The organism is Yokenella regensburgei ATCC 49455 (assembly GCF_000735455.1).
In the GTDB taxonomy this organism is placed as follows: domain Bacteria; phylum Pseudomonadota; class Gammaproteobacteria; order Enterobacterales; family Enterobacteriaceae; genus Yokenella; species Yokenella regensburgei.
On the sequence record NZ_JMPS01000044.1, the window covers coordinates 1 to 113,907 of the forward strand.

The window sequence follows — 113,907 nt, forward strand, 5'->3', positions numbered from 1 at the left end:
CAATCCCCTCTCCCTCAGGGAGAGGGTCAGGGTGAGGGTGGTGTTAACCGTTACACTTCCGGCAACAGTCCTACAAAGCTGCGTTTTTTGCGCGGCTCCGACATCAGTTCCTCGAGCTTATCCACGCAGGCCAGATAGTGCGGCGTTTGCTTGTGCGCCAGCACCGCGTCATCGTTCTGGTAGGCTTCGTAGATAAAGAAGCGGGTCTTCACCCGTGGGTCCTGCAGCACGTCAAAGCGCAGGTTGCCCGGCTCTTTAACAGAGCCTTCATGGTTAGCGCGAAACACCTCGAGAAACTCGTCTACTCGCTCCGGTTTAATATTGATTTCTACCAGCGTTACGTTCATTTTGCTTCTCCCTGTTTTTCCTCCTGCCAGAACTGGTATGCCTCGCGCGGATGCATATTCTCATGCACCACTTTCTTCACCGTCTTCAGCATCGCGCGCGGTGCGCTGGACTGGAAGATATTGCGCCCCATATCCACCCCTGAAGCCCCCTGGTCAATGGCGCGCCAGCACATCTCCAGCGCCTCGTGCTCGGGCAATTTTTTGCCACCGGCGATAACAATCGGCACCGGGCAACTGGCGGTAACTTTCTCAAAGCCCTCTTCCACAAAGTAGGTTTTCACAAACTGCGCGCCCATTTCGGCGGCAATTCGGCTGGCCAGTGAGAAGTAGCGGGCATCGCGCGCCATCTGCGTCCCAACCCCGGTCACTGCCAGCACCGGCATGCCGTAGCGGTTCCCGGCATCCACCAGCTTAATGATGTTGTTGATCGACTGATGCTCATGGGGGCTGCCGATGTACACCTGAGCGGCCACCGCGCAAACGTTGAGGCGCAGCGCATCTTCCATCGCCACCGCCACGCACTCGTTCGACAGCTCTGTCAGAATTGAATTACCGCCCGAAGCGCGCAGCACCACCGGCTTGTTGGTGGCCGCGGGCACCTGGCTTCTCAGGATCCCGCGGGTACACATCAGCACGTCGGTTTCGGCAAACAGCGGGGCGATAGAGAGATCGATACGCTCAAGCCCGGTGGTCGGTCCCTGGAAGTAACCATGGTCGAAGGCCAGCATCACTGTCCGGTTGCTTTGCGGATTAAAAATCCGCGCCAGCCGCGACTGCATCCCCCAGTCCAGTGAGCCACACCCTTTCAGCGTAAAGGGTACGTTTTGCTGTGGCACACCGATGCCAAAGTCTTTTCCGTCTTTGATGTCATCTAAATCAGCCATCTTTCCCCCAATCAGAAATCGTAGTTGTTGATGTTCTCTTTAGTGAACACCACGCGTTGCGGCAGCAACACAATGCCGTTGCCTTTTGCTTCGTACTGGTAACCCTGCACGCTGTTCGGTTCGACCTTCAGCGCACCGATGTCCTTCACGTCCACGCTGTCACCCGGGTTAAGATCGCCTTTTTTCAACAAATGATCGGCGACATTGACCGCAATTTTGCCCTGTTGCACCACATCCCACAGACCGAAGGCTTTTACCGTGCCGCGTTCAACATAAGGGCGCATTACGTTTGGCGTGCTGAAGCCGACAATCGCCACCCCTTCTCGCTTCAGGTTTTCCGCCGCCTGAGCCGCCGCCGGGAGGGCGTTGGCGTCCGGGGCGATAATCGCATCGAGATCCGGGTAGGCTTTCAGAATGCCTTCTGCGGTTTGCAGCGACTTGGTGGCATCGTTATAGCCAAACTGGGTGGTGACTATCTGCCACTGCGGGTGTTCTTTTTCGATTTTAGCCTTCGCCTCTTTTACCCACTGGTTCTGGTCGGTGACCGTCGGGCTTGAGTAGAAGAACGCAACTTTGGCATTCGGCTTAGTGACCTGTTTTTCGGCCATCTCCACCAGCAGGCCGCCGAGCTGCTGCGGAGTGCCCTGGTTGATGTAAATGCTGCGGCATTCAGGTTTGGTGTCGGAATCCCAGGTCAGCACTTTCACACCGCGCTGCATGGCACGCTTGAGCGCCGGGCATAGGCCGTCCGGCGATACCGCCGAGACGATAATCGCGTTGTAACCCTGGTTAACGAAGTTATTGATGAGCTGCACCTGCCCTGAAACGCTTGGCTCCGTCGGGCCATCGTAGGTAACGTCTGTCCCCAGCGCTTTACCCGCTTCCTTCGCCCCGTTGCCGCCGCTGGTGAAAAAGCCCACGCCGACCAGCTTTGGAATAAACGCGATGCGATCTGCCGCCTGGGCCACCGCCACGCTCATAGCCAACGCCAGCGCGCTCAGCTGCACTATCTGTTTTGCTTTCATCTCATGCTCCACTTGTTTTTCGCGAGTGAACCCGACGCCAGGCCGTGCGCACCCATTCACGGTGCAGGCTCAGCGAACGTCCCATGACCACCACAACTAACAGCGCCCCAGACAGCGCGCTTGACACCTGATTGGGGATACCAACCATCTGTAAACCTTGCTGCAAATAGCCCACCAGCAGCGCCGCCAGCGCGGTACCGATAACCGAGCCAGAACCCCCATATATATTGGCGCCGCCCAGCACCGCCGCCGTCAGCGCCGGCATCAGTAGATCGCGCCCGAGATCAGAACGCGCGGAGCCGAAATAAGAGACCATCACCAGCGCCGCAATGGCCGACGCCACGCCCACCAGGCCATACAGCGCGTAAGGCAGGCCGTTTACCGACAGCGCGGCATAGCGCGCGGCACGCGGATTTTGCCCGAGTAGAAACAGATGACGACCAAAGCGCCCGCGGTGGGCAATCAGCCAGAACGCCAGCGTGATGACGGCAAACAGCACCAGCGGCACCGGCAGTCCGAGCAGCGTCTGGTTGGCGAAAGCGGTGAAGCTGTCCGGGAAGCCGCCAATCCCTTCGTACCCCGTCGCCCCGGCCATGCCAGAGAGCAGCAGCGCCGCACCGCCGTAGAGGTACAGCGTGCCAAGCGTTATCACCAGCGGGCTGATGCCGGTGTAATGGATGAGCGCGGCGTTAAACAGGCCGCACAGCAGGCCGACCAGCAGCGTCAGCGGAACGGCCGCAACCATCGGCACGCCGGACTGCATCATCACCCCCAGGGCGATGGCGCACAGGCCAACCGTTGAGCCGAGCGAAATATCGATTCCGCCGCTGACGATAACCAGCGTCAGCGGTAGCGCGACAATACCGATACAGATGAAGTCGCTGGTGCTGAACAGCAGCAGGTTGACGTCAAGCATGCGCGGATTGATGGCGCCGAACAGCAGGATCTCGAGCACCAGCAACAGCAGCAGTACGCTTTCCCAGGTCAGCTTCATTTACGCCACCTCTTTGTCTTTGCGCTTAGTAAATGGGGTCACGTTTTTGCCGCCTTTATTACCCGGCTGAAAGCGGCCGTATTTCAGCGCCCGCTGGTGGCGCATCAGCGCCTGACGCAGACGCCCGTCGAGCACCAGAACGCCAAGCAGCACCAGCCCGGCGATGAAGTCGTTCCACCACGCCGGGAGTTTGAACAGCACCAGTACGGTGTCGATTTGAGTGAGGAAAAAGGCGCCGAGGAAGGCACCAATCAGCGTACCGGTGCCGCCCAGCAGCGAAATCCCACCGAGCACGCAGGCGGCGATAGCCTTCATCTCCAGCCCGCTACCGGTCTGATTTGGTACGAAACCGATTTGCGCAGCGAACACCACCCCGGCGCAGGCGGCCAGCACACCGTTGAGCGTAAAGGCAATCATCCGCGTACGGTTCACCGCCACGCCGAGCTGGCGCGCGGCGGCAAGGTTATCACCCACGGCATAGAAATCGCGGCCAAAGGCGGTGCGCGACAGCATCCACGCCCCTGCCAGCAACAGCAGCAACACCAGTACGCCCAGCGGCGAAACGCCTACCGCCAGCGGTTCAGAGAGCGACTTCAGGCTGGCTGGCAACCCTTCAATCCACTTCCCGCCGGTCCACAGCAGCATTGCCCCGCGATACAGCCCCAGGGTGCCAAGGGTGGCGACAATCGCCGGGATCCGCAGCCCCACCACCAGCAGTCCATTAAACGCCCCCGCCAGCGCCCCAATGCTTAGCGCGAAGGCCATTGCCAGCGGCAGGCTGTAGCCATTATTCAGCGCAACGCCAACCGCAATGGCGCACAGCCCTACCGTTGAGCCTACCGAAACGTCGATGTTGCGCGTCAGCATCACAAGCGTTGCCCCCAGCGCCAGCAGCGCGAGGATCTGACTGCTGGCAAAGATCATCGCCACGGTCTGCAGGCTGAAGTAGGCCGGATTCAGCGCCACCAGCAGGGCAAACAGCGCAAGAATGGCAAGAAACGCGCTGAGCTCGCGATTTTTAAGTAACCTCTTCATGCTTGTCCTCCGAAGGCCAGCGCCATCATCCGATCGACGCTCACCGCCTGCTGCGCCAGTTCACCGTTGAGCACGCCCTGATGCATCACCAGCACCCGATCCGCAAGCCCGGGAAACTCGTCGAGATCGCTTGAAATCATCAGCACCGCCACGTTCTGCGCCGCCACGCTGCGCAGCAGCTGGTAAATATCCGCCCGGGCAGAAACGTCTACGCCGCGGGTCGGCTCATCGACGATAAGCAGCAGCGGGTTGGCTTCCAGGCAGCGCGCCAGCAGCACCTTCTGCTGATTGCCGCCGGAGAGCGTGCGCACCGGCTGTTCGGCATCGTTCAGTTTTATCCCCAGCGCCCGGTGGTAGCGCTCCACCACCGCCGCCTCGCGTTTCTGCTGCTGCCAGAGCGACGGCTCGTTCAGCGCCACCGTGTTCCAGCGTACCGGCGCATCCAGAAACAGCCCGGAAACCTGTCGGTCTTCAGGCAGATACACCAGTCCTCGCGCCAGCCGCGCCGCCGTCGACAGGCTGCCAATCTCCTGATTCTCCAGCCATATCCGCCCACCGCGCGCAGGCCGCAGGCCATACAGCGTTTCGGCGAATTCGGTCCGCCCGGAGCCCACCAGCCCCGCAAGGCCGACTATCTCACCGGCGTAGATCTCAAGGCTGAGATCGATAAACCCTTCCCCGGTGAGCGTTTCAACGCGCAGCACCGGAAAATCCTGCGCCTGGGTGCGGCGATTGCCGGGCAGCGACAGCCACAGTTTTTGCGTGTCGCTCAGCGTTTGCTCCCGGCAGACGGGGGTCATAGCGGTGATTAGCGCAGCATCGTCGTAGCGGTGAGTTTCACCGCTCAGCACCACCGCGCCATCACGCATCACCGACACATGGCTTGCGAGCTTGCGGATCTCCGGCAGCTTGTGGGAAATAAAGACGATCCCCACGCCTGACCCCTGCAACGCGCGGATCTGGCGAAACAGCCTGTCCGTTTCTCCCGGCGTCAGCGAGGCGGTCGGTTCGTCGAGGATCAGGATCTGCGCCCGGCGCATCAGACCGCGCAGGATCTCCACCATTTGCTGATCCGCCACTTCAAGCGTGCTGGCCGCCGCCGTCAGGTTGATCTGGCAGCTAAGCTGCTGCATCTTCGCGGCGAGCTGCTCGTCGAGATCCTCCGTGCGCGGCAGACGGAACAAAATGTTTTCGCGAACGCTAAGGTTCGGAAACAGCATCGGCTCCTGCGGCACCAGGTAGATCCCCTGCTGGTGCGCCTGAGCGGGCGTGAGGCGGGTAAACGTGGTGCCGTTGATGCACAGTTCGCCGTCGTCCGGCGTTTCCACCCCGGCGATAATTTTCATCAGCGTCGATTTGCCCGCGCCATTGCCCCCCATCAGCGCGTGTACCTGCCCGGCAAACAGGGTGAAATCAATCGCTTTCAGCACCGGCACGCCGGAGAACGCTTTGCGGATAGCCTTCGCTTCGATCAGTGGGGTCATCATCACTCCGCATTTGAACAAATGATTTTTAGATTTAATAATGTTCAAAAGCGTAGACCCTGAACTATATTTACAACCGTGCGGCGATCACATTTTTATCTCTTTAGATCGTTTGAATTGTGAACAACGAGCTGAATGATCGCTTTTGCCGGATAGCTCACACTTTCCTGGCGTACAGAACCGAACAAATGATCTAAATTTTTATAAGAGTTCAATCATGAGCGAAAAGAGAGCAATGGATGACAACCGCTTCGCCGGGCTTGCGCTGGCGGAGGAGGAACTGGTGGCCCGCGTGGCCTGGTGCTACTACCACGACGGGCTGACGCAAAACGACATCGGCGAACGCCTTGGCCTGCCGCGGCTGAAGATCTCGCGGCTGTTAGAAAAAGGCCGCCAGTCCGGCGTTATTCGTGTGCAGATAAACTCCCGCTATGAAGGCTGTCTGGCGCTGGAAACCGCCCTGCAGCAGCACTTTGGCCTGAAGATGGTCCGCGTGCTGCCCGCGCTGAATACCCCTTCGATGAACACCCGCCTGGGGATTGGCGCCGCGCAGTCGCTGATGGGCGTATTGCAGCCCGAACAGCTGCTGGCGGTTGGGTTTGGCGAGGCGACGATGAGCTGTCTGCAGCATCTGAGCGGGTTTATCGGCTCGCAGCAGATCCGCCTGGTGACCCTCTCCGGCGGCGTTGGGCCGTACATGACCGGCATCGGCCAGCTGGATGCCGCCTGCAACGTCAGCATGATCCCGGCGCCGCTTCGCGTCTCTTCGGCAGACGTCGCCGGGATCCTCAAACGCGAGTCCAGCGTGCAGGATGTGATCCTCGCCGCCACGGCAGCGGATGTGGCGGTCGTGGGGATTGGCTCGGTGAACCAGCGTCGCGACGCCACCATTTTGCGATCGGGCTATATCAGCGAAGGTGAGCAGCTGATGTTCGCGCGCAAGGGCGCGGTGGGCGATATTCTCGGCTACTTCATTAATGCCGATGGCGAAAAGGTGGAAGGTCTTGAGATCCACCAGGAATTACTGGGCGTCACGCTCGATGAGCTGGCGCAGCTGCCCACCATCGTTGGTGTGGCCGGGGGAGATGAAAAAGCAGAAGCCATCTATGCCGCACTGAAGGGTCGCCGTATCAATGGCCTGGTGACGGAAGAGACGACAGCTCGCGCGGTACTGGCTCTGGCGCAATAGGTGCGCCGCCGCGCAAACATAGCGAGGCGTTAGTCATGAGTTACCTTTTAGCGTTAGATGCAGGGACCGGCAGCGTTCGGGCGGTGATTTTTGACCTCAACGGTCGGCAGATTGCCGTCGGCCAGGCGGAGTGGAAGCACCTCAGCGTGGAGAACGTGCCCGGCTCCATGGAGTTTGACCTCAACACCAACTGGCAGCTTGCCTGCCAGTGCATTCGCCAGGCGCTGGAACGCGCAAAGCTCACCGCCGCCGACATCCAGTCTGTTGCCTGCTGCTCAATGCGTGAAGGGATCGTGCTCTACGACCGCAACGGCGATGCCATCTGGGCCTGTGCTAACGTCGACGCTCGCGCCAGCCGAGAAGTCGCCGAGCTAAAAGAGATCCACAACGACCGCTTTGAATCCGAAGTGTATGACGTTTCCGGGCAGACTCTGGCGCTGAGCGCCATGCCGCGCCTGCTGTGGCTGGCGCACCACCGCCCGGATATCTATCGCAATGCGGCCACCATCACCATGATAAGCGACTGGCTGGCGGCGAAGCTCTCCGGCGAGCTGGCGGTCGATCCTTCCAACGCCGGAACCACCGGCATGCTCAGTCTCTTCAGCCGCGACTGGCGACCAGCGCTGCTGGATATGGCTGGCCTGCGGGCCGATATCCTCTCTCCGGTGAAAGAGACCGGTACGCTGCTGGGCACCGTCAGCAAAACGGCGGCACAGCAGAGCGGGCTGCGGGAAGGCACGCCGGTGGTGATGGGCGGCGGCGACGTGCAGCTTGGCTGTCTCGGGCTTGGCGTCGTGCGCGCCGGGCAAACCGCCGTACTGGGCGGAACGTTCTGGCAGCAGGTGGTGAACCTGCCGCAGGTACGTACCGACCCGGAGATGAACATTCGCGTGAATCCGCACGTGATCCCCGGCATGGTGCAGGCCGAGTCGATAAGCTTCTTCACCGGGCTCACCATGCGCTGGTTCCGCGATGCCTTCTGCGCGGAAGAAAAACTGATAGCCGAACGGCTGGGCGTGGATGCTTATTCACTGCTCGAAGAGATGGCTAACCGGGTGCCGGCGGGCTCCCACGGCGTGATGCCTATTTTTTCTGACGCGATGCATTTTAAGCAGTGGTACCACGCCGCGCCGTCGTTCATTAACCTGTCGATAGATCCGGAAAAGTGCAACAAAGCCACGCTGTTTCGCGCGCTTGAAGAGAATGCGGCGATCGTGTCTGCCTGTAATCTGGCGCAGATCTCCCGCTTCTCCGGCGTCCAGTTTGATAGCCTGGTGTTTGCCGGCGGTGGCGCAAAAGGCGCGCTATGGAGCCAGATTTTAAGCGACGTCACCGGGCTGCCGGTACGTGTGCCGGAAGTGAAAGAAGCCACCGCGCTCGGCTGCGCGATTGCCGCCGGTACGGGAGCCGGGCTCTACAACGACATGGCCTCCGCCGGGGAGCGGCTGGTGAGCTGGAGCCGCGAGTTTACGCCAAACCCCGTCCACCGCGAGTTGTACGACGGCATGATGCAGAAATGGCAGGCGGTGTACGCCGACCAGCTCGGCCTGGTCGACAGCGGGCTCACCACCTCAATGTGGCAGGCGCCGGGGTTAAATAAATAGGCTGCGGTGTGACGCGCGTTGCCGGGTAAGGTGGTGCCTTGCCTGGCCCTGCAATAACTGCATTTTGCGAGGACGATTCCAGTAACGATAAAGTCTTTCTCTAAACCTGAATTACCGTTTGTTGTTTACCCTCCTGGGTCGTATTTTGACTGCGCATCTGCAAAATCAGGTGCCGGGATTGACCTCTTGCTAACTTCATCATCGGCGTATACTTTTATGCCGTTTACTTTGCTACACCCCAATGGTGGGCTGAGTGGGGGCACTGCAAAGTGCGCCGGTATCCGATGAGGCCGGTAAGGTCAACTTCACTCAGTCTGCCACCATGGGGTTGACCTCTCAGGTGGTAAAATCAAACACTCATCGAGGCTGCCCTTATGGCTACGACCCCAACCCAGACTTTTTCTGTTTTTACCCTGCCGTTTAACCACGCGACCGATTTCACCGAGCTGGCAGATAACTGCGAATACTTTGCCAACGTGCTGGTTGAAAGTACCGACGCCACCGAAAAAATGGCGCTTTGCGGCCGTCTTTCTGCGTGCCTGGCGCTACTGCACCCAACGCTACATGATCCTGTCCCGGAATATCTGCACGCCAGCCTGACGGTCGATAACCTTCCGGCACACCTGCCCGCGTTTAAGCCGGAAATCGATCAACTGAGCGTCTGGTGTCAGTCGCTAACCCAGCTATTGATGAGTGGCTCGCTCTCAGCCAGACAAGCGAGTGCGTTAGAAGATTTATTGCATGAACTGGTGCGCTATTTCGCCGAAACACTGAAAGCCCCGCGTTGGCTGAATACCACAACGGGCAAAGTGTATCTGGACGATCTGCACTAAAAACGACCTGTACACCCTCAAAATTGTTTCTGTTCTGATAGCGATTTTGAGGGTGTACTTAAATAACTCAAAGCTGTTCACATATTGTAAACACCAATATGTCATGCTAGAGTGTTCACATAATGTAAACGGACGAAACGAACGCAAGATGCACGTCATTTCAAAAGAACCTTTTGAGGAAGCTGCAAAGCGATATCCCAACGATTCGTTAGCCATACGGGCGCTGTATCGCCTGGTGCGTGAGACTGACTTCTCTTCTCCGACGGAAATGAGAACGTTGATACCGAGCCTGGATAATTTTAAGTACCGTAATAGATGGTGGATACTGGATGTGGGGGGTAACAACTTAAGAGTCATTACCTATATTAATTTTGTGAATAAACGCTTCTATGTGAAGCACATTGCTACCCACGCTGAATACGAGAAGTTGACCCGCTATTACAGGGAGAACAAAGAATGATCACCGACACGGCAAAAGCCCTTGAAGCAACCAAACAACTTGTAGCCGCGGTCCCCTTCCTGGGGAAGAGTGCTTCTGAGAGCGACTACCGTGAAGCGCTTGCGCTGGTGGACTACCTGATCGAGAACGACGACGAAAATCCGTTGATTGACTTCCTGGTAAGTAAAATTGCTGACTATGAAGATAACAGCGACCGCTTCGCGGAGTTCAATAAATCCATCGCCGAAATGCCGGTCGGCGTTGCGCTACTGCGCACTCTGATTGACCAGTACAACCTGTCCTACTCAGACCTGAAAGAAGAGATCGGCTCTAAATCGCTGGTAAGCCAGATCCTGGCGGGGCAGCGTGCTTTGACCATCCCACATATTAAGGCACTATCCGCGCGATTTGGTGTAAAACCTGAATGGTTTCTGTAGCACTGACTGACCCATCAATCATATTAAAATTGGGCTACGCCTGCCCCCTCAGCCACTCAACCACCGCCAGCACTCGCTTCTCATCCCGCTTTCGCGGGTTGATAAGCAGCCAGAAACCTTTCCCGCTGTGCCAGGGGGCGTTGAAAATCTCTGTCAGCGCTCCCTGTTTCAGGGCCTTGTTCACCAGCTGCGGATGGCAGATAAGCACCCCCTGCCCGCGCCGGGCGGCATCAATGGCCAACAGCGTCTGGTCAACGTGGATACCGGGGATCGCCACCCGCTGTGCTTCGGTAAGGCTGGTATAACGCATCAGCCACTGGTTCCAGTCCGGATACATGGTGGTGTGCAAAAGCGTGGCCCGAACGACATCTTCCGGGCTGCGGAGCCCCTGCGCCTGCAGATACTGCGGATTAGCATAAACCCGGCACTCATCGTCCCACAGCGGCTGGCACAATGGCCCCTGCTGGCTGCGGCCATCGAAGTAGCGGATAGCAATGTCAATATTATCCCGCTCCAGCGTCATCACTGCGCTGGTCGCGTTGAGATGCAGATCGGTCCCTGGAAAAGCCGCCATCAGCGCCGGCATCCGCGCAGAGAACCACTGGGCGGCTACGCCCGGAGGCATTGAAAACGTCAGCCGGTGCTGGTTCAGCGCCTGCATGGCTTCACCTGCAGCTGCCAGCTGGGCCAGCGCGGGCACGATGAGGCGATAATACTCAAGCCCGGCTTCGGTCACCGTCAGGCGACGAACGTCACGGATAAAAAGCTGAGCGTTGAGCTGATTCTCAAGCTTCTTCACCAGCTGGCTGATAGCCCCCGGCGTCACGTGTAGCGCGCTGGCGGCATTCAGAAAGCTGCCCAGGCGAACGCTCGCCTCAAACGCCTGCAGCGCCTTTAGCGGTGGCAGTGAATTCATAAGATAGTTTTTCTATTTTATTGGTGATATTTAATCGTTTGTAGCACGCCCTGATAGCGCCAACAATAGCGACTTTCAGGGGGAACTATGAATCAGAAAACATTTATCGCGTTTGCGTTTCTCGGCATCATCTGGGGCACCAATTTCCTGTTTATGCATCAGGCAAGCCGCTGGATCTCGCCGCTACAGATTGTCTTTCTGCGCGTACTGTTTGGCTTTTTGCCCATCCTGGCACTGGCCTGCTGGCACCGCGTTTTTCGCCGCCAACATCTGCGTCACGCCCACCATTTCGTGGTAATGGCACTGCTGGCGACGGTTATCTATTACTGGGCATTTGCTTCCGGTACGTCGCTGCTGCTGTCGGGGATTTCCGGCGTGCTGAGCGGGGCGATACCGCTGTTTTCTTTCATTATGGCAGCGCTGTTTCTGCGTCAGGAACCGATGCAGAAGCTGCAGGGGGCGGGTATTGTGCTGGGATTTGCCGGGGTGCTGATGATTGCCCGTCCGTGGGCAGTATCGGCAGATAGCATCAGTCTTGCAGGTGTGGGTTATATGGTTCTGGGCTCACTCAGCGTCGGAGCGTCTTTTGTCTACGCCCGTCGTTTTCTGGCCCCGCTACAGCTCCCGGCGCTGGCGCTCACCAGCTACCAGATTGGCGCCGCGCTGCTCATTCTGGCGCTGGTTACCCCGTTTAGCGGGCTGAGCGCCATTCTGCATAGCCCTTCAGCAAGCCTTGGGCTGGTCCTCGGCCTGGGCCTGCTCGGTACCGGCGTCGCGTACCTGATTTACTATTTCCTGATCCAGCGACTGGGGGCGGTGACGGCCTCGTCGGTTACCTATATTCCACCGGTGGTGGCGCTGGTGATCGGCGTGGTATTTGCCGGGGAAGCGGTAACCGCGGCAGAACTGCTGTCGCTGGTGCTGATCTCCGCCGGGGTATTTCTGCTACAGCGGCGGGATCTTTGAATCTCATCACATTCACAGCGCTCTGCCTTTTCCTTTTGCGTACGACTGGCTAGATTAGAAACTCATCCGACCACATAACAATAATTTTACATACTGGAAACCGTTATGAGCCGCTATCCGTCGTTATTTGCCCCGCTCGACCTGGGTTTTACCACGCTCAAAAACCGTGTGTTGATGGGCTCTATGCATACCGGGCTGGAAGAGCGCCCGGATGGCGCAGTGCGGCTGGCGGCATTTTATGCCGAGCGTGCGCGGCACGGCGTAGCGCTGATTGTCACCGGCGGCGTGGCGCCGGTACATTCTGGCGTGACGATGGAAGGTAGTGCGGTGCTTAACGATGTGAGCCAGCTGCCGCATCATCGGGTGGTGACCGATGCCGTCCATCAGGAAGGCGGCAAAATCGCGCTGCAGATCCTGCACACCGGTCGCTACAGCTATCAGCCGCATCTGGTTGCTCCTTCTGCCATTCAGGCGCCGATTAACCGCTTTAAGCCTCATGAGCTGACTCATGAGGAGATCCTGACGTTGATTAACGACTTTGCCCATTGCGCACAGCTCGCCCGCGAAGCGGGATACGACGGCGTGGAGGTGATGGGTTCTGAAGGCTATCTGATCAACGAATTCCTCGCCGCCCGCACCAACCAGCGTAACGACGAATGGGGCGGTGACTTCCCGCGGCGAATGCGTTTTGCCGTGGAGGTGGTACGTGCGGTACGCCAACGCGTGGGATCCGATTTCATCATTATCTACCGCCTGTCGATGCTGGATCTGGTGGAAGGCGGCGGCACCTTTGAGGAAACCGTCGAACTGGCCCGCGCGATCGAGGCCGCAGGCGCGACGATCATCAATACCGGGATCGGCTGGCACGAGGCGCGGATCCCGACGATCGCCACGCCGGTTCCCCGCGCGGCGTTCAGTTGGGTGACGCGCAAAATGAAAGGCAAGGTGTCGATTCCGCTTATCACAACCAACCGGATTAACGATCCGCAGGTGGCGGAAGATCTTCTGGACCGTGGCGATGCCGATATGGTATCGATGGCGCGCCCGTTCCTCGCCGACGCCGAGCTGCTGTCGAAGGCGCAACGCGGCCGCGCGGATGAGATTAACACCTGCATTGGCTGTAACCAGGCCTGCCTTGACCAGATTTTTGTCGGTAAGGTGACCTCGTGCCTGGTCAACCCGCGCGCCTGTCATGAAACCAAAATGCCGGTCGAGCCCGCCGTATTACGCAAAAATCTGGCGGTAGTCGGTGCCGGGCCGGCGGGCCTTGCCTTCGCGGTGAACGCCGCCGCACGTGGTCATCAGGTAACGCTGTTCGACGCCGCGGCAGAGCCGGGCGGGCAGTTCAATATCGCCAAACAGATCCCGGGCAAGGAGGAGTTCTACGAAACGCTGCGCTATTACCGCCGTATGATGCAGATAACCGGCGTTCAGGTGCAGCTTAATCAGTACGTTAACGCTGAACAGCTGAGCGGCTTTGATGAAGTGGTGCTGGCAACCGGCATTGAGCCACGCCTGCCCGCTATTGAGGGTATCGACCATCCGAAAGTACTGAGCTACCTCGACGTACTGCGCGACAAAATGCCCGTTGGCGAGCGAGTGGCGATTATCGGCTGCGGCGGTATCGGCTTTGATACCGCTATGTACCTGAGCCAGCCTGGCGCCCCCACCAGCCAGAACATCGCGGAGTTCTGCGTTGAATGGGGAATAGATACCAGCCTGAACACTGCGGGCGGTCTGCGCCCGGAAGGGCCGCAGTTGCCAAAAAGCCCGCGCCAGATTGTGATGCTGCAGCGTAAAGCCAGCAAACCGGGCGATGGATTAGGTAAAACCACCGGCTGGATCCACCGCGCCACCCTGCTCTCTCGCGGTGTGAAAATGATCCCGTCCGTCAGTTACCAGAAAATTGATGATCAGGGGCTGCACGTGTTGATAGCCGGTGAACCGCAGCTGCTGGCGGTGGATAACGTGATTATTTGCGCCGGACAGGAGCCGCGTCGCACCCTTGCCGAGCCGTTGGCAGCAATGGGTAAAACGGTGCATTTGATTGGCGGATGTGATGTGGCGATGGAGCTGGATGCCCGGCGAGCGATTGCGCAGGGCACCCGTTTAGCACTGGAAATTTAGCGGCGGCGACCGAGCTTCACTGCTTTCAGCACCACGAACTTGTTGTTAGTGGCGATAGTCTCGCAGTTGCCGAAGATCTTCTTCAGCTTATGGAAGTAGTCGAGGTGGCGGTTGGCCACGATATACAGCTCGCCGTTGATCTTCAGGCAGCGGCGGGCGTGGTGGAACATTTCCCAAGCCACGTTATCCGTCAGAGCATGTTTCTGATGGAACGGCGGATTACACAGCACCGCGTTAAAGCGGAACGGCTCAACGCCCGACAGCGCGTTGTTGATGGTGAATTCGCAGCGGTCCAGCGCTTCCGGCATGTTGGTTTCGACGTTCAGGCGGCTCGATGCCACCGCCATCGGAGATTCGTCGGTAAAGACGACGCTCGCCTGCGGGTTTTTCGCCAGCAGGGTCAGGCCAATCACGCCGTTGCCGCAGCCGAGATCGACAATCTCACCTTCCAGGTCCGCCGGCAGATTCTCGATAAAGAAACGTGCGCCAATATCCAGCCCGGTGCGCGAGAAGACGTTCGCGTGGTTGTGGATGGTCCAGTCGGTGCCTTCCAGCTTCCAGCTCAGGGTCTCAGGTGCTTCGGCAAGCGCAGGCTCGCTGAAGGTACAGTTGATGAGACGCGCCTTTTTCCACGCCAGCGTCGTGGTGGTTGGGCCTAATACTTTCTCAAACAGTTCAAGCGTGGAGGTGTGAATATCACGCGCCTTCGCGCCCGCGATGATACGGGTTTGTGGCGTCACCACTTTACGCAGCGCGCGCAGCTGCTGTTCCAGCAGGGCCATGGTTTTTGGCACTTTAATCAGCACCACGCCCGGCGCCTGCGGATACTCAGCGGTGCTGTCGAGGAATTTGACGCTGCCTTCCGGGATGTCGTTGTGACGGAGGTTTTCGCGCGTCGCAAGCTCGCTTAAGTAAGAATCACCGATGCTGTACGGCGTATGCTCCGCCAGCGCGCAGCCAAGCGCACCGAAACTGTCATTCAGGATAAGAACCGGGCCGCTGATTTCGGTGTCATCCAACTGTTGCAGCAGATATTCATCCGCGGCTTCCCACGCCTGAAGCGGGTTAACGTCATCCGTTTCTGGGAAACGTTTTAAGTCGAGTGAACGGAAACCGTTGTCTAAGTGGCTCATCGGCCCTCCTGAGTGGTAAAATTTGGCGTATCCCTGAAAAGGGTGCGTGAGTATACCCGTTTTCGCATTAATTTGGGCTTTTGATGAACCAACTAACTTATCTCCAGGGCTACCCGGAGCATTTACTTTCTCAGGTTCGCACCCTGATAGCCGAGGATAAACTGGGTGCGGTACTGGCAAAACGCTATCCGGATACGCATGATTTCACGACCGATAAAGCCCTCTGGCAGTATACGCAGGATCTAAAAAACCGGTATCTGAAGAGCGCACCGCCGGTCAATAAAGTGATGTATGACAATAAGATCCACGTGCTGAACAACGCGCTCGGTCTGCATACAGCCATTTCACGCGTGCAGGGCGGGAAGCTAAAAGCAAAGGCAGAAATTCGCGTGGCGACGGTTTTTCGCGACGCGCCGGATGCGTTTTTGCGCATGATCGTGGTGCATGAGCTGGCGCATCTGAAAGAGAAAGATCACAACAAAGCCTTTTACCAGCTGTGCTGTTATATGGAGCCGCAGTATCACCAGCTGGAGTTTGATACCCGGCTGTGGTTAACGCATCTTTCGTTAAAGCGTAATGCGTCGTAGCGCACTCGATTTGTCATCATGGCATGCTACAGTGACGACAGATCCTTAAGCTACGGAGTACGTTACGCCTTATGATACGTTTCGCTGTCATAGGGACGAACTGGATTACGCGCCAGTTCGTCGATGCCGCTCATGAAACCGGCAAATATAAGCTCACCGCCGTCTATTCCCGCAGCCTTGAACAGGCGCAGGTTTTCGCCAACGATTATCTCGTCGAACATCTCTTCACCTCACTCGACGAGATGGCACAAAGCGATGCCATTGACGCGGTTTATATTGCCAGCCCGAACTCGCTGCATTTCCCGCAAACCTGCCTGTTCCTTCGCCACCAAAAACACGTTATTTGTGAAAAGCCGTTGGCCTCTAACCTGCGTGAAGCCGAAGCCGCCATCGCGCTTGCCAAAGAGAACCAGGTGGTGCTGTTCGAAGCGTTCAAAACCGCGAGCCTGCCGAATTTCCTGACGCTGCAGCAGTCGCTAAGTAAAGTGGGGCCGCTTCGTAAAGCCTTTATCAACTACTGCCAGTACTCCTCCCGTTATCAGCGCTACCTCGACGGTGAGAACCCGAACACCTTCAATCCGGCGTTTTCTAACGGCTCGATTATGGATATCGGTTTCTACTGTCTGGCCTCGGCGGTGGCGCTGTGGGGCGAGCCGAAAGCTATTCAGGCCAGCGCCTGTCTGCTGGAGAGCGGCGTAGATGCGCACGGCACGGTGGTGCTGAACTACGGTGATTTTGACGTCACCCTGCATCACTCTAAGGTCAGCGATTCGCTGCAGGCAAGCGAGATTCAGGGTGAAGCCGGTTCACTGGTTATCGAGAAAATTTCCGAGTGCCAGAAAGTGTGCTTTATTCCGCGCGGCGGTAAGTCGCAGGATCTCAGCCAGCCTCAGCATATCAATACCATGCTGTATGAAGCGGAGACCTTCGCAAGCCTTGTGGAAAACGGAGAAATTGACCATCCGGGTCTCGAGGTCAGCCGTATTACCGCGAAGGTGCAAACTGAAATCCGTCGTCAAACGGGCGTGCGTTTCCCGGCGGATAACGCCAGCGCCGCCGCGACTGCGTAAAGGATTGTAAAATCCCCCAGGCGGGACATTGACGAAAGTCGTGTCCCGTCATATTTTGTCTCCCGCAAAGGGGAGTAACTTCCTGGTCGGTTGATCGTCATTACGATGTGTGCAAAACCACATCCGGTCGCCGGGCAACAAGAAAGCCATATGATGAAATTGGGCTTTCTTGTTGTAAGTGAGACCTTGCCGAAAGGCGAGGTCCGTGCAAAAAAAGCTGCAGCGGCTATCGTCTTTCGACGTTAGCCGTTTTTTTTTGCGTAAGGAAAATCTATGAATAGTGTCGGCACACCGTTGCTGTGGGGCGGATTCGCGGTCGTTGTGGTTATTATGCTGGCTATCGACCTGCTGCTGCAGGGGCGACGCGGGGCGCAAACCATGTCGATGAAGCAGGCGGCAGGTTGGTCCATCCTGTGGGTGACGCTCTCGTTGCTGTTTAACCTCGCTTTCTGGTGGTATCTGGCAACGACGCAGGGGCGCGAAGTCGCCGACCCGCAGGCGCTGGCATTCCTCACCGGCTACCTCATCGAGAAATCGCTGGCGGTGGATAACGTCTTCGTCTGGCTGATGCTGTTCAGCTACTTCTCTGTGCCGCCTGCGCTGCAGCGTCGGGTGCTGGTCTACGGGGTACTTGGCGCTATCGTGCTGCGTACGGTGATGATCTTCACCGGAAGCTGGCTGATTTCGCAATTTGAATGGCTGCTGTACGTCTTCGGCGCGTTCCTGTTGTTCACCGGCGTGAAGATGGCGCTGGCGAAAGAAGACAACGAAGGTATCGGCGACAAACCGCTGGTGCGCTGGCTGCGCGGACATCTGCGCATGACCGACAAGCTCGATAGCGAGCACTTTTTCGTGCGCCACAACGGCCTGCTGTACGCCACTCCGCTGCTGCTGGTGTTGATTCTGGTTGAGCTTAGCGACGTTATCTTTGCGGTCGACAGTATTCCGGCAATCTTTGCGGTGACGACAGATCCGTTTATCGTTCTGACCTCGAACCTGTTTGCGATCCTCGGTCTGCGTGCGATGTACTTCCTGCTGGCGGGCGTGGCGGAGCGCTTCTCGATGCTGAAGTACGGCCTGTCGGTGATCCTGGTGTTTATCGGTATCAAGATGCTGATCGTCGATTTCTACCACATCCCTATCGCCATTTCGCTGGGCGTGGTGTTTGGTATCCTGGCGGCGACCCTTATTCTCAACGCCTGGGTTAACCACCAGAACGACAAGAAAAAGTTAGCCAAATAAGCCACTCAAACCAACCGCACAAATGTTAATGTTCGGTTGGTTTTTGGTTAAAAAATTAGACGCAGGCGAGGAATTCAGCATTTCTCGCTTTGCTCCCTCCCCAAATTCCTTATACTCAGCCAGGCAAACACTCGTTGCATCCTGCTAAGCGTGGCCAAAGAGCCATCGGGATGAAACCACATCACACTCAAAGGAAGAGCCTATGACCGTTCAACGTCATTCGGGGCTGCTGCATCGTTTTGCGCAAGGCAGCCTGGTTAAACAAATTCTTATCGGCCTGATTCTGGGCATTTTACTCGCGTGGATCTCTAAACCTGCCGCAGAAGCCGTTGGTCTGTTGGGGACGCTGTTCGTCGGTGCCCTGAAAGCCGTCGCACCTGTGCTGGTATTAATGCTGGTGATGGCTTCTATCGCCAACCACCAGCAGGGGCAGAAAACCAGTATCCGCCCGATACTGTTCCTGTATCTGCTGGGTACCTTCTCCGCGGCGCTGACCGCCGTGCTGTTCAGCTTCCTGTTCCCTTCGACACTGCACCTCACCACCGGCGCGGGCGACATCACGCCGCCATCGGGCATTGTTGAAGTGCTGCGCGGGCTGCTGCTGAGCATGGTCACGAATCCGGTAGATGCGCTGCTGAACGCCAACTACATCGGCATTCTGGTGTGGGCAGTCGGTCTTGGCTTCGCCCTGCGTCACGGCAGCGAGAGTACAAAAAACCTGATTAACGACGTCTCTTCCGCAGTGACCTTTATGGTTCGCGTGGTGATTCGCTTTGCGCCGATCGGTATTTTTGGTCTGGTTTCTTCAACGCTTGCCACCACCGGTTTTGAAACCCTGTTTAGTTACGCGCAGCTGCTGGTCGTGCTGGTTGGTTGTATGCTGCTGGTCGCGCTGGTCATTAACCCGCTGCTGGTGTTCTGGCGCATTCGCCGTAACCCATATCCGCTGGTGCTGACCTGCCTGCGTGAAAGCGGTGTGTATGCTTTCTTCACCCGTAGCTCTGCCGCTAACATTCCGGTGAACATGGCGCTGGCCGAGAAGCTGAACCTGGATCGCGATACCTATTCGGTCTCTATTCCGCTGGGGGCGACTATCAATATGGCCGGGGCGGCAATCACCATCACCGTTCTGACCCTTGCTGCCGTACATACGCTGAATATCCCGATGGACTTGCCTACCGCGTTGCTGCTGAGCGTGGTGGCCTCGCTGTGCGCCTGCGGGGCATCCGGCGTGGCAGGCGGTTCTCTGCTGCTGATCCCGCTTGCCTGTAACATGTTCGGTATTCCAAACGATATCGCCATGCAGGTAGTGGCGGTTGGCTTTATCATCGGCGTGCTGCAGGATTCGTGCGAAACTGCGCTGAACTCCTCAACCGACGTGCTATTCACCGCTGCCGCCTGTATGGCAGAGGATGACCGTCTGGCGAAGGATGCCCTGAGAGGGTGATCCGGATACAAAAACGGCACCCGAGGGTGCCGTTTTGCTTTTCCTTTACAGTGTGACGCCGCTTTTGAACAGCGCCAGCTCGCGGAAGTCGTTACGCTCGTTGCAGGTCTGTTTGCCGCTCGCCACATCCACCATCAGGTCAATAAAATCAGTCAGTAACTGATCCATCGCTTTACCGTGAATCAGCTGTCCGGCGTCGAAATCTATCCAGTGTTTCTTCTTTGCCGCAAGCTCGCTGTTGGTCGCGATTTTCACCGTCGGCACAAAGCCGCCGTACGGCGTGCCGCGGCCGGTACTGAACAGCACCATATGACAGCCAGCCCCCGCCAGCGCACTGGTCGCCACCGCGTCGTTCCCCGGTGCGCTCAGGAGGTTCAGGCCCGGTTTGTGCAACCGTTCGCCATAGCGCAGTACGTCCACCACCTGGCTTGAGCCCGCTTTCTGCGTGCAGCCCAGCGACTTCTCTTCAAGCGTGGTGATCCCACCCGCTTTGTTGCCCGGCGACGGGTTTTCATAAATCGGCTGATTGTGAGCGATAAAGTACTGTTTGAAATCGTTCACCATGGTCACGGTTTTCTCAAACGTCGATTCATCGCGACAGTGGCTCATCAGGATCTGCTCTGCGCCGAACATCTCCGGCACTTCGGTCAGTACCGTCGTGCCACCGTTGGCTATCACGTAATCGGAGAAGCGACCCAGCATCGGGTTGGCGGTGATGCCGGACAGGCCATCAGAGCCGCCGCATTCGAGGCCGAATTTCAGCTCGCTGAGCTTACCCGGCTCGCGCTTATCGTGGCGCATCACGTCATACAGCTGGTGCAGATGCGCCACACCATCTTCCACTTCATCATCCTGCTTCTGGCAGATCATGAAGTGCACGCGCTCAGGATTGAAATCTCCCAGCGTTTCGCGGAAGGCGTCAACCTGGTTGTTTTCGCAGCCAAGGCCAATCACCAGCACCGCTCCGGCGTTAGGATGACGAACCATGTTCTGCAACATGGTGCGGGTGTTCACGTGGTCATCACCCAGCTGCGAACAGCCGTAGGTGTGGCTGAAAAGAAAGACGCCGTCGGTGCCTTCGGCATCATGGGTCTCTTTCAGAAAACGATTCTGGATCTGGCGGGCAATGCCGTTGACGCAGCCGACCGTCGGCAGGATCCACAGCTCGTTACGTACGCCAACGTCTCCGTTGGCGCGACGGTAGAGTTGTACCTCCCGATCGGCAGGCTGCACGGTGCTGTCCGCCACAACCGGCTGGTAGCTATACTCATCAAGATCGCTCAGGTTGGTACGCGCGTTATGGGAGTGAATGTGCTCCCCTGGCAGAATATCCGCCAGCGCGTGGCCAATGGGCAGGCCGTACTTGACGATATTCTCCCCTTTCGCTATCTCCCGCAGGGCAAACTTATGCCCGCGAACGACATCCTGGCGCAAGGTAACCACCTGCCCATCCACCGAAACTTCCGTGCCCGCGGCAATATCCGCCAGCGCGACCACCACGTTATCCAGTGAATGGATCTTAATGTATTGCATATCAACCAACCTCAGGACTTAGTTCAGTTCAATGGCGAAGTAATCACGGGCATTGTTGAAGCAGATGTTGCGCACCATTTCACCCAGCAGCTGAATATCCGCCGGTGCTTCACCTGCCGCCACCCAGCGGCCAATCATCTGGCACAGGATGCGACGGAAGTACTCGTGACGGGTGTAGGAGAGGAAGCTGCGGCTGTCGGTCAGCATGCCGACAAAGCGGCTCAGCAGACCGAGCTGTGCCAGCTGTGTCATCTGGCGCTCCATACCGTCTTTCTGGTCGTTAAACCACCAGCCGGAACCAAACTGCATCTTGCCCGGCATGCCTTCACCCTGGAAGTTGCCGGTCATGGTGCCCAGCACTTCGTTGTCGCGCGGGTTCAGGCAGTAGAGGATAGTTTTCGGCAGCAGATTTTCTTCATTCTGCTTGCTGAGCAGCTTAGAGAGCTCTTCCGCCAGCGGGCGATCGTTGATGGAGTCAAAGCCGACGTCCGGCCCCAGCAGTTTGAACTGGCGCTGGTTGTTATTGCGCAGTGCACCGATGTGATACTGCTGCACCCAGCCGCGACGGGCGTACTCAGCACCCAGCCACACCAGCACCGCCGTCTTGAACTGCGCCACTTCATGTTCGCTCAGCGATTCACCGGCCAGGCGGCGGGCGAGAATGCTATCAAGCTCGCTTTCGCTCGCATCGGCAAACAGGACGACGTCCAGCGCGTGGTCAGAGACCTTACAGCCGTGGGCGGCAAAGTGATCCAGACGCTTGCTGAGCGCGGTCTGCAGGTCGGTAAAGCGACGGATGTCAGTGTCTGAAACTTCGCCGAGCTTCGCCATGTAGTCGTTAAAGGTCGCCTGCTCAATGTTGAAGGCTTTGTCCGGGCGCCAGCTCGGCAGCACTTTCACGCTGAAGCTGCGGTCTTTAGCGATGGCCGCGTGATGCTCCAGGGAATCCACCGGATCGTCGGTGGTGCCCGCCATCTTCACATTCATCTGCTGCATAATTCCGCGGGCGGAGAAACGATCCTGTGCCAGTAACTCATTGCACTGGTTCCAGATTTCGTCAGCGGTTGCCGGGGAGAGCAGCTTACCTGTAATACCAAACGGGCGACGCAGTTCGAGGTGCGTCCAGTGGTATAACGGGTTGCCGATGGTATGCGGAACGGTAGCGGCCCAGGCGTCAAACTTCTCACGGTCAGAAGCGTCGCCGGTACACAAGCGCTCGGCCACGCCGTTAGTACGCATTGCACGCCACTTGTAGTGGTCGCCTTTCAGCCAGATGTCATACAGGTTTTTAAAGCGATAATCCTCCGCAACCTGCTGCGGCGGCAGGTGACAGTGATAATCAAAAATCGGCTGATCTTTGGCGTAATCGTGGTACAGACGGCGGGCAAACTCGGTGTCGAGCAGGAAATCTTCAGTCATAAACGGGGTCATTAGCGTCTTCCTCTTAGCGAGAGCGTCAGATGTTTATCTGTAATGCTGACAAAGTTATCACACCAATTTCCAGCCACCGAAGATTTTTTCGTGAGTTAGATCAATAAACGCCGACAAAAAAAGTACCCTCAAAGAGGTAAAATGCCCCGCGTACCGCACCAGCTCTGGCTTTGTGCAGCCTGAATAAAGACCCTACTAAGATTCCTTCTTTTGTGATGTCACTCACCTTTTAAAGTTGTATGACAAGTTATCTTTCTGCCGTCGCAACCTATCAGCCGACGGAATGCATTTCCGATGTTTTAAGCATCAGATTTTACGGTACGGATACCGAATTAAGCACAAGCACTGATGGCAAGGTTCGGGCCGTACCGGATATTTTCGGCTTCGCCCCACCGTTACATCACCTACTCCGCCTGGAATGGAAGATGGCCGCGCAGAACGCGGATATAACATAACGATGAGGTTTACATGCGTAAGATTAAAGGGTTACGTTGGTACATGATCGCACTGGTGACGCTAGGCACCGTGCTGGGTTACCTGACTCGTAACACCGTGGCGGCCGCAGCGCCAACACTGATGGAAGAGTTGCACATCTCTACCCAGCAGTACTCCTATATCATTGCAGCCTATTCTGCTGCTTACACCATCATGCAGCCTGTTGCGGGCTACGTTCTTGATGTTCTTGGTACCAAAATTGGTTATGCCTTCTTCGCTGTAACCTGGGCCGTCTTCTGTGGCGCGACTGCGCTTGCCGGAAGCTGGGGTGGACTGGCGCTGGCGCGCGGTGCAGTAGGTGCCGCTGAAGCCGCGATGATACCGGCCGGCCTGAAAGCGAGTTCTGAGTGGTTCCCGGCGAAAGAGCGTTCTATCGCTGTAGGCTACTTCAACGTGGGTTCTTCTATCGGTGCGATGATTGCTCCGCCGCTGGTAGTGTGGGCTATCGTGATGCACAGCTGGCAGATGGCGTTCATCATCTCCGGCGTGCTGAGCTTTGCCTGGGCGATGGCCTGGCTCATTTTCTACAAACACCCGCGCGATCAGAAAAAATTATCCGAAGAAGAACGTGAATACATCATCGGTGGTCAGGAAGCTCAGCACCAGACCGACAATAGCAAGAAAATGTCTCCGTGGCAGATCCTGCGCACCCGCCAGTTCTGGGGCATCGCGCTGCCGCGTTTCCTGGCTGAACCGGCGTGGGGGACGTTCAACGCCTGGATCCCGCTGTTCATGTTCAAAGTGTATGGCTTTAACCTGAAAGAAATCGCCATGTTCGCCTGGATGCCTATGCTGTTTGCTGACCTGGGATGTATCGTCGGTGGTTACCTGCCGCCGCTGTTCCAGCGCTGGTTTGGCGTGAACCTGATTGTTTCTCGTAAACTGGTGGTCACCATGGGCGCGGTACTGATGATTGGCCCGGGTATGATTGGTCTTTTCACCAGCCCATATATCGCGATTGCGCTGCTGTGCGTCGGTGGTTTTGCTCACCAGGCCCTGTCAGGTGCGCTGATTACGCTCTCTTCCGATGTTTTCGGGCGTAACGAAGTGGCGACCGCTAACGGTCTGACCGGGATGGCGGCGTGGACTGCCAGCACCCTGTTTGCCCTGGTCGTCGGTGCTCTGGCTGATACCATCGGCTTCAGCCCGCTGTTCGCCGTGCTGGCGGTGTTCGATATCCTGGGTGCAATTGTTATCTGGACGGTGCTGCAAAATAAACCGGCCTCGGAAACCTCCGGCGGTGGGGTTGGCGATACCGCCGCGCAGAATTAGCGCTCCCGCACATTCCTGAGCTAAGCCGCCGTTCTGGCGGCTTTTTCGTTGCCAGAAAGATGGAGCCAGGACGGTAAAAGTGGTATAACAAATCTATAATGCTGTACCTTGCCTGGAGCGCATATGGAACTCACCGAATCACGTCGTTTGTATCAACAGCTTGCCGCCGAGCTTAAAAGCCGTATTGAGCAAGGGGTATATCTTGTTGGTGACAAACTTCCCGCCGAGCGCGTTATCGCCGATGAGAAAAACGTCAGCCGGACCGTGGTGCGTGAAGCCATTATTATGCTGGAGGTTGAGGGTTACGTTGAGGTGCGCAAAGGCTCCGGGATCCACGTTATTGCTAGCCAGCCGAAGCATTACCAGGTACCGGATGAGTCGCTGGAATTTGCCAACTATGGCCCCTTCGAACTGCTGCAGGCGCGTCAGCTGATTGAGAGTAACATCGCCGAATTTGCCGCCACCCAGGTCACCAAGCAGGACATCATGAAGCTGATGGAGATCCAGGAGAAAGCGCGCAAAGAGAAGTGCTTCCGCGACTCCGAGTGGGATCTGCAGTTCCACGTTCAGGTGGCACTGGCAACGCAGAACACCGCGCTTGCCGCCATCGTAGAAAAAATGTGGACTCAACGCGTTCATAACCCGTACTGGAAGAAACTGCACGATCACATCGATGCGCGTACCGTGGATAACTGGTGCGACGATCACGACCAGATCCTTAAGGCACTGATTCGCAAAGATCCGCATGCCGCGAAACTGGCAATGTGGCAGCATCTGGAGAATACCAAGCTGATGCTGTTTAACGAAACCAGCGACGACTTCGAATTCAACGCCGACCGCTATTTGTTTGCGGAAAACCCGGTAGTGCATCTCGATACCGCCGCTAACGGCACAAAATAAGCCTCTTCTCATTGCCGGGGCAGGTCAGACCGCTCTGTCCCGGTAAGCAAAATACATATTGTGTCAGCGTTTGTAAAAAGCCTCGCACCCTTTCCCCGCAACCCGCAAAATCTAACCTCAACAACGTGCAATTTCTCTGACCAAATAGCGGCAGAGTTGTTACAATTAAATGCACTTCGTCGTTCCGTGCGTCAGACTTTACTGACCTCAGATAATCGACATGGAACAGTCAGGAACGCGCTATTCGCGAGTTTACCCAGGTGATTTGAGTTGCAGGATGGGTATAAAAAGAAAATGACAATCTCGCCGCGTTGTTACACCGCGTTCAGACGTGACGTTAACCGAAGTACCGGGGATTGAGAATGGAATTATTGAATCAATTACTTCATGCCTTGTGGAGCCAGGATTTCGAGACTCTGGCCAACCCCTCCATGATTGGCATGCTCTATTTTGTTTTGTTTATGATCCTGTTCCTTGAGAACGGGTTACTGCCCGCCGCATTCCTGCCAGGCGATAGCCTGCTGGTGCTGGTTGGGGTACTGATCGCAAAAGGTGCGCTGGGCTTTGGCGAAACGCTGGCCCTTCTCACGATTGCGGCAAGCCTTGGCTGCTGGGTGAGTTACATTCAGGGACGCTGGCTTGGCAATACCCGGGTGGTACAAAACTGGCTGTCGCATCTGCCGGCCCACTATCACCAGCGGGCGCATCACCTGTTCCACAAGCACGGGCTCTCTGCGCTGCTCATCGGTCGTTTTATTGCCTTTGTGCGTACGCTGCTGCCAACCATCGCCGGGCTCTCGGGTCTGAGCAACGGACGTTTTCAGGTCTTTAACTGGCTGAGCGGCCTGCTGTGGGTGCTTATCCTGACAACCCTTGGCTTTATGCTGGGCAGAACGCCGGTCTTCCAGAAATATGAAGCTGAGCTGATGTCATGCCTGATGATACTGCCGGTAGCTTTACTGGTGTTCGGTCTCATCGGCTCTCTGGTCGTACTGTGGAAGAAGAAACACGGAAGCCGTAGCTAACCATGGTGACAAAAAACCTTAACCTGCGCCGGGTCTCAATGGGAGTCGGCGCAATGGTCTTTCTGCTGCTCGCCCTGTATCTCTGGGCGGCATTGCAGCGGCACGAATCTACACTGGCGATTCGTCCAATAAGCCAGGGAGCCAGCACACCCGATGGCTTCTCTATCTGGCACCATCTTGATGCTAACGGTATTCGTTTTAAGAGCATTACGCCGAAAGACGACACCCTGCTTATCAAGTTTGACTCGCAGGCGCAAAGTGCTGCAGCCAAAGAGGTGCTGGACCGCTCCCTGCCCCATGGTTACGTCGTTGCGCTGCTCGACGAGGAAAGCACTACCGCCCTCTGGATTGCCCGTCTGCGCGACGGTACACACCGCTTCGGCTAACCTTCAATGTTCTGAATCTGCGCCAGGGTACTGCAATCTGGTTGGTTATTCGCGTCAGACTAACTATGATTGAATAGGCATCACCGTCTACACACCCCTGATTAACTGGAACGGAGCACATCATTTTGATGAGCTCCAGGCACAATGGAAGGTTCATACATGAAATACCGCATCGTCATTGCCCTGGTTTTTGCTTCTCTCAGCAGCGCGGTCTATGCTGCTTCTCCTTGTAAGGATAAAGCGCAGGATATTCAGCGCGAGATAAGCTATGCCGAGAAACACCACAATCAGCATCGTGTAGACGGCCTGAAGAAAGCCCTGAGCGAAGTCAATGCGCACTGCAGCGACAGCCAGGTCCTTGCCGATCATCAGAAGAAAATTGACAAACAGAAAGCAGATGTCGCTGAACGCAAGGATGATCTGCGTGAAGCCCAACAGAAAGGCGATCCTGACAAGATCAAGAAACGTGAACGAAAACTTGAAGAAGCGCAGGATGAGCTAAAAGCGCTGGAATCTCGCGATTACTAACAGGAGAACATCATGTCAAAAGATACTACGTCAGAAAATCTACGCGCTGAACTGAAATCACTGGCAGATACGCTGGAAGAAGTGCTGAATACCTCCAGTGATAAGTCAAAAGAAGAGCTGGGCAAATTGCGCAGCAAAGCAGAGCGAGCGCTCAAAGACAGTCGTCATCATCTGGGTGAAACCGGTGATGCCATCGCGAAGCAAACCCGTGAAGCCGCCGCGCGTGCAGATAACTATGTGCGCGAGAATCCGTGGACCGGCGTCGGCATCGGTGCTGCGGTCGGTGTGATACTGGGCGTTCTGCTCACGCGTCGTTAATGATGTCTGACTCACACCACGCGCAGGGCCCGGGCAAAAGCGTACTGGGCATTGGACAGCGCATCATCACCTTACTGGTGGAGATGGTCGAAACGCGTCTGCGGCTGGTTGTTGTTGAGCTGGAAGAGGAGAAAGCGAATCTCTTCCAGTTGCTGCTGATGCTCGGCCTGACCATGCTGTTTGCCGCCTTCGGATTGATGAGCCTGATGGTTCTTATCATCTGGGCCGTCGACCCGGAGTATCGTCTTAACGCGATGATTGCCACCACGGTGGTGCTGCTCTCGGCAGCGCTCATCGGCGGCATATGGACGATGCGAAAAGCGCGCCGCTCAACCCTGCTGCGCCATACCCGTAAGGAACTGGCTAACGACCGCGAGCTGCTTGAGGATGAAAAGCCATGAGCAGCAAGCAGGAGCTCGCGCGCCGCAAGGCGCATCTGCTGAGCACCATCCAGCAGCAGCGCCTCGACTTATCCACCTGCCAGCGTGACTGGGTAAGCGCGACGCAAAGCTACGATCGTGGCTGGAATATGCTGCTCAATCTGCGCTCCTGGGCGCTGGTTGGCAGCAGTATTGCGGCAGTCTGGTCGGTACGTCACCCGCGCTTTCTGATCCGCTGGGCGAGGCGTGGCTTCGGCCTCTGGAGCGCCTGGCGCATGGTCAAAAGCACGCTACGCCAGCAGCAGCTTCGTTCCTGATCCTCACCCGTTAGTGCCGGGTGGCGGCTTCGCCTTACCCGGCCTACTTTTCCCCGCTTATCAAGCCTGTCTTTTGCCTTCCGTCTTTCACGCTAATTACTCAATATCTTTGAAAAAGATCGACAGTTTTCCTTGCTAACAATTGATCTCCGTCACGCTTACACTCCTCTCCATCGACAGCAATCACGCGGTATCTCCGCGAAATTGCACACTAAATCAATACAGCCGCCGTTTGGGTTATCTGGAGAGTAAAATGAAAAAATTAGAAGATGTTGGTGTACTGGTAGCACGCATTCTGATGCCAATCCTGTTCATTACCGCAGGCTGGGGAAAAATCACCGGATATGCGGGTACCCAACAGTACATGGAAGCGATGGGTGTCCCGGGCGCGCTGCTGCCACTGACCATCCTGCTCGAATTTGGCGGCGGTCTGGCAATCCTGTTCGGTCTGCTGACCCGTACTACGGCGATCATCACCGCAGTCTTTACGCTGCTGACCGCGTTCATCTTCCACAGTAACTTTGCGGAAGGCGTTAACTCTCTGATGTTCATGAAAAACCTGACCATCGCAGGCGGCTTCCTGCTGCTGGCTGTCACCGGTCCGGGCGCTTTCAGCATCGACCGCGTGCTGAACAAGAAGTGGTAACACCGCTATACTGAACTGAATATGAAAAACGAGGGGCTCTCCCCTCGTTTTTGCCATCTGAAGGAGGGAGAAAATGGGACAACTGATTGACGGCGTCTGGCATGACACCTGGTATGACACCAAATCCACCGGCGGACGGTTTAAACGTTCGGTCTCTGCTTTTCGCAACTGGCTGACCGCCGATGGTGCACCCGGCCCGAGCGGTGAAAGCGGCTTTGCCGCCGAGAAGGACCGTTATCATCTCTATGTATCGCTGGCCTGCCCCTGGGCGCACCGCACGCTTATTATGCGCAAGCTGAAAGGGCTGGAACCCTTCATTTCGGTTTCCGTGGTGAATCCACTGATGCTGGAAAATGGCTGGACCTTCGACGACGATTTCCCGGCAGCCACCGGTGATTCGCTGTATCAGCATGAATTTCTGTACCAGCTGTATCTGCATGCCGATCCGCACTACACCGGGCGGGTCACGGTACCCGTACTTTGGGACAAAAAGAATCACACCATCGTCAGCAACGAATCCGCTGAAATCATCCGTATGCTCAATACCGCCTTTGACGGCCTGGGCGCGCGTGCGGGCGATTACTACCCGGTGGAGCTCCGCAGCCAGATTGATGAGTTAAACAGCTGGATCTACGACAACGTCAATAACGGCGTCTACAAGGCCGGTTTTGCCACCAGCCAGGAAGCTTATGACGAAGCGGTTGCGAAAGTGTTTGAATCGCTGGCTCGCCTGGAGCAAATCCTCGGCCAGCACCGCTACCTGACCGGCGATCGTCTGACGGAAGCCGACATTCGTCTGTGGACGACGCTCATTCGTTTTGATCCGGTCTACGTTACGCATTTCAAATGCGATAAACACCGTATCAGCGATTACCTGAATCTGTACGGTTTCCTGCGCGATATTTACCAGATGCCGGGCATTGCGGAAACGGTGAATTTTGACCATATCCGCACGCATTATTACCGCAGCCATAAAACCATTAATCCTACGGGTATTATCTCAATCGGTCCGTGGCAGGATCTTGACGAGCCCCACGGCCGCGACGAACGTTTCAGATAAATTTATCGGGCATCCATGGATGCCCTTTTTTATTTCTCAGCCACCGACTATCCTTATTTCGATTGCTTAGGAAGCAAGTGATTGACCGTTAATTGAGGCAAGGAATATGGACTGGTATCTAAAAGTACTTAAGAATTACATTGGATTTGGTGGCCGCGCACGACGTAAAGAATACTGGATGTTTGTGCTGGTCAGCTTCATCCTCGCGGCAGTGATCAGTATTATTGACAGAATACTGGGCTGGGAACACAGCAACGGTGAAGGCGTCCTGACGACGATTTACGGTCTGCTGGTACTGATCCCAAGCTGGGCTGTTCAGTTCCGCCGTCTGCATGATACCGACCGTACAGCCTGGTGGCTGCTGCTGTTGCTCATTCCGATTATCGGCTGGATTGTTATTCTGGTGTTCAACTGCCAGAGCGGCACGCCGGGGTCAAACCGTTTTGGTCCGGACCCTAAACTGAACCCATAACGCTCTCAGGCCGGGCACACACAATGTACCCGGCCTGTTTTATTCTACTTCTTACCGAACAGCTTCTGGATCTCACGCAGGCACCAGGATTTGGCTTCTCCCATACTGTCACGCCGCCACGCCATGATGATATCCACCTCGTTGGTATACTCCGGGCTGACCACCCGCAGACGCCCTTCGGCAATATCCTGTTCGACCAGCGGATAGGGCATCGTCGCCACTCCCAGACCTGCCAGCAACGCCTGGCGCTTATCTTCAATCGTACTGACGGTCAGACGCGGCTGTTTATCCAGCAACTGAACCGTCAGTACCGGGCGCTCGCGCGCGGTATCCGCCACCGCCACTCCGCGATATTTCACACGGGTCACTTCAGAGAGCGGCTCTGGCTCCTGGTGAATCGGGTGATCCGGTGAGGCCACATAGACGTTCATTATTGAATAGAGCTTGCGGGAGTTAATTTCCGAGGAAGAACGGAAATGCATATCAGGGGCGATAACAATATCCGCTCTTCCCTGCTCCAGCCGCTCCCAGGCTCCTGCCAGCACTTCGGTGATAATAGAGAGCTGGGTATTCGCTTTCACGGCAAGCTTTTCCACCAGCGGGAAGAGCTCCGGGGTGGGCACCAGCGCCTCGGTGACTATCGTCAGGTGCGTTTCCCAACCACGCGCCAGCGCTTCGGCATCGGTGGTCAGTTTGTCGGCCGCCTCCAGCAGTACCCGGCCACGTTCGAGCAACATACGCCCGACGTTGGTGAACTTCGTTCGATGTCCTGAACGATCAAACAGCACCACATCCAGCTCTTCTTCCAGCTTCTGCATGGTGTAACTCAGGGCGGAAGGGACGCGTCCCAGTTCATCTGCCGCCGCCGCAAAGCTGCCGCGTCGGTCGATTGCATCCATGACGCGAAGCGCCTCCAGCGTCAATGCTCTTTCTTTAGCCATCGAGTTCTCATTCAGGAAATTTGAACATACCCGGCAGAATATCTGGCTAACAATGCAGCGTCCATACCTTTACCATTGTTTTAGTGTAAAGAGAGGTCAAGAATCATGATTACGACAAGAACCGCCAAACAATGCGGACAAGCAGACTTCGGCTGGCTGCAGGCCCGCTACACCTTTTCCTTTGGACACTACTTTGACCCGAAACTGTTGGGTTATGCCTCCCTGCGCGTTCTGAACCAGGAAGTGCTGGCACCCGGCGCGTCATTTCAGCCACGCGCATATCCGAAAGTCGATATTCTGAATCTGATCCTGGAGGGAGAAGCGGAGTACCGCGACAGTGAAGGTAACCATGTCCAGGCGAAAGCCGGTGAAGCATTGCTGATAGCCACCCAGGCGGGCGTCAGCTACAGCGAGCACAATCTCAGCAAAGATAAATCCCTGACGCGCATGCAGCTCTGGCTGGATGCCTGCCCGGAGCGTGAAAACCCGCCGGTGCAGAAAATGAAAATTGCCAATGCCGGGCAACAGCTGCTGGCTTCGCCGGATGGCGAAAACGGTAGTCTGCAATTACGCCAGCAGGTGTGGATCCATCACATCGAGATGGCAAAAGGTGAGCAGATGAGTTTTAAGCTTCATGGCCCGCGCGCGTATCTGCAGTCAATTCACGGCACGGTCCATGCGTTGACCTCGCAAGAGGATAAGCAGGGGCTGACCTGCGGTGACGGCGCGTTTATTCGCGATGAAGCAAACATCACACTGGTAGCCGATACGCCTCTGCGCGCATTGTTGATTGATTTGCCCGTGTAAAAAGAACCCTCTCCCTCAGGGAGAGGGTCTCTTAACTATCCCTTACTCGCCATAATCTCAATGATCTGCCGGTCAGTCTGCTGCATCGAACGACAGGCCAGCGCACAAAGGTTGGCGATAGACTGCTCGACATCATCCGCCACAATCCCTTCATTACCGGTTACCGCGGTGTTATCCAGCGCCATCAGCACCGCTTTCCACGCCGATGTGGCGCTGGTTGAGACTTTCATCGCACAGCTGTTGGAAGCCCCGTCGCAGATCATCCCACTGACATCACCAATCATGCTGCTTATCGCTTTGGCAATGGTGTCGTAGTGGCCATCCACCAGCCATGCCATGCCTGCCGCAGCCCCCATCGAAGCGGTCGTTGCCGCACACAGCGCCGACAGCCTCGGCAGCTGATAGTGGATGTAGATAGCGCTCAGGTGCGACAGCATCAGCGCACGCGCCAGCTTCTCTTCCCCCGCGTTGAAGTGTTCAGCCACCACCACCACCGGCAGCGTTGCGGCTATCCCCTGATTACCGGATCCCGAATTGCTCATCGCTGGCAGCGTCGCTCCGCCCATACGCGCATCTGATGCCGCGCTGGTACGAATGACGATTTCGCTCGACAGATCGTGGGTCATCAGCCCGCGAGCGCACTGTTTCTCAAGCGTTGCACCGATGTGCAGCCCCCATTCACGGCGTAGCCCCTCGCGAGACAGCGCATCATTGAGGCGTGCTGCGTCGAGGATGAAGCGAATATCCTCCAACGGTACCTGGTTGATAAAATCGAAGATCTCGTGCAAAGAGGTCTGCCCCAGCACCTGCAGCGGGCACTCCTGTTCGTCTACCGCCGTCGTTTCATCGAGCGTAAACCGCACTTCACCCTGTTTCTCGATACGAGTAATGCGGGTATGCCCTCCGGCAATCGTGACGCAGGCCCACTCATCGCCTGCGTACACTTTTGCCCGCGAAGAGAGCACTTCCTCACACGGCTCTTCGAGCATGACCCGAACCGCACCGCTTGCCAGCATCTGTTTAGCGCTGGAAATGGCCTCCACGGAGGCCTTATTCAGCACTTCCAGTCCAGCGCTGGCATCACCGCCGAGGGCACCGAGCGCGGCAGCAATGGGCAGCCCCACCATCCCGGTCCCCGGAACCGTTACGCCCATCCCGTTTTTCATCAAATTCGGCGACACCCAGGCTTCAATACGATCCACCCGCCCGTTGAGCTGCGCGGCGGCCGTGGCGCTGGCCAGCGCCAGAGAAACCGGCTCGGTACATCCCAGCGCAGGTTTTACTTCTTCCTGCACCGCACGGATGTATTTTTTCCATAATGAATGACTTTCAGGGTTCAACATAATCACAACCTTAATACGTAATATTCTGCATCAGGAGAATGCGAGGAACGGTGAAACGCACAACAGCAGGCCGGTTACAATAATCAGCATCAGCGATGCGCCTTTGTATTTATGCAGTGCCGGTACTTTGTAGACCAGCCACGCCGGGATAAGGCAACCCACCATGCCAAAGATGGGGCTACAGATAGAAGTGAAGCTCAGGACCGGGGCATTCAGCACGATGGCGCTCCATGCCAGCAGGATGGCAAAGATCATAATCCCGCGCTGGACGTGTTTTTCATTGATGCTTTCAGCCGGATATTTACGACGCAGCAGGTTCATCACAATCCCCTGCGTGGCTTCACGGAAGCCCAGGTACACCCCGAAGAAGGCCGTCATCACCGCGAAAATATTGAGCACCACGCTAACGACTTTCACCCAGCCAGCACCATCACCGCTAATAAACTGGGCGGCAATCGCCAGCGCCGAAATATTTTGCTCGTAGGCTTTTACCGCTTCGTCATGCCCCATGGCGAGAGTGAATGACACGGCGTAGAAAAAGACGGTTACGAACAAAATGCCGAAGGCAATATTCATGGCTCGCAACGCTTTATGCCGTGCCACTTCAATCGATTTTTCACGTGAGCGATAAGAGATAACCATCGGGCTCAGGGTCTGAATGAAGAGGATCGACGTCAGGGTAAACGGCAGCGTAATGATGGCGTTTTTGATCAACAGCCCCATCGGCGGCAGTGCGCCAATATTGTGCAGATGCCACAAACCAATCATCGACAGGCCAAGTGCGGCAACCACCAGCAGTTTGGTCAATACCATAAAGCTTGAAATCTTAAACAGCAGCTGTTCACCGCGTGACGAAATTGCCACCAGAATACAAATCAGCACCAGGCCATAGAATGGGTTTTCAGACATTAAGCCATCGGTTACACCGAAAGTGTGCAAATAAGAAGCACTGTCGTTCGTGATAGCGGTGGAATAAACAAACATCCAGATAACCAGCATCACAAAATAAAGTGCGCCGAGCAGTATGCCCCAGTTTTTACCCAGATAACCGCTAATTACGCTAGGATAATCTTTGCACTCTGGTGATTCCGCCAGAGTATTAATAAACAACCGCTGGAACAGATACATAGCGGGATAACCAATGACCGAGGAGAGTAAAAATACCCACAACCCCATCAGCCCCACCTGTACGGGTAAAAATACAATACCGGCACCGATAGCCATCCCAATACTCATGATGACCCAGCCGGTATCGGTGCTATCGAATTTAATCGCTTCCCGCCATTCGCTTTCACTCATATTTGCCCGCCGGGCAGGCGAACCATCATCCAGAATTACGCTATTATTTGACGCCGTTTCCATAACGTTCTCGCTTGTGTAGGTAGAGGTTTATTTTAATTATTCCGTTGCGATAATCGGACTATATTTGCAGGCGAGTTTTCTTTTAATGCGAAAAATCATACTCCTGAACAAAGAGAAAAAAGTCACAAGATTTGTGTGGTTTTAGGCGATCGATGACAAGAGTTTTCTACGTAATCAAGGAAAAGAGTATTTTTTTCTAACAGAATTGCTTGTGAGAGGCATATCACATTATATACAGCAAGAATAAAAAAAGCCCCGGTCAAAGGCCGGGGCTTAGCGAAGTACGCAGGCGTTATTCAGCAACAGCCTGCTGAATCAGATCGTCTCGTACCTGCTTACGCTGTTCAGGCGTCAGCACCTGATTAACGTCAAAGTAGTATTTCACGCGATAGTAGCGCACCTGCTGATCCACTTTGCTGAAAGCGGACAGCTGATTTTTGACCGTCGCTTCATCCCATTTACCAGACTGAATGACGTTAAGCAGCGCACCGTCTTTCACGTCTTTCATGGAGATGTTTTTCACGTTGTCAGCCATCTGCTGATGCAGGGTTTTGATTTTCGCGACCTGATCGTTCGTCAGCTTGAGATGCTGAACGATAGGATCCTGAGCCGGTGCCGGAGCGACTTCGGCCGCCTGCGCTGCCACGGAGAAACCTGTTACGGCAACGGCCAGTAACGCGATACGAGTAAATTTCTTCATAAGTTGATCCTGAAATTATCCGGTTAAAAAGCCAGGCAATTATTTTTCACTCTGACATAAATGTATGTAAGTAATTATTCATACAATTTTGTATTTAATGAAACTTGCACTGGCTTTGCCGGCTTTCAGGGCTTAATCACAAACCACTTTGATGGCGAGCCCTCCGCGTGAGGTTTCGCGGTATTTGTCGTTCATGTCTTTCCCGGTTTCGTACATGGTTTCAATCACTTTATCGAGAGAAACCCGCGCTTCGCTGGTGCGATGCAGTGCCATGCGCGCTGCGTTCACCGCTTTCACTGCGTTAATCGCATTACGTTCGATACACGGGATTTGCACCTGGCCGGCAACCGGATCGCAGGTTAGCCCCAGGTTATGCTCCATGGCGATTTCTGCCGCTACGCATACCTGCTGCGGACTACCGCCCAGAAGCTCCGTCAGGCCAGCGGCCGCCATCGAACACGCGACACCGACTTCCCCCTGACAGCCCACTTCGGCGCCAGAAATCGAAGCGTTCATCTTGTACAACGCGCCGATGGCTCCGGCAGCGAGGAAATAGCGCGCTACCGAGTTAGCATTCACCGTGCGGCGGAACTTGTCATAGTAGGCCAGCACCGCCGGAACAATACCGCATGCGCCGTTGGTTGGCGCCGTCACCACTCGTCCACCTGCCGCGTTCTCTTCGCTGACCGCGAGCGCGAACATGTTGATCCAGTCGATAACGATCATCGGATCCTGGGAGACGCGATCGCTCGATACCAGCATTCGCCGCAAAGCGACCGCACGACGCGGCACGGTCAACGGCCCCGGCAGCACGCCTTCGGTATTGATCCCACGCTCAATACAGGTGGTCATGGTTTGCCAGATCTGTGCAAACCCGGTATCGATCTCCTCTTTGCTGCGCAGCGCCAGTTCGTTCTGCATCATCAGACCGGAGATCGATAGGCCGTGCGTATTACAAAGCCGTAGCAGTTCACTGGCGGAGCGATACGGATACGGCACCGGCTGTTCGATGCTGTGATCCTGGCCAAACTGCTCCTCTTCAACGATGAAGCCGCCGCCGACGGAGTAATAGGTTTTCGTCAACAGCGGGCTATCACCCTGCCAGGCGGTAATGCGCATACCATTTTCATGGCGAGAGAGCGCCGTATCGTGGAAGGCAACGCTTTCCGGCATCGGGAAGATAACGCTCGCCTGCCCTCCGGCAATCGCCAGTCGCCCGCTTCGGGTGACTTCCTCAATGAAGGCTGGAATAGCATCAATATCCACATTCTGCGGGCTATTGCCTGCCAGCCCCATGATAACGGCGGTGTCGGTCGCATGACCTTTGCCAGTGAGAGCGAGCGAGCCATAGAGATCGACGCTGACGCGGTCGGTTGTCGCCACTAAGCCACAACGCGTCAGTTCATCAATGAAGGATTTTCCGGCGTTCATTGGCCCCACGGTGTGAGAACTGGAAGGACCAATACCAATCTTGAAAATATCGAATGAGCTAATCATATTCAGCACCAGGTCAAAAGTGAGTGATATCCCTGAGCAGGCCGCCGGGTGGCGGCCTGTCATGCTGACGGCTGGATGAATTATCAGAGCGCCTGGGTGAAGGTACGCGAGATAACATCCTGCTGCTGTTCGCGGGTCAGGGCGTTAAAGCGCACCGCATAGCCCGACACACGGATAGTCAGGTTCGGGTAGTTCTCCGGATGTTCGATAGCATCGAGCAGCATGTCGCGGTTCATCACGTTGACGTTCAGATGCTGACCGCCCTCCACCGCCGCTTCGTGGTGGAAGTAACCATCGAGCAGGCCAACGAGGTTGGTTTTCCGCACGCCTTCGTCTTTACCCAGCGCCGCCGGGACGATCGAGAAGGTGTAGGAGATACCATCTTTGGCATAGGTGAACGGCAGCTTGGCGACCGACGTCAGCGACGCTACGGCACCTTTACGGTCACGGCCGTGCATCGGGTTCGCACCCGGCGCAAACGGAGTTCCCGCACGGCGACCATCCGGCGTGTTACCGGTCTTCTGTCCGTACACCACGTTTGAGGTGATGGTCAGAATAGACTGTGTCGGAACCGCGTTACGGTAGGTTGGCAGCGCTTTGATTTTCTTCATAAAGCGTTCCACCAGGTCGCAGGCAATACTGTCCACGCGATCGTCGTTGTTACCGTACTGCGGATACTCGCCTTCAATTTCGAAATCGACCGCCAGACCGTTTTCGTCACGCACTGGCTTCACGCGGGCATATTTGATAGCGGAGAGGGAATCCGCCGCCACCGACAGGCCAGCCATACCACAGGCCATGGTGCGATAAACGTCGCGATCGTGCAGCGCCATCAGCGAAGCTTCGTAGCTGTACTTGTCGTGCATGTAGTGAATAAGGTTCAGCGCACTGACGTACTGCGTTGCCAGCCAGTCCATGAAGTGATCGAGGCTGCTCATCACCGTGTCATAGTCCAGCACATCATCCATTAGCGGCGCGGTTTTCGGGCCGACCTGAATTTTCAGCTTCTCGTCCACGCCGCCGTTAATCGCGTACAGCAGGGTTTTCGCAAGGTTCGCGCGCGCGCCGAAGAACTGCATCTGCTTGCCGATGACCATCGGGCTCACACAGCAGGCGATAGCATAATCGTCGCTCTCGAAGTCCGGACGCATCAGATCGTCGTTTTCGTACTGCAGCGAAGAGGTTTCAATCGACATCAGCGCGGCGTATTTCTTGAACGCCACCGGCAACGCTTCCGACCACAGGATAGTCAGGTTCGGCTCCGGCGCCGGGCCCATGGTGTGCAGGGTGTGCAGATAACGGAAGGAGCTCTTCGTCACCAGCGTGCGGCCATCCAGCCCCATTCCGCCGATAACTTCGGTTGCCCAGATAGGGTCGCCGGAGAACAGCGTGTCGAATTCCGGCGTACGCAGGAAGCGCACCATACGGATCTTCATGATGAAGTGATCGACCAGTTCCTGTGCTTCACGCTCGGACAGCACACCGTTACGCAGATCGCGTTCAATGTAGACGTCGAGGAAGGTGGCGGTACGGCCAAGCGACATGGCGCCGCCGTTTTGTGACTTCACCGCTGCCAGGTAGGCGAAGTACAACCACTGTACCGCTTCACGGGCGTTGGTCGCCGGGCGAGAAATGTCGTGGCCGTAGCTCGCCGCCATTTCCTGAATTTGCAGCAGCGCACGACGTTGTTCTGAGAGCTCTTCACGCAGACGAATGGTCGCTTCGAGATCTTCACCACGCTCCAGACGTGACTGCAGATCGGCAAACTGCAGCTCACGCTCACGCACCAGATAACGGATACCGTACAGCGCAACGCGACGGTAGTCGCCGATGATGCGTCCACGGCCATAGCCGTCCGGCAGACCGGTCAGAACACCAGATTTACGGCAGCGCAGCATTTCCGGGGAGTAAACATCAAATACGCCCTGGTTATGAGTTTTACGCAGGTGGGTGAACATATATTCAAACTGCGGATCCATTTCACGACCATAAGCGTCAAACGAGCTTTTGATCATGTTGATCCCGCCGTACGGGTGCAGCGCACGCTTCAGCGGCCGATCGGTTTGCAGGCCGACGATGGTTTCCAGCGCTTTATCAATGTAGCCCGGCGCGTGGGCCGTAATGGTCGTTGCAACGTTGGTATCAAAATCAACCGGAGCATGCGTGGCATTCTCGGTGCGGATACCGTCCATCACTTTTTCCCACAGCGACGTGGTCGCCGGGGTGGCGTCGGCAAGGAAAGATTCATCACCTTCATAAGGCGTATAGTTATTCTGAATAAAATCACGAACGTTAATTTCGTTTTTCCATTCAGAACCAAAGAATCCCTGCCAGGCGTCGGTATACAGCATATCGCCGGTATCGATATTTACCTTCATGAAATTAATCTCTCTCAGAATTAAGCGTATTCAACAGGCGCGCTAATTTTCCCTAAATGAATGGCATCAAGCGCAATCATTTTTTCTTCATTGGTAGGAATTACCGCACATGTCACTCGGGAATCTGGCAGGGAAATAATGCGCTCACCGGCTTTTCCCGGTAATTTATTTTTCTCACTGTCGAGATGAATGCCGAGTACCTGTAAATGTTCAATCACCAGTTGGCGAATAAGAGTGGAGTTCTCTCCAATTCCGCCGGTAAAAATAATGCCGTCTAAACGATGCAGCGCCATGGCGTGACCACCAATATGGCGGGCAATGCGGTGGACAAAGGTTTTGATGGCTAACTGGGCATGGTAATGGCCTTCGTGCCAGGCCTTTTCCAGCGCCCGCAGATCGGAAGAGAGGCCAGAAATACCCAGCAGGCCAGACTCCTTATTCACCACACGTTCCAGGTCGCTCAGCGACTGGCCTGTCTGGTTGGCTATCCACGTCATGGCACCGAAATCAACATCGCCGCAGCGGGTGCCCATCATCAGGCCTTCCAGCGGCGTCATACCCATTGAGGTGTCTACGCTCTCGCCGTTGCGCACCGCGCAAATCGAGGCACCGTTACCTAAGTGAGCAATCACTAACCCAGAATCCTGCTCGCTTAAACCAAGCAGTTCATGCGCTCGCTGGGAGACATAGCGATGCGAGGTGCCGTGGAAACCGTAACGACGCACGCCCAGCTCTTCAAAATAGCGCCACGGTAAACCATACAGGTAGGCTTCTGGCTCCATTGTCTGGTGGAAGCTGGTGTCAAAGACCGCCACCTGCTTCACGCCCGGGAACAGCCGGCGGGAAGACTCTACACCACTCAGGTTGGCATAGTTGTGCAGCGGTGCCAGCGGGGAAACCTGGCGAATTAATTCAATCACTTCATCAGTAATTAATACTGATTCATTAAAGATGCTACCGCCGTGGGCAATACGATGACCAATTAAGGCCACGCTGTCCATGAGATCTCTTTTTTCCAGTTCGAAGGTAATGGCTTCGAGGGCACATTCATAATCCTGGTGAGCCAGCGGAGCTGGCTCACCTCCATTAACACTTAAACATGCACTCTCTGTATTAATACCTTCTGCAATACCCGTCAACAGCACATTCTGGGTATCTGCATCAATCACCGAGAACTTAATCGATGAGGACCCACAATTAATGACCAGCACTACAGATAAATCCATCATTTTATTTCTCCGCCCATCCTGACTTTGGGCTCTACAGATAATTAGAACAGTTTGTAGACAATATTCAGGATGGTCAGCAGACCAATCACGGTAACGAAGATATTGTCAGCTTTGCCTTTGTACTTCGCCAGAGACGGCGCTTTACGAATCGCGTACATCGGCAGCAAGCACAGCAGGGAAGCGATAATCGGTGCGCCCATGGCTTCAATCAGGTCCAGGATGTTCGGGTTGGCGTAAGCCACGACCCAGGTGGAACCCATGATGAAGATCATGCTGATAGTGTTCAGTTTGCCGACGGAGACCTTGGTCTTATCGCCTTTGTAACCAAACTTGAGCACCAGACCGTTCAGACCTTCCAGCGTGCCGAGGTAGTGGCCGAAGAAGGATTTGAAGATGGCAACCAGCGCGATGATAGACGCGGCAAACTCAAGAACCGTAGCGAAGGTAGATTTGCTGCCGGTCATGGTGGAGAAGTGGTTCGCCAGATAGGACAGCACTGGAATGTTCTGCGCTTTCGCTTCCGCCATGTTGGCCGGAGAGAGCGTGAACAGGCAGCTGAAGGCGAAGAACATCACCACGGCAACCATCAGCATGCTGGCACGAGAGATAATCTGAGAACATTTACGCTCGGTGAAGTCGCGGCCAAAGTCTTTCTCATACTCTTCACGCTTGGACACCACAAACGAAGAGACGATGGGTGAGAAGTTGAAGGAGAACACCATGATGGAGATACCCAGCCACACGGTAACCAGAATGCCATCGTGACCGGTCAGGGCGATATCACTGAGGTTCACATCCTGAATCACTGATGCGTTCCAGTAAGGGATAAGCGACAGGGAAATCAGTACCAGGCTCGCGATGAACGGGAACACCAGGAAACTCATTACCTTAACCATCAGGTCTTTACCAAACCAGATAACAAAGGCCATCAGCAGCAACAGGAATAGTGCGACCACGCCACGGTTGAGGGCGGCATAGCCCAGCTGGTTTTCCCAGAAGGTCATAAAGGTGTTGGTAATGGTTACGCCATAAATCCACAGCAGCGGACAGATGGCGAAGAAGTACAGCAGGGTAATGATAACGCCACCGGTCTTACCGAAATGCTCCTCAACGGTTTCAGTAATGTTTCCGGAAGGGTTTTTACCCGACAAGCACAGGCGCGCCAGTGCACGGTGGCACAGGAAGGCAATCGGGTACGCCAGTACCAGCATGATAAGGATAGGGATTAAACCGCCGTAACCTGCGCGAATAGGGAAGAACAGTACCCCGGCACCGATCGCGGTGCCGAACAGTCCAAGAGTCCAGGTGGTATCGGATTTACGCCATAGCGAGGCTTTTGCCTGGCTGGCGATGATGGTATCTGTGTTACTCATATCGTGTCCTTAGCAAAAAAATAACAATTAAGCACCGACAAAGCCGGTAATTTGTGAAACACGCGAGAGGTCAATATTGCCTCCGGAAATAATGCTGACGGTTTTCCGTTTCTGAATATAATCATCGAGTTTGCCGCTCAGCAGCGCAGCAGAAGCCAGGGCACCAGCACCTTCGGTGATGACTTTATTACGCTGAATGAGGGCGATCATGCTGTCACGAATTTCGTCTTCGGTGACCAGTACAATATCGTCCACCAGTTCACGGACGATTTCGAAGGTTAAGTTGCCAGGACGCGCGACGTCACAACCGTCGGCGAGTGTTGGGTTAATACGGTGGTTAGTAATTTCACCGGCATAGAAAGAAGCCGCCATGCCGTGAACGTTTTCTGACTGAACGCCGATAATTTTAATCGTCGGGTTGATAGATTTAATCGCCGTGGCGATACCGGCAATTAAACCGCCGCCGCCGATTGGCACAATCACGTTATCCACATCGTACAGATCCTGCAGAATTTCCAGACCAATGGTACCCTGGCCGGCAATAACGTGTGCATCATCGTACGGTGGGATAAAGATACGGCCTTCCATTTCAACGATTTCGCTCGCTTTAGCGATAGTATCGTTGAAGCTGTCGCCGTGCAGAATCACTTCTGCAGAGTAGTCCTGAGTCGCCGCTACTTTTGATTTTGGCGCCCCTTTCGGCATCACGACTTTGCCGTCAATCCCCAGCATGGCACAAGAAAGCGACACCCCTTGAGCATGGTTACCCGCAGAACATGCCACAACCCCTTTGCGACGCTCAGCATCCGTCAACGAGCTCAGTTTGTTATAAGCCCCACGAATTTTGAACGACCCGGTGCGCTGCATGTTTTCAAATTTGAGGAATATTTCACCTTTGCACTGCTCACTCAAATAATTTGAGCGCGGCATCCCTGTTTTATATATTTTTCCTTCGAGTCTTTGTTTCGCTACCTGAATATCATCAAGAGTGACCGGGAGATCATAGGTAATATGCATTTTATACTCTCTTCAGAATTAGACCTAAATTTATGTAAAATCTGGGCATCAGAGTTCAGAAATACAGAAACTCTGGGCTTGGTGTTGTGAAATTAAATTTAAATTAAATATTTTCTACAAATTGCCTTCGTCTGGTGCAGTTTTGCGATGAATATTGTTTTGCCAGCTCAACAAGTACCGAAGCTGATTTTTTAATTCGATAATTTTTAGACCACACCGCGGCATAACGTGCGACCGGTAATTCATCCTCAACGGGCAGCGTAATGAACTGGTTCGAACCGAATGGCGCCGTCATGTCGCACGGTATCACGGTCAGGAAATCGGCATTCAGGACCAGGTTATAAATGGTGACTACGGAGTCGGTTTTTACGATGTTTTCAGTGCTGATGTGGTGGTTCTGGAGGGTGTTGAGGAGTTCTTTGTAGTAGCCCATATTCGTGTCCGGTAAAACCCACTGTTCGTCTTTCAACGACTCCAGTGTGGTGGTACCCGTGCACGTTCGTGACTGACTGGCGACAACCGCAAACTCTGACTCAAACAGCGACTCCACATGCAGATCCTGTAGCTGCATGTCCTCACTCAGCGTTCCGATAGCAAAATCCAACCGTCCATCTCGCAGTGCGGGAAGGAAGGAGGAGAGCTGCGCTTCATACATGGAGACGTGCGCTTTCGGAAACACCTCTTTAAATGTCTTCATCATACTCGACAGAAACGTGAAACCGATGAGTGACGGGTAGCCGAAAGAGACGTCGAGCACGCTGCTGCAGCTCAGACTGTTCATTTCGCTCACCATGTTTTTCATCTCACGGGTGATGGACTCCGAGTAGGCCAGCAGCACTTGTCCAGCGCTGGTCAGCGTAACCCCGGTGTTTTTCCGCACCATCAGCTCGATACCGAAGTAAGATTCAATGTCATTGATTACCTTACTAACGGCTGGTTGAGTCAGTCCAAGTTGTTTGGCTGCCGAACCAATTGAACCGCTCCGGATAACTTCCTGGAAAACGACCAATTGCTGAGTTTTTGGCAGAAGAACATTATCCATATCACTCTTCCCGTATTTCATGTTTCGAACAGAATTTTAATAAATATTGCCATCGGGGGTATGTGCTGTTACTCACAATTTGCCGGAACGCATGTTCAACACAGGTCACGAAATACGATAAAACACCATATTATCAATATGATAGACAAAACACCATTCGCTATTTGGCTGACTTTTATCAATAAATAATGAGGTAATAACTTTAATTTATGGCGATAACGATGAGGCCTAAGACCCTATTTAATGGTCGGGTATAAGACCATATTTCAAGCAATTAACGCGCAATTACTCACCACATCATTTATTAATAAAATTTGAAAATATAAAATAAATTTTTAAATTTAGAGGTGTCGCCATTAAATATGCGCCACCCATCACATTAAATTGTTAAACATACGGAGATGTTAATATATATTTATCATTTCATTGAGATATTAAATAACAAAACAAAAACATATAGCCATGATTTGCAACACTGCTTTTTTTGCTATTTTTTGGTGAATTCAGGCGTGATTCAAGTCACATGCAGAATAAGAAACTAACAACTGAGTCACTGGCAACAGATTTGTGGAGTTTGTCGCAATTTTCCGAAAAAGTCTCAGAGAGGTCGGGCGGGAAAAAGCAAAAACCCCGCCGAAGCGGGGTTTTTTGAAGAGTCGAAGCTGACCGATAAGCCGCTTTCTTTTGGTATAGCGTCGTGGACAGTCATTCATCCAACCGTGACCACTTAAACTTACATAAGCAAAAACCCCGCCGAAGCGGGGTTTTCTGAAGAGTTGAAGCTGACCGATAAGCCGGGTTCTGTCGTGGACAGTCATTCATCTAGGCCAGCAATCGCTCACTGGCTCAAGCAGCCTACCCGGGTTCAGTACGGGCCGTACCTTGTGAACCCCTATTTGGCCTTGCTCCGGGTGGAGTTTACCGTGCCACGGACTGTTACCAGCCGCGCGGTGCGCTCTTACCGCACCCTTTCACCCTTACCTGATCCCGCTTGCGCGGGCCATCGGCGGTTTGCTCTCTGTTGCACTGGTCGTGGGTTTCCCCCCCAGGCGTTACCTGGCACCCTGCCCTATGGAGCCCGGACTTTCCTCCCCTCCGCCCGTCTCCCCCGAAGAGGACGACGACGAAGCGGCGACTGTCTGGTCAGCTTCGGCGCGCAGTATAGTGGGTTTAAGCCGCAATGTCACCTCTCCAGCCGCTCCAGTTCGTTCACTGCCGCCCCACGCTGTTTCAACCAGGCTTCCCGCCGGGCAAACAGCCCACCGACCTGAAGATTTACATCGCGGATAATTTCCGACAAATCGATCTGGGTTAGCTTTCCATTTTCGACCCGAATCTCCCCTGCAATCATGGTCATATCCACATCGCCACCCTGTACGGCATGTACCAGATTATGATGAATATTCATCAGCGGTCCACGCGTAATGAGCGGGGTCATTCTGGGTGTATCAAGCCGTACCGCTATCATATCCGCCGCTTTTCCCTCTTCCAGAGAGCCAATACTGTCTTCCATCCCCAGCGCTCTCGCACCATCCACGGTTGCCATACGGCATATTGCCCAGGCATCCAGCGCTGCAGCATCCAGTGATACGAATTTCGCCAGCAGCGATGAGACCTTCATCTCTTCAAACATATCGAGATTGTTATTTTCTTTCTCACCATCAGTACCCAGCCCCACAGCGACTCCGGCTTGCAGCATTTTCTCTACCGGCGCCGCTCCAGAAGCGAGTTTCATATTGCTGACAGGGTTATGAACCACCCCAGTATGACGTTCTGCCAGCAGGGCAATTTCCTCGTCATTGACCCACACACAGTGAGCCAGCAACACTTTCTTTGCGTCCAGCAGGCCAAATTTCTCTAGCGCCTGAATCGGCCGTAATTGATATCGCCGCAGGGTTTCCTCAACATCGAAGCTGCTTTCATTACTATGCGTGTGGAATCCAACCTGGTAGTCCTTACACATCGCTGCGATACGCTGCCATGCCTGAGGTAGTGCATAAAACAAGTGTTCAAGCCCAACCCAAACGTGAATGCGCCCGTTGGCCCCAAGGTGCCAACGATTTATTAAGGCTTCGTTGCTGTTCAACGTTTCAAAATAGTCATGATCGGGATGCTCAGCGACGTAAGGCACCAGAACAGCGCGGATCCCTGTGCGCATCGCAACCTCTGCGCTGCCCTCCATGTAACGCCACATATCAACTACCGTGGTGGTGCCAGAAAGTAGCGCTTCGCTATAACAGAGTAAGGAGGACAGTTTTGCCTCTTCCGGCAAGAGGACCCGGTGCATTGGGTCGACAAACTGCTGTAACCAGCTCCAGACGGGCAGCCCTTCAGCAGTACCCCGTAGCATGCCTGAATGGCAATGAGCGTTGATAAGCCCCGGCATGAGTAAACGCTGGGACAAATGTTTGACTGGTACATCTGGATGGCGCGCGATAATCTCCCCCGCCTTGCCGACACAGGCAATCAACCCATCCCGCACGAGAACAGCCCCTTCCTCAATGATGGTGTTATCCGCATCCATTGTCAGAATAAGATCGGCCTGAATAATTTGTTCTTTCATTCTCTTTTCCTTATTTAAATTCGTTCCAAACATCATCAAGCCGCGCTATCAATTTCTGGGGCAATAACAGATGACTCTGTGGTGCTGAATCCATTGAATAACAAATTGAGAATCAGCGCATTGCATACACTTAAAATAATCCCACTATCGGTAAAAACATGAGTCCAGTAAGGTAAGTGCTGAAAAAAATGTGGTGAAACCATGGGTATCAAACCAATACCCAGGCTGGTGGCAACAATTAACAGGTTTGAACGCGAGTTTTCAAAGTTGATGGTAGAAAGGATCCGGATCCCCATCAGCGCGACCATGCCAAACATGACTATTCCGGATGCGCCTAATACATAAGGGGGCATCGAGGCAACAATATAAGCGAGTTTTGGCAACAACCCCAGACCGATAAGAATAAATCCACCAGCGACACAAACATACCGACTTCGTACATCAGTGATACTGACAAGCCCAATATTTTGTGAAAATGAGGTATAGGGGAAAGCATTAAAAATACCACCAATAATTGCCCCCAGACCGTCAGCTCTTAGCCCCCGAATTAACCCCTGCCGATTAACAGGCCGGTCAACAATTTTACCTAAGGCAATAAACATCCCTGTAGATTCAACCATTGTTACCAGCATTACCAGACATAGTGAAATTGAGGCAACGAGATCAAACTTTGGCATACCAAAAACCAAAGGTGTCGTCAAAGAGAACCACGGAGTTTGTTGCAGGCCATCTAAAAACACCTCCCCACGAGACAACGCAATAAAAAACCGATCAGGATAGCAAATAGCACGGAAATATTGGCAAAGAAGCCTTTGAACAGCCGGTTAATCATCAGAATGAGTGCCAACTGTAGCAGAGATATCGATAAATAAACCGGATTCCCATAGTCTGGATTGGGTTCACCACTTGCCAGCATCGGCTGCCCTCCTGCCGACCAGTCAATGCCCACCTTCATCAGACTGATACCGATAACCAGCAACATTGTCCCAGTGACAATCGGAGGGAAAAAACGAATAAACCGCCCCATTATCGGAGCGAAGAGTATGCCAAAAATGCCAGAAATAATGATAGCGCCGTATACACCCGCCAGCCCCAGTTCTGGATTAGCGGCAATAGCAATCATTGGAGCGATGGAGACAAACGTAACTCCCATCATAATGGGCAACCGAATCCCGAAGAACCGGCTACCTAAACATTGAACCAGCGTAGCAATTCCCGAAGCGAAAAGGTCAGCACTGATGATTAATGTTAAGTGTTCTTTTGGTAATTTTAGAGCTGTTCCTAAAACAATAGGAACAATAAGACAGGCAGAATACATAACCAGAAAGTGCTGGAATCCGAATAAAAAACTTTGCACCAGCGGTAATCGCCGATCAACGGGGTGAATGACACAAGACATTGTCTTCTCCTGATTAACATCATGGAATATGTGCTCAGAGTGGTTCAGTCTCCAGAATGAAAACAGGATTGTAAAAATAGGACCTATTAATTATTTTTATGGAGAAGCAATGAGGATTTCGCTTGAGCAACTTACCGCTTTTTCTGCCATAGCCAGTGAGCATTCATTTTCTTCAGCAGCACGCAAGCTGGGAAAATCGCAATCAGCGCTCAGTATTGCTATTGCTAATCTGGAAATAGATCTTGGCCTCACACTTTTTAATCGTAGCAATCGCTACCCACAATTAACGACAGAAGGGAAAGCATTATTGCGCGATGCTGAAGCGATTCTCGAACAATGTTTTTCCATGGAGAATAGAGCTAATAGTTTATCTAAAGAGCTCGAAACCGAAGTGACCATCAGCATTGACGATGCGATACCTTACCAGGCTATTTCCCCGGTTCTTCAGGACTTTTCCAGGCAGTTCCCGCACACCGACCTGATTGTGCTTCATCCTTCTTCACAGGATGCGCTGAGCATGATTGAAAATGAATCCGTCCAGCTTGGGATTATGTGTACCCGGGCTCACTATTCCATGAATTTACGGTTTAAACGCCTCGGGAATATCTCATTTTGCAACGTGGCCAGCCGCGATCATCCGTTAAACAAGGGAAAACCCGTCACTTTCAGCCAGCTCAATCAATACCGGCAGTTGGTATATCTGCCATTTTTAAACAAGCTGCCGACCAGCGAATATCTGAACTCCCCTAATCACTGGCGCGTGGAAAGCTATCTGACCTTAATGCACATGCTGCGCGATGGGATGGGTTGGGCCACGGTGCCGAAACAATTAATGCAGGAACTGAATCTTCACCAGCAGCTTGTCGAACTCCAGCTGGATGCATATCCCTTTACTGAGTGGGTAGTAGGGGTGGATCTGGTCTGGTCAGCGCCGCTACGCTCTGGTCAGGCGCTTGCCTGGCTGCGGGCGAGACTGGGACAAAAATCCATAGCCTCGCTGGTCACCGAGTGACATGTCTGAACTTTAAACGAAGACAATGTCAGGAGAGAGGATCCCTCCTGACATTGTTTCTGAAAACAAGGTTATTCCCGAACCAGAATCACTTCAATGCCGGAACGTTGCAGCTCTTTCAGGCTCTCGACCGGCACGCCCTCATCGGTAATCACCATGTCGATTCTCTGGGTGTCGATGATTTTATGCAGGCTGGAACGGTTGAACTTACTGGAGTCGGTGACCACGATAATGCGTTCGGCCACTTCGCACATCCGGCGGTTCAGTCGCGCTTCGTCTTCATTATGCGTGCTCACACCGCGCTCGGTATCAATGGCATCCACACCGAGGAACAGCATGTCGAAGTGGTAATTCTGCAGCGACTGCTCGGCCTGGTCGCCATAAAAGGAGAGCGACTGGCGACGCAGATGCCCACCGGTCATCAGGAGCTCCACCCCTTCGGCTTCGAGTAGCGCCGCGCCAACGTTCATCCCGTTGGTCATCGCGATAACGTCATGATGGTGACGCATCATGCGGGCAATTTCATATGTTGTGGTACCGGAGTCGAGGATAACCCGGTGCCCTGGCTGAATAAGCTCTGCCGCTGCCCGGGCGATCCCACGCTTCAGGGCCGTGTTGAGGGAGCTTTTGTCCTCAACGGACGGTTCGCTCCCGGTGGCGTTACCTTCACAGATAAGTGCTCCGCCATAGGCACGAACGGCAATCCCCTGCTTTTCTAAAAACGCCAGATCGTTGCGAATCGTCACCGTCGAGACGCCAAACAGCGCAGAAAGATCGTTGACCTGAACGCTTCCCTGCTGCCGCAACCGCTGGATTATCTGCTCGCGTCGTTCACTGGTGCCAGTGACGCGCCTATCCGTTGAAGAGTCGGTGCTGCTCATACGTGATCCTTTAGTCAAATCTTTCGTTTCATTTCGATTGGTCTATTAACACCTTTCTTTTGCACGAATGCAAGTGCTGTTCAGGGATTAATGGTGATAGAGACAGCATTCAGATGCTTTCATTATGTTTCTTTTGTGAAACAGATCGGAAAACCATTATCTTTCGTTTTATTTTTATAACACCTTACTGCAGTATTAAATGAAACAAAACGAAAGATGAGTGCCGGAACTATCCGCTACGGAGAGGAAAGTGAAACATCTGACAGAAATGGTGAAGCAGCACAAACAGGGAACCGCAACGGGTATTTATGCGGTTTGCTCGGCACATCCGCTGGTGCTGGAATCCGCCATCCGCTTCGCGAAGAAGCATGACACCCCACTACTTATAGAAGCAACGTCTAACCAGGTCGATCAGTTTGGCGGCTATACGGGTATGACTCCCGCAGACTTCCGCGGTTTTGTCTGCCAGCTTGCCGACAAGCTTGACTACCCGACCGCACAGCTGATTTTAGGTGGCGATCACCTGGGCCCGAACCGCTGGCAAAAACTGCCGGCGGCCGAGGCCATGGCTCACGCCGACGACTTAATTAAAAACTATGTGGCCGCCGGATTCAGCAAAATCCATCTCGACTGCAGTATGTCCTGCGCGGACGACCCGGTACCGTTAACCGATGAGATAGTCGCATCACGTGCGGCGAGGCTTGCCAAAATTGCTGAGGCCACGGCGCAGGAGCATTTCGGTGAGTCATCGCTGGAATACGTTATCGGAACCGAAGTTCCAGTACCGGGCGGTGCGCATGAAACGCTGACCGAGCTTGCCGTGACTACGCCTGAAGCCGCTAAAGCTACCCTGCAGGCTCACCGCCATGCATTCGAAGCCGAAGGCCTGAGCGCTATCTGGCCACGGATTATTGGCCTGGTGGTTCAGCCGGGCGTTGAGTTTGACCACACGCACGTTATCGATTACCAGCCGCAAAAAGCGGTGGCGTTGAGCAAGATGGTAGAAGAGTATGACACTCTGGTATACGAAGCCCACTCCACGGACTACCAGACGCCTCAGGCGCTGCGTCAGTTAGTGGTGGATCACTTCGCCATTCTGAAAGTCGGCCCGGCGCTCACCTTTGCGCTACGTGAAGCACTGTTCTCACTCGCCGCCATTGAAGAAGAATTGCTGACGGCGAAAGCCTGTTCCGGGCTGCGCCATATTCTTGAAAACGTCATGCTGGAACATCCGGAATACTGGCAAAACCATTATCACGGTGACAGCAACGCCCGCCGTCTGGCGCGCGGCTACAGCTACTCCGACCGCGTGCGCTATTACTGGCCGGACGGGCAGATTGATGAAGCCTTCGACCAGTTAGTTCGTAATCTGGCCGACGACCCGATTCCACTGCCGCTTATCAGCCAGTATCTGCCGCTGCAGTACAGCAAGGTCCGCGCCGGGGAGCTTACCGCCACGCCGCGCGAATTAATCATCGACCACATCCAGGACGTCATACGTCAGTATCACGACGCATGTCAGGGTGTTCAGACCCACAAAGAATAAGAGGAATTCCACGATGCCCAATATCGTTCTAAGTCGTATTGATGAGCGTTTGATTCACGGTCAGGTCGGTGTGCAGTGGGTCGGATTCGCTGGCGCAAACCTGGTGCTGGTCGCTAATGATGAAGTGGCTGAAGATCCGGTACAGCAAAACCTGATGGAGATGGTGCTTGCAGAAGGGATCGCCGTGCGTTTCTGGTCGCTGCAAAAAGTGATCGACAACATTCACCGTGCCGCCGATCGCCAGAAAATTCTGCTGGTCTGCAAATCTCCTGCTGATTTCCTCAAGCTGGTTGAGGGCGGTGTGCCGGTCACGCGTATCAACGTTGGCAACATGCATTATGCCGATGGCAAACAACAAATCGCCAAAACGGTTTCCGTCGATGCTGATGACATTACCGCCTTCAGCGGCCTGAAAGCTGCCGGTGTGGAATGCTTCGTGCAGGGTGTCCCGACCGAGACTGCTATGGACCTCTACAAACTACTCTGAGGGATTCGCGATGGAAATCAGTCTATTACAGGCTTTTGCTCTGGGCATTCTTGCCTTTATCGCTGGCCTGGATATGTTCAACGGCTTAACACACATGCACCGGCCGGTGGTCCTCGGGCCGCTGGTTGGCCTTATCCTCGGCGATCTGCATACCGGTATTCTTACCGGTGGTACGCTGGAACTGGTGTGGATGGGCCTCGCACCGCTGGCTGGCGCGCAGCCACCTAACGTCATTATCGGCACCATCGTCGGCACCGCGTTTGCTATTTCCACCGGTGTTAAACCCGAAGTTGCCGTCGGCGTTGCGGTACCGTTCGCTGTCGCCGTGCAGATGGGTATTACCTTCCTGTTCTCAGTGATGTCCGGTGTGATGTCACGCTGCGATCGCATGGCGGCGAACGCTGACACTCGCGGCATTGAGCGAGTGAACTATCTGGCGATGCTGGTGTTGGGGATTTTCTACTTCCTCTGCGCTTTCCTGCCGATTTACTTCGGTGCCGAACACGCTAAAACCGTGATTGATGTCCTGCCGACGCGCCTTATCGATGGTCTCGGCGTTGCGGGCGGCATCATGCCAGCTATCGGCTTTGCCGTGCTGCTGAAAATCATGATGAAAAACGTCTATATCCCTTACTTCATCATCGGCTTCGTTGCCGCCGCATGGCTGAAACTGCCGGTACTGGCGATTGCCGCCGCGGCGCTGGCCATGGCCCTTATCGATCTGATGCGTAAAGATCCGGAACCCACTGTGTCTCAGGCCCAGAAAGAGGAATTTGAAGATGGCATCTAATCAAACCACCCTGCCTTCAGTCACGGAAAGTGAAGAGAAGACCCTGCTGACCGGCGTCAACGAAAACATCTATGAAGATCAGACGATTGGTGAAGAGTTAACGAAAAAGGACATCAACCGTGTGGCATGGCGCTCCATGCTGCTGCAGGCGTCTTTCAACTACGAACGTATGCAGGCCTCCGGCTGGCTGTACGGTCTGCTGCCTGCGCTGAAGAAGATCCACACCAACAAGCGTGACCTGGCCCGAGCCATGAAAGGGCACATGGGGTTCTTTAATACCCACCCGTTCCTGGTGACCTTTGTTATCGGCATTATCCTCGCGATGGAGCGCTCCAAGCAGGATGTGAACAGCATCCAGAGCACCAAAATCGCCGTAGGCGCACCGCTGGGCGGCATCGGTGATGCGATGTTCTGGCTGACGCTGCTGCCTATTTGCGGTGGTATCGGTGCAAGCCTGGCGCTGCAGGGCTCCATCCTCGGCGCGGTGGTCTTCTTCGTGATGTTCAACGTGGTACATCTGGGGCTGCGTTTTGGTCTGGCGCACTATGCTTATCGGATGGGGGTGTCAGCCATTCCGCTTATCAAAGCCAACACCCGTAAGGTGGGCCATGCGGCGTCTATCGTCGGGATGACGGTTATCGGTGCCCTGGTGGCGACCTATGTTCGCCTCAATACAACGCTTGAAATCACCGCGGGTGATGCGGTCGTTAAGCTGCAAACTGACGTTATCGATAAACTAATGCCGGCCTTCCTGCCGCTGGTTTATACCATGGGGATGTACTGGCTGGTGCGCCGTGGCTGGAGCCCGCTGCGCCTGATCGGTATCACCGTTGTCCTGGGTGTTGTGGGCAAATTTGCTCACTTCCTGTAAGTCTTAGGAGTCATGATGTTAGGCATTATTCTTTGCGGTCACGGCGGGTTCGCCAGCGGTCTGGAACAGGCAATGGAGCAAATCCTGGGCGAACAGCCGCAGTTTGTCGCCATCGACTTTCCGCAGGCCTCTACCACGGCGTTGCTGACCTCGCAGCTTTCTGAGGCAATTAACGCACTCGACCCTGAGCAGGACATCGTTTTTCTCACCGACCTGCTGGGCGGAACCCCCTTCCGCGTGGCATCGACGCTGGCGATGCAAAAGCCCGGGCGGGAAGTGATAACCGGAACCAACCTGCAGCTGCTGCTGGAGATGGTGCTGGAGCGTGACGGTCTTAGCAGCGAGGCGTTCCGCCTGCAGGCGCTGGAGTGCGGCCATCGGGGGCTGACAAGCCTGGTGGATGAAATGGGGCGTTGCCGCGAAGAAAAGGCGGTTGAGGAAGGGATATGAGCATGCTGCTGCGTGCCCGGCGTGTACTCAGCGAAATCGGCTGGCTTGACGACCATCAGTTGCGTATCGACGACGGGGAAATCGTGGCCATTGAGCCCATCCCGTCCGGCGTGACGGTGCGCGATGCCGAACTGCTGTGTCCGGCATACATCGATCTCCACGTCCACGGAGGCGACGGGGTCGATGTGATGGACGATGCGCCGCAAACGCTGGACATTCTGGCAATGCACAAAGCGCGGGAAGGGGTAGGAGCATGGCTGCCAACCACTGTAACTGCGCCGCGCGAGTCGATTGAATCCGCGCTGCAACGCATTGCCCAACGTATACACCACGGCGGGCCAGGCGCGCAGGTGCTCGGTAGCTATCTCGAAGGGCCGTACTTCACGCCGCAGAACAAAGGCGCACACCCGCCGGAACTGTTCCGCGAACTGGAAATAGCAGAACTCGACGCGCTTATCGCCTGCTCGCAAAACACGTTGCGCGTAGTCGCCCTCGCCCCAGAAAAACCGGGGGCGTTAGCGGCTATTCGTCACCTTAAGCAGCGCGGTATTCGGGTCATGCTCGGCCACAGCGCCGCAACCTACGCGCAAACCATTGCCGCGCTGGATGCCGGTGCCGACGGGCTGGTGCACTGCTTCAACGGCATGACCGGTCTGCATCATCGCGAGCCGGGCATGGTGGGCGCGGGGTTAACCGACCCTCGCGCCTGGCTTGAACTGATTGCCGACGGTCATCACGTTCACCCGGCCGCCATGCGGCTGTGCTGCCAGTGTGCCAAAGATCGCGTGGTGCTGATAACCGATGCCATGCGTGCCGCCGGAATGCCCGACGGGAAGTACGACATCTGTGGCTATGACGTCGAAATGAAAGACGGCGTCGTCCGCACCGCTACCGGCGGGTTAGCGGGCAGTACGCTGTCGCTTGATGCAGCAGTACGTAACATGGTTGAGCTTGCGGGCGTCAGCGCCGAAGCGGCGATTCGTATGGCCACTTTGCATCCAGCAGCGCTGATTGGCGTTGACGACCAGTTAGGTTCCATCCGCATCGGTAAACGGGCAAACCTGATTGCCCTCGACGCGGGTTTGCAGGTGCAACAAACCTGGGTTCAAGGTCAGGCTATCCCCCTATAGCCGTTTCAATGTGTGTCTCTTGTTCCCTGCGTGGCTCCCCGCGCAGGGCTTTTTATTCCCCTTTCGAAAGCTTTTGTTCTCCCTCCCTCGTTTAAAAGAAAGGTAAAGCAGCCTTATCAGGGATCACACTTTGCGTTTTATTTCACTTTCCTTCGTTGAACTTTCGATTTCTTTTCTGTAGATTTCACTTATCGACTTACGTAATTAAGTGAAACGAAACGAAAGGCAATCCACAACATAACGGAACCTGTCTGACGCTGATTTCACGCGACTAAGGACTGAGTTATGCCTGAAACCTATATCCCCGCCCCTGCCAAAACCGGCACCTGGACCGAAGAAGAGATCCGCCAGCAGCCTGGAACCTGGATCCGCTCGTTAACCCATATCGACAGCATCCGTCAGGCGATCGACAGCTTCCTCGCCCCGCTGCTGCGTAAAAACGATCTGCGCATCGTCCTGACCGGTGCCGGAACTTCCGCATTTATTGGTGACATCATTGCACCGTGGCTGGCGCGCCACACCGGGAAAAACTTCTCTGCGGTACCGACGACCGATCTGGTCACCAACCCAATGGATTACCTGAAGAGCGACAGCCCGCTGCTGCTCATCTCTTTTGGCCGTTCCGGAAACAGCCCGGAGAGCGTTGCGGCAGTCACGCTGGCTAACCAGTTCGTGACCGAGTGCTACCACCTGGCGATCACCTGTAACGAAGCGGGATCCCTCTATCAGGACGCTCACAACAGCGACAATGCCTTCGCGCTGCTGATGCCAGCTGAAACCCACGATCGTGGTTTTGCGATGACCAGCAGCATCACCACCATGATGGCAAGCTGCCTGGCGGTATTCGCACCGGAAGTCATCAACAGCCGTACTTTCCGCGATGTGGCTGACCGCTGCCAGAGCATTCTGCAGTCGCTCGGTGATTTCAGCGACGGCGTGTTTGGCCGCCAGCCGTGGAAGCGCGTGGTCTATCTCGGCAGCGGTGGTCTGCAGGGTGCTGCCCGCGAATCAGCGCTGAAAGTACTGGAGCTTACTGCCGGGAAAGTTGCCGCGTTCTACGACTCCGCAACCGGCTTCCGCCACGGGCCGAAATCGCTGGTCGACAGCGAAACGCTGGTGGTGATGTTCATTTCAAGCCACCCCTACACCCGCCAGTACGATCTCGATCTACTGACCGAACTGCGCCGCGACAAACAGGCGATGCGCGTGGTAGCGATCGCCGCCCAAAGTGATGCGATCGTTGAAGAAGGCCCGCACATTCTGCTGCCAGCCTCCCGCGATTTCATCGACGTCGAGCAGGCCTTCTGCTTCCTGATGTACGCCCAGGTTTTCGCACTGACGGAATCACTGCACTGCGGCAACACCCCGGATACCCCTTCCGCCAGCGGCACCGTAAACCGCGTGGTGAAAGGCGTCGTTATTCATCCATGGCTGGCCTGAGAGGATTAAGAGATGGGTATTATTTCTACGAAGTACCTCCTGCTGGACGCACAGGCGAAAGGCTATGCGGTTCCGGCATTCAACATTCACAACGCCGAAACCATCCAGGCAATTCTGGAAGTGTGCCACGAAATGCGATCGCCGGTGATCCTCGCCGGTACACCGGGCACCTTCAAACACATCGCGTTTGATGAAATTTACGCGTTGTGTGAAGCCTACTCCAACACCTACGACATGCCGCTGGCGCTGCATCTGGATCACCATGAATCACTGGCGGACATCAGTCGCAAAGTTGATGCCGGTGTGCGCAGCGCAATGATCGACGGTAGCCACTTCCCGTTTGCCGACAACGTGAAGCTGGTGAAATCCGTGGTCGATTTCTGCCATCTCCACGACTGCAGCGTTGAGGCCGAACTGGGCCGTCTTGGCGGCGTTGAAGACGACATGGACGTGGACGAAGAGAGCGCGTTCCTGACCGACCCGCAGGAAGCCAGACGCTTCGTTGAGCAGACCGGCGTTGACAGCCTGGCCGTCGCCATCGGTACCGCCCATGGCCTGTACACCAAACGGCCGAAAATCGACTTCCAGCGCCTGGCTGAAATTCGTGAAGTGGTGAACATCCCGCTGGTACTGCACGGCGCAAGCGATGTGCCGGATGAGTTCGTCCGCCGCACCATTGAGCTTGGCGTGTGCAAAGTTAACGTAGCCACCGAGCTCAAAATCGCCTTCGCCGATGCGGTGAAGAAGTGGTTTGCCGACAACCCGGAGGGGAACGATCCACGCTACTACATGCGTGTGGGAATGGACGCCATGAAAGAGGTGGTGAGAAGCAAAATTACCGTTTGCGGATCGCAAAACCGCCTGTTGTTGCCCGCCGAAGTCTGAATACCGTCGCATCAGAACATCATTAAAAAATAACTATAAGCCTCGCAAAAACGAAGGCGCATCCTTAAACCGGGGTGCGCCTTCCATTAAAATTATTGTATCCGAGGAGTCCCCTACATGACGCAGGAAAAGTCGTTTAAATCGAAAGCGTGGGAGTTTTTTCAAAGCCTGGGGAAAACCTTTATGTTTCCCGTCTCCCTGCTGGCCTTTATGGGGTTGTTGTTGGGCGTTGGTAGCTCAGTCACCAGTCCTTCAACCATTAAAAGTTTTCCCTTTCTGGGCGGTGAGCTCACTCAGCTGACCTTTGGTTTTATCGCGATGGTGGGCGGTTTTGCCTTCACCTATCTGCCCATTATGTTCGCCATGGCTATCCCGATGGGACTTGCCACCCGTAACAAAGCCGTCGGTGCCTTCGCCGGTTTCGTTGGCTATATGCTGATGAACCTCAGCATTAACTACTATCTCACCGTCACCCACCAGCTTGCCGATGCGGCGACCATGAAGCAGGTTGGTCAGTCGATTGTGCTGGGTATTCAGACGCTGGAAATGGGGGTACTCGGCGGGATCGTCGTCGGCGTTATCACGTATTTCCTGCACGAGCGCTTCCAGGACACCGTGCTGCACGATGCCTTCGCCTTCTTCGGCGGTATTCGATTTGTCCCTATCATCACCGCACTGACGCTGTCCCTGGTCGGTCTGTTTATTCCACTGCTTTGGGAATACGTGGCGATGGGCATCGCCGGTATCGGCCATATTATTCAGGGTACCAGCGTCTTCGGTCCGTTCCTGTACGGCGTGGGGGTTCTGCTGCTTAAACCCTTCGGCTTACACCACATTCTGCTGGCAATGGTGCGCTTCACCCCGGCAGGCGGGGTTGAAATGGTCGGCGGCCAGGAAGTGGCTGGCGCACTGAACATCTTCTATGCCGAGTTGAAAGCCGGTATGCCGTTCAGCCCGCACGTTACCGCGTTCCTCTCTCAGGGCTTTATGCCGACGTTTATCTTCGGTCTGCCTGCGGTCGCCTACGCCATTTACCGCACCGCTCGCCCGGAAAACCGCCCGGTCATCAAAGGACTGCTGCTCTCCGGCGTACTGGTTTCCGTGGTTACCGGGATCTCCGAGCCTATCGAATTCCTGTTCCTGTTTATCGCCCCTGCCCTGTATGCCTTCCACATTGTGATGTCGGGCCTGGCGCTGATGGTTATGGCGATGCTTGGCGTCACTATCGGTAACACCGACGGCGGGATCCTCGATCTGCTGATCTTCGGCGTGATGCAGGGGCTTTCCACCAAGTGGTATCTGGTTATTCCGGTCGGCGCGGTCTGGTTCGCTATCTACTTCTTCGTCTTCCGTTGGTACATCCTCAAGCACGATATCAAAACGCCGGGTCGTGAAGAGGACACCGAAGGTGCCGCTCAGGCGGTGGCCAGCAATACCAAAGCGCGTGGCAAATCGAAATACGATCACGGACTTATCCTGAGCGCGCTCGGTGGCAAAGAGAACATTGATTCACTCGATAACTGTATTACCCGCCTGCGCCTGGTGGTGAAGGACATGAGTAAAGTCGACCAGCAGTCACTGAAAGACGCGGGAGCGCTGTCGGTAGTGGTGCTGGATGCGCACAGCGTTCAGGTCATTATCGGCCCGCAGGTACAGGGTGTGAAAACAGGTATCGAAGCATTAATTTAACCGGGGGTTGTTGTGTTTGATTTTGACAAAATTATCGAGCGTAAAAGTGATAAATGCCGCAAGTGGGATCATGCTTTCGTCTGCTCCCGCTTTGGCAACGTCCCGGAGGATTTCATCCCGCTGTGGATTGCCGATATGGATTTCACTTCACCACCGGCGGTTATCGACGGCTTTCAGCGCATCGTGTCGCACGGCACCTTTGGCTACACGTGGTGCTTTGATGAGTTTTACGAGGCGGTTATCGGCTTTCAGCGCGAGCGCCACCACGTCAGCGTTGAGAGATCGTGGATAACCCTGACCTACGGCACCGTCTCCACCCTGCACTATACGGTGCAGGCTTTCTGCAAGCCGGGCGACAGCGTGATGATGAACACGCCGGTTTACGATCCTTTTGCGATGGCAACGGAGCGCCAGGGCGTACAGGTGCTGGCAAACCCGCTTCGCGTGGAGGACAACCGCTACCATCTCGATTTCGAACTGATGGAGGCGCAGTTCAAAGCCCACCAGCCGAAGCTCTATTTCTTCTGCTCACCGCATAATCCATCCGGACGTATCTGGAGCGTAGCCGAGATCCGCCAGGTCTCTGACCTGTGTCAGCGTTATGGCGTGATTCTGGTGATTGATGAAGTGCACGCCGAGCATATTCTCGACGGCCAGTTCGTAAGCTGCCTGAGCACAGGCGCTGCCGCGCTGGATAACCTTATCGTCCTCACCTCGCCGAACAAAGCCTTCAACCTCGGCGGGTTGAAGACGTCGTATTCGATGATCCCGGACGACAAACTGCGCCAGCGTTTTCGCCAGCAGCTGGAGAAGAACTCCATAACCTCACCGAACATTTTCGGCGTCTGGGGGATCATTCTGGCTTATCAACACGGACTGCCGTGGCTCGACGAGCTGAACGTCTACCTGCGCAATAACGCCCTGTATCTGGCCGACGCCATCAAAACGCACTTCCCGCACTGGAAGATGATGACGCCGGAGTCGTCGTATCTGGCGTGGGTGGATATCAGCCAGGACGAACGCAGCGCTTCTGAACTGACACAGCACTTCGCCCAAAAGGCGGGGGTGGTGATTGAAGACGGCAGCCACTACGTACAGAACGGCGAAAACTATCTGCGTTTTAACTTCGGCACCCAGCGTCACTGGCTGGAGCAGTCGATCGAGCGAATGTTAACTCACTATAAATAAACGAAAACAAGGACCTCTGCCCCATGAAAAAAGTGCTCAATGTTTCGTTACTCGCCCTGCTGGTATCAAACAGCGCCTTTGCGGCGAACTATGCGCTGAATAACGAAAATATGGCCATTACCTTCGACGACGCTAATTCGGCAACGGTAATTAAAGATACCCGCGCCAACCACCAGCTGTCGCCGCAGGAGCTGTTTTTCCTGACGCTACCGGATGAGAAAGTTATTCACGCCGCCGACTTTAAAATTAAGCACGTCGACAAGCAGGATAACGCCATCCGCATCGATTACAGCCACCCGGATTTCAACGTTACCGTGACGCTGAATCTGCTGAAAGGTAAATACGCCAGCATCGACTACACCATTGCCGCCATAGGCAAAGCCCGTGACGTAGCGAAAATCACCTTCTTCCCTACGAAGAAGCAGGCGCAGGCACCGTACGTGGATGGCGCGATCAACAGCTCGCCGATCGTTGCCGACTCGTTCTTTATTTTGCCGAACAAGCCAATTATTAATACCTACGCCTATGAGGCGACCACAAATCTTAACGTCGAGCTGAAAACACCCGTTCAGCCGGAAACACCGGTGAGCTATACCGTGTTTTTCGGCACCTTCCCGGAAACCAACCAGCTGCGCCGTAGCGTGAATCAGTTCGTTGATGCCGTGCGCCCGCGTCCGTATAAACCGTATCTGCACTACAACAGCTGGATGGATATCGGCTTCTTCACGACCTACACCGAGAAAGACGTTATTGGACGTATGGACGAGTGGAATAAAGAGTTCATCACCGGCCGGGGCGTGAAGCTCGACGCCTTCCTGCTCGACGATGGCTGGGACGACCGTACCGGCAGATGGCTATTTGGCCCGGCGTTCAGCAACGGCTTTGGCGTGGTGAAGGACAAAGCCGAGAGCCTGCACAGCTCGGTAGGTCTGTGGCTGTCGCCGTGGGGTGGTTACAACAAACCGCGTGATATCCGCGTGTCGCACGCCAAAGAGTATGGTTTCGAGACCGTCGACGGCAAACTGGCGCTTTCCGGGGCGAATTACTTCAAGAACTTCAACGAGCAGATAACCCGTCTTATCAAAGACGAGCACATCACCTCGTTCAAGCTCGACGGCATGGGCAATGCCAACTCACACATTAAGGGCAGCCCGTTCGCTTCGGACTTTGATGCCTCTATTGTGCTGCTCGACAACATGCGTAAAGCCAACAAAGACCTGTTCATCAACCTGACCACCGGTACCGATGCCAGCCCGTCGTGGCTGTTCTATGCCGATTCCATCTGGCGACAGGGTGATGACATCAACCTGTATGGCGTAGGCTCTCCGGTGCAGCAGTGGATGACCTATCGCGATGCGGAAACCTACCGTTCTATCGTGCGTAAAGGGCCGCTATTCCCACTGAACTCATTGATGTATCACGGTATTGTTAGTGCAGAACATGCCTACTACGGGCTGGAGAAGGTACAAACCGACAGCGATTTTGCCGATCAGGTCTGGAGCTACTTCGCCACCGGCACCCAGCTGCAGGAGCTGTATATCACGCCGTCAATGCTGAACAAGGCGAAGTGGGACACCCTGGCGCAGGCGGCGAAATGGTCGCGCGACAACGCCAGCGTGCTGGTTGATACCCACTGGATTGGCGGGGATCCGACCGCGCTTGAAGCCTACGGCTGGGCGTCATGGAGCAAAGACAAAGCGATCCTTGGTCTGCGTAATCCATCGGACAAACCGCAAACCTACTATCTGAATCTGGTGAAGGATTTTGAGCTGCCGCAGGGCGCGACCTCGCAGTTCACCCTGAAACCGGTCTATGGCAACAACAGTACTATTCCGGCGAACTACAAAGAAGCGGTAGTGATTACGCTTAAACCACTGGAAACGGTGGTACTGGAAGCCACCCCGCTGAAATAACCCACCATGCGTACTGCCCGTCCCCCGGGCAGTACGCTCGTAATGGCTTTTCTTCCGCCAGGCGGTCGCTATTGGTAATGCATTACCCCTGCTGCTCCAGCGCATATTTGTAGAGCGCGTTTTTCTTCACCCCGTGAATTTCGGCTGCCAGTGCCGCGGCTTTCTTCAGAGGCAACTCGGCCTGCAGCAGCGCCAGGGTACGCAGCGCGTCGGCGGGTAGCGCGTCTTCTTCGGCCTTATGACCTTCGACAATCAGCACCATCTCGCCTTTGCGACGGTTCTCATCTTCTTTCACCCACGCCAGCAGCTCGCCGATAGGCGCGCCGTGAATGGACTCCCAGGTTTTGGTGATCTCACGCGCCAGTACCACGTAGCGAGACTCGCCCAGCACCGTGCAGATGTCTTCCAGGCTCTCAAGCAGTCGATGGGTTGATTCATAGAAGATAAGGGTACGCGGCTCTTCTTCCAGCGCCTTCAGGGTATCGCGGCGCCCTTTTGATTTGGCGGGCAGGAAGCCTTCATAGCAGAAACGATCCGAAGGTAACCCGGCTGCGCTCAGCGCAGCGATTGCCGCACACGGCCCCGGCAGCGGCACCACGCGGATACCGGCTTCACGACAGGTGCGTACCAGATGGTAGCCAGGATCGTTAATCAGCGGAGTCCCGGCGTCGGAGACCAGCGCGATGTTCTGCCCCTCTTTCAGCTTCGCTAAAAGTGTTTCAGCTTTTTGCTGTTCGTTGTGGTCATGCAGGGCAAATAAACGGGCGCTGATCGCGAAATGCTGCAGCAGCAAACCGGTGTGTCGGGTGTCTTCTGCGGCAATTAAATCAACAGACTGCAACACAGTCAGCGCGCGCTGGGTGATATCAGCCAGGTTCCCAATCGGAGTGGGAACAATGTAGAGCTGACCTTGAGAATTATCCGCGGATTCGTGTTGTTTCATTGTGTCGTCCGTATAGCCGATTTAATATTGAGCATTGCGTATAAAAATAATCACTGGATACAGTATGGTACCGTCTACTCTTTTACGTTCGAAAGCCGCACGCTGTCTGCCTCTCGTTGTGGCAGCGTTATTTTTCGCCGGCTGTGGCACCAAAGCGCCAGACCAGAGCGCCGCCCATATTCAGGGCACCGCGCAGGCGGATTCAGGCTACTATCTCCAGCAAATGCAGCAAAGCGCTGATGATAGCAAGACCAACTGGCAATTACTCGCCATTCGTGCACTGCTGAAGGAAGGGAAGAGCCAGCAGGCAGGCGAGCTGTTCGCCCAGTTGCCACAAAACCTCAGCGCTGAACAGCGCCTTGAGCAGTCTCTGCTTGCCGCCGAACTGAAGCTGGCGCAGAAAGATTTCGCCGGTGCCCTGGCGCTGCTGACAAAAATCACGCCAGCAGATCTTGAAGCGCCGCAGCAGGCCCGCTACTGGCAGGACCGCATTACCGCCGAACAGGGTAAACCGTCCCTGTCGCTGCTGCGTGCCCTGATTGCCCAGGAGCCGCTGCTGAGCGCGGTGAAAGACAAACAGAGTAACATCGACGCCACCTGGCAGGCGCTTTCAGCAATGACCCAGGAGCAGGCCAAAACGTTGGTTATCAACGCGGACGAAAACGTCCTGCAGGGCTGGCTGGATCTGCAGCGCGTCTGGTTTGAGAACCGTAGCGACGCCAACATGATGAAAGCCGGGATCAAAGACTGGCAGACCCGCTACCCGCAGAACCCGGGCGCCAAAATGCTGCCGAGCCAGCTGGCGAATGTTCAGAACTTCAAAGCCGCCTCTGCTAACAAAATTGCCCTGTTCCTGCCGTTAAACGGCCAGGCGGCGGTATTTGGTCGCGTGATCCAGCAGGGTTTTGAAGCCGCAAAAAATGGCAACATCGGTACGGTTTCCGGTAGCGCAGTCCCTTCGCAGGTCGCACAGGTCGCGAACGTTAATCAGGCCGTGGTGAGCCCGTCACAGGCTGAAGTCAGCGATCTTACCGGCAGCAGCCCGGCAGCGGCACAGGCGCCGGCACAAACTCAGGCCCCGGTACAAACGCCGGCTGCCGAGCAGGTTCAGGCTCCAGCGCCGACCGCCGCCCCGGTGCAAACGCCGGTGCCAACGTCTGCGCCAGCGCAGGCACCAACCACTACGGATAGCGCCCAGGCCGTTGCGCCAGCACAGCCCCAGGCGGTTGTCGCCTCACCGTCCAACCCGTCAGCAGAACTGAAGATTTACGACACTACGGCTCAGCCGATGGATCAGCTCCTGACCCAGGCACAGCAGGATGGCGCCACGCTGGTCGTTGGCCCACTGCTGAAAAACAACGTCGACGAACTGCTGCGTAGCAACACGCCGCTGAACGTGCTGGCGCTGAACCAACCGGAGGCCGTGCAGAACCGCGCTAACATTTGCTACTTTGCGCTCTCTCCGGAAGATGAAGCCCGCGATGCCGCGCGCCACATCCGCGAGCAGGGTAAACAATCTCCGCTGCTGCTTATCCCGCGTAGCGCACTCGGCGATCGCGTAGCGAAAGCCTTTTCCGATGAGTGGCAGAAACAGAGCGGCGGCATTGTGCTGCAGCAGCGCTTTGGCTCCATCTCTGAGCTGAAAATGGGTGTAAACGGCGGTGCGGGTATCGCCCTGAGCGGCAGCCCTGTCGCCTCCAGCGTGCCACAGCAGCCCGGCGTGACCATCGGCGGCCTGACCATTCCGGCCCCGCCAACGGATGCGCAAATCACCAGCGGTGGTAAAGTTGATGCAGTCTACATCGTCGCCACACCGGAAGAAGTGGCCTACATCAAACCGATGATCGCCATGCGTAACGGCAGCCAGGCCGGTGCTACGCTGTATGCCAGCTCCCGCAGCGCACAGGGCACCGCCGGTCCGGACTTCCGTCTGGAGATGGACGGTCTGCAGTACAGCGAAATTCCGATGCTGGCAGGCAGTAACCCGGCGTTAATGCAGCAGGCGCTCGCCGCCGTTCGCAACGACTACTCCCTGGCTCGTCTGTATGCCATGGGCGTGGATGCCTGGACGCTTGCCAACCACTTCTCGCAAATGCGCCAGATGCCTGGTTTTGAATTGAACGGTAACACCGGCGATCTGAGCGCCACCCCGGACTGCGTGATCAACAGGAAGTTGTCATGGCTCAAATACCAGCAGGGACAAATCGTTCCGGCCAACTGACCGGGAAACAAACCGGCGACGCGTGGGAACAGCAGGCGCGTCGCTGGCTGGAAAACAAAGGTCTGCGGTTTATTGCCGCTAACGTGCGCGGCAGGCGCGGTGAAATTGACCTCGTCATGCGTGATGGCCGCGTAACCGTGTTTATTGAGGTTCGCTACCGGCAGTCAGCCAGCTACGGCGGCGCTGCCGCCAGCGTGACCCGCAGCAAGCAGAAAAAGCTGCTTCACACTGCCCGTCTGTGGCTTGCAGGTCACAATGGGAGCTTTGACACTGTGGATTGCCGTTTCGATGTGGTAGCCTTCACCGGCAATCAGATCGAGTGGTTACAGAACGCCTTCGGCGAATAGCGTCATTTTGAAAAGTTAAGGGATATCGTGCTCGAAAGAATTAAAGCCTGCTTTACGGAAAGCATTCAAACCCAAATCGCGGCAGCAGAAGCGCTTCCGGATGCCATCTCCCGTGCAGCAATGACGCTGGTGCAGTCCCTGCTTAACGGCAACAAAATCCTCTGTTGTGGTAATGGCACCTCCGCCGCCAACGCACAGCATTTTGCTGCCAGCATGATCAATCGCTTTGAAACAGAGCGTCCTAGTTTACCCGCCATTGCACTTAATACCGATAATGTGGTCTTAACGGCGATTGCTAACGATCGCCTGCATGAAGAAATCTATGCAAAACAGGTGCGTGCGCTAGGTCATGCCGGAGATGTGCTGCTGGCGATTTCAACGCGCGGCAACAGCCGTGACATTGTGAAAGCCGTTGAAGCCGCCGTCACCCGCGATATGACTATCGTTGCCCTCACCGGCTATGATGGTGGTGAGCTGGCCGGTTTACTCGGTCAGCAGGATGTGGAGATCCGCATTCCTTCTCATCGCAGCGCGCGCATCCAGGAGATGCACATGCTGACCGTCAACTGCCTGTGCGATCTGATTGATAATACGCTCTTCCCACACCAGGACGATTAAGGAGTACATATGAAGGTGAAGGCATTTTCGCCCCTCGCAGTCCTTATTTCCGCGCTGCTGCTTCAGGGATGCGTTGCCGCGGCGGTAGTTGGTACTGCCGCTGTCGGAACGAAAGCCGCAACCGATCCGCGTAGCGTAGGCACGCAGGTTGATGACAGCACGCTGGAACTGCGCGTGAATAGCGCCCTGTCAAAAGACGAACAAATTAAGAAAGAAGCCCGTATTAACGTGACCGCTTACCAGGGCAAAGTGCTGCTGGTGGGCCAGGCGCCGAACAGCGAACTCTCCTCCCGGGCGAAGCAAATCGCCGTCGGCGTGGACGGTGCCACCGAAGTGTTTAATGAAATTCGTATTGGGCAACCCATCAGTCTTGGCACGGCATCCTCCGATACCTGGATAACCACCAAAGTCCGCTCGCAGCTGCTGAGCAGCGACCAGGTAAAATCCTCCAACGTGAAGGTGACAACCGAGAACAGCGAAGTCTTCCTGATGGGGCTGGTCACCGATCGTGAAGGTAAAGCTGCCGCCGATATGGCGAGCCGGGTGAGCGGCGTGAAGCACGTCACCACCGCGTTTACCTACCTCAAGTAGCTCGTATTATGGCCCGCCCAGCGGGCCATTTTTTTGCTTACAGCAGCGCCAGCGCCCCTACCACGCTACCACTCAGCACCACCAGCCCCCCGGTCAGCCACAGCGCTTTTGCCGGAAACGCTTTTCTCAGCATGATGAGCGAAGGGACGCTCACCGCCGGAAGCGTAATCAGCAACGCCAGCGCGGGCGCCGTGCCCATTCCGGCCAGCATCATGGTCTGCACGATGGGAATTTCTGCCGCGGTCGGGATAACGAACAGACACCCGGCAAGCGCCATCGCAATAACCCAGAACAGCGTGTTACCCACCAGGCCATCGACATGAGGGAACAACCAGACCCGCGCGGCCCCCAGCACCAGTACCGCCAGAATATAGACCGGGATAGTGCTCCAGAAAAGCGACCATAGCGCCCTCAGCCAGCGGCTGAAAAAGCCGTCCTGCGGCTCCGGCTTTATCGCTTCGGGCTCCGCGGCTGGAAGCGGTGTCTCCTTCACCCACTTCTGCACCAGCGTGGCGACCACCAGCACGGTTGCCAGACCCGCCACCAGCCGAATCAGGGTAAACTGCCAGCCCAGCACAAACCCCATGAACACCAGCGTAGCGGGGTTCAGCAACGGGTTACCCAACCAGAAGGCCAGCGCTCCGCCCATCGACACCTGCTGACGCCGCATTCCCGCGGCGACAGGCGCTGCACAGCAGGTGCACATCATCCCGGGCAGAGAGAATAGCGTTCCCAGCAGCGTTCCGCGAAAGCGTGTTTGTCCCAGCGTTCGCTGTAGCCAGTCACGCGGAATAAGCACCTGTACCAGAGAACCGAGAATGACCCCAAGCACCGCCGCCTTCCACACCGCGAGGAAATAGACCAGCGTGTAATCCCATGCGGCGCGCAGCGGGTTGCCGTCAGCCCCGGCAAGGATCGATTTACCAATACTGTGAGTTTCTGCGGCGGTGAAGGCTTTGCCGTAATAGGGCTGCCACTTCACATACCAAAGGCCGACGGCCAGAACGAGAAAAAAGAGTGCGGGCTTCCACCACTGTCGTGGTGTTGCCGCCTGAGATGAAGACTGACCAGCCATAGCATTCCCCGGGGAGAGTCGATAAGTCGGGGAATACTACGCCTCGTTTTGTGCAATATCACGCAGTTTTGCTGACGAGATAATATTGACGCCATCCCGCGACGGGGAACGAGCCTCATGCAGCATTGCCCGCGCCACGTCTCTGGCTTTAATCGATTTCCAGTTACCCGGCAGGAAGGAAAATAGCGGCGCCAGCAGGGATTCATTAAAACGCTGCTGCTTGCGATCGCCCAACAGCATCGACGGGCGGACAATGGTCAGACGCTCCCAGGATTGTGCCATCAGCGCCTCTTCCATCTTCCCTTTTACCCGGTTGTAGAAGAACGGAGAGTGGGCGTTTGCTCCCATGGAGCTGACCACCAGCATATGCTTCGCGCCCAGGCGCAGCCCGGTCAGCGCGGTGTCGACCACCAGCGTGTAATCGGCATGAATAAAGGCTTTTTTGCTCCCGGCATCCCGCCGCGTGGTGCCGAGGCAGCAAAACACCACGTCCACGGCAGACTGAACTTCAGCCAGTGCATCGGTTAGCTGCGTATCGTAGGGGTTAAAGACGCCAGGGAGCGGCTCCAGCGGACGACGGGTAGGGGCAGCGATGGCGGTGATCCGCGGCTCCCGCATCAGCATACGCAGTAAGCACCCACCAACTAATCCGGTGGCACCGGTAATAAGCACCTGACTCATAGATTCACTCCTGTCGCTGCCAGTGAATTTTCTTACCAAACCCCAGTGTGTTATCCGTAAATTTTAGTTCATCGATGCGAATTTCCCACACTGGCGCTGACATTACGCGTGCCACCGGGAAGCGGCGATTGTAGCGTGCCCGGGCAGCGAGGCTCTCCTCCCCATCCAGGCGACGAATTTCGCCTCTGAACTGTACGCCACGGATCAGGGCGACCGTCTTCGGCTGACCGTTGACCGTACCCGCAACCCGGGCGTGCTGGCCCGACATCTGCGCGTGACGGGTAGAGTCATCGCTCAGCAGGTAGAAAGCCATGCGCTCAGGGTCAAAAAGGTAAAACGCGTTGGCGCACCACAGGTCACCATCCCGGGCAACGCACCAGGTCACCACATGTTGCTTTGCCAGCCAGCGTTGGATAGCGTCAGGCGTTTCCATCTTGAATGCTCCTTATGATAGGCTGCGTTCACCTTAACATATTGATGATTCGGAACGTGCGCTGGTTTCTTTATCTTATTCGTTGTGCAGACAATCGCCTTTATACCGGTATTACGACGGACGTGGAGCGGCGTTTTGCAGAGCATCAGGCGGGAAAGGGAGCGAAAGCGCTACGGGGAAAAGGTGAACTCCAGCTGGCTTTTCACCGCGAGGTGGGTGAACGCTCACTTGCGCTACGGCTGGAGTACCAGATTAAACAGCTGACGAAGCACCAGAAGGAGCGCCTCGTCGCCGGAGATGGATCGTTTGAAACGCTGCTGGCGCGTCTTAGAAACGATTAAAGTGGTCGCAGTACTCGACCTGGCCATGGACCCCGTTCAGCGCATCATCTGCCAGACGGTGCACCATGAAAGCCTCTTCCGTGCCCGGCCAGCGGCAGCGTAGATCGTACTTCGCCGCTGTCTCAAAACCGAGCTTCTGATAGAGCTCTGGCTCGCCAAGGGTCACCACAGCGGCATAGCCAAATTCATTGAGTGAATCCAGCCCTTCATAGACCAGCTGACGGCCAATCCCCTGACCCCGGTAGCTTTCATCCACCGCCAGCGGCGCGAGCCCAACCCACTGCAGCTCTTCGCCTTCTACCGACACCGGGCTGAACGCAACATAGCCAACCACCTGGCCTTCATCGTCGGTCGCCACCAGTCCAAGGGTAATTAGCCCATCTTCCCGCAGGTCGTGGACCAGCTTCGCTTCCCCATCGCTTTCAAATGAGCGGCGCAGCAGCGCGTCAATACCCGGGGCATCGATCCCTATTTCAACTCGAATCAGCATGGCTCACCTACCGATGTGTGTTTGGTTGTCGGCTCGCTGGAAAGCCCAGCTTCAACAAAGTCTGCCAGTTGCATCAGCATCACGCGAAGCGCTTTCGGCATCTGCTCAAGCTCAATGGCGTCCATCAGGTTTTTGACGTAAAGCCCAAGCTCCGTATCACCTTCAATCACCAGGCGACGCTGGAAGAAGAGCGTGTCCGGATCCTGCTTACGTGCCGCGATCATCAGCAGATCGCTGGCATCGGCGCTAAAGCTCACGTCAGCCTCGGCAGATTGACTCACCACCAGGCGATCGTTATCAACGCTGGTAAACCACTTGAGGTTGATATCGCGCACTTCAATGCTCAGCCAGCGCCCTTCAAGGAAGTCCAGTTCACCGTCCGCCAGCGCCTGGCGAAATTGCCACGTGAGCACCTGTTCCAGTACCTGACGCTTTAAGGCGAATGGCGTCAGCTTCACGGGCACGCTCAGAAGAGACGGCCCCATATGCACCAGACGTGAACGCAGTTTATCTAACACAACTTTACTCCCTGAATTCTGTAATCCGGATATTCTGCCACATCCGATAAATGACATAGCGGCGTAAATCAACAAATTCACCACAGCCTAACAATAGTGCCATCAATACGCTTTTAACTGCCCCAAATCAAAAATTATCACCGATGGGTTAACTAAAATCCCAGTTCGTTAACAATTCTGGCGACCGCATGGTCGCGATGCTCAGGAAATATTATGGAGCTGCTCTGCCCTGCCGGAAACCTCCCGGCGCTTAAGGCGGCCATTGAGAACGGCGCAGATGCCGTCTACATCGGGCTGAAGGATGACACCAACGCCCGTCACTTTGCCGGCCTTAACTTCACCGAAAAGAAACTGCAGGAAGCCGTCAGCTTTGTGCATCAACATCGCCGTAAGCTACACATTGCCATTAATACCTTCGCGCATCCGGACGGTTACGCCCGCTGGCAGCGTGCGGTAGATATGGCCGCGCAGCTGGGTGCCGATGCCCTTATCCTTGCCGATATCGCCATGCTTGAGTATGCCGCAGAACGCTATCCGCATATTGAGCGTCATGTCTCCGTTCAGGCATCTGCCACCAACGAAGAGGCGGTGCGTTTCTATCATCGCAACTTTGACGTGGCGCGCGTCGTGCTCCCCCGCGTACTGTCCATCCATCAGGTTAAGCAACTGGCACGCGTTACGCCAGTGCCGCTGGAGGTCTTTGCTTTCGGCAGCCTGTGTATTATGGCGGAAGGTCGCTGCTACCTTTCCTCTTATCTGACGGGCGAATCCCCCAACACCGTGGGTGCCTGTTCACCTGCCCGCTATGTGCGCTGGCAGCAAACGCCACAGGGGCTTGAATCACGCCTCAATGAGGTGTTGATCGACCGCTATCAGGATGGTGAAAACGCCGGTTATCCGACGCTGTGCAAAGGACGCTATCTGGTCGACGGTGAGCGCTATCATGCGCTGGAAGAGCCCACCAGCCTGAACACGCTTGAGCTACTGCCTGAGCTGCTGGCAGCCAACATCGCCTCGGTGAAAATTGAGGGGCGTCAGCGCAGCCCGGCCTACGTGAGCCAGGTCGCGAAAGTGTGGCGTCAGGCTATCGATCGCTGCAAAGCAAATCCACAAAACTTCGTTCCCGAGTCGGCCTGGATGGAGACGCTCGGTTCAATGTCGGAAGGCAGCCAGACAACGCTCGGCGCCTATCACCGCAAGTGGCAGTAGGAAACGTGATGAAATATTCCTTAGGACCGGTGCTCTATTACTGGTCAAAAGAGACGCTGGAAGATTTCTACCAGCAGGCGGCGAACAGCAGCGCCGACGTCATTTATCTGGGCGAAGCGGTATGCAGCAAGCGCCGTGCGACCAAAACCGGCGACTGGCTGGATATGGCTAAAAGCCTTGCGACCAGCGGCAAACAGGTGGTGCTTTCCACCCTCGCGCTGGTACAGGCATCGTCGGAGCTCGGCGAGCTGAAACGCTATGTCGATAATGGCGATTTTCTGCTTGAAGCCAGCGACCTCGGCGTGGTGAACCTCTGCGCCGAGCGCAAGCTGCCGTTCGTGGCGGGCCATGCGTTGAACTGCTATAACGCGGTCACCCTGCGCCTGCTGCTAAAACAGGGTATGGTGCGCTGGTGCATGCCGGTTGAGCTCTCCCGCGACTGGCTGGCAAACCTGCTTACTCAGTGCGATGAACTCGGCATCCGTAACCAGTTCGAAGTGGAAGTACTGAGCTATGGTCATCTGCCGCTGGCTTACTCCGCCCGTTGCTTTACCGCACGTTCAGAAGACAAGCCAAAGGATGAGTGCGAAACCTGCTGTATTAAGTACCCGAACGGTCGCAGCATGCTGTCGCAGGAAAACCAGCAGGTGTTTGTGCTCAATGGCATTCAGACCATGAGCGGTTATGTCTATAACCTGGGCAACGAGCTGGCTTCGATGCACGGCCTGGTTGATATGGTACGTCTGTCGCCGCTTGGCACTGATACCTTTGCGATGCTTGACGCCTTCCGCGCCAATGAAAATGGCACAGCACCGTTGTCGCTCGCACCGCACAGCGACTGCAACGGTTACTGGAAACGCCTTGCCGGCCTGGAGTTGCAGGCCTGATAAAAGCTCACTTTGTTAACAGCTTTCGCTAATCTTTAATGCAGTATTGCAGGATTATCCGGTAACAAAGTGAGCCGTTATGACTGATAAAACCGTTACGTTTTCGGTGCTGGATCTGGCGCCGATCCCCGAAGGATCCTCCGCAAAGGAGGCCTTCTCTCACTCTCTCGATTTAGCGCGCCTGGCCGAAAAGCGTGGTTATCACCGCTACTGGCTGGCAGAACACCATAATATGGTGGGGATCGCCAGCGCCGCGACCTCCGTACTGATTGGCTACCTGGCAGCGAATACCACCACGCTGCATTTGGGTTCCGGTGGCGTCATGCTGCCCAACCACTCGCCTCTGGTGATTGCCGAGCAGTTTGGCACTCTGAACACCCTGTATCCCGGCCGTATCGATTTAGGTCTTGGTCGTGCGCCAGGCAGCGATCAGCGCACCATGATGGCACTGCGCCGCCACATGAGCGGCGACATCGACAACTTCCCGCGCGATGTCGCCGAGCTGGTCGACTGGTTCGACGCGGTAGATCCGAACCCCCACGTTCGTCCGGTCCCTGGTTATGGGGAAAAAATCCCGGTGTGGCTGCTGGGCTCCAGCCTCTACAGCGCGCAGCTGGCAGCTCAGCTTGGCCTACCCTTCGCCTTCGCCTCACACTTCGCGCCGGATATGCTGCACCAGGCGCTGCATCTCTACCGTACCCACTTCAAACCTTCCGCACGGATGGAAAAACCGTATGCCATGGTGTGCATCAATATCATCGCCGCCGACAGCAACCGCGACGCGGAATTCCTGTTCACCTCGATGCAGCAGGCGTTCGTGAAGCTACGTCGTGGTGAAACCGGGCAGCTGCCGCCGCCGGTGGAGAATATGCACCAGCTGTGGTCTGCATCAGAGCAATACGGCGTGCAGCAGGCGCTCAGCATGTCGCTGGTTGGCGATAAAGCAAAGATACGCCATGGGCTGGAGTCAGTGCTGCGCGAAACCCAGGCCGATGAGATTATGGTTAACGGGCAGATATTCGATCATCAGGCCCGTTTGCATTCGTTTGATTTGGCGATGCAGGTGCGTGAGGAGATGGCGGGTTAGTGTTGTTTGCCCGGTGGCGCTACGCTTACCGGGCCTACAAGATAGCCAGGCCGGATAAGGCGCAGCCGCATCCGGCATAATCTTCTACTGGTAAACAGGCAGCAGATTAAAGCTCGACAGGAAATGCACCACCACGTTACCGATACCAAACACGAGGATCAGCGCAATCATCGGCTTACCACCCCACACGCGGAACTGCGGGCTGCCAAAGCGTTTACGTGATGCGCGAGCCAGCAGCGCCGGAACAATGGCAGCCCAGATGGTTGCCGCCAGTCCTGCATAGCCAATGGCATACAGGAAGCCGTTCGGCCACAGCAGACCACCGACGATCGGCGGCAGGAAGGTCAGCAGCGCGGTTTTGAAACGCCCCAGCGGAGAATCGTCAAACTTGAACAGGTCTGCCAGGTAATCAAACAGCCCCAGCGTTACGCCAAGGAACGAACTTGCTACGGCGAAGTTTGAGAACACGACCAACAGCAGATCCAGGCTACGGCTGTTCAGTACGCCGCTCAGCGCCTGTACCAGCACATCGATGTTACCGCCCTTCTGCGCAATACCGATAAACTCCGGACGCGGAATGTTACCCATTGTCCCCAGCAACCACACCACGTACAGCGCCAGTGCCAGCAACGTGCCATACACCAGGCATTTCACGATGGTACGAGGATCTTTGCCATAGTATTTCATCAGGCTTGGAACGTTGCCGTGATAGCCAAATGAGGCCAGACAGAATGGCAGCGTCATCAGCAGGTAAGGCATGTACGAAGTATTTGCTTCTGCGACGTTCAGCAGCGTAGCGGGCTGCACGTGCCCAAGCAGGCTACCGAAGGTCAGGAAGAAGGTAATCACTTTTGCACCCAGTACGATAGCCGTCATTCGGCTCACCGCTTTGGTGCTTAACCAGACGATAAAGGCCACCAGCAGCGCAAAGCCAAAACCGGCTGCCCGTGCCGGAACGTTCAGCGACATCTCGCTAAAGGTGTGATGCAGAATCGAACCACTCGCAGAGATATACGCGTAGGTCAGGATGTAGAGTACAAAGGCAATGGAAATGCCGTTCACTACGTTCCAGACGTTGCCCAGCAGATCTTTGGTGATGGTGTCAAAGCTTGAACCAATGCGGTAGTTGAGGTTCGCTTCAAGGATCATCAGCCCCGAATGCAGCATACAGAACCAGGTAAAAACCAGCGCCGCCAGCGACCAGAAGAACCAGCTGCCCGCCATCACCACAGGCAGAGAGAACATGCCTGCACCGATAATGGTGCCGCCGATAATTACCACACCGCCAATGAGTGACGGTCGGGTTGCTGTGGTCGTGAGTGTTGCCATGCGGGCCAGTCTCCAGGAAATTCATTCATCCGATAACGTGACGCACTGTACCAGTACACGAGTACAAATGGAATAAAAAAAGCCCCAATCATCAAGATCGGGGCTGTATATTTTACTTTACGTCAATAAACGCAGGTTTTTACGCGGCGATTATGCGTCACGACGACGGCTGCTGCCGTTGTCATCACGACGCGGAGCGCGCGGAGCACCATTGTCATCACGACGCTGACCGCGATGGCCTTCGCGACGTTCGCCGGAGAAGCGACGACCTTCGCCACCACGACCGCCTTCACGGCCGCCTTCACGACGTTCGCCACCGAAACCACGACCACCGCCACGACGCTCACCGCCACGGTCCGGACGCGGTTGCGCGTCGCCCAGCAGCTGCATGTTCATCGGCTTGTTCAGGATGCGGGTGCGAGTAAAGTGCTGCAGTACTTCGCCCGGCATACCTTTCGGCAGTTCGATAGTGGAGTGAGAGCCAAACAGCTTGATGTTACCGATGTAACGGCTGCTGATGTCGCCTTCGTTGGCAATCGCGCCCACGATGTGACGAACTTCAACACCATCATCACGGCCCACTTCAATGCGGTACAGTTCCATATCGCCAACGTCACGACGCTCGCGACGCGGACGGTCTTCACCACCACGCTCCGGACGATCGCCACGCGGACCACGATCGTTACGATCGCCACGACGTTCGAAACGATCGTCACGGTCACGGAACTCACGCTTCGGACGCATCGGCGCATCTGGCGGCAGGATCAGCGGACGTTCGCCCTGTGCCATCTTCAGCAGAGCGGCAGCCAGCGTTTCCACATCCATCTCTTCGCCTTCAGCGGTCGGCTGAATTTTCGCGAGCAGTGCACGGTACTGGTCGAGATCGCTGCTTTCCAGCTGCTGCTGAACTTTAGCGGCAAATTTCTCCAGACGGCGTTTGCCCAGCAGTTCTGCGTTCGGCAGTTCTACTTCCGGAATGGTCAGCTTCATCAGACGTTCGATGTTACGCAGCAGACGACGCTCGCGGTTCTCAACGAACAGCAGCGCACGGCCAGCACGACCCGCACGGCCGGTACGACCGATACGGTGAACGTAGGATTCGGTATCCATCGGGATATCGTAGTTAACGACCAGGCTGATACGCTCAACGTCCAGGCCACGTGCCGCAACGTCGGTTGCGATCAGGATGTCCAGACGACCGTCTTTCAGGCGATCCAGGGTCTGCTCACGCAGGGACTGGTTCATGTCACCGTTCAGTGCAGCGCTGTTGTAACCGCTACGCTCCAGGGCTTCAGCCACTTCCAGGGTCGCGTTTTTGGTACGAACGAAGATAATCGCCGCATCAAAATCTTCTGCTTCCAGGAAACGAACCAGCGCTTCGTTTTTACGCATGCCGTACACAGTCCAGTAGCTCTGGCTGATGTCCGGGCGAGTGGTTACGCTTGACTGAATGCGCACTTCCTGCGGCTCTTTCATGAAGCGGCGGGTAATGCGACGGATAGCTTCCGGCATAGTTGCAGAGAACAGTGCGGTCTGATGACCGTCCGGGATCTCCGCCATAATGGTTTCTACGTCTTCGATGAAGCCCATGCGCAGCATTTCGTCAGCTTCATCCAGCACCAGACCGCTCAGTTTGGAGAGATCCAGGGTGCCACGTTTCAGGTGATCCAGCAGACGACCCGGCGTACCGACGACGATCTGCGGCCCCTGGCGCAGTGCGCGCAGCTGCACGTCATAACGCTGGCCGCCGTACAGGGCAACCACGTTTACGCCGCGCATATGTTTAGAGAAGTCCGTCATTGCTTCAGCAACCTGAACCGCCAGTTCGCGGGTCGGTGCCAGCACCAGAATTTGTGGTGCTTTCAGTTCCGGATCAAGATTGTTAAGCAGCGGAAGAGAGAACGCTGCAGTTTTTCCGCTCCCGGTCTGGGCCATACCCAGAACGTCGCGGCCGCCCAGCAGATGCGGGATACACTCTGCCTGGATCGGGGATGGTTTTTCGTAACCCAGATCGTTGAGTGCTTCAAGGATAGTTGGTTTCAGACCCAGATCTGCAAAAGTGGTTTCGAATTCAGCCATGTAGTACGTGTGCCTCAATATGAATGGCGGCCAGTCTACATAACTCATCGTGAAAAATTACGGCAATTTTCATTGAAAAGTGTGAACCGGCTCAAATTAGTTGAATTAACGAACAATAAAGCCCTCACCCGTTAAGGTGATGGCAATCAAAAAGATTTCGGGCTGATTTGTTCGTCAGCTATTGCTGGTCCGATTCTGCCAGGTCATCTTGCTCCTGGCCCAAGAGCGACAATTCCAACAATGCGTATCGGTGCTCAACAAAGTTATGAACGTTGTTAGCAACCGCCAGTTTGAACAGTGCCGTAGCGCTGTCCTTATCCCCCAGACTTAGGTAGTACTTACCTAAATAGAAGTTGGTTTCACTGAGATGCTCAGCGAGCGAGGTGTTATCCGTTGCGTCCGCCTTCAGTTTTTCCATCAGCGTTGCTTCGCTAATGTCACCGAGGTAGAACTCGACAATGTTCCATCCCCATTGTTCTTTATCCGACTTCTCGAAGCGCTGTTTCAGTGCTTCACGTGCCTGCTTCTCATCGAGCTTCCGCTCAACGATGTAAAGCCACAGGCTTCGGAAAGGATCATTGGGATCGTCTTGATAAAACGCCAGCAGATCATCTTGCGCTAACTTAGTGCGACCGCCGTAATACAGTGCGATGCCGCGATTTAAGTACGCGTAATTGTAAGTTGGATCAAGCTCAAGTACAGAATCAAACGCTTCATAGGCAGCATCAAAATTGCCTGCCTGCGTTAAATAAATGCCTAAGTAATTGAATACTTCAGGCATATCCGGTCGAATGGCCAGCGCTTGTGAAAAATCATTACGCGCTAGTGCCCTCAGACCGAGACTATCATACAACACTCCGCGCTCATATAAAAGCTGTGCGCGTTCGTCATCGGTTAAAGCCCGACTGGCAAGAATTTGTTCCATGCGTGCCAGAATCACTTCTTGCTGTAAAGTCGGTTGCAGTGGCACTGCGAGGACTTCACTCTTCCGCCAGGAGGAATTACTGCATCCTGCCAGCGTGAGTGCTGTCGCAACGAAACACCAGCGCAAAAAAGGCTTCATTTCCCACTCCCGAAGACAACAATTGGATGAACGTCCTGTTCCCCGGTTGCTAACAAGGCATCCTGCCGGGTCAATACGCCCTCTGCCGAAGCAGAGGGCAAATGGCAACCTTACTCGCCCTGTTCCGCGGCCGGAGCTTCCGGCGCGGCAGCAGGCTGAGACTGCTCGGTTGCTTCTTTGATGCTCAGACGTACGCGGCCCTGGCGATCGACTTCCAGAACTTTAACCGGTACTTCCTGGCCCATCTGCAGGTAATCGGTCACTTTCTCTACGCGCTTATCAGCGATCTGAGAGATGTGAACCAGACCTTCTTTACCGCCACCGATGGCAACGAACGCGCCAAAGTCAACGATACGGGTCACTTTACCATTATAGATACGACCTACTTCGATCTCTGCAGTAATTTCTTCGATACGACGAATCGCGTGCTGCGCTTTGTCGCCATCGGTTGCTGCGATCTTCACGGTACCGTCATCTTCGATTTCGATGGTGGTGCCGGTTTCTTCGGTCAGGGCACGGATAACAGAACCGCCTTTACCGATAACGTCTTTGATCTTGTCCGGATTGATCTTGATGGTGTGAATACGCGGAGCGAATTCAGAGATATCACCGCGCGGTGCGTTGATAGCCTGTTCCATCACGCCCAGGATGTGCAGACGCGCACCTTTAGCCTGGTTCAGAGCAACCTGCATGATCTCTTTAGTGATACCTTCAATTTTGATATCCATCTGCAGCGCAGAGATACCTTCGCGGGAACCCGCTACTTTGAAGTCCATATCGCCCAGGTGATCTTCGTCGCCCAGGATGTCAGACAGAACAACAAAGTTGTCGCCTTCTTTCACCAGACCCATCGCGATACCCGCAACGGCGGCTTTCACCGGAACGCCCGCGTCCATCAGTGCCAGAGAAGCACCACACACGGAAGCCATGGAAGAAGAACCGTTAGATTCGGTGATTTCGGAAACCACACGAACGGTGTACGGGAATTCATCCGCAGTCGGCATCACTGCCAGCACACCACGTTTCGCCAGACGACCGTGACCAATTTCACGACGCTTCGGCGAACCAACCATACCGGTCTCACCAACGGAGTACGGAGGGAAGTTGTAGTGGAACAGGAAGCTGTCAGTACGCTCGCCCATGATTTCGTCGATGATCTGTGCATCGCGGGCAGTACCCAGCGTTGCGGTGACCAGCGCCTGAGTTTCACCACGGGTGAACAGTGCGGAACCGTGAGTACGCGGCAGCACGCCAGTACGGACGTCCAGACCACGGATCATGTCTTTTTCACGACCATCGATACGCGGCTCGCCGGCCAGAACGCGGCTACGAACGACGTTTTTCTCGATAGCGTGCAGAATTTCGCCGAGCTCGTTAGCGTCCAGCGCTTCGTCTTCAGCAACCAGGGTCGCGATAACTTCAGATTTGATTGAATCAACCTGAGCGTAACGTTCCTGTTTGTCGGTGATGCGGTAAGCATCGCTCAGACGGGATTCAGCCAGGGCTGCAACGCGCGCGTTCAGTGCGGCGTCAACCACTTCCGGCTGCCAGTCCCAACGCGGTTTACCGGCTTCTTTCACCAGATCGTTGATGTTCTGGATAACAATCTGCTGCTGCTCGTGGCCAAAGACCACCGCGCCCAGCATCTGGTCTTCGCTCAGCAGTTCAGCTTCGGATTCAACCATCAGGACAGCGGCTTCAGTACCGGCAACAACCAGATCCAGTTTGCTGGAAACCAGCTCTTCTTTGGTTGGGTTCAGTACGTACTGGTCGTTGATGTAACCAACGCGAGCAGCACCGATTGGGCCGTTGAACGGAATGCCGGACAGAGACAGCGCGGCGGAAGCACCGATCATCGCCACGATATCCGGGTTAACCTGCGGGTTAACGGAAACCACGGTCGCGATAACCTGAACTTCGTTCACGAAACCTTCCGGGAACAGCGGGCGAACCGGGCGGTCAATCAGACGCGCGATCAGGGTTTCGCCTTCGCTCGGACGGCCTTCACGACGGAAGAAACCACCCGGGATTTTACCGGCAGCGTAGGTACGCTCCTGGTAGTTAACGGTCAGCGGGAAGAAGTCCTGACCCGGTTTAGCTTTTTTCTGGCCAACAACGGTAACGAATACCGCGGTGTCATCCATATTAACCATGACAGCAGCCGTTGCCTGGCGTGCCATCATGCCGGTTTCCAGAGTGACGGTATGTTGGCCGTACTGGAATTTACGAACGATCGGATTAAGCAAAATAATATCCTTTACGTAGTTAAGGGGCAGCAAACCGCTTCGGGTATACCGCCCCATGCACCCGATCCTCTTGCATCCTCGCGACTAATGACAACCCTAACCCGTCACGGGTGAAGCCTCTCATTAGCCGCGCGAACCTCTGCAATGAAGATCATTTAAAGCAACAATACATTAGTTTCCAGTGAATTGCTGCCATCGGCTTGAAAAAAGGGGCCATGAAGGCCCCTCTTTTTTGAAACTCGCCAGACTTAGCGACGCAGACCCAGACGCTCGATCAGCGCGGTGTAGCGTGCAACATCTTTACGTTTCAGGTAGTCGAGCAGTTTACGACGCTGAGAAACCATACGCAGCAGACCACGACGGCTGTGGTGATCTTTTTTGTGCTCTGCAAAGTGGCCCTGCAGGTGGTTGATCTGAGCAGTCAGCAGAGCTACCTGAACTTCGGTAGAACCGCTGTCGTTTGCACCACGACCGAACTCGGAAACGATTTGAGCTTTAGCTTCAACGCTTAGAGACATTTTGAACTCCAGAATTAAAAAGAAAGAAAGGGTGCCGATCTCTAATTCAGCCACCCCAGGTGTAACGCCAAATCAATTGTTAAACAATTGAACGAGCGTTAAGCCGCAATATTCTACTCGTAGCCATCATTGATCGCAAGATGAGTGGATTATTGCGGGTATTCAACAACCAGACGACGCGGTGCCACACGGCCCTCATCGTCGATTTCGCCCATACCGATGAACGCTTCTTCTTCACCTTCGGTGACGCGAACCAGACCTTCCGATGGCGCCTGCGAGGCACGAACCGGTTGGCCATTCTTAAAGTACGCGGCAACTACCGTCGGGATGTTCACCCGTGGGAAGTCGGATGCCGGGCTGTCCATCGGCATCAGCAGCGGATCAAGCAGCTCTGCCGCCGGTATCGCCTGCTGCTCTGCCTGCTCGACCAGCTCACGCAGCTGCTCGAGCGTCACCATCCGCTCAACCGGATATTTGCTGACTGCCAGACGGCGCAGGTAAATAACGTGCGCTCCGCAGCCGAGCTTTTCACCTAAATCGTCAATAATGGTACGAATGTAGGTGCCCTTCGAGCAGTGGATTTCAAGCTCCAGCTCATTCCCCTCATGGCGAATAAACAGCAGCTCGTAGACGGTGATCGGCCGGGCTTCGCGCGGTACTTCAATACCCTGGCGGGCGTATTCGTACAGCTTTTTACCCTGATACTTCAGCGCGGAATACATCGAGGGTACCTGCTCGGTATTGCCACGAAAACTTTCCAGCGCTTCTGCCAACTGCGCGTCATTAAACGTCACCGGACGCTCCTGGACGATTTGACCGTCGGCATCGGAGGTATCGGTACGCTGGCCCAGACGGGCAATCACGCGATAGCGTTTATCAGAGTCCAGCAGGTACTGGGAAAACTTGGTCGCTTCGCCCAGGCAGATCGGCAGCATGCCGGTTGCTAATGGGTCCAGCGCACCAGTATGTCCGGCGCGGTTGGCGTTATAGATACGCTTCACCTTTTGCAGAACATCATTGCTGGACGCGCCCTGCGGTTTATCCAGCAGCAGCACGCCATGCACATCGCGACCACGACGACGAGGACGACTCATCAGTCCTCCTTGCTGTCGTCCGGGTTCACACGACGTTCATCGTCATGTTTCACCACGCTGGTCACCAGGTTAGACATACGCATACCTTCGACCAGCGAGTTGTCGTAGAAGAAGGTCAGCTCAGGCACAATGCGCAGGCGCATGGCTTTGCCGAGCAGAGAACGGATGAAACCAGACGCTTCCTGCAGGGCTTTAATCCCCGCTTTCACCGCTTCTTCATCTTTGTCGTTCAGGAAAGTCACAAACACTTTGGCATAGGCCAGATCGCGGGACATCTCAACACCGGAAACGGTGGTCATCATGCCCAGACGCGGATCTTTAATTTCGCGCTGCAGGATGATTGCGATCTCTTTTTGCATCTCCTGGGCCACGCGCTGCGGGCGACCAAATTCTTTCGCCATAATAAATTCTCCAGACAAAAAAGGGGCCAGAAGCCCCTTTTAAAATTAACTGCCGGGGGCGCGAGGCGATCCCGGCTTACCATCAGCAATTACGCAATAGTACGCTGGATCTCGATGATTTCGAATACTTCGATCATATCGCCAACGCGAACGTCGTTGTAGTTCTTAACACCGATACCACATTCCATGCCGTTACGGACTTCGTTAACGTCATCTTTGAAGCGGCGCAGGGATTCCAGCTCGCCTTCATAGATAACCACGTTGTCGCGCAGTACGCGGATCGGGTTGTGGCGTTTAATGAGACCTTCGGTAACCATACAGCCCGCGATCGCACCGAATTTCGGTGATTTGAACACGTCACGAACTTCAGCCAGACCAATGATCTGCTGTTTCAGTTCCGGAGACAGCATGCCGCTCATTGCCGCTTTAACTTCGTCGATCAGGTTATAGATGACGGAGTAGTAACGCAGATCCAGGCTTTCAGCATCGATAACTTTACGCGCAGAAGCATCAGCACGTACGTTGAAGCCAACCAGGATAGCGTTGGAAGCTGCTGCCAGGGTTGCGTCGGTTTCGGTGATACCACCTACGCCAGAACCGATGATCTTCACTTTAACTTCGTCGGTAGACAGTTTCAGCAAGGAGTCGGAAATCGCTTCGACAGAACCCTGAACGTCAGCTTTCAGAACGACGTTCACTTCGTGAACTTCGCCTTCGGTCATGTTGGCGAACATGTTCTCGAGTTTAGATTTCTGCTGACGAGCCAGCTTAACTTCACGGAATTTGCCCTGACGATACAGTGCAACTTCACGCGCTTTCTTCTCGTCACGAACCACGGTCACTTCATCACCCGCAGCCGGAACACCGGACAGACCGAGGATTTCAACCGGAATAGACGGACCCGCTTCCAGCACTTCCTGACCCAGTTCGTTACGCATTGCACGAACGCGGCCATATTCGAAGCCACACAGAACGATGTCGCCTTTGTTCAGCGTACCTTCGCGAACCAGAACGGTTGCCACCGGACCACGACCTTTATCCAGGAAGGATTCGATGACCGCACCGCTTGCCATACCTTTGCGAACCGCTTTCAGCTCCAGAACTTCAGCCTGCAGCAGGATAGCGTTCAGCAGGTCATCAATACCGGTACCTGCTTTTGCAGATACTGGGATGAACTGCGCTTCGCCGCCCCACTCTTCCGGCATAACGCCGTACTGAGACAGTTCGTTTTTAACGCGATCCAGGTCAGCTTCCGGTTTATCGATTTTGTTGACTGCAACTACCAGAGGCACCTGCGCCGCTTTCGCGTGCTGGATTGCTTCAATGGTCTGCGGCATCACGCCATCGTCAGCCGCGACAACCAGAACCACGATATCCGTCGCCTGAGCACCACGAGCACGCATAGAGGTGAACGCGGCGTGGCCCGGGGTATCCAGGAAGGTGATCATGCCGTTATCGGTTTCTACGTGGTAAGCACCGATGTGCTGGGTAATACCACCCGCTTCACCGGAGGCCACCTTCGTGGAACGAATGTAGTCAAGCAGAGAGGTTTTACCGTGGTCAACGTGACCCATGATGGTCACAACCGGTGCACGCGGTTCAGCCGCAGCGCCAGTATCACGGTCGCTCATTACGGCTTCTTCCAGCTCGTTCTCACGACGCAGGATAACCTTGTGGCCCATCTCTTCTGCAACCAGCTGTGCCGTTTCCTGGTCGATAACCTGGTTGATGGTCGCCATTGCGCCCAGCTTCATCATCGCTTTGATGACCTGAGAGCCTTTAACCGCCATCTTGTTGGCCAGATCGCCAACGGTGATGGTTTCGCCGATCACAACGTCACGGTTAACGGCCTGAGCCGGCTTCTGGAAGCCCTGCTGCAGAGCGGAACCTTTACGCTTACCACCTTTACCGCCGCGAACCGCTGCACGAGCTTCTTCACGGTCAGCTTTGGATTCAGCGTGCTTGTTGCCTTTCTTCTGAGGACGAGCCGCTTTTGATGCTGTGCGAGCACGACCACGACCACCTTCAACTTCACGGTCGTTTTCATCTTCAGCCTGGCGAGCATGCTGGGAAGTGGTAACGTGATAATCGCTCTTATCTTCTTCCACTTTTTCCTGCTCAGCCCAGGCACCCGCATTCTCTTCGGCCATACGGCGAGCTTCTTCCGCTACGCGAGCTGCTTCAGCTTCAAGCTTGCGACGCGCTTCTTCTTCTGACTTACGCTTCAGCTCAGCAGCTTCGTTTTCACGGCGAGCTTTTTCAGTCAGGGCGGCTTTGGTTTTTTCGTCGATTTGTTGATTGCTCACTTTGTCTTTTTCCGCTGCTTCACGTTTAGCCTTGTCGGCGGCGTCACGCTTCGCTTGTTCTGCGGCCTCACGTTCAGCTTTAAGTTGCGCCTCGCGCTTAGCAGTTTCTTCTGCTTCACGACGGGCTTTTTCTTCCGCTTCACGCTGCGCTTCTTCTTCTGCCGCGAGACGCTCAGCTTCTTGCGGATCACGTTTCACAAAGGTGCGTGTTTTGCGGACTTCGATCTGTACCGATTTACTTTTACCACCGGTACCCTGAACGCTCAACGTGCTGCGCGTTTTACGCTGCAACGTCAGTTTGTCAGGTGCTGAACCGTGTTCACGGTTCAGATGTGCTAACAGGGTTTGTTTCTCTTGCGCGGTCACAGAGTCATCAGCCTTCTTCGGGATGCCTGCGTCAGCAAATTGCTGTACCAGGCGGTCCACTGAGGTCTGAATCTCTGCGGCCAGCGATTTTACGGTTACATCTGTCATGCTGTTCCTTCCTGCTACAGTTTATTACGCTTCGTCGCCGAACCAGCAAATGTTGCGTGCGGCCATGATGAGTTCACCCGCTTTCTCGTCGGTCATCCCTTCGATATCAGACAGGTCATCAACGCCTTGTTCAGCGAGATCTTCCAGCGTACAAACACCACGGGCAGCCAGTTTGAAGGCCATTGCACGATCCAGACCTTCAAGGTTCAGCAGATCGTCAGCCGGTTTCTTATCACCGAGGCTTTCTTCCTGGGCCAGCGCCAGAGTAGTCAGTGCGTTTTTCGCACGTTCACGGAGAGCTTCTACGGTCTGTTCGTCCAGGCCGTCAATTTCCAGCAGCTCTTTGATTGGCACATAGGCCAGTTCTTCCAGCGTGGAGAAGCCTTCTTCTACCAGCACTGTTGCGAAATCTTCATCAATATCGAGATATTTGGTGAAGGTATCGATAGCGGCGTGCGCTTCTGCCTGATGCTTCGCCTGCAGGTCGTCAACGGTCATCACGTTGAGTTCCCAGCCGCTCAGCTGCGATGCCAGACGCACGTTCTGACCGTTACGGCCGATAGCCTGCGCCAGGTTGCCCGCTTCAACAGCGATGTCCATGGTGTGTTTGTCTTCGTCAACGACGATAGACGCCACATCCGCCGGAGCCATAGCGTTGATAACGAACTGCGCCGGATTGTCGTCCCACAGTACGATATCGATACGCTCGCCGCCCAGTTCGGTAGAAACCGCCTGAACACGAGCACCGCGCATACCAACGCAAGCACCGACCGGATCGATACGCTTGTCGTTAGTTTTTACCGCGATTTTCGCACGGGAGCCAGGATCGCGAGCAGCCGCTTTAATCTCGATAACTTCTTCGCCGATTTCCGGCACTTCGATGCGGAACAGTTCGATCAGCATCTCAGGTTTTGAACGGGTCACGAACAGCTGCGCACCGCGCGCTTCAGGACGTACCGAGTACAGTACGCCGCGAATGCGGTCGCCCGGACGGAAGTTTTCACGCGGCAGCATGTCTTCACGCAGGATAACGGCTTCAGCGTTGCTACCGAGATCCAGGGAAATGTTGTCACGGTTCACTTTCTTCACCACGCCGGTGATGATTTCACCTTCGTGCTCACGGAACTGATCGACCACCATCGCGCGCTCAGCTTCACGTACTTTCTGTACGATAACCTGTTTTGCGGTCTGGGTAGTGATACGGTCGAAAGTGACGGATTCGATCTGATCTTCAACGTACTCACCCACGTTCAGGCTTTCGTCTTCGTAGCGTGCTGCTTCGAGGGTGATTTCTTTCGTCGGCTGGGTCACTTCTTCAACGATAACCCAACGGCGGAAGGTGTCGAAGTCGCCGCTTTTGCGATCGATCTCTACGCGAACGTCAATTTCCTGTTCGTATTTTTTCTTTGTTGCCGTTGCCAGTGCACTCTCCAGCGCTTCGAAAATTTTCTCACGTGGCAGCGCTTTCTCGTTGGAAACGGCTTCAACAACAGCCAAAATTTCTTTGTTCATCGGGGCCTTTCACCTCAATCCAGACTGTTAAAAGTGGGGAACCAGGTTCGCCTTCTGGATGTTACTCAGCGCGAACACTTCATCTTTGCCTTCGACAGTTACTGTTATCATTTCACCGTCAACCGCTTTAATGATGCCCTGCCATTTGCGACGGTTCTGTACCGCCATACGCAGGACCAGTGTGGCCTCTTCACCCAGGAAACGCGTGTAGTGTTCCGCGGTGAACAGAGGACGGTCGAGACCTGGAGAAGACACTTCCAGGTTGTAGGCAACAGTAATGGGATCTTCGACGTCCATTACCGCGCTGACCTGGTGACTGACATCAGCACAATCATCAACGTTGATGCCATTTTCACTATCTATATAGATACGCAGCGTCGAAGTGCGGCTGCGAACAAATTCGATGCCGACCAGCTCGAAACCCAAAGCTTCAACCGGTGCAGTGAGCATCTCAGTTAATTTTTGCTCTAATGTGGACAAACCCACCCCCAAGACATAAAAAAAGGGCGTAAAGCCCAGTTATTCTGTAGTCAGATAACAAAAAACCCCGATAAATCGGGGCTTTAGATAACTGAACCCTATAACCGCTGACGCGGTCTGGAACATTTTCCAGGAGATTTCTTTCAAATCCAGCTACGAAGCCCTATGTCTTCACAGTATATTTGAAAAAAATCTCAATGGGAAAATGGTTGCGGGGGCCGGATTTGAACCGACGACCTTCGGGTTATGAGCCCGACGAGCTACCAGGCTGCTCCACCCCGCGCCTGAAACGTGGCATATTTTACTCATCTTGAGTAAAAAGTGCAAATACTGCTGGGATTTGGTACCGAGGACGGGACGTTAAATCGGCTTGCAGTATATTGAAAAATGCCCCCTGGTGTCAACCTTATCCGCGCGGCTTTTTTCCGCATAGATCCGCTATGCTTATGCAGATACATTTTTGCGGTCAGGAAGAAAATCTCAAGAAAAATTCGGGAACCCCTTCCTGTTCCACATAAAAAATGATTAAATGAAAACTCACTAAATTTGCATAAACATGCAATTACGAATTCATAATGATTCCATCATAGTCTGGCGAGCAGGGTTTTACTTATGACGACGATTCTCAAGCATCTTCCAACAGGCCAACGCGTTGGCATCGCTTTCTCCGGTGGGCTGGACACCAGTGCTGCGCTGCTGTGGATGCGCAAAAAAGGCGCGGTTCCTTATGCCTATACCGCTAATCTGGGGCAACCCGACGAAGATGACTATGACGCTATTCCACGCCGTGCGATGGAATATGGCGCTGAGAACGCCCGCTTAATCGACTGCCGCAAACAGCTGGTCGCCGAAGGTATTGCCGCCATTCAGTGTGGCGCATTCCATAACACCACCGGCGGTCTGACCTACTTCAACACCACTCCTCTGGGCCGTGCAGTGACGGGTACCATGCTCGTTGCCGCGATGAAAGAAGACGGCGTGAACATCTGGGGCGACGGTAGCACCTATAAAGGCAACGACATTGAGCGCTTCTACCGTTATGGTCTGCTGACCAACGCCGAGCTGCAGATTTACAAACCGTGGCTCGATACCGACTTCATCGACGAGCTCGGTGGTCGTCTGGAAATGTCTGAGTTTATGATTGCCTGCGGTTTCGACTACAAAATGTCGGTTGAGAAAGCCTACTCGACCGACTCCAACATGCTGGGTGCCACCCACGAAGCCAAAGACCTGGAGTTTCTCAACTCCAGCGTGAAAATCGTGAACCCGATTATGGGCGTGAAGTTCTGGGATGAGAATGTCAAAATCGCCGCAGAAGAAGTCACCATCCGCTTTGAGCAGGGGCATCCGGTCGCGCTGAACGGCAAAACCTTCAGCGATGACGTACAGCTGATGCTGGAAGCTAACCGCATCGGTGGTCGTCACGGTCTGGGCATGAGCGACCAGATTGAGAACCGTATCATTGAAGCGAAAAGCCGTGGTATTTACGAAGCGCCGGGGATGGCGCTGCTGCACATCGCCTACGAGCGTCTGCTGACCGGTATCCACAACGAAGATACCATTGAGCAGTACCACGCCCACGGTCGCCAGCTGGGTCGTCTGCTGTATCAGGGTCGCTGGTTCGATCCTCAGGCACTGATGCTGCGTGATTCACTGCAGCGTTGGGTGGCAAGCGCCATCACCGGCGAAGTCACGCTTGAGCTGCGTCGCGGTAACGACTATTCCATTCTGAATACCGTCTCTGATAACCTGACCTACCAGGCTGAACGTCTGACCATGGAGAAAGGCGACTCCGTGTTCTCACCGGACGATCGTATTGGCCAGTTGACCATGCGTAACCTCGATATCATCGACACGCGGGCAAAACTGTTTGGTTACAGCCAGACCGGCCTGCTCTCGACCTCAGCCGGCAATGGCCTGCCGCAGGTTGAGAATCTGGAACACAGCGACAAGAAATAAGCGGGTCGTACTCCGTCCAGGGCTGATACGTGAAAGCGTGTCAGCCTTGTGCATTTTTAAACAACAAAAAGTTTGCGACCTCACGGAACGTAACTAAAATGTTATGCTTGCCATTTTCACGCGGGTAATTCGGTCTATAATTTTTCATCAACTGACTTTCATTTATTTCATGAGGCATTCATGCAAATCTGTCCTCCAACCAGACCCGAGCAGGCTATCTCTCGTCTGATTAACACACTTTTGCCGCATGCGACACCCATGAATATTCCTTCTCGTAAGCGAATTACATGGAAACAGAAAGAAGAGGCAAATTTATATATTTTCCTTGAGGGTGAGCTCTCTATTCTTCGCACCTCTGATAATCTGGTGTTGGTCACCGTCTACGAACCCCATCTGTTTGGTGTCGCGGAAATGTTTCAACCTTTACGCAGCCACGCACTACGCCCGGAAGTGAAATCGACGATATTACGTATTGAAGCCAGTAAGGCCAAAGCTATCTTTCGTGAAGAGAACCTTTGGGAGGACGTGACAGCACTACTCTCTTATCACACGGCGTATATGGGATACCGTGACGATCTGGTACTCCAACAGCGCACCTACTCGGTGATACGTAATCATCTACTGGAAATGATCCTCCTGCCGGAAGAGACACGTATGCGGGTTTCTATTCTGGAATATATACAAGATCGCACACATTTATCCCGCAGCAGTGTCCTGAATGTATTATCCGCACTAAAGAAAGGGGAATATATTGATTTTATCCGCGGCGGATATTTACGTAGCATTAAGTTATTACCTGAAAAGTTTTGACATATTATTAAATGCGCATGGATGCCATTTAAATTTAAACAAAACAATGATTACCCTCTCACATATTTAGCTTTATCGTAGCGGCCTGAAATAATTACATTTTCATTCTTTGACCATCCCGCATTATGGTCCAACAGGATTCGCTATGAAAAAAACACTCGTTGCATTACTCGTCTTAAATTCCTGCGCGGTTTCTACCGCTTTCGCTGCTGCTGACGCCGGCACCTGGTACGGCGGTGCTAAACTGGGCTGGTCGCATTATTTCGACGCCAGCGGTAACGGCAACTTCAACGATTCTCTGCAGGGTGCCACCGACTTTAATACCGACAGCGACAACGTTGGCGGCGGCGTATTCGGCGGCTACCAGATCAACAACTGGCTGGCGATTGAAGGTGGCTATGACTACCTCGGCAATATGCAGGTGAACGGTAATAACGGTGTGAACGGCGGCAAAATGAAGAGCCAGGGCCTGCAGCTGTCAATGAAAGCCAGCTACGCCATTAATGACGCCTGGGACATCTACGGTCGTGCGGGTGCCATGGGCTACCGTGCTGAATCTGACGTTGCCGGTCACAACAACTTCGAAACCGGTGTACGTCCTCTGGCCGCGGTAGGTACCGAGTATGCGTTCACCCCAGCTCTGGCCGGTCGTCTGGAATACCAGTGGGTCAGCAATGTGGGTAACTCCAATCAGATTGGCATCAGCGCTGACTCTAGCACCGTAACCGCTGGCATCGTTTACCGCTTCGGTCAGAACGAAGAAACGCCAGTGGTTGCTCCGGCACCGACTCCGGCACCGGTTGTCGCTGAAACCAAAACCTTCAACCTGAAATCTGACGTCATGTTTGCCTACGACTCAGCAACGCTGACGCAGGAAGGCAAAATGGCCGTTGCCCAGCTGTACCAGTCCCCAGAACTGCAGGCAGCAAAAGACAAATCCACGATGGTTATTGGTTACAGCGACCGCACCGGTTCCGCAGCCTACAACCAGCAACTCTCCGCTGAACGTGCACAGGCCGTCGCCGAAGCGCTTATCGAGCAGGGTATGCCGGCAAATAACATCAGCACCGAAGGCCGTGGCGCCACTGAATCCGTTACCGGAACCCAGTGCGACAGCCTGACCGGCAGCGCGCTGAAAAGCTGCCTGGCACCGGACCGTCGCGTCGTTATCAATATCACAGGTCAGTAAGACGCCCTGCTTCGCGTAGGCATGCTTACGCATTTGGTTTTTGTTTGCCCGATTGTCAGTCGGGCTTTTTTATATCTGCGAGAAACAATGATGACAAATTCTGCTCTGAAAACCGGTATTCTGGCGATCGCCATGATCGCATCAACCAGCGCTTTCGCTGACGTTAATCTGCATGGCGAGGCCGGTGATAACTACACGAACCTGTCAGCCACCTTTGGCGGCTCAGAGCCGGGATTCACATTCACCGGCAACTGGGCGCATAGTGATAACGACGGCGATGTCGCGGGTCTGGGTATGGGCTATAACTTCCTGCTGGGATCGATTATGGTCAACTTTGGCGGTAAGGCGATGTACCTGAACCCAAACAAAGGTAATGAAGGTTATGCCGTCGCATTGGGCGGTGGGGCAACCATCCCGCTTGGCGATCGTTTCGCGCTGTTCGGTGATTACTACTACTCACCGGACTCTCTGTCGAGTGGTGTAAAAGACTACACCGAAGCCGGCGCTGGCGCGCGTTTCCAGATCACCAAATCATTCAACGTGGAAGCGGGTTATCGCTATATCGATATGGAAGGGAAAGATGGTCACCAGGACAACGTGCTGGCCGATGGGGCCTACGCGGGGATGAACTTCAGCTTCTGACCATCATAAACCATGACCGGCCGCCCTGGCCGGTCTGGAAGTATCACGATTTAAGCATCAGCGGTTTTAACACCTGGCTTATCTTCTCAAGCCCAGGCTGATTACTTTCCTTCAAATAATGATCGTTCATCGCGGCAAGCTCATCGAGTTTGGTCAGCGCGGCGTACACGCTCTGCACTTCACTATTTCGCGCATCCAGCACATCTTCCGGCCTGATATTCTGCAGATACTCAGTTTTAAGATCCTGCCTCAGGGTATTAATGCGCTGCGAGTTGTCGCGGTGACGGCCCTTCAGGCTGCTGTTTGCCTCTCCTGTCGGTGATGACACACTCTGGTTCACCACCGGTATCGACAACGATTTAATATCGTTGACCGTTTCCTGAGACTGGCTGCTACACCCTGCCAAAAACAGGGCTCCTGATAACATCAACATTTGGTAATAACGCACGACCGGATCCTGCTTCAGCATAAAAAATATTCGGTAGCGAACATTATCTGTTTTGCCAGAGGTGGAGCCAGTACAGGTTTGTTTATTAATAAATGCCGGAATGGGATCGTTAAGGGGAAAATACAGACGAAAAAAAAGACGTCTTTCGACGTCTTTTTTCTGGAATATTGGTACCGAGGATGGGACTCGAACCCACAAGCCCGTTAGGGCACTACCACCTCAAGGTAGCGTGTCTACCAATTCCACCACCTCGGTACGACTTATAACTTAGTGCGGGATATCGCTGCTCGGCTGGGCCGGAGCTGCTGGCTGAGTCTGCTCGGTTTTCGCCGGCGCGCTCAGTGATTCCCACTCGCTTCCTTTGTTGGTCTTGTTGGTATTCAGGTTACCCAGAACCAGACTGATGATGAAGAACAGCGTCGCCAGTACTGCGGTCATACGGGTCATAAAGTTGCCTGAACCGCTGGAACCAAACAGTGTAGCGGAAGCACCTGCTCCGAAGGAGGCTCCCATATCAGCGCCTTTACCTTGCTGCAGCATGATCAGACCTACCAGGCCAACCGCTACAATAAGGAAAACTACTAAAAGAGCTTCGTACATAATCAACCTGTTCCTTGCGGGGATACCGCATGCCAATTGCTTCGACCAATAAAGCGGGACGTTTTAACGTTTCCCACTGAAGCGGGTGTGAATACTAACCAAAGCGAATAACCTTCGCAAGGGCAATTTCATCGCATTGTATCAAGTGCGGAAAAAAACAGCAAAAAGCACATCTTTGCTCATTAAAAAGGCGACTTACGCCGCCTTTTTAAGCACATAGCGCGGGGTTTTACACCGCTTTTACTGCATCAGCAATACGATGGGCAAACTCGCTGACCTGCGCTTCATCTTCGCCTTCCACCATCACGCGAATCAACGGCTCGGTGCCGGATTTACGCAGCAGTACACGGCCACGGCCAGCCAGCGCCGCTTCAACATCTGCCGTCACCTGTTTCACGGTTTCGTTTTCCAGCGGGTTCGCTGAACCTGCGGTGTAACGTACATTCACCAGCAGCTGTGGGAACATTTTCATCCCGCTACACAGATCGTGCAGGGTCATGTGGTTACGCACCATCGCCGCCACCACCTGCAGGCTCGCCACGATACCGTCACCGGTCGTGGTCTGATCCAGCAGAATCACATGGCCGGAGTTTTCCGCGCCAATGCGCCAGCCTTTTTCCTGCAGCATTTCCAGCACGTAGCGGTCGCCCACTTTCGCACGGGCAAACGGAATACCCAGCTGCTTCAGCGCCAGCTCAAGGCCCATGTTGCTCATCAACGTACCGACGGCTCCGCCGCGCAGCTGGCCCTGGCGCAACCCTTCACGGGCAATGATATAGAGGATCTGGTCGCCATCGACCTTGTTACCCTGATGGTCAACCATGATGACGCGATCGCCGTCGCCATCATAAGCAATACCGAGGTCGGCTTTCTCAGCCACCACGCGCGCCTGCAGGGCACGTACATCGGTAGCCCCCACTTCTTCGTTGATGTTCAACCCATCCGGCTCGCAGCCCATGGTGATAACTTTCGCGCCCAGTTCGCGGAAAACGCTCGGCGCAATGTGGTAGGTCGCACCGTTTGCGCAGTCCACCACCACCTTAAGCGAAGCCAGGCTCAGCTCATTTGGGAAGGTCGCCTTACAGAACTCGATGTAACGTCCGGCGGCATCCACGATGCGACTGGCTTTACCCAGCTCGGCGGAATCAACACAGGTAATCTCTTTTTCGAGTTCAGCTTCGATAGCTTCTTCCACTTCATCCGGCAGTTTGGTGCCATCGATAGAGAAGAACTTGATGCCGTTGTCGTAATACGGGTTATGGGAAGCAGAAATAACGATCCCTGCTTCGGCACGGAAGGTGCGTGTCAGGTAAGCCACCGCCGGAGTCGGCATCGGGCCGGTGAAGGAGGCAGAAAGCCCCGCCGCCGCCAGGCCTGCTTCCAGTGCAGATTCCAGCATATAGCCAGAGATACGGGTGTCCTTACCGATAATCACCTTACGTGAGCCATGACGTGCCAGCACCTTCCCTGCCGCCCAGCCGAGCTTCAGAACAAAATCAGGTGTAATAGGCGCATCACCAACGCGACCACGGATCCCATCGGTACCAAAATATTTACGGTTACTCATAACGTTTATTTTCCCTTGCTGACAGCGTCGCTTCGACCACGCGCATCGCCTCTACCGTTTCTTTTACATCATGGACGCGAATGATTTGCGCACCCTGCATGGCGGCAATAACCGCGCAAGCCAGGCTGCCACTCAGACGTTCCGAAGGCCCTACGTTAAGCAGTTGCCCCACCATGGATTTACGCGACATCCCCACGAGCAACGGCAGATCAAAGTGGTGAAACTCGGACAGTCGTGCGAGCAATGCGTAATTGTGGGAGAGATTTTTACCGAAACCAAAGCCCGGGTCGAGCAACAATTTTTCTTTTGCGATACCGGCACGTTTACAGCGTTCGATCTGCTCAATAAAAAAGCGATTCACGTCGGCGTATACGTCATCGTAATGCGGCGCTTCCTGCATCGTTTTGGGCTGCCCTTGCATATGCATCAGACACACCGGTAAGCCGGTCTGTGCAGCAGCTTCGAGCGCGCCTGGTTCGCTCAGCGAGCGAATATCATTGATGATGTGCGCCCCCACGCGTGCCGATTCGCGGATAACTTCGGGTTTTGAGGTATCTACCGAAATCCAGACTTCAAAACGCTGGGCAATAGCTTCTACCACCGGAATAACCCGCTCAAGCTCCTCTTCTACGCTGACATCCGCCGCACCTGGGCGAGTGGACTCGCCGCCGATATCAACAATGGTTGCCCCGGCATTAATCATCAGGTTGGCGTGTTTTACCGCTTCAACCAGCGTGTTGTGCGTGCCGCCATCGGAGAACGAATCAGGAGTTACGTTGAGGATCCCCATCACATGAGGAAAATTGAGGTCGAGCGTGGTGCCCTGAGCGGTCAGCTTCATCGTCTTATCCATGCTTTTTTATGATTACTGGAATGAGAAAACCCCGGAGCAAGCCCCAGGGTTTTTGATAAGAAACGCAGTCATCAACAGCAGATAACTTATTTGTCACCCAACTGTTCTGACATGGTGTTGCCCGGCGTTGGCGTACGCGGTTCATCAACCGGACGTGGCGCACGCGGGGTACCATTGTTGTCAGAATTGTTCGGCGTATTTGGATCTTCCCACCCTGCCGGAGCACGCACTTCGCGACGCGCCATCAGGTCATCGATCTGCGGTGCATCGATGGTCTCATATTTCATGAGCGCATCTTTCATCGAGTGCAGAATATCCATGTTATCGTTCAGGATCTGACGGGCGCGATTGTAGTTACGCTCAATCAGCGCTTTCACTTCCTGGTCGATGATACGAGCCGTTTCGTCAGACATGTGCTTCGCTTTCGCCACGCTACGTCCGAGGAACACTTCGCCTTCTTCTTCCGCATACAGCAGCGGACCGAGTTTGTCAGAGAAGCCCCACTGGGTAACCATGTTACGCGCCAGGTTAGTCGCGACTTTAATGTCGTTAGACGCACCGGTCGAAACGTGTTCCACACCGTAGATAATCTCTTCTGCCAGACGACCGCCGTACAGGGTGGAAATCTGACTTTCAAGCTTCTGACGACTGGCGCTGATAGCATCGCCTTCCGGCAGGAAGAAGGTCACACCCAGCGCGCGACCGCGCGGGATAATCGTCACTTTATGCACCGGATCGTGCTCCGGTACCAGACGACCAATAATCGCGTGACCCGCTTCGTGGTACGCCGTGGACTCTTTCTGCGCTTCCGTCATCACCATGGAGCGACGTTCCGCACCCATCATGATTTTGTCTTTCGCTTTTTCAAACTCAACCATCGACACAACGCGCTTGTTACCACGAGCGGCAAACAGCGCAGCTTCGTTGACGAGGTTTGCCAGATCCGCACCGGAGAAACCAGGAGTACCACGGGCAATGATTGCCGCATCGATATCCGGCGCCAGCGGTACACGGCGCATATGCACTTTCAGGATCTGCTCACGACCGCGAACGTCCGGCAGACCAACAACAACCTGACGGTCGAAACGACCTGGACGCAGCAGCGCAGGGTCCAGTACGTCAGGACGGTTAGTTGCCGCGATAACGATGATACCTTCGTTACCTTCAAAGCCGTCCATCTCAACCAGCATCTGGTTCAGTGTCTGCTCACGTTCATCGTGACCACCGCCAAGCCCAGCACCACGCTGACGACCCACGGCATCGATTTCATCGATGAAGATAATGCAAGGTGCCGCCTTCTTAGCCTGTTCGAACATGTCACGCACACGAGATGCACCAACACCAACGAACATTTCAACGAAGTCAGAACCTGAAATGGTGAAGAAAGGCACTTTCGCTTCGCCAGCAATCGCCTTCGCCAGCAGCGTTTTACCGGTACCTGGCGGGCCCACCATCAGGACACCTTTAGGAATTTTACCGCCCAGCTTCTGGAAACGGCTCGGCTCGCGCAGGTATTCAACCAGTTCCGCCACCTCTTCTTTCGCTTCGTCGCAACCGGCAACGTCAGCGAAGGTGGTTTTGATCTGATCTTCCGTCAGCATGCGGGCCTTGCTCTTGCCAAAGGACATCGCCCCCTTGCCGCCTCCGCCCTGCATTTGGCGCATGAAGAAGATCCAGACACCGATCAGCAGCAGCATCGGGAACCAGGAAATGAAGATAGAAGCCAGCAGGCTTGGTTCTTCCGGCGGTTCACCAACCACTTTGACGTTTTTGGTCAGCAGGTTATCAAGCAGCTTAGGATCGTTAACCGGAATGTAAGTCGTGTAACGGTTACTATCTTTCTTGGTAACGTTGATCTCACGTCCGTTGATACGCGCTTCGCGAACCTGGTCATTATTGACCTCTTGCAGGAAGGTTGAGTAATCCACCTTACGGCCGTTCGACTCGCTGGGCCCAAAGCTCTGGAATACTGACATCAGCACAACGGCAATGACCAGCCAGAGTATTAGGTTTTTCGCCATGTCACTCAAGGGATTAACCTCTTATTACAACTGTGTTAAAAACAGCGTCAGGATACTATATATCCAGTTTCTTTCAAAATTTCGCCTGAAATCCACCGTCTATCATTTTCGCCCGGTCGCTACAATGTACACTTCACGCGAACGTGCGCGGGAAGAGTCCGGCTTACGAACCTTCACTTTCGTAAACAGGGAGCGAATTTCCTTAAGATACTCCTCGAAACCTTCGCCCTGGAACACTTTGACTACAAAACTACCACCTGGCGCCAGTACATCTCGACACATTTCGAGCGCCAGTTCCACCAAATACATGGCTCGCGGAATATCAACCGCCGGTGTTCCACACATGTTTGGTGCCATATCTGACATGACTACCTGTACCTTACTGTCACCAACACGCTCAAGTAACGCCTTCAGCACTAATTCATCACGAAAATCGCCCTGAAGGAAGTCCACACCGACGATTGGATCCATTGGTAAAAGATCGCAAGCAATGATGCGACCCGCCCCACCGATTTGTGTCACAGCATACTGTGACCATCCTCCGGGAGCTGCACCGAGATCAACGATGGTCATTCCCGGCTTAAAAAGTTTGTCACTTTGCTGTATTTCATCAAGTTTAAACCAGGCACGGGAACGTAACCCCTTTTTCTGTGCCTGTTGAACATATTTATCGCTAAAGTGTTCCTGGAGCCAGCGGCTCGAGCTGGCAGAACGCTTTTTACCTGTCATTTAACTTTCCATCCGGGTTCATCATATACACCGACGTAAATTTCGACGCGGTAGTTTGGCGATATTAGGGAGATGGCGGTAGAATGTACCGTTTTCAATCCCAACGTAAGCAAAAATATACGATGAATCTGAGTACTAAACAAAAACAGCACCTCAAAGGTCTGGCACATCCGCTCAAGCCTGTTGTTATGCTTGGCAATAATGGTTTGACCGAAGGGGTACTGGCCGAGATTGAACAAGCGCTGGACCATCACGAACTGATCAAGGTGAAAATCGCCTCGGAAGACCGCGACACCAAAAACCTGATCGTTGAAGCTATCGTTCGTGAGACCGGTGCCTGTAACGTACAGGTCATCGGTAAAACGCTGGTTCTGTATCGTCCAACTAAAGAGCGCAAAATCTCGCTGCCACGCTAAGGATATCCTAAAGTCGAACACAACATTGTGTAAAACGAGGGGTTTCCGCAAGCAGACGAGCAAAATGCCATGCTCTTTACGTTGATAAAAGGCCGCTATGCGGCCTTTTTCTTATCTTTACAAACTGTCAACAAATGTGACGAAGGCCAAAATCAAAGGTATTCCACTTTGATGATTTCGTACTCCACTTCACCACCTGGCGTGCGGATAACGACAACGTCGTCCTGCTCTTTGCCAATCAGCCCACGGGCGATAGGTGAGTTCACAGATATCAGGTTTTGCTTGAAGTCAGCCTCATCGTCACCAACGATGCGATAGGTCTGCTCTTCATCGTTATCCAGATTCAGCACGGTGACGCTGGAACCAAACACCACACGACCGTTATTGGGCATTTTACTGATATCGATAACCTGCGCATTCGACAGTTTCGCTTCAATATCTTTGATGCGTCCTTCACAGAAGCCCTGCTGTTCACGGGCGGCATGATATTCCGCGTTTTCTTTCAGGTCGCCGTGTTCACGTGCATCAGCGATGGCCGCAATAATTTCAGGACGGCGAACGGATTTCAGGAACTCCAGTTCTTCGCGCAGTTTATCAGCACCGCGTAAGGTCATCGGAATAGCTTGCATTTGTTATACCTCTTCATCATTCCTTCGGGGAGCGGCTACTGACCGCTCCGGAGCCTCTTCCTGGCACAGATCGGTGGCTGGCAGGATAAGAGCAAAAGAAAACTGACCCGGAAGCATTGTCCCAGGTCAGCAGCAATTTTTTAATTTGATGCGTATTTTACCCCGAAGTTCACTATGGGTCATCGTTTACTTTTCAGGGCGATGCGCCGTAGTATGACGGCTTGATTCCAGGTTGTTAGCGCGAGATTATGCGATTCTCCAGATTTATCATCGGATTGACCACCAGTATAGCGTTCAGTGTCCAGGCGGCGAATGTTGAGGATTACCTTAGTCAACTTCCCGCAGGTGCCAATCTTGCGCTCATGGTCCAGAAAGTAGGTTCTCCTACGCCACAAATTGACTATCACGGTCAACAGATGGCGCTACCCGCAAGTACCCAGAAAGTTATCACTGCGCTGGCGGCCCTGCTGCAGCTCGGCCCTGATTTCCGCTTTACCACCACGCTGGAAAGCAAAGGCAACGTTCAGGGTGGTGTATTGAAAGGCGATCTTATCGCCCGTTTCGGCGGCGATCCGACCTTAAAGCGCCAGGATCTGCGCAATATGGTCGCCACCCTGAAAAAATCCGGGGTCGAGAAAATCGAAGGCAACCTGCTTATCGATACCTCCGTCTTTGCCAGCCATGATAAAGCCCCAGGCTGGCCGTGGAACGATTTAACCCAGTGCTTCAGTGCTCCACCGGCGGCGGCCATCGTTGACCGCAACTGCTTCTCCATTTCCCTATACAGCGGTCAGAAGCCTGGCGATCTGGCGTTTATTCGCGTGGCGTCATACTACCCGGTTACCATGTTCAGCCAGGTGCGCACGTTGCAACGTGGCTCAGGTGAGGCACAGTATTGCGAACTGGACGTCGTGCCGGGCGATTTAAACCGCTACACCCTGACTGGGTGCCTGCCGCAGCGCGCAGAGCCTCTGCCGCTGGCATTTGCCATTCAGGACGGCGCGGCCTACGCCGGGGCGATCCTCAAAGACGAGCTTAAGCAGGCAGGCATTACCTACAGCGGCACGCTTCTGCGCCAGACTCAGGTCAATGACCCGGGCACAGTGATTGCCAGCAAGCAATCCGCCCCGCTTCACGATCTGCTGAAGATCATGCTGAAGAAATCCGACAACATGATTGCCGATACCGTCTTTCGTACCATTGGTCATGCCCGCTTTGGTGTTCCGGGAACATGGCGTGCGGGTTCTGATGCGGTACGCCAGATCCTTCGTCAGCAGGCTGGGGTTGATTTCGGAAACACCATCATCGCCGATGGTTCCGGGCTTTCACGTCACAATCTGATTGCGCCAGCCACCATGATGCAGGTGCTGCAGTACATTGCGCAGCACGATAACGAGCTGAACTTTATCTCAATGCTGCCGCTGGCAGGCTACGACGGCTCTCTGCAGTATCGTGCGGGTCTGCACCAGGCTGGGGTAGATGGTAAGGTCTCGGCGAAAACCGGTTCGCTGCAGGGTGTTTACAACCTCGCTGGTTTTATCACCACCGCCAGCGGCCAGCGTATGGCCTTTGTGCAGTACCTTTCAGGCTATGCGGTAGAGCCGGCCGATCAGAAAAACCGCCGAATTCCACTGGTTCGCTTCGAAAGTCGTCTGTACAAAGATATTTACCAGAATAACTAAGTAAAAAGGCTCCCATCGGGAGCCTTTTTTGATTAACGCTTGTAGATAAATTCGACGCCTTCTTCGTCGTCCTCATCCCAATCGTCATCCCAGTCTTCATCGTCTTCGACTTCAACTTCTTCAAGCTGTTCGCGATGATAGTCTTCCCACATAAACTCGACTTTCTGCGCGACTTTCTCTTCTTCCGTCTGAACAATCGGATTTTCGATGATAAAGGTCATCACATCCCAGCACAGGTCCTTCACACCCACCTGGCTCGCCGCAGAGATAAGATAGAACTTATCTTCCCAGCCCAGCGCCTGCGCGATAGCTTTCGCTTTCTCTTCAGCAGCCGCTTTGTCCATCAGGTCAATTTTGTTGAAGACCAGCCAGCGTGGCTTCTCTGCCAGCTTCTCGCTGTATTTTTCCAGCTCGCCAATAATGATGCGGGCGTTCTCAACCGGATCGGAACCGTCGATAGGATCGATATCGATGAGGTGCAGCAGAACGCGGCAACGCTCAAGATGCTTCAGGAAGCGGATACCGAGGCCAGCCCCTTCCGCAGCGCCTTCAATAAGTCCTGGAATATCGGCAACCACAAAGCTCTTCTCGTTGTCCATACGGACGACGCCAAGGCTTGGAACCAGCGTGGTAAACGGATAGTCAGCGACTTTCGGCTTCGCCGCAGAAACGGCGCGAATGAAGGTAGATTTACCGGCATTCGGCATCCCCAGCATCCCTACGTCTGCCAGCAGCATCAGTTCCAGCTGCAGGTCACGTTTATCACCCGGCGTACCCATAGTCTTCTGACGCGGAGTACGGTTAACGGAGGATTTAAAACGGCTGTTGCCGAGGCCGTGCCAGCCACCCTTAGCCACCATCAGGCGCTGACCGTGTTTGGTCATGTCGCCCATCACTTCGCCGGTGCCCTGGTCAATGACGCGGGTACCAACGGGAATTTTCACGCTTACGTCTTTCCCGCGCTTGCCGGTACAGTCACGGCTCTGGCCGTTCTGTCCACGCTCGGCACGGAAAGATTTTTCGAAACGGTAGTCGATAAGGGTGTTCAGGTTTTCGTCGGCTTCTAACCAGACGTCACCGCCGTCACCGCCGTCACCGCCGTCCGGCCCCCCTTTCGGGATATACTTTTCGCGGCGGAAGCTGACGCAACCATTACCGCCATCGCCTGCGACCACAAGGATCGTTGCTTCATCAACAAACTTCATTTTACTCTCCGTAAATCATTCGCCTGAGCGAGGTACCGGCATACCTGCTTCACGCTTGCGTAAGCCGCCCCAAAGACGATGACCAATGGCGGAATACATCGCGCCCGCAACCACGACAAACGCACCGAGGTAACCTAAAAGGTTTAACATCGGTCTGGCGAAGAAATCGGGCCAGGCCAGGGATAATAAATCCGAAAATAACAGGGTAAACAGCGGTGTCAGGGTGATTAACGCACTCACCTGCGCCGCCTGCCAGCGCGCCATGGCTTCCGCCAGCGCACCGTACCCCACAAGGGTATTCAGCCCGCAAAAAATCAGGCAGGCCAATTGCCAGTCGCTCAGTTCAAAAATTTTGCCTGGAGCGGCCAGCGGCAATAACGCAATTGTACATAAAGTGTACAGCAAAAAGAGGATCTGCTGTGATGCAAGACGACGCAATAACACCTTTTGCGCGACACCGTAGCTGACCCATACCGTCGCGGCAGATACACCAAAAATAACGCCCCAGGTGTAATCCGTCAGACGGGTAAAAATCTCTACCAGACTGGTATTGAAAAACATCACCAGGCCGCAGAGCAGCATAATGGCGCCAATAATCTGCGTGCCGCGCATTTTCTCTTTCAGCACCACGACGCTTGCCACCATCATACCTACCGGTGACAGCTGCCCAATCACCTGGGATGCCGTCGGGCTGAGGTACTGCAACGATGAGCTAAACAGAATAAAGTTTCCGAAAAGCCCCCCGGTTGCAATAGCCAGCAGCGCCAGCCAGCGCGGGTTACGAAAGATGCGCAGCGGCGGAAGCCTGCCCTTGATAGCCAGAATGGCGCCAAGACCAAGACTTGCCATCAGGAAGCGATAGAACACCACCGTTGGCGGCTCCATCACCTCAAGCACCTGCTTCATAGCAATGGGTAATGCACCCCAGCACACCGCTGTGGTGAGCGCCAGGATAATACCAATGCCTGCCTGCTGCTTCATGCCCGTTTCCTGCAGAAATTTACCGGACTTCTAATGTAAAAAGCCCCGCAACGAGTTGCGGGGCTCTAATCCGTTTCAGGACGCGAAAAACTTATTCAGCTTCGATGCTGATGAACTTACGGTTTTTCGGGCCTTTAACTTCGAACTTAACTTTACCGTCAGTCAAAGCGAACAGAGTATGGTCACGACCGCAACCAACGTTGGTACCTGCGTGGAACTTGGTGCCACGCTGACGAACGATGATGCTACCTGCCAGAACTGCTTCACCGCCGAAACGTTTTACGCCCAGGCGTTTTGCTTCTGAATCGCGACCGTTACGAGTGGAGCCGCCAGCCTTTTTATGTGCCATTTAAATCTCTCCTCAGGTCTTAGGCGCTGATGCCAGTAATTTTCACGTCAGTGAACCACTGACGGTGGCCCTGCTGCTTACGGTAGTGTTTACGACGACGAAACTTAACGATTTTAACTTTCTCGCCACGACCGTGAGCAACAACTTCAGCTTTGATTACGCCGCCATCAACGAAAGGAACGCCGATTTTGACTTCTTCACCGTTTGCGATCATCAGAACTTCAGCGAATTCAACAGATTCGCCAGTTGCGATGTCCAGCTTTTCCAGGCGAACGGTCTGACCTTCGCTTACTCGGTGTTGTTTACCACCACTTTGGAAAACCGCGTACATATAAACTCCGCTTCCGCGCACGTCATCGAGTGATTCTGAGTGCGCTATAAATATTCACAATAGGGCGCGAATATTACGCAAAACGCGCGGCTTTGACAAGAGCGATCATCGATTGATGCAGAAAAAAAACACAACGCACACGGCGACGTTTATCTGGCGCGTTTTTTCAGTACAATTGCGGCTACAATTCTAATACAAACTCTCTGCTATCTCTTTTGGATAGATGGAAAACAGGACATTAAGCCCGGCTTTTGCGATGAATCTAGAAAAAATCAATGAGTTAACCGCGCAAGACATGGCGGGAGTCAACGCAACCATCCTCGAGCAGCTCAACTCTGATGTGCAGTTGATCAACCAACTGGGGTACTACATCGTCAGCGGCGGTGGTAAACGCATTCGCCCGATGATTGCTGTGCTGGCAGCGCGAGCGGTGGGTTATGAAGGCAATGCGCATGTCACAATTGCCGCCCTAATCGAGTTTATCCACACCGCTACCCTGCTTCACGACGATGTGGTGGATGAGTCGGATATGCGCCGCGGTAAAGCGACGGCTAACGCAGCGTTTGGTAATGCCGCAAGCGTGCTGGTTGGTGATTTCATCTACACGCGCGCGTTTCAGATGATGACCCGCCTTGGCTCGCTCAGAGTGCTTGATGTCATGTCTGAAGCAGTAAACGTCATTGCCGAAGGCGAAGTGCTGCAGTTGATGAATGTGAACGATCCGGACATCACTGAAGAAAACTATATGCGCGTTATCTACAGTAAAACCGCACGCCTGTTTGAAGCCGCGTCTCAATGCTCCGGTATCCTGGCGGACTGTACGCCTGAACAGGAACAAGGGCTTCAGGACTATGGCCGCTATCTTGGCACAGCTTTCCAGCTGATTGACGATTTACTCGATTACAGCGCAGACGGTCAGACCCTTGGCAAGAACGTGGGTGACGACCTGAACGAAGGCAAACCTACGCTGCCGCTGCTGCACGCGATGCGTAACGGTACCGCTGAGCAATCTGCCATGATTCGCGAAGCGATTGAACAGGGTAACGGCCGCCATTTGCTGGAGCCGGTTCTTGAAACCATGGCGGCGTGCGGTTCGCTGGAATGGACCCGTATGCGTGCCGAGCAGGAAGCTGATAAAGCAATTGCTGCCCTGCATTCCATTCCGGAATCTCCGTGGCGTGAAGCCCTCGTGGCGCTGGCACACATCGCCGTACAGCGCGACCATTAATCCCCTCCTTCCCGCGCAAATGCGCGGGAAAGTTCCATAAAAACAGTATTCATTTTCCCGTATTTACCTGTTTCCTTGATATTTTCTGAATATGCATTCTATTTAATCGAACTTTTTAGAACCACAAGCTTTCCGGGGTTATAGTAAGTTCGTCGTGAAGTCTGGCGACGCTCTGAAATGTCACTGACAGGGAGAAAGCATGGAAAAGTTCATTGACTGGCATCCGGCCGATATCATTTCCGGATTACGTAAGAAAGGCACGTCGATGGCGGCGGAGTCACGAAAAAACGGACTCAGTTCTTCGACACTGGCGAATGCGCTAACCCGCCCATGGCCGAAAGGCGAGCTTATTATCGCGAACGCACTCGGCACCGACCCGTGGGTCATCTGGCCATCGCGCTATCACGATCCTGTTACCCATGAGTTTATCGACAGAACGCGTCTGATGCGTCAACGTAAGAAGCTGTAAAGCAGGCAGAAGCACCCCCCGTGCCAGACTGGCAGGGGGCTGCATCAGAGAGGCAGGCGTTATTCGCCTTTCACACGTTCGATGTTAGCACCCAACGCGCGCAGTTTATCTTCGATACGCTCATAGCCGCGATCGATATGATAAATACGGTCAACCAGGGTCGCCCCTTCCGCAATACAACCCGCCAGCACCAGGCTTGCAGAAGCACGCAGATCGGTCGCCATCACCTGGGCACCAGACAGTTTTTCCACCCCGTGGCAAATCGCCGTATTGCTTTCGATTTCCGCGTGCGCACCCATACGAATCAGCTCTGGGATGTGCATGAAGCGGTTTTCGAAGATAGTTTCCGTGATAACACCGGTACCTTCAGCGACCAGGTTCAGCAACGTAAACTGAGCCTGCATGTCAGTCGGGAAGCCCGGGTGCGGTGCAGTACGCACGTTAACCGCTTTCGGACGCTTACCATGCATGTCGAGGCTAATCCAGTCTTCACCGGTTTCAATTTCAGCGCCCGCGTCGCGCAGCTTCGCCAGCACCGCATCCAGCGTATCCGGCTGGGCGTTACGGCAGAGAATTTTACCGCCTGAGATGGCCGCCGCGACCAGGAAGGTCCCGGTTTCGATACGGTCAGGCAGAACACGGTATACGCCGCCACCCAGACGTTCTACGCCTTCAATGGTGATGCGATCGGAACCCTGGCCGGTGATTTTCGCACCGAGGGTGTTGAGGAAGTTAGCCGTATCAACGATTTCCGGTTCACGCGCGGCGTTTTCGATGATGGTGGTACCTTCCGCAAGGGTTGCGGCACTCATGATGGTGACGGTCGCGCCAACGCTGACCTTGTCCATCACGATATGGGCGCCTTTCAGACGACCATCAACCGAAGCCTTCACATAGCCTTCTTCCAGCTTGATCTCAGCGCCCAGCTGTTCCAGGCCGGTGATGTGCAGATCGACCGGACGTGCACCAATTGCACAACCGCCAGGCAGAGAAACCTGTCCCTGACCAAAACGCGCCACCAGCGGGCCCAGCGCCCAGATAGAGGCACGCATGGTTTTAACCAGTTCGTAAGGCGCACAGTAAACGTCTACCGGGCCGGCATCAATCCATACGGAGCCATTACGTTCAACTTTTGTGCCCAGCTGGCTCAGCAGTTTCATCGTGGTATCGATGTCTTTGAGCTTCGGTACGTTCTGGATCTCTACCGGCTCTTCTGCCAACAGGGCTGCAAAAAGGATCGGCAGCGCGGCGTTTTTGGCACCTGAGATGGTGACCTCGCCCTGGAGCCGCGTCGGCCCCTGCACACGAAATTTATCCATTAATTCTGGTCTCTTTTAAAATTCATACTTGCCGGGACGGTCTCGTCCCGACTCAAAAGCCGTTTAGCTTGCGATCGCGTTCCCACTCTTGCGGTGTATACGCTTTGATCGACAAGGCATGGATGCGGTTGTCGGCGATGTACTCCATCAAAGGAGCATAGACCGATTGCTGTTTCTTGACGCGGCTCATGCCGTCAAACAATTCACCCACAGCAATAACCTGAAAGTGACTGCCATCGCCAGAAACGTGGACTTCCTTAAGGGAGAGTGCGTTCATCAGCACTGTCTGAATTTCATGATTTTCCATGGGTTCAAATTTCATCTGATAGTAAAAACAGCCCATCATCTTAGAGGAAAGTGGCGCTGTCTTAAACAAGCAAAAAGCCCCATCCTGAAAATAGACGGGGCTTTAAATAATAACGTACTGAAAGATTTACGGGATCATATCCGCAGGCAGGTTATATAACTGGATAAGCGTCTGTAAATTTTCACTCTTGCCGATGACGCTCGCTTCTCTGCCCTGCGCGCGAATATCGGCAATTAAATGGATGAGTAGCGCCAGCCCTGCGGTATCGACACGGGTCACGGCAGAAAGATCTATGCTGGACGCCGCTTTAGTGGCCTGAGCACGCGCTTCCCACAGGGGCACGAGCCAGTCCTGATCCAGCTCGCCCTGTAACCGCAGACAGCCGTCTTCACAGCTCCAGCGTAGTTCATTAGCCATTATTTTTTCTGTTCCAGGGTGATCGGCTGTTTGGCGATAGACTGCAGTTCCGCCGTCAGACCGTCGATCCCTTTGGTACGCAGCAGATCGCTCCACTCGTTCTGTTTGGTGGTGATCATGCTTACGCCTTCCGCAATCATGTCATATGCCTGCCAGTTGCCGGTCTGGCTGTTCTTACGCCACTGGAAGTCCAGACGTACCGGCGGGCGACCGTTCGGATCAAGGATGGTCACGCGGATAGGCACAATAGTCGCATCGCCCAGCGGCTGTTCCGGAGCAATCTGGTAAGTCTGGCCGTGGTACATCGCCAGCGCCTGACCGTAAGCCTGCTTCAGATACTCACGGAATGCGGTGAAATAGGCTTCACGCTGTGCGGGAGTGGCGTCTTTGTAGTAACGACCCAGTACCAGCGCACCGGCATACTTAATCTGCACGTACGGCAGCAGTTCCTGATCCACAACGTCACGCAGGTAATCCGGATTGGCACGGATTTTCGGCTGTTCTGCTTTCAGACGGCCGAAGGTTTTCGCTGCCGCTTCATTCATCAGCTTGTAGGGATTGGTCTGGTCAGCCGCGGTGGCCGCCGTGAGTGGGGCAATCACCAGCATGGCGATCATCAGCAAGCGTTTAATCATCTCTCATTTCTCCCGTGATTTAATTCGTCGTGCCAGCGGCAGACGGCGCAGCGGTAGTATGGTCTCCGCTGCTTCCTTGTGCATCGCCAGAACTCTTATTGTCACTGCCTTTACTGTTGTAGAGGAACTGCCCAATCAGGTCTTCAAGCACAATGGCAGACTTCGTATCCTGGATAGTGTCGCCGTCTTTAAGAATAGCCGTTCCCAGTTCAGGATCTTCAAAGCCAACGTTCAGCGCCAGATACTGTTCGCCAAGCAGGCCAGAAGTGCGAATCGCCAGAGAACTGGTATCCGGAATATGGTTGTAGCGCTCTTCGATATCCATCTCTACGCGCGGCAGGTAGGTTTTTGGATCAAGCGTAATGTCGGAGACGCGGCCAATCACCACCCCGCCGATGCGGATCGGGGAGCGTGCTTTCAGGCCACCGATGTTGTCGAAGGTGGCATACAAGCGGTATGTTGGCTCCGTGCGCAGCGAGGTTACATTGGCTGCCTGCAGGCAGATAAACAGGGCCGCCAGCAGTGCAATCAGCAGAAAAATACCAACCCAAATTTCACTTTTTTTCGTTTGCATGAACTCAATTCCCAAACATCAGTGCCGTCAGCACAAAATCCAGCCCAAGGACTGCCAATGACGAATGTACAACCGTACGCGTTGTCGCCCGGCTAATCCCGGCCGAAGTAGGGATAGCATCGTACCCGTTAAATAATGCAATCCAGGTCACCGTAATCGCAAATACCACGCTCTTAATCAGGCAGTTAACCAGATCGAGGCGCCAGTCGACAGCGTTTTGCATCGCCGACCAGAAAAACCCGCTGTCGATACCTTTCCAGCTCACACCAACCAGTGAACCGCCCCAGATACCCACGGCAACAAAGATAATAGTCAGCAGCGGCAGCGAGATTACCCCAGCCCAGAAGCGCGGTGCAATCACGCGACGCAGCGGATCCACCGCCATCATCTCCATGCTGGAGAGCTGTTCCGTCGCGCGCATCAGGCCTATTTCTGCCGTCAGCGCCGAACCGGCACGACCGGCAAACAGCAGGGCCGCGACAACAGGCCCCAGTTCACGGAGCAACGAGAGCGCCACCAGCATGCCAAGGCTTGATTCCGCACTGTAAGTGGTGAGGACCAGATACCCTTGCAGGCCGAGCACCATGCCAATAAACACCCCGGACACGAGGATAATCAGCATCGACAACACACCCACGTTGTACAGCTGGCGTATCAGCAACGGAGCGTGCCTACGAAAATCGGGTTTACCGACAACGGCATTGAATAACATTAACCCGGCGCGGCCAAAGGTGGCGGTGGTTTTAATCCCCCTGCGCCCCAACGCGGCCAGTGCATTTAACAGCATGAGCAGCTTAACTCCCTGAACCTGGTAAAAGGTCGTGACGATAATCCCCTGCAGGATAGCGGAACGGTACCGGTCCGTCAGCGATACCATCAAGGAACTGACGGACGCGCGGGTCGGTGTTTTCCTGCAGTGACTGCGCGCTACCGTGAGCGACAATCTTTTTATCGGCGACGATATAAGCGTAATCGGCAATACTCAGCACTTCCGGCACGTCGTGCGAAACCACCACACAGGTCACGCCCAGAGTGCTGTTAAGCTCTGAAATCAGTTTTACCAGCACACCCATCGTGATGGGATCCTGACCGACAAACGGCTCATCAAACATGATGAGGTCAGGCTCAAGCGCGATAGCACGCGCGAGCGCCGCACGACGAGCCATACCACCGGACAACTCCGACGGCATCAGTCTGGCAGCGCCACGCAGCCCAACCGCTTCAAGTTTCATCATGACCGTACTTCTCAGCAACGCCGGTGGCAGACGGGTATGCTCCCGCAGCGGGTAAGCGACGTTATCAAACACGTTCATGTCGGTAAACAGCGCGCCGGACTGGAACAGCATACTCATCCGCTTACGGACGGTATAAAGCCGCGAACGCGACATCTGCGGAATATTTTCCCCATCAAACAGGATTTCACCGTTATCCGGCGGAATTTGCCCGCCGATAAGCCGCAGCAGCGTGGTTTTCCCAATCCCCGACGGCCCCATGATCGCAGTGATCTTACCGCGGGGTACCGACAGTGAAATGTTGTCGAAGATCGTGCGATCGCCCCGGGAGAAACTCACTCCCTGGATCTCGACGATATTCGCTGCAGTCTGGCTCATTGGATCATCCTTTCTAAACCTCATGGGGTCAGCATGACGCGTTATTTCGCCATGAACCCATCATTTTTACAGAATCTTACCCGCACAAGTTAGCGAAAGCTGGCATTTGTTTTACTTTTACGACGCATAAAGTCAAAATTAAGAATTCGTTACGTTCTTTGGCCAGGCCTTGCGTCACGGACCGACGATTATACCTGAAGAAAGGATTTTAGATGCTCTTAGCGACGGCACTGTTAATTATTGGTTTACTTCTTGTGGTCTACAGTGCCGACCGACTGGTTTATGCCGCCTCTATTTTGTGTCGATCGCTTGGGATCCCACCGCTGATCATTGGGATGACGGTAGTGAGCGTCGGAACATCACTTCCTGAGATCATCGTCTCTTTTGCAGCGTCAACCCATGGCCAGATAGATCTGGCGATTGGTACAGCCATTGGGTCGAACATCGTCAATATCCTGCTAATCCTTGGTTTAGCGGCAGTTCTTCATCCCTTTACCGTGCATTCTGATATCCTGCGACGCGAGTTGCCGTTAATGTTAGTCGTCACGTTGCTGACGGGTTGTGTGCTGTATAAAGGCTCGCTGACGCTGATGGACGGTTTTTTCCTGTTGGCGCTGGCGGTGCTGTGGCTACTGTACATTGTGAAAGTCGCCCGTCTGGCGGAACGGCAAGGTAACGATAGCCTGACCCGCGAACAAGTCGCAGAGCTACCGCGGGATGGCTCGCTCCCGGTGGCGTGCCTGTGGCTGGGAGTAGCATTAATTATTATGCCGATGTCGACCCGCATGGTGGTCGATAATGCCACCGTGCTGGCTAACTATTTTGCCATGAGCGAGCTGACGCTTGGTCTGACGATAATCGCTATTGGCACCAGCCTGCCGGAGCTGGCAACCGCGATCGCCGGCGCACGTAAAGGTGAGGACGATATTGCGATTGGCAATATCATTGGTGCCAATATATTTAATATCGCGATAGTCCTTGGCCTGCCCGCGTTGATAGCGCCGGGGGACTTCGATAATCAGGCTTTTCTGCGAGATTATGGCGTTATGGTGCTGGTCAGCATCGTATTCGCCCTGCTCTGCTGGCGCCGTAAGCGGCAGATCGGCCGTGGTGCTGGCGCGCTGTTAATTGGCGGTTTTTTCCTGTGGCTGGCGATGCTGTACTGGGTAGCACCGCTTTTTATTGAATAAATCGGAAAATCACTATGTCGCAACTAGATTTGCAACCGGATTTTGACTTTCAGCAGGCAGGACGTGAAGTCCTGGAAATTGAACGTGAAGGTCTGGCACAGCTCGATCAGTATATTAATCAGGATTTTGCTCAGGCCTGCGAGAAGATATTCTATTGCAGCGGCAAAGTGGTGGTCATGGGGATGGGCAAATCTGGTCATATTGGCCGGAAGATGGCCGCGACCTTTGCCAGCACCGGGACCTCGTCGTTTTTTGTCCACCCGGGCGAAGCGGCACACGGCGATCTCGGGATGGTCACTCCACAGGATATCGTGATTGCGTTGTCGAACTCCGGTGAATCCAACGAGATCCTCGCGCTGATCCCGGTGCTTAAACGTCTGCAGGTACCGCTTATCTGCATGACCAGCCGTCCGGAAAGCAGCATGGCGCGGGCCGCAGACATCCACCTGTGTGTCAAAGTCCTGAAAGAAGCCTGCCCGCTGGGTCTGGCCCCGACTTCCAGCACCACTGCGGCACTGGTTATGGGAGATGCGCTCGCGGTGGCGCTGTTGAAAGCGCGCGGCTTTACTGCCGAAGATTTCGCGCTTTCTCATCCAGGTGGCGCACTGGGCCGCAAGCTGCTGCTGCGGGTTAATGACATCATGCACACAGGCGATGAAATCCCGCACGTCAGCAAAGACGCTTCGCTTCGCGATGCGCTGCTGGAAATCACCCGTAAGAATCTGGGTATGACCGCTATCTGCGATGACCAGATGCAGATCCAGGGTATTTTCACCGATGGTGACCTGCGCCGGGTCTTTGATAACGGTACCGATATGCGTAACCTCAGCATTGCCGATGTCATGACGCCGGGCGGGATCCGTATTCGCCCAGGCACCCTGGCGGTTGATGCCTTAAACCTGATGCAATCCCGCCATGTTACCTGCGTACTGGTTGCCGATGGCGACCATTTGCTGGGTGTGGTACATATGCATGATCTGCTGCGCGCAGGCGTAGTGTAATTAAGGACGAAAGAATGAGTAATGCTGGTGCATCAGTGGCGACCTGCTACGGTCCCGTGAGTGCAAAGGTGATGGCAAGCGCGGAAAATATCCGCCTGCTGATCCTCGATGTGGACGGCGTCATGTCCGATGGCCTCATTTATATGGGCAACAATGGCGAAGAGTTAAAAGCCTTTAACGTTCGCGATGGTTATGGCATTCGCTGTGCGCTGACTTCCGGCATTGAGGTCGCGATCATTACCGGGCGGAAGGCTAAACTATTAGAAGATCGTTGCGCCACGCTTGGCATCACCCACCTGTATCAGGGTCAGTCAGATAAACTGCTGGCATACCGCGAGCTGCTGGAGAAACTCTCGCTTTCTCCGCAACAAGTGGCCTATGTAGGGGATGACCTTATCGACTGGCCGGTCATGGCGGACGTTGCGCTCGGCGTTGCCGTCGCCGATGCCCATCCGATACTGATTTCACGCGCGGATTACGTTACCTATATCAACGGTGGTCGTGGAGCGGTACGAGAAGTCTGTGATTTGTTACTATTGGCACAGGGCAAGCTAGAGGAAGCCAAAGGGCAATCGATATGAGCAAAACCAGACGTTGGGTTATCATTCTGCTATCGCTGATTGCGCTGATTCTTATCGGCGTAAATCTGGCGAGCAAAGACGATACGAAGGAGATAGTCGCCAACCCTAACGAACCGACTTACAAGAGTGAGCACTCCGATACGGTCGTCTACAGCCCAGAGGGTGCGCTGACTTACCGCTTGATTGCGGAGCACGTGGAGTATTTTTCTGACCAGGCCATTTCGTGGTTTACCAACCCGGTGTTGACCACCTTTGACGTCAACAAAGTGCCAACCTGGTCAATTAAGGCCGATAAAGCCAAACTCACTAACGACCGCATGTTGTATCTGTACGGACACGTTGAAGTTAACGCGCTGACGGCAGACTCACAACTGCGTAAAATTACAACGGACAACGCTCAGATTAACTTGATCACTCAGGATGTCACGTCTGATGATCTGGTAACACTGTACGGAACCACATTTAATTCCAGCGGCCTGAAAATGCGCGGAAATCTACGCAGCAAAAACGCCGAGCTGATTGAAAAGGTTAGAACCTCATATGAAATTCAGAACACACAAACTAAGCCTTAAATTAGCGCTCGCCAGCACGCTGCTGGCGGCCAGTCTGCCGGCACTGGCGTTAACCGGTGATACCGATCAGCCTATTCATATTGAGTCTGACACTCAGTCGCTGGACATGCAGGGGAACATCGTCACCTTCACCGGTAACGTCGTCGTGACCCAGGGCACCATCAAAATCAATGCCGATAAGGTCGTGGTAACGCG

113 protein-coding genes, 2 tRNA genes, 1 other RNA gene and 1 pseudogene (1 of these 117 only partly in view) are annotated in these 113,907 nt (G+C 54.7%); 56 read left to right on the forward strand and 61 right to left on the reverse strand.

Translation table 11 applies throughout. From position 1 onward, the window contains the following. Nucleotides 1–50: 50 nt before the first annotated feature. The 6 genes from lsrG to lsrA are packed head-to-tail and all read right to left on the reverse strand — an operon-like array spanning nt 51 to nt 5,769. Nucleotides 51–347 (reverse strand): (4S)-4-hydroxy-5-phosphonooxypentane-2,3-dione isomerase, encoded by a 297-nt coding sequence (gene lsrG, locus GYRE_RS13330; protein WP_006818213.1) that lies wholly within the window; start codon nt 345–347, stop codon nt 51–53. After that, nucleotides 344–1,231 carry a 3-hydroxy-5-phosphonooxypentane-2,4-dione thiolase gene (lsrF, locus tag GYRE_RS13335; RefSeq protein WP_038255907.1) on the reverse strand — a complete coding sequence of 296 codons (888 nt, stop codon included), beginning with the start codon at nt 1,229–1,231 and terminating at the stop codon, nt 344–346. The genes lsrG and lsrF overlap by 4 nt, the downstream gene beginning before the upstream one ends. Before the next feature lie 11 nt (nt 1,232–1,242). Continuing rightward, on the reverse strand, nt 1,243–2,256 hold the full coding sequence (gene lsrB / locus GYRE_RS13340) for an autoinducer 2 ABC transporter substrate-binding protein LsrB (RefSeq protein WP_038255909.1): 1,014 nt from the start codon (nt 2,254–2,256) through the stop codon (nt 1,243–1,245). Nucleotide 2,257: 1 nt separating this feature from the next. Beyond that, the gene (gene lsrD / locus GYRE_RS13345) at nt 2,258–3,250 is read right to left on the reverse strand and encodes an autoinducer 2 ABC transporter permease LsrD (protein ID WP_038255911.1); all 993 of its coding nucleotides are present in this window, start codon (nt 3,248–3,250) and stop codon (nt 2,258–2,260) included. Beyond that, complete coding sequence (lsrC, locus tag GYRE_RS13350) at nt 3,251–4,285, reverse strand: autoinducer 2 ABC transporter permease LsrC (protein ID WP_038255913.1); 1,035 nt, start codon at nt 4,283–4,285, stop codon at nt 3,251–3,253. Further along, on the reverse strand, nt 4,282–5,769 hold the full coding sequence (lsrA, locus tag GYRE_RS13355) for an autoinducer 2 ABC transporter ATP-binding protein LsrA (RefSeq protein WP_038255915.1): 1,488 nt from the start codon (nt 5,767–5,769) through the stop codon (nt 4,282–4,284). Before lsrA ends, lsrC begins: the two co-directional genes overlap by 4 nt. 217 nt (nt 5,770–5,986) lie before the next feature. On the opposite strand from lsrA, the gene lsrR reads away from it, so the two are divergent. From lsrR to GYRE_RS13380, 5 genes are all read left to right on the forward strand, one after another. After that, nucleotides 5,987–6,958 carry a transcriptional regulator LsrR gene (lsrR, locus tag GYRE_RS13360; protein ID WP_038255917.1) on the forward strand — a complete coding sequence of 324 codons (972 nt, stop codon included), beginning with the start codon at nt 5,987–5,989 and terminating at the stop codon, nt 6,956–6,958. A 35-nt stretch (nt 6,959–6,993) separates the two neighbouring features. Continuing rightward, nucleotides 6,994–8,562 (forward strand): autoinducer-2 kinase, encoded by a 1,569-nt coding sequence (gene lsrK, locus GYRE_RS13365; protein ID WP_038255918.1) that lies wholly within the window; start codon nt 6,994–6,996, stop codon nt 8,560–8,562. Nucleotides 8,563–8,936: 374 nt separating this feature from the next. Next, complete coding sequence (locus tag GYRE_RS13370; RefSeq protein WP_038255920.1) at nt 8,937–9,395, forward strand: hypothetical protein; 459 nt, start codon at nt 8,937–8,939, stop codon at nt 9,393–9,395. A gap of 148 nt (nt 9,396–9,543) precedes the next feature. After that, nucleotides 9,544–9,855: a type II toxin-antitoxin system HigB family toxin gene (locus GYRE_RS13375; protein ID WP_038255922.1), complete on the forward strand. Its 312-nt coding sequence runs from the start codon at nt 9,544–9,546 to the stop codon at nt 9,853–9,855. Beyond that, nucleotides 9,852–10,271 carry a helix-turn-helix domain-containing protein gene (locus GYRE_RS13380; RefSeq protein ID WP_038255924.1) on the forward strand — a complete coding sequence of 140 codons (420 nt, stop codon included), beginning with the start codon at nt 9,852–9,854 and terminating at the stop codon, nt 10,269–10,271. The genes GYRE_RS13375 and GYRE_RS13380 overlap by 4 nt, the downstream gene beginning before the upstream one ends. 34 nt (nt 10,272–10,305) lie before the next feature. Here GYRE_RS13380 and GYRE_RS13385 read toward each other — a convergent pair whose 3' ends face one another. After that, nucleotides 10,306–11,187 carry a LysR substrate-binding domain-containing protein gene (locus tag GYRE_RS13385; RefSeq protein ID WP_038255926.1) on the reverse strand — a complete coding sequence of 294 codons (882 nt, stop codon included), beginning with the start codon at nt 11,185–11,187 and terminating at the stop codon, nt 10,306–10,308. Between the two features lie 87 nt (nt 11,188–11,274). On the opposite strand from GYRE_RS13385, the gene GYRE_RS13390 reads away from it, so the two are divergent. Both GYRE_RS13390 and GYRE_RS13395 read left to right on the forward strand, forming a co-directional pair. Further along, entirely contained in the window at nt 11,275–12,153 is an 879-nt protein-coding gene (locus GYRE_RS13390) for a DMT family transporter (RefSeq protein WP_038255927.1), read from the forward strand. Nucleotides 12,154–12,258: 105 nt separating this feature from the next. Next, nucleotides 12,259–14,280, forward strand: coding sequence for an NADPH-dependent 2,4-dienoyl-CoA reductase (locus tag GYRE_RS13395; RefSeq protein ID WP_038255928.1), 2,022 nt, complete (start codon nt 12,259–12,261; stop codon nt 14,278–14,280). On the opposite strand, the gene rlmG is transcribed toward GYRE_RS13395, so the two are convergent. Continuing rightward, nucleotides 14,277–15,413, reverse strand: a complete 1,137-nt coding sequence (gene rlmG, locus GYRE_RS13400) for a 23S rRNA (guanine(1835)-N(2))-methyltransferase RlmG (RefSeq protein WP_006818202.1) — start codon at nt 15,411–15,413, stop codon at nt 14,277–14,279. The genes GYRE_RS13395 and rlmG overlap by 4 nt on opposite strands. An 83-nt stretch (nt 15,414–15,496) precedes the next feature. Here rlmG and GYRE_RS13405 point away from each other — a divergent pair, with 83 nt between their 5' ends. From GYRE_RS13405 to sstT, 4 genes are all read left to right on the forward strand, one after another. Then, nucleotides 15,497–16,000: a M48 metallopeptidase family protein gene (locus tag GYRE_RS13405; RefSeq protein ID WP_038255929.1), complete on the forward strand. Its 504-nt coding sequence runs from the start codon at nt 15,497–15,499 to the stop codon at nt 15,998–16,000. A 71-nt stretch (nt 16,001–16,071) separates the two neighbouring features. Then, a complete protein-coding gene (locus tag GYRE_RS13410) occupies nt 16,072–17,070 on the forward strand; it encodes a Gfo/Idh/MocA family protein (protein WP_038255931.1) in 999 nt (332 codons plus the stop codon). Between the two features lie 273 nt (nt 17,071–17,343). After that, the gene (locus GYRE_RS13415) at nt 17,344–18,312 is read left to right on the forward strand and encodes a TerC family protein (RefSeq protein WP_038255932.1); all 969 of its coding nucleotides are present in this window, start codon (nt 17,344–17,346) and stop codon (nt 18,310–18,312) included. Nucleotides 18,313–18,514: 202 nt separating this feature from the next. Continuing rightward, nucleotides 18,515–19,759: a serine/threonine transporter SstT gene (sstT, locus tag GYRE_RS13420; protein ID WP_038255934.1), complete on the forward strand. Its 1,245-nt coding sequence runs from the start codon at nt 18,515–18,517 to the stop codon at nt 19,757–19,759. A gap of 45 nt (nt 19,760–19,804) precedes the next feature. Here the strand turns inward: sstT and GYRE_RS13425 are convergent, their stop codons facing one another. Further along, nucleotides 19,805–21,292 (reverse strand): UxaA family hydrolase, encoded by a 1,488-nt coding sequence (locus tag GYRE_RS13425; protein WP_006818197.1) that lies wholly within the window; start codon nt 21,290–21,292, stop codon nt 19,805–19,807. A gap of 18 nt (nt 21,293–21,310) precedes the next feature. Beyond that, nucleotides 21,311–22,723: a glucuronate isomerase gene (uxaC, locus tag GYRE_RS13430; protein ID WP_038255936.1), complete on the reverse strand. Its 1,413-nt coding sequence runs from the start codon at nt 22,721–22,723 to the stop codon at nt 21,311–21,313. A gap of 468 nt (nt 22,724–23,191) precedes the next feature. Here uxaC and GYRE_RS13435 point away from each other — a divergent pair, with 468 nt between their 5' ends. From GYRE_RS13435 to GYRE_RS13485, 11 genes are all read left to right on the forward strand, one after another. Next, on the forward strand, nt 23,192–24,490 hold the full coding sequence (locus GYRE_RS13435; RefSeq protein ID WP_038255938.1) for an MFS transporter: 1,299 nt from the start codon (nt 23,192–23,194) through the stop codon (nt 24,488–24,490). A 123-nt stretch (nt 24,491–24,613) separates the two neighbouring features. Continuing rightward, nucleotides 24,614–25,390, forward strand: coding sequence for a transcriptional regulator ExuR (gene exuR / locus GYRE_RS13440; RefSeq protein WP_006818193.1), 777 nt, complete (start codon nt 24,614–24,616; stop codon nt 25,388–25,390). Between the two features lie 362 nt (nt 25,391–25,752). Beyond that, nucleotides 25,753–26,415, forward strand: a complete 663-nt coding sequence (gene yqjA, locus GYRE_RS13445; RefSeq protein WP_006818192.1) for a DedA family general envelope maintenance protein YqjA — start codon at nt 25,753–25,755, stop codon at nt 26,413–26,415. A 2-nt stretch (nt 26,416–26,417) separates the two neighbouring features. Further along, nucleotides 26,418–26,801, forward strand: coding sequence for an EnvZ/OmpR regulon moderator MzrA (mzrA, locus tag GYRE_RS13450; RefSeq protein WP_006818191.1), 384 nt, complete (start codon nt 26,418–26,420; stop codon nt 26,799–26,801). Between the two features lie 159 nt (nt 26,802–26,960). Then, the gene (locus GYRE_RS13455) at nt 26,961–27,329 is read left to right on the forward strand and encodes a DUF1090 domain-containing protein (protein WP_038256096.1); all 369 of its coding nucleotides are present in this window, start codon (nt 26,961–26,963) and stop codon (nt 27,327–27,329) included. 12 nt (nt 27,330–27,341) lie between these two features. Next, nucleotides 27,342–27,647, forward strand: a complete 306-nt coding sequence (locus GYRE_RS13460; protein WP_006818189.1) for an ElaB/YgaM/YqjD family protein — start codon at nt 27,342–27,344, stop codon at nt 27,645–27,647. A gap of 2 nt (nt 27,648–27,649) precedes the next feature. Then, the gene (locus tag GYRE_RS13465; RefSeq protein ID WP_038256098.1) at nt 27,650–28,048 is read left to right on the forward strand and encodes a phage holin family protein; all 399 of its coding nucleotides are present in this window, start codon (nt 27,650–27,652) and stop codon (nt 28,046–28,048) included. Further along, a complete protein-coding gene (locus GYRE_RS13470) occupies nt 28,045–28,344 on the forward strand; it encodes a YqjK-like family protein (protein ID WP_006818187.1) in 300 nt (99 codons plus the stop codon). Before GYRE_RS13465 ends, GYRE_RS13470 begins: the two co-directional genes overlap by 4 nt. A gap of 253 nt (nt 28,345–28,597) precedes the next feature. After that, nucleotides 28,598–28,990, forward strand: a complete 393-nt coding sequence (locus tag GYRE_RS13475; RefSeq protein WP_006818186.1) for a DoxX family protein — start codon at nt 28,598–28,600, stop codon at nt 28,988–28,990. A gap of 73 nt (nt 28,991–29,063) precedes the next feature. Then, nucleotides 29,064–30,050: a glutathione S-transferase family protein gene (locus GYRE_RS13480; protein WP_006818185.1), complete on the forward strand. Its 987-nt coding sequence runs from the start codon at nt 29,064–29,066 to the stop codon at nt 30,048–30,050. 106 nt (nt 30,051–30,156) lie between these two features. Further along, nucleotides 30,157–30,522, forward strand: coding sequence for a DUF805 domain-containing protein (locus GYRE_RS13485; RefSeq protein WP_006818184.1), 366 nt, complete (start codon nt 30,157–30,159; stop codon nt 30,520–30,522). Nucleotides 30,523–30,566: 44 nt separating this feature from the next. Here the strand turns inward: GYRE_RS13485 and GYRE_RS13490 are convergent, their stop codons facing one another. Further along, nucleotides 30,567–31,463 (reverse strand): LysR family transcriptional regulator, encoded by an 897-nt coding sequence (locus GYRE_RS13490; protein WP_006818183.1) that lies wholly within the window; start codon nt 31,461–31,463, stop codon nt 30,567–30,569. Between the two features lie 105 nt (nt 31,464–31,568). On the opposite strand from GYRE_RS13490, the gene GYRE_RS13495 reads away from it, so the two are divergent. After that, nucleotides 31,569–32,270: a pirin family protein gene (locus GYRE_RS13495; protein WP_038255941.1), complete on the forward strand. Its 702-nt coding sequence runs from the start codon at nt 31,569–31,571 to the stop codon at nt 32,268–32,270. 35 nt (nt 32,271–32,305) lie between these two features. Here the strand turns inward: GYRE_RS13495 and GYRE_RS13500 are convergent, their stop codons facing one another. The 12 genes and pseudogenes from GYRE_RS13500 to GYRE_RS25315 all read right to left on the reverse strand — a co-directional run bounded on the left by GYRE_RS13500 (nt 32,306) and on the right by GYRE_RS25315 (nt 48,173). Then, a complete protein-coding gene (locus GYRE_RS13500; protein WP_038255943.1) occupies nt 32,306–33,613 on the reverse strand; it encodes an L-cysteine desulfidase family protein in 1,308 nt (435 codons plus the stop codon). A gap of 30 nt (nt 33,614–33,643) precedes the next feature. After that, nucleotides 33,644–34,975: an SLC5/6 family protein gene (locus GYRE_RS13505; RefSeq protein WP_006818180.1), complete on the reverse strand. Its 1,332-nt coding sequence runs from the start codon at nt 34,973–34,975 to the stop codon at nt 33,644–33,646. Nucleotides 34,976–35,267: 292 nt separating this feature from the next. Further along, nucleotides 35,268–35,675, reverse strand: a complete 408-nt coding sequence (locus tag GYRE_RS13510; RefSeq protein ID WP_006818179.1) for a Spy/CpxP family protein refolding chaperone — start codon at nt 35,673–35,675, stop codon at nt 35,268–35,270. A gap of 132 nt (nt 35,676–35,807) precedes the next feature. Beyond that, nucleotides 35,808–37,172: an L-serine ammonia-lyase gene (gene tdcG, locus GYRE_RS13515; RefSeq protein WP_038256100.1), complete on the reverse strand. Its 1,365-nt coding sequence runs from the start codon at nt 37,170–37,172 to the stop codon at nt 35,808–35,810. Between the two features lie 83 nt (nt 37,173–37,255). After that, nucleotides 37,256–39,550, reverse strand: a complete 2,295-nt coding sequence (gene pflB, locus GYRE_RS13520; RefSeq protein WP_038255945.1) for a formate C-acetyltransferase — start codon at nt 39,548–39,550, stop codon at nt 37,256–37,258. 20 nt (nt 39,551–39,570) lie between these two features. Beyond that, nucleotides 39,571–40,779 carry a propionate kinase gene (gene tdcD, locus GYRE_RS13525; protein ID WP_006818176.1) on the reverse strand — a complete coding sequence of 403 codons (1,209 nt, stop codon included), beginning with the start codon at nt 40,777–40,779 and terminating at the stop codon, nt 39,571–39,573. 41 nt (nt 40,780–40,820) lie between these two features. Further along, a complete protein-coding gene (gene tdcC / locus GYRE_RS13530) occupies nt 40,821–42,152 on the reverse strand; it encodes a threonine/serine transporter TdcC (RefSeq protein ID WP_006818175.1) in 1,332 nt (443 codons plus the stop codon). 27 nt (nt 42,153–42,179) lie between these two features. After that, entirely contained in the window at nt 42,180–43,169 is a 990-nt protein-coding gene (tdcB, locus tag GYRE_RS13535; protein WP_006818174.1) for a bifunctional threonine ammonia-lyase/L-serine ammonia-lyase TdcB, read from the reverse strand. 103 nt (nt 43,170–43,272) lie between these two features. Beyond that, nucleotides 43,273–44,211: a transcriptional regulator TdcA gene (gene tdcA, locus GYRE_RS13540; protein WP_038255947.1), complete on the reverse strand. Its 939-nt coding sequence runs from the start codon at nt 44,209–44,211 to the stop codon at nt 43,273–43,275. 774 nt (nt 44,212–44,985) lie between these two features. After that, nucleotides 44,986–45,362: RNase P RNA component class A (rnpB, locus tag GYRE_RS23250), an RNA gene on the reverse strand. Between the two features lie 32 nt (nt 45,363–45,394). Beyond that, nucleotides 45,395–46,774 (reverse strand): amidohydrolase family protein, encoded by a 1,380-nt coding sequence (locus tag GYRE_RS13545; RefSeq protein ID WP_038255949.1) that lies wholly within the window; start codon nt 46,772–46,774, stop codon nt 45,395–45,397. 35 nt (nt 46,775–46,809) lie between these two features. Then, nucleotides 46,810–48,173 (reverse strand): annotated as a pseudogene (locus tag GYRE_RS25315) (nucleobase:cation symporter-2 family protein). A 109-nt stretch (nt 48,174–48,282) separates the two neighbouring features. On the opposite strand from GYRE_RS25315, the gene GYRE_RS13555 reads away from it, so the two are divergent. Further along, a complete protein-coding gene (locus GYRE_RS13555; protein ID WP_038255951.1) occupies nt 48,283–49,185 on the forward strand; it encodes a LysR family transcriptional regulator in 903 nt (300 codons plus the stop codon). A 71-nt stretch (nt 49,186–49,256) separates the two neighbouring features. On the opposite strand, the gene GYRE_RS13560 is transcribed toward GYRE_RS13555, so the two are convergent. After that, entirely contained in the window at nt 49,257–50,066 is an 810-nt protein-coding gene (locus tag GYRE_RS13560) for a DeoR family transcriptional regulator (protein WP_006818167.1), read from the reverse strand. 250 nt (nt 50,067–50,316) lie between these two features. On the opposite strand from GYRE_RS13560, the gene kbaZ reads away from it, so the two are divergent. The 11 genes from kbaZ to GYRE_RS13615 all read left to right on the forward strand — a co-directional run bounded on the left by kbaZ (nt 50,317) and on the right by GYRE_RS13615 (nt 62,455). Beyond that, a complete protein-coding gene (gene kbaZ, locus GYRE_RS13565; RefSeq protein WP_038255953.1) occupies nt 50,317–51,612 on the forward strand; it encodes a tagatose-bisphosphate aldolase subunit KbaZ in 1,296 nt (431 codons plus the stop codon). Nucleotides 51,613–51,625: 13 nt separating this feature from the next. After that, nucleotides 51,626–52,099 carry a PTS N-acetylgalactosamine transporter subunit IIB gene (agaV, locus tag GYRE_RS13570; protein WP_006818165.1) on the forward strand — a complete coding sequence of 158 codons (474 nt, stop codon included), beginning with the start codon at nt 51,626–51,628 and terminating at the stop codon, nt 52,097–52,099. A 10-nt stretch (nt 52,100–52,109) separates the two neighbouring features. Then, the gene (gene agaW / locus GYRE_RS13575; RefSeq protein WP_006818164.1) at nt 52,110–52,889 is read left to right on the forward strand and encodes a PTS N-acetylgalactosamine transporter subunit IIC; all 780 of its coding nucleotides are present in this window, start codon (nt 52,110–52,112) and stop codon (nt 52,887–52,889) included. Next, nucleotides 52,879–53,760 (forward strand): PTS N-acetylgalactosamine transporter subunit IID, encoded by an 882-nt coding sequence (agaE, locus tag GYRE_RS13580; protein ID WP_006818163.1) that lies wholly within the window; start codon nt 52,879–52,881, stop codon nt 53,758–53,760. Before agaW ends, agaE begins: the two co-directional genes overlap by 11 nt. A 15-nt stretch (nt 53,761–53,775) precedes the next feature. Further along, the gene (agaF, locus tag GYRE_RS13585) at nt 53,776–54,210 is read left to right on the forward strand and encodes a PTS galactosamine/N-acetylgalactosamine transporter subunit IIA (protein ID WP_038255955.1); all 435 of its coding nucleotides are present in this window, start codon (nt 53,776–53,778) and stop codon (nt 54,208–54,210) included. Then, nucleotides 54,207–55,340 (forward strand): N-acetylglucosamine-6-phosphate deacetylase, encoded by a 1,134-nt coding sequence (gene nagA, locus GYRE_RS13590; protein ID WP_038255957.1) that lies wholly within the window; start codon nt 54,207–54,209, stop codon nt 55,338–55,340. Before agaF ends, nagA begins: the two co-directional genes overlap by 4 nt. A gap of 285 nt (nt 55,341–55,625) precedes the next feature. Beyond that, on the forward strand, nt 55,626–56,780 hold the full coding sequence (locus GYRE_RS13595; RefSeq protein ID WP_006818160.1) for an SIS domain-containing protein: 1,155 nt from the start codon (nt 55,626–55,628) through the stop codon (nt 56,778–56,780). A gap of 12 nt (nt 56,781–56,792) precedes the next feature. Then, nucleotides 56,793–57,665, forward strand: a complete 873-nt coding sequence (kbaY, locus tag GYRE_RS13600; protein WP_006818159.1) for a tagatose-bisphosphate aldolase subunit KbaY — start codon at nt 56,793–56,795, stop codon at nt 57,663–57,665. A gap of 117 nt (nt 57,666–57,782) precedes the next feature. Further along, entirely contained in the window at nt 57,783–59,354 is a 1,572-nt protein-coding gene (gene malX, locus GYRE_RS13605) for a maltose/glucose-specific PTS transporter subunit IIBC (RefSeq protein WP_006818158.1), read from the forward strand. Nucleotides 59,355–59,366: 12 nt separating this feature from the next. Then, nucleotides 59,367–60,542, forward strand: a complete 1,176-nt coding sequence (locus GYRE_RS13610) for a MalY/PatB family protein (protein ID WP_038255959.1) — start codon at nt 59,367–59,369, stop codon at nt 60,540–60,542. A gap of 23 nt (nt 60,543–60,565) precedes the next feature. Then, nucleotides 60,566–62,455: an alpha-galactosidase gene (locus GYRE_RS13615; protein WP_006818156.1), complete on the forward strand. Its 1,890-nt coding sequence runs from the start codon at nt 60,566–60,568 to the stop codon at nt 62,453–62,455. A gap of 82 nt (nt 62,456–62,537) precedes the next feature. Here the strand turns inward: GYRE_RS13615 and rsmI are convergent, their stop codons facing one another. Next, the gene (rsmI, locus tag GYRE_RS13620) at nt 62,538–63,398 is read right to left on the reverse strand and encodes a 16S rRNA (cytidine(1402)-2'-O)-methyltransferase (RefSeq protein WP_006818155.1); all 861 of its coding nucleotides are present in this window, start codon (nt 63,396–63,398) and stop codon (nt 62,538–62,540) included. A gap of 64 nt (nt 63,399–63,462) precedes the next feature. Here rsmI and GYRE_RS13625 point away from each other — a divergent pair, with 64 nt between their 5' ends. Genes GYRE_RS13625 through dolP form a run of 4 tightly spaced genes read left to right on the forward strand, consistent with a single transcriptional unit; the run spans nt 63,463 to nt 67,175 of the window. Beyond that, on the forward strand, nt 63,463–65,619 hold the full coding sequence (locus GYRE_RS13625; protein ID WP_038255961.1) for a penicillin-binding protein activator: 2,157 nt from the start codon (nt 63,463–63,465) through the stop codon (nt 65,617–65,619). Further along, nucleotides 65,577–65,966, forward strand: a complete 390-nt coding sequence (locus GYRE_RS13630; protein ID WP_038255964.1) for a YraN family protein — start codon at nt 65,577–65,579, stop codon at nt 65,964–65,966. The genes GYRE_RS13625 and GYRE_RS13630 overlap by 43 nt, the downstream gene beginning before the upstream one ends. Before the next feature lie 27 nt (nt 65,967–65,993). Next, nucleotides 65,994–66,584 (forward strand): DnaA initiator-associating protein DiaA, encoded by a 591-nt coding sequence (gene diaA, locus GYRE_RS13635; RefSeq protein WP_006818152.1) that lies wholly within the window; start codon nt 65,994–65,996, stop codon nt 66,582–66,584. 15 nt (nt 66,585–66,599) lie between these two features. Next, complete coding sequence (dolP, locus tag GYRE_RS13640) at nt 66,600–67,175, forward strand: division/outer membrane stress-associated lipid-binding lipoprotein (RefSeq protein ID WP_038256102.1); 576 nt, start codon at nt 66,600–66,602, stop codon at nt 67,173–67,175. A gap of 37 nt (nt 67,176–67,212) precedes the next feature. Here dolP and GYRE_RS13645 read toward each other — a convergent pair whose 3' ends face one another. Genes GYRE_RS13645 through GYRE_RS13655 form a run of 3 tightly spaced genes read right to left on the reverse strand, consistent with a single transcriptional unit; the run spans nt 67,213 to nt 69,364 of the window. Next, nucleotides 67,213–68,250, reverse strand: coding sequence for a permease (locus GYRE_RS13645; RefSeq protein WP_038255966.1), 1,038 nt, complete (start codon nt 68,248–68,250; stop codon nt 67,213–67,215). 36 nt (nt 68,251–68,286) lie between these two features. After that, nucleotides 68,287–68,931, reverse strand: coding sequence for an NAD(P)H-binding protein (locus tag GYRE_RS13650; RefSeq protein ID WP_038255968.1), 645 nt, complete (start codon nt 68,929–68,931; stop codon nt 68,287–68,289). Nucleotides 68,932–68,935: 4 nt separating this feature from the next. Then, complete coding sequence (locus GYRE_RS13655) at nt 68,936–69,364, reverse strand: YhbP family protein (protein ID WP_038255970.1); 429 nt, start codon at nt 69,362–69,364, stop codon at nt 68,936–68,938. Between the two features lie 44 nt (nt 69,365–69,408). On the opposite strand from GYRE_RS13655, the gene GYRE_RS13660 reads away from it, so the two are divergent. After that, complete coding sequence (locus GYRE_RS13660) at nt 69,409–69,705, forward strand: GIY-YIG nuclease family protein (protein ID WP_112471506.1); 297 nt, start codon at nt 69,409–69,411, stop codon at nt 69,703–69,705. Here the strand turns inward: GYRE_RS13660 and GYRE_RS13665 are convergent. Together GYRE_RS13665 and ubiT are read right to left on the reverse strand one after the other, a co-directional pair. Then, nucleotides 69,692–70,195 carry a GNAT family N-acetyltransferase gene (locus GYRE_RS13665; RefSeq protein ID WP_006818146.1) on the reverse strand — a complete coding sequence of 168 codons (504 nt, stop codon included), beginning with the start codon at nt 70,193–70,195 and terminating at the stop codon, nt 69,692–69,694. The two genes, GYRE_RS13660 and GYRE_RS13665, sit on opposite strands and share 14 nt — an antisense overlap. After that, nucleotides 70,189–70,713, reverse strand: a complete 525-nt coding sequence (gene ubiT, locus GYRE_RS13670; RefSeq protein WP_038255973.1) for a ubiquinone anaerobic biosynthesis accessory factor UbiT — start codon at nt 70,711–70,713, stop codon at nt 70,189–70,191. Before ubiT ends, GYRE_RS13665 begins: the two co-directional genes overlap by 7 nt. A 213-nt stretch (nt 70,714–70,926) precedes the next feature. Between ubiT and ubiU the strand changes: the two genes are divergently transcribed. From ubiU to GYRE_RS13685, 3 genes are all read left to right on the forward strand, one after another. Continuing rightward, nucleotides 70,927–71,922 (forward strand): ubiquinone anaerobic biosynthesis protein UbiU, encoded by a 996-nt coding sequence (ubiU, locus tag GYRE_RS13675; protein ID WP_006818144.1) that lies wholly within the window; start codon nt 70,927–70,929, stop codon nt 71,920–71,922. 8 nt (nt 71,923–71,930) lie between these two features. Continuing rightward, nucleotides 71,931–72,809 carry a U32 family peptidase gene (locus tag GYRE_RS13680; RefSeq protein ID WP_006818143.1) on the forward strand — a complete coding sequence of 293 codons (879 nt, stop codon included), beginning with the start codon at nt 71,931–71,933 and terminating at the stop codon, nt 72,807–72,809. Between the two features lie 79 nt (nt 72,810–72,888). After that, on the forward strand, nt 72,889–73,896 hold the full coding sequence (locus tag GYRE_RS13685; RefSeq protein WP_038255975.1) for a luciferase-like monooxygenase: 1,008 nt from the start codon (nt 72,889–72,891) through the stop codon (nt 73,894–73,896). Between the two features lie 84 nt (nt 73,897–73,980). On the opposite strand, the gene mtr is transcribed toward GYRE_RS13685, so the two are convergent. The 12 genes from mtr to GYRE_RS13740 form a co-directional block, all read right to left on the reverse strand. Then, nucleotides 73,981–75,225 (reverse strand): tryptophan permease, encoded by a 1,245-nt coding sequence (gene mtr, locus GYRE_RS13690; RefSeq protein ID WP_038255976.1) that lies wholly within the window; start codon nt 75,223–75,225, stop codon nt 73,981–73,983. A 150-nt stretch (nt 75,226–75,375) separates the two neighbouring features. Continuing rightward, complete coding sequence (locus GYRE_RS13695) at nt 75,376–77,304, reverse strand: DEAD/DEAH family ATP-dependent RNA helicase (RefSeq protein WP_038255978.1); 1,929 nt, start codon at nt 77,302–77,304, stop codon at nt 75,376–75,378. Then, nucleotides 77,297–77,377 carry a protein YrbN gene (yrbN, locus tag GYRE_RS24535; protein WP_112471483.1) on the reverse strand — a complete coding sequence of 27 codons (81 nt, stop codon included), beginning with the start codon at nt 77,375–77,377 and terminating at the stop codon, nt 77,297–77,299. Before yrbN ends, GYRE_RS13695 begins: the two co-directional genes overlap by 8 nt. A 105-nt stretch (nt 77,378–77,482) precedes the next feature. Next, nucleotides 77,483–78,367: a lipoprotein NlpI gene (gene nlpI / locus GYRE_RS13700; RefSeq protein ID WP_006818139.1), complete on the reverse strand. Its 885-nt coding sequence runs from the start codon at nt 78,365–78,367 to the stop codon at nt 77,483–77,485. 110 nt (nt 78,368–78,477) lie between these two features. Continuing rightward, nucleotides 78,478–80,613, reverse strand: a complete 2,136-nt coding sequence (gene pnp, locus GYRE_RS13705) for a polyribonucleotide nucleotidyltransferase (RefSeq protein ID WP_038256106.1) — start codon at nt 80,611–80,613, stop codon at nt 78,478–78,480. 248 nt (nt 80,614–80,861) lie between these two features. Then, entirely contained in the window at nt 80,862–81,131 is a 270-nt protein-coding gene (gene rpsO, locus GYRE_RS13710) for a 30S ribosomal protein S15 (protein WP_035891092.1), read from the reverse strand. Between the two features lie 149 nt (nt 81,132–81,280). Beyond that, nucleotides 81,281–82,225 (reverse strand): tRNA pseudouridine(55) synthase TruB, encoded by a 945-nt coding sequence (truB, locus tag GYRE_RS13715; protein WP_006818137.1) that lies wholly within the window; start codon nt 82,223–82,225, stop codon nt 81,281–81,283. Beyond that, the gene (gene rbfA, locus GYRE_RS13720; RefSeq protein WP_006818136.1) at nt 82,225–82,626 is read right to left on the reverse strand and encodes a 30S ribosome-binding factor RbfA; all 402 of its coding nucleotides are present in this window, start codon (nt 82,624–82,626) and stop codon (nt 82,225–82,227) included. Before rbfA ends, truB begins: the two co-directional genes overlap by 1 nt. Before the next feature lie 89 nt (nt 82,627–82,715). Next, nucleotides 82,716–85,406, reverse strand: a complete 2,691-nt coding sequence (gene infB / locus GYRE_RS13725; protein WP_006818135.1) for a translation initiation factor IF-2 — start codon at nt 85,404–85,406, stop codon at nt 82,716–82,718. A gap of 24 nt (nt 85,407–85,430) precedes the next feature. Continuing rightward, the gene (nusA, locus tag GYRE_RS13730) at nt 85,431–86,918 is read right to left on the reverse strand and encodes a transcription termination factor NusA (protein ID WP_006818134.1); all 1,488 of its coding nucleotides are present in this window, start codon (nt 86,916–86,918) and stop codon (nt 85,431–85,433) included. Between the two features lie 27 nt (nt 86,919–86,945). Next, nucleotides 86,946–87,398: a ribosome maturation factor RimP gene (gene rimP, locus GYRE_RS13735; protein ID WP_038255984.1), complete on the reverse strand. Its 453-nt coding sequence runs from the start codon at nt 87,396–87,398 to the stop codon at nt 86,946–86,948. Nucleotides 87,399–87,604: 206 nt separating this feature from the next. After that, nucleotides 87,605–87,681 (reverse strand) — tRNA-Met (locus GYRE_RS13740). A 329-nt stretch (nt 87,682–88,010) separates the two neighbouring features. On the opposite strand from GYRE_RS13740, the gene argG reads away from it, so the two are divergent. The 4 genes from argG to GYRE_RS13760 all read left to right on the forward strand — a co-directional run bounded on the left by argG (nt 88,011) and on the right by GYRE_RS13760 (nt 91,998). Next, nucleotides 88,011–89,357, forward strand: coding sequence for an argininosuccinate synthase (gene argG / locus GYRE_RS13745; protein WP_006818132.1), 1,347 nt, complete (start codon nt 88,011–88,013; stop codon nt 89,355–89,357). Nucleotides 89,358–89,537: 180 nt separating this feature from the next. After that, a complete protein-coding gene (locus GYRE_RS13750) occupies nt 89,538–90,167 on the forward strand; it encodes a winged helix-turn-helix transcriptional regulator (RefSeq protein ID WP_038255986.1) in 630 nt (209 codons plus the stop codon). A 145-nt stretch (nt 90,168–90,312) separates the two neighbouring features. Next, a complete protein-coding gene (gene ompA, locus GYRE_RS13755) occupies nt 90,313–91,356 on the forward strand; it encodes a porin OmpA (protein ID WP_038255988.1) in 1,044 nt (347 codons plus the stop codon). A 90-nt stretch (nt 91,357–91,446) separates the two neighbouring features. Further along, nucleotides 91,447–91,998, forward strand: a complete 552-nt coding sequence (locus tag GYRE_RS13760; RefSeq protein WP_038255990.1) for a YfaZ family outer membrane protein — start codon at nt 91,447–91,449, stop codon at nt 91,996–91,998. Between the two features lie 43 nt (nt 91,999–92,041). On the opposite strand, the gene GYRE_RS13765 is transcribed toward GYRE_RS13760, so the two are convergent. From GYRE_RS13765 to rlmE, 7 genes are all read right to left on the reverse strand, one after another. After that, nucleotides 92,042–92,404 carry a hypothetical protein gene (locus tag GYRE_RS13765; protein ID WP_146748709.1) on the reverse strand — a complete coding sequence of 121 codons (363 nt, stop codon included), beginning with the start codon at nt 92,402–92,404 and terminating at the stop codon, nt 92,042–92,044. A gap of 210 nt (nt 92,405–92,614) precedes the next feature. Then, a tRNA-Leu gene (locus tag GYRE_RS13770) sits at nt 92,615–92,701 on the reverse strand. Nucleotides 92,702–92,713: 12 nt separating this feature from the next. Then, on the reverse strand, nt 92,714–93,046 hold the full coding sequence (gene secG, locus GYRE_RS13775; protein ID WP_006818126.1) for a preprotein translocase subunit SecG: 333 nt from the start codon (nt 93,044–93,046) through the stop codon (nt 92,714–92,716). Nucleotides 93,047–93,275: 229 nt separating this feature from the next. Continuing rightward, entirely contained in the window at nt 93,276–94,613 is a 1,338-nt protein-coding gene (gene glmM, locus GYRE_RS13780; protein WP_006818125.1) for a phosphoglucosamine mutase, read from the reverse strand. Beyond that, on the reverse strand, nt 94,606–95,454 hold the full coding sequence (gene folP / locus GYRE_RS13785; protein WP_038255993.1) for a dihydropteroate synthase: 849 nt from the start codon (nt 95,452–95,454) through the stop codon (nt 94,606–94,608). The genes glmM and folP overlap by 8 nt, the downstream gene beginning before the upstream one ends. A 98-nt stretch (nt 95,455–95,552) precedes the next feature. Beyond that, nucleotides 95,553–97,487, reverse strand: coding sequence for an ATP-dependent zinc metalloprotease FtsH (ftsH, locus tag GYRE_RS13790; protein WP_006818123.1), 1,935 nt, complete (start codon nt 97,485–97,487; stop codon nt 95,553–95,555). 102 nt (nt 97,488–97,589) lie between these two features. Then, entirely contained in the window at nt 97,590–98,216 is a 627-nt protein-coding gene (rlmE, locus tag GYRE_RS13795; RefSeq protein ID WP_006818122.1) for a 23S rRNA (uridine(2552)-2'-O)-methyltransferase RlmE, read from the reverse strand. A gap of 122 nt (nt 98,217–98,338) precedes the next feature. Between rlmE and yhbY the strand changes: the two genes are divergently transcribed. Further along, nucleotides 98,339–98,632 (forward strand): ribosome assembly RNA-binding protein YhbY, encoded by a 294-nt coding sequence (gene yhbY / locus GYRE_RS13800; RefSeq protein WP_038256110.1) that lies wholly within the window; start codon nt 98,339–98,341, stop codon nt 98,630–98,632. A gap of 152 nt (nt 98,633–98,784) precedes the next feature. Here the strand turns inward: yhbY and greA are convergent, their stop codons facing one another. After that, nucleotides 98,785–99,261, reverse strand: coding sequence for a transcription elongation factor GreA (gene greA, locus GYRE_RS13805; protein ID WP_006818120.1), 477 nt, complete (start codon nt 99,259–99,261; stop codon nt 98,785–98,787). A 248-nt stretch (nt 99,262–99,509) separates the two neighbouring features. Between greA and dacB the strand changes: the two genes are divergently transcribed. Then, the gene (gene dacB, locus GYRE_RS13810; protein ID WP_038255995.1) at nt 99,510–100,943 is read left to right on the forward strand and encodes a serine-type D-Ala-D-Ala carboxypeptidase; all 1,434 of its coding nucleotides are present in this window, start codon (nt 99,510–99,512) and stop codon (nt 100,941–100,943) included. A 32-nt stretch (nt 100,944–100,975) separates the two neighbouring features. On the opposite strand, the gene cgtA is transcribed toward dacB, so the two are convergent. The 4 genes from cgtA to rplU all read right to left on the reverse strand — a co-directional run bounded on the left by cgtA (nt 100,976) and on the right by rplU (nt 103,809). Further along, nucleotides 100,976–102,148, reverse strand: coding sequence for an Obg family GTPase CgtA (gene cgtA / locus GYRE_RS13815; protein ID WP_038255997.1), 1,173 nt, complete (start codon nt 102,146–102,148; stop codon nt 100,976–100,978). A gap of 15 nt (nt 102,149–102,163) precedes the next feature. Beyond that, nucleotides 102,164–103,129, reverse strand: coding sequence for a DMT family transporter (locus GYRE_RS13820; protein ID WP_006818117.1), 966 nt, complete (start codon nt 103,127–103,129; stop codon nt 102,164–102,166). A 91-nt stretch (nt 103,130–103,220) separates the two neighbouring features. Beyond that, entirely contained in the window at nt 103,221–103,478 is a 258-nt protein-coding gene (gene rpmA, locus GYRE_RS13825; protein ID WP_006818116.1) for a 50S ribosomal protein L27, read from the reverse strand. Between the two features lie 19 nt (nt 103,479–103,497). Then, a complete protein-coding gene (gene rplU, locus GYRE_RS13830) occupies nt 103,498–103,809 on the reverse strand; it encodes a 50S ribosomal protein L21 (RefSeq protein ID WP_003025032.1) in 312 nt (103 codons plus the stop codon). 256 nt (nt 103,810–104,065) lie between these two features. Between rplU and ispB the strand changes: the two genes are divergently transcribed. Beyond that, entirely contained in the window at nt 104,066–105,037 is a 972-nt protein-coding gene (gene ispB / locus GYRE_RS13835; RefSeq protein ID WP_038256002.1) for an octaprenyl diphosphate synthase, read from the forward strand. 199 nt (nt 105,038–105,236) lie between these two features. Further along, nucleotides 105,237–105,506 carry a DNA-binding transcriptional regulator SfsB gene (sfsB, locus tag GYRE_RS13840; RefSeq protein WP_006818114.1) on the forward strand — a complete coding sequence of 90 codons (270 nt, stop codon included), beginning with the start codon at nt 105,237–105,239 and terminating at the stop codon, nt 105,504–105,506. 59 nt (nt 105,507–105,565) lie between these two features. Here sfsB and murA read toward each other — a convergent pair whose 3' ends face one another. The 7 genes from murA to mlaF form a co-directional block, all read right to left on the reverse strand. Then, complete coding sequence (gene murA / locus GYRE_RS13845) at nt 105,566–106,825, reverse strand: UDP-N-acetylglucosamine 1-carboxyvinyltransferase (protein ID WP_006818113.1); 1,260 nt, start codon at nt 106,823–106,825, stop codon at nt 105,566–105,568. Between the two features lie 52 nt (nt 106,826–106,877). Beyond that, entirely contained in the window at nt 106,878–107,132 is a 255-nt protein-coding gene (gene ibaG, locus GYRE_RS13850; RefSeq protein ID WP_038256112.1) for a BolA family iron metabolism protein IbaG, read from the reverse strand. Nucleotides 107,133–107,258: 126 nt separating this feature from the next. Continuing rightward, complete coding sequence (mlaB, locus tag GYRE_RS13855; protein ID WP_038256004.1) at nt 107,259–107,549, reverse strand: lipid asymmetry maintenance protein MlaB; 291 nt, start codon at nt 107,547–107,549, stop codon at nt 107,259–107,261. Continuing rightward, nucleotides 107,549–108,184, reverse strand: coding sequence for a phospholipid-binding protein MlaC (mlaC, locus tag GYRE_RS13860; protein WP_006818110.1), 636 nt, complete (start codon nt 108,182–108,184; stop codon nt 107,549–107,551). Before mlaC ends, mlaB begins: the two co-directional genes overlap by 1 nt. 19 nt (nt 108,185–108,203) lie before the next feature. Then, nucleotides 108,204–108,758, reverse strand: coding sequence for an outer membrane lipid asymmetry maintenance protein MlaD (gene mlaD, locus GYRE_RS13865; protein WP_006818109.1), 555 nt, complete (start codon nt 108,756–108,758; stop codon nt 108,204–108,206). Between the two features lie 4 nt (nt 108,759–108,762). Then, complete coding sequence (gene mlaE, locus GYRE_RS13870) at nt 108,763–109,545, reverse strand: lipid asymmetry maintenance ABC transporter permease subunit MlaE (protein WP_038256005.1); 783 nt, start codon at nt 109,543–109,545, stop codon at nt 108,763–108,765. A 7-nt stretch (nt 109,546–109,552) separates the two neighbouring features. Then, a complete protein-coding gene (gene mlaF, locus GYRE_RS13875) occupies nt 109,553–110,368 on the reverse strand; it encodes a phospholipid ABC transporter ATP-binding protein MlaF (protein WP_038256007.1) in 816 nt (271 codons plus the stop codon). Nucleotides 110,369–110,580: 212 nt separating this feature from the next. On the opposite strand from mlaF, the gene GYRE_RS13880 reads away from it, so the two are divergent. The 5 genes in view from GYRE_RS13880 to lptA are tightly spaced (at most 14 nt apart) and all read left to right on the forward strand, a layout consistent with a single transcriptional unit that may run on beyond the window. Next, nucleotides 110,581–111,558, forward strand: coding sequence for a calcium/sodium antiporter (locus GYRE_RS13880; RefSeq protein WP_006818106.1), 978 nt, complete (start codon nt 110,581–110,583; stop codon nt 111,556–111,558). Nucleotides 111,559–111,572: 14 nt separating this feature from the next. Further along, the gene (gene kdsD / locus GYRE_RS13885) at nt 111,573–112,559 is read left to right on the forward strand and encodes an arabinose-5-phosphate isomerase KdsD (RefSeq protein WP_006818105.1); all 987 of its coding nucleotides are present in this window, start codon (nt 111,573–111,575) and stop codon (nt 112,557–112,559) included. Nucleotides 112,560–112,573: 14 nt separating this feature from the next. Further along, nucleotides 112,574–113,140, forward strand: coding sequence for a 3-deoxy-manno-octulosonate-8-phosphatase KdsC (gene kdsC / locus GYRE_RS13890; RefSeq protein ID WP_006818104.1), 567 nt, complete (start codon nt 112,574–112,576; stop codon nt 113,138–113,140). Beyond that, on the forward strand, nt 113,137–113,712 hold the full coding sequence (lptC, locus tag GYRE_RS13895) for an LPS export ABC transporter periplasmic protein LptC (protein ID WP_006818103.1): 576 nt from the start codon (nt 113,137–113,139) through the stop codon (nt 113,710–113,712). The genes kdsC and lptC overlap by 4 nt, the downstream gene beginning before the upstream one ends. Next, nucleotides 113,681–113,907: the beginning of a lipopolysaccharide ABC transporter substrate-binding protein LptA gene (lptA, locus tag GYRE_RS13900; RefSeq protein ID WP_006818102.1), read on the forward strand. 331 nt of this gene lie beyond the right edge of the window; 227 of the gene's 558 nt are visible here — the first part of the coding sequence; it begins with the start codon at nt 113,681–113,683; the stop codon falls past the right edge of the window. The genes lptC and lptA overlap by 32 nt, the downstream gene beginning before the upstream one ends.

Coding starts and splice junctions, on each gene's coding strand:
- lsrC (WP_038255913.1), bottom strand. CDS start 4,285: ATGAAGAGGTTACTTAAAAATCGCGAGCTCAGCGCGTTTCTTGCCATT.
- GYRE_RS13820 (WP_006818117.1), bottom strand. CDS start 103,129: ATGAAGCAGCAGGCAGGCATTGGTATTATCCTGGCGCTCACCACAGCG.
- tdcD (WP_006818176.1), bottom strand. CDS start 40,779: ATGATGGATTTATCTGTAGTGCTGGTCATTAATTGTGGGTCCTCATCG.
- ubiU (WP_006818144.1), top strand. CDS start 70,927: ATGGAGCTGCTCTGCCCTGCCGGAAACCTCCCGGCGCTTAAGGCGGCC.
- yrbN (WP_112471483.1), bottom strand. CDS start 77,377: ATGAAAATTGCCGTAATTTTTCACGATGAGTTATGTAGACTGGCCGCC.
- GYRE_RS13465 (WP_038256098.1), top strand. CDS start 27,650: ATGTCTGACTCACACCACGCGCAGGGCCCGGGCAAAAGCGTACTGGGC.
- GYRE_RS13485 (WP_006818184.1), top strand. CDS start 30,157: ATGGACTGGTATCTAAAAGTACTTAAGAATTACATTGGATTTGGTGGC.
- rplU (WP_003025032.1), bottom strand. CDS start 103,809: ATGTACGCGGTTTTCCAAAGTGGTGGTAAACAACACCGAGTAAGCGAA.
- GYRE_RS13650 (WP_038255968.1), bottom strand. CDS start 68,931: ATGAGTCAGGTGCTTATTACCGGTGCCACCGGATTAGTTGGTGGGTGC.
- GYRE_RS13425 (WP_006818197.1), bottom strand. CDS start 21,292: ATGCAATACATTAAGATCCATTCACTGGATAACGTGGTGGTCGCGCTG.
- ftsH (WP_006818123.1), bottom strand. CDS start 97,487: ATGGCGAAAAACCTAATACTCTGGCTGGTCATTGCCGTTGTGCTGATG.
- GYRE_RS13760 (WP_038255990.1), top strand. CDS start 91,447: ATGACAAATTCTGCTCTGAAAACCGGTATTCTGGCGATCGCCATGATC.
- tdcC (WP_006818175.1), bottom strand. CDS start 42,152: ATGAGTAACACAGATACCATCATCGCCAGCCAGGCAAAAGCCTCGCTA.
- agaF (WP_038255955.1), top strand. CDS start 53,776: ATGTTAGGCATTATTCTTTGCGGTCACGGCGGGTTCGCCAGCGGTCTG.
- mtr (WP_038255976.1), bottom strand. CDS start 75,225: ATGGCAACACTCACGACCACAGCAACCCGACCGTCACTCATTGGCGGT.
- GYRE_RS13470 (WP_006818187.1), top strand. CDS start 28,045: ATGAGCAGCAAGCAGGAGCTCGCGCGCCGCAAGGCGCATCTGCTGAGC.
- agaE (WP_006818163.1), top strand. CDS start 52,879: ATGGCATCTAATCAAACCACCCTGCCTTCAGTCACGGAAAGTGAAGAG.
- mzrA (WP_006818191.1), top strand. CDS start 26,418: ATGGTGACAAAAAACCTTAACCTGCGCCGGGTCTCAATGGGAGTCGGC.
- GYRE_RS13625 (WP_038255961.1), top strand. CDS start 63,463: ATGGTACCGTCTACTCTTTTACGTTCGAAAGCCGCACGCTGTCTGCCT.
- lptC (WP_006818103.1), top strand. CDS start 113,137: ATGAGCAAAACCAGACGTTGGGTTATCATTCTGCTATCGCTGATTGCG.
- GYRE_RS13880 (WP_006818106.1), top strand. CDS start 110,581: ATGCTCTTAGCGACGGCACTGTTAATTATTGGTTTACTTCTTGTGGTC.
- kbaY (WP_006818159.1), top strand. CDS start 56,793: ATGGGTATTATTTCTACGAAGTACCTCCTGCTGGACGCACAGGCGAAA.
- GYRE_RS13380 (WP_038255924.1), top strand. CDS start 9,852: ATGATCACCGACACGGCAAAAGCCCTTGAAGCAACCAAACAACTTGTA.
- sstT (WP_038255934.1), top strand. CDS start 18,515: ATGACCGTTCAACGTCATTCGGGGCTGCTGCATCGTTTTGCGCAAGGC.
- sfsB (WP_006818114.1), top strand. CDS start 105,237: ATGGAAAAGTTCATTGACTGGCATCCGGCCGATATCATTTCCGGATTA.
- GYRE_RS13475 (WP_006818186.1), top strand. CDS start 28,598: ATGAAAAAATTAGAAGATGTTGGTGTACTGGTAGCACGCATTCTGATG.
- ibaG (WP_038256112.1), bottom strand. CDS start 107,132: ATGGAAAATCATGAAATTCAGACAGTGCTGATGAACGCACTCTCCCTT.
- GYRE_RS13410 (WP_038255931.1), top strand. CDS start 16,072: ATGATACGTTTCGCTGTCATAGGGACGAACTGGATTACGCGCCAGTTC.
- GYRE_RS13375 (WP_038255922.1), top strand. CDS start 9,544: ATGCACGTCATTTCAAAAGAACCTTTTGAGGAAGCTGCAAAGCGATAT.
- rsmI (WP_006818155.1), bottom strand. CDS start 63,398: ATGAAACAACACGAATCCGCGGATAATTCTCAAGGTCAGCTCTACATT.
- mlaC (WP_006818110.1), bottom strand. CDS start 108,184: ATGATTAAACGCTTGCTGATGATCGCCATGCTGGTGATTGCCCCACTC.
- GYRE_RS13385 (WP_038255926.1), bottom strand. CDS start 11,187: ATGAATTCACTGCCACCGCTAAAGGCGCTGCAGGCGTTTGAGGCGAGC.
- mlaF (WP_038256007.1), bottom strand. CDS start 110,368: ATGAGCCAGACTGCAGCGAATATCGTCGAGATCCAGGGAGTGAGTTTC.
- rlmE (WP_006818122.1), bottom strand. CDS start 98,216: ATGACAGGTAAAAAGCGTTCTGCCAGCTCGAGCCGCTGGCTCCAGGAA.
- GYRE_RS13560 (WP_006818167.1), bottom strand. CDS start 50,066: ATGAGCAGCACCGACTCTTCAACGGATAGGCGCGTCACTGGCACCAGT.
- GYRE_RS13435 (WP_038255938.1), top strand. CDS start 23,192: ATGCGTAAGATTAAAGGGTTACGTTGGTACATGATCGCACTGGTGACG.
- GYRE_RS13490 (WP_006818183.1), bottom strand. CDS start 31,463: ATGGCTAAAGAAAGAGCATTGACGCTGGAGGCGCTTCGCGTCATGGAT.
- ispB (WP_038256002.1), top strand. CDS start 104,066: ATGAATCTAGAAAAAATCAATGAGTTAACCGCGCAAGACATGGCGGGA.
- GYRE_RS13510 (WP_006818179.1), bottom strand. CDS start 35,675: ATGAAGAAATTTACTCGTATCGCGTTACTGGCCGTTGCCGTAACAGGT.
- rlmG (WP_006818202.1), bottom strand. CDS start 15,413: ATGAGCCACTTAGACAACGGTTTCCGTTCACTCGACTTAAAACGTTTC.
- kdsC (WP_006818104.1), top strand. CDS start 112,574: ATGAGTAATGCTGGTGCATCAGTGGCGACCTGCTACGGTCCCGTGAGT.
- agaV (WP_006818165.1), top strand. CDS start 51,626: ATGCCCAATATCGTTCTAAGTCGTATTGATGAGCGTTTGATTCACGGT.
- secG (WP_006818126.1), bottom strand. CDS start 93,046: ATGTACGAAGCTCTTTTAGTAGTTTTCCTTATTGTAGCGGTTGGCCTG.
- argG (WP_006818132.1), top strand. CDS start 88,011: ATGACGACGATTCTCAAGCATCTTCCAACAGGCCAACGCGTTGGCATC.
- rpmA (WP_006818116.1), bottom strand. CDS start 103,478: ATGGCACATAAAAAGGCTGGCGGCTCCACTCGTAACGGTCGCGATTCA.
- yhbY (WP_038256110.1), top strand. CDS start 98,339: ATGAATCTGAGTACTAAACAAAAACAGCACCTCAAAGGTCTGGCACAT.
- GYRE_RS13660 (WP_112471506.1), top strand. CDS start 69,409: ATGATTCGGAACGTGCGCTGGTTTCTTTATCTTATTCGTTGTGCAGAC.
- GYRE_RS13455 (WP_038256096.1), top strand. CDS start 26,961: ATGAAATACCGCATCGTCATTGCCCTGGTTTTTGCTTCTCTCAGCAGC.
- tdcB (WP_006818174.1), bottom strand. CDS start 43,169: ATGCATATTACCTATGATCTCCCGGTCACTCTTGATGATATTCAGGTA.
- GYRE_RS13645 (WP_038255966.1), bottom strand. CDS start 68,250: ATGGCTGGTCAGTCTTCATCTCAGGCGGCAACACCACGACAGTGGTGG.
- folP (WP_038255993.1), bottom strand. CDS start 95,454: ATGAAGCTGACCGCTCAGGGCACCACGCTCGACCTCAATTTTCCTCAT.
- murA (WP_006818113.1), bottom strand. CDS start 106,825: ATGGATAAATTTCGTGTGCAGGGGCCGACGCGGCTCCAGGGCGAGGTC.
- kdsD (WP_006818105.1), top strand. CDS start 111,573: ATGTCGCAACTAGATTTGCAACCGGATTTTGACTTTCAGCAGGCAGGA.
- nlpI (WP_006818139.1), bottom strand. CDS start 78,367: ATGAAGCCTTTTTTGCGCTGGTGTTTCGTTGCGACAGCACTCACGCTG.
- GYRE_RS13630 (WP_038255964.1), top strand. CDS start 65,577: ATGGCTCAAATACCAGCAGGGACAAATCGTTCCGGCCAACTGACCGGG.
- tdcG (WP_038256100.1), bottom strand. CDS start 37,172: ATGATTAGCTCATTCGATATTTTCAAGATTGGTATTGGTCCTTCCAGT.
- GYRE_RS13480 (WP_006818185.1), top strand. CDS start 29,064: ATGGGACAACTGATTGACGGCGTCTGGCATGACACCTGGTATGACACC.
- greA (WP_006818120.1), bottom strand. CDS start 99,261: ATGCAAGCTATTCCGATGACCTTACGCGGTGCTGATAAACTGCGCGAA.
- GYRE_RS13685 (WP_038255975.1), top strand. CDS start 72,889: ATGACTGATAAAACCGTTACGTTTTCGGTGCTGGATCTGGCGCCGATC.
- GYRE_RS13505 (WP_006818180.1), bottom strand. CDS start 34,975: ATGGAAACGGCGTCAAATAATAGCGTAATTCTGGATGATGGTTCGCCT.
- GYRE_RS13495 (WP_038255941.1), top strand. CDS start 31,569: ATGATTACGACAAGAACCGCCAAACAATGCGGACAAGCAGACTTCGGC.
- GYRE_RS13395 (WP_038255928.1), top strand. CDS start 12,259: ATGAGCCGCTATCCGTCGTTATTTGCCCCGCTCGACCTGGGTTTTACC.
- GYRE_RS13555 (WP_038255951.1), top strand. CDS start 48,283: ATGAGGATTTCGCTTGAGCAACTTACCGCTTTTTCTGCCATAGCCAGT.
- GYRE_RS13460 (WP_006818189.1), top strand. CDS start 27,342: ATGTCAAAAGATACTACGTCAGAAAATCTACGCGCTGAACTGAAATCA.
- mlaB (WP_038256004.1), bottom strand. CDS start 107,549: ATGGCTAATGAACTACGCTGGAGCTGTGAAGACGGCTGTCTGCGGTTA.
- mlaE (WP_038256005.1), bottom strand. CDS start 109,545: ATGCTGTTAAATGCACTGGCCGCGTTGGGGCGCAGGGGGATTAAAACC.
- yqjA (WP_006818192.1), top strand. CDS start 25,753: ATGGAATTATTGAATCAATTACTTCATGCCTTGTGGAGCCAGGATTTC.
- lsrR (WP_038255917.1), top strand. CDS start 5,987: ATGAGCGAAAAGAGAGCAATGGATGACAACCGCTTCGCCGGGCTTGCG.
- GYRE_RS13680 (WP_006818143.1), top strand. CDS start 71,931: ATGAAATATTCCTTAGGACCGGTGCTCTATTACTGGTCAAAAGAGACG.
- lsrB (WP_038255909.1), bottom strand. CDS start 2,256: ATGAAAGCAAAACAGATAGTGCAGCTGAGCGCGCTGGCGTTGGCTATG.
- agaW (WP_006818164.1), top strand. CDS start 52,110: ATGGAAATCAGTCTATTACAGGCTTTTGCTCTGGGCATTCTTGCCTTT.
- GYRE_RS13615 (WP_006818156.1), top strand. CDS start 60,566: ATGAAAAAAGTGCTCAATGTTTCGTTACTCGCCCTGCTGGTATCAAAC.
- tdcA (WP_038255947.1), bottom strand. CDS start 44,211: ATGGATAATGTTCTTCTGCCAAAAACTCAGCAATTGGTCGTTTTCCAG.
- infB (WP_006818135.1), bottom strand. CDS start 85,406: ATGACAGATGTAACCGTAAAATCGCTGGCCGCAGAGATTCAGACCTCA.
- truB (WP_006818137.1), bottom strand. CDS start 82,225: ATGAGTCGTCCTCGTCGTCGTGGTCGCGATGTGCATGGCGTGCTGCTG.
- GYRE_RS13655 (WP_038255970.1), bottom strand. CDS start 69,364: ATGGAAACGCCTGACGCTATCCAACGCTGGCTGGCAAAGCAACATGTG.
- GYRE_RS13500 (WP_038255943.1), bottom strand. CDS start 33,613: ATGTTGAACCCTGAAAGTCATTCATTATGGAAAAAATACATCCGTGCG.
- ompA (WP_038255988.1), top strand. CDS start 90,313: ATGAAAAAAACACTCGTTGCATTACTCGTCTTAAATTCCTGCGCGGTT.
- GYRE_RS13415 (WP_038255932.1), top strand. CDS start 17,344: ATGAATAGTGTCGGCACACCGTTGCTGTGGGGCGGATTCGCGGTCGTT.
- malX (WP_006818158.1), top strand. CDS start 57,783: ATGACGCAGGAAAAGTCGTTTAAATCGAAAGCGTGGGAGTTTTTTCAA.
- nagA (WP_038255957.1), top strand. CDS start 54,207: ATGAGCATGCTGCTGCGTGCCCGGCGTGTACTCAGCGAAATCGGCTGG.
- rpsO (WP_035891092.1), bottom strand. CDS start 81,131: ATGTCTCTAAGCGTTGAAGCTAAAGCTCAAATCGTTTCCGAGTTCGGT.
- GYRE_RS13695 (WP_038255978.1), bottom strand. CDS start 77,304: ATGGCTGAATTCGAAACCACTTTTGCAGATCTGGGTCTGAAACCAACT.
- lsrG (WP_006818213.1), bottom strand. CDS start 347: ATGAACGTAACGCTGGTAGAAATCAATATTAAACCGGAGCGAGTAGAC.
- GYRE_RS13390 (WP_038255927.1), top strand. CDS start 11,275: ATGAATCAGAAAACATTTATCGCGTTTGCGTTTCTCGGCATCATCTGG.
- lsrA (WP_038255915.1), bottom strand. CDS start 5,769: ATGACCCCACTGATCGAAGCGAAGGCTATCCGCAAAGCGTTCTCCGGC.
- nusA (WP_006818134.1), bottom strand. CDS start 86,918: ATGAACAAAGAAATTTTGGCTGTTGTTGAAGCCGTTTCCAACGAGAAA.
- GYRE_RS13545 (WP_038255949.1), bottom strand. CDS start 46,774: ATGAAAGAACAAATTATTCAGGCCGATCTTATTCTGACAATGGATGCG.
- dacB (WP_038255995.1), top strand. CDS start 99,510: ATGCGATTCTCCAGATTTATCATCGGATTGACCACCAGTATAGCGTTC.
- mlaD (WP_006818109.1), bottom strand. CDS start 108,758: ATGCAAACGAAAAAAAGTGAAATTTGGGTTGGTATTTTTCTGCTGATT.
- rbfA (WP_006818136.1), bottom strand. CDS start 82,626: ATGGCGAAAGAATTTGGTCGCCCGCAGCGCGTGGCCCAGGAGATGCAA.
- GYRE_RS13595 (WP_006818160.1), top strand. CDS start 55,626: ATGCCTGAAACCTATATCCCCGCCCCTGCCAAAACCGGCACCTGGACC.
- uxaC (WP_038255936.1), bottom strand. CDS start 22,723: ATGACCCCGTTTATGACTGAAGATTTCCTGCTCGACACCGAGTTTGCC.
- cgtA (WP_038255997.1), bottom strand. CDS start 102,148: ATGAAGTTTGTTGATGAAGCAACGATCCTTGTGGTCGCAGGCGATGGC.
- GYRE_RS13665 (WP_006818146.1), bottom strand. CDS start 70,195: ATGCTGATTCGAGTTGAAATAGGGATCGATGCCCCGGGTATTGACGCG.
- GYRE_RS13750 (WP_038255986.1), top strand. CDS start 89,538: ATGCAAATCTGTCCTCCAACCAGACCCGAGCAGGCTATCTCTCGTCTG.
- lsrD (WP_038255911.1), bottom strand. CDS start 3,250: ATGAAGCTGACCTGGGAAAGCGTACTGCTGCTGTTGCTGGTGCTCGAG.
- GYRE_RS13370 (WP_038255920.1), top strand. CDS start 8,937: ATGGCTACGACCCCAACCCAGACTTTTTCTGTTTTTACCCTGCCGTTT.
- exuR (WP_006818193.1), top strand. CDS start 24,614: ATGGAACTCACCGAATCACGTCGTTTGTATCAACAGCTTGCCGCCGAG.
- lsrK (WP_038255918.1), top strand. CDS start 6,994: ATGAGTTACCTTTTAGCGTTAGATGCAGGGACCGGCAGCGTTCGGGCG.
- pflB (WP_038255945.1), bottom strand. CDS start 39,550: ATGAAGGTAAATATCGATACCGGCGATATGCTGTATACCGACGCCTGG.
- GYRE_RS13405 (WP_038255929.1), top strand. CDS start 15,497: ATGAACCAACTAACTTATCTCCAGGGCTACCCGGAGCATTTACTTTCT.
- lsrF (WP_038255907.1), bottom strand. CDS start 1,231: ATGGCTGATTTAGATGACATCAAAGACGGAAAAGACTTTGGCATCGGT.
- glmM (WP_006818125.1), bottom strand. CDS start 94,613: ATGAGTAACCGTAAATATTTTGGTACCGATGGGATCCGTGGTCGCGTT.